Annotated in this window: 84 protein-coding genes; 34 read left to right on the forward strand and 50 right to left on the reverse strand. The window is 46.2% G+C overall.

The window, feature by feature from the left end:
- From JHD69_RS21435 to JHD69_RS02805, 3 genes are all read right to left on the reverse strand, one after another.
- Nucleotides 1-368, reverse strand: a 368-nt coding sequence (locus tag JHD69_RS21435; RefSeq protein ID WP_370583447.1) for an RHS repeat-associated core domain-containing protein, incomplete at its 3' end; no start/stop codon positions are given.
- Nucleotides 299-979 carry a hypothetical protein gene (locus JHD69_RS02800; protein WP_199137173.1) on the reverse strand — a complete coding sequence of 227 codons (681 nt, stop codon included), beginning with the start codon at nucleotides 977-979 and terminating at the stop codon, nucleotides 299-301. The genes JHD69_RS02800 and JHD69_RS21435, both read right to left, overlap by 70 nt.
- A gap of 267 nt (nucleotides 980-1,246) precedes the next feature.
- Nucleotides 1,247-2,083, reverse strand: a complete 837-nt coding sequence (locus JHD69_RS02805) for an N-acetylmuramoyl-L-alanine amidase (protein WP_199137175.1) — start codon at nucleotides 2,081-2,083, stop codon at nucleotides 1,247-1,249.
- A 131-nt stretch (nucleotides 2,084-2,214) separates the two neighbouring features.
- Between JHD69_RS02805 and JHD69_RS02810 the strand changes: the two genes are divergently transcribed.
- Complete coding sequence (locus JHD69_RS02810) at nucleotides 2,215-3,894, forward strand: dipeptidyl-peptidase 3 family protein (RefSeq protein WP_199137177.1); 1,680 nt, start codon at nucleotides 2,215-2,217, stop codon at nucleotides 3,892-3,894.
- Between the two features lie 255 nt (nucleotides 3,895-4,149).
- The gene (locus tag JHD69_RS02815; protein WP_199137179.1) at nucleotides 4,150-6,588 is read left to right on the forward strand and encodes an outer membrane beta-barrel family protein; all 2,439 of its coding nucleotides are present in this window, start codon (nucleotides 4,150-4,152) and stop codon (nucleotides 6,586-6,588) included.
- A gap of 173 nt (nucleotides 6,589-6,761) precedes the next feature.
- On the opposite strand, the gene JHD69_RS02820 is transcribed toward JHD69_RS02815, so the two are convergent.
- From JHD69_RS02820 to gltX, 9 genes are all read right to left on the reverse strand, one after another.
- Nucleotides 6,762-7,124: a response regulator gene (locus JHD69_RS02820; protein ID WP_199137181.1), complete on the reverse strand. Its 363-nt coding sequence runs from the start codon at nucleotides 7,122-7,124 to the stop codon at nucleotides 6,762-6,764.
- A 13-nt stretch (nucleotides 7,125-7,137) separates the two neighbouring features.
- Entirely contained in the window at nucleotides 7,138-7,701 is a 564-nt protein-coding gene (locus JHD69_RS02825; RefSeq protein ID WP_199137183.1) for a chemotaxis protein CheB, read from the reverse strand.
- Nucleotides 7,702-7,718: 17 nt separating this feature from the next.
- Complete coding sequence (locus tag JHD69_RS02830) at nucleotides 7,719-8,543, reverse strand: CheR family methyltransferase (RefSeq protein ID WP_199137185.1); 825 nt, start codon at nucleotides 8,541-8,543, stop codon at nucleotides 7,719-7,721.
- Nucleotides 8,543-8,917: a response regulator gene (locus tag JHD69_RS02835; RefSeq protein WP_199137187.1), complete on the reverse strand. Its 375-nt coding sequence runs from the start codon at nucleotides 8,915-8,917 to the stop codon at nucleotides 8,543-8,545. The genes JHD69_RS02830 and JHD69_RS02835 overlap by 1 nt, the downstream gene beginning before the upstream one ends.
- Nucleotides 8,918-8,936: 19 nt before the next feature.
- The gene (locus JHD69_RS02840) at nucleotides 8,937-12,530 is read right to left on the reverse strand and encodes a response regulator (protein WP_199137189.1); all 3,594 of its coding nucleotides are present in this window, start codon (nucleotides 12,528-12,530) and stop codon (nucleotides 8,937-8,939) included.
- An 18-nt stretch (nucleotides 12,531-12,548) separates the two neighbouring features.
- Nucleotides 12,549-13,670 carry an ATP-binding response regulator gene (locus JHD69_RS02845; RefSeq protein ID WP_199137191.1) on the reverse strand — a complete coding sequence of 374 codons (1,122 nt, stop codon included), beginning with the start codon at nucleotides 13,668-13,670 and terminating at the stop codon, nucleotides 12,549-12,551.
- Nucleotides 13,671-13,861: 191 nt separating this feature from the next.
- Entirely contained in the window at nucleotides 13,862-14,692 is an 831-nt protein-coding gene (gene ypfJ, locus JHD69_RS02850) for a KPN_02809 family neutral zinc metallopeptidase (protein ID WP_199137193.1), read from the reverse strand.
- 216 nt (nucleotides 14,693-14,908) lie between these two features.
- Nucleotides 14,909-15,103: a hypothetical protein gene (locus JHD69_RS02855; RefSeq protein ID WP_199137195.1), complete on the reverse strand. Its 195-nt coding sequence runs from the start codon at nucleotides 15,101-15,103 to the stop codon at nucleotides 14,909-14,911.
- A gap of 87 nt (nucleotides 15,104-15,190) precedes the next feature.
- Nucleotides 15,191-16,699 carry a glutamate--tRNA ligase gene (gene gltX, locus JHD69_RS02860; RefSeq protein ID WP_199137197.1) on the reverse strand — a complete coding sequence of 503 codons (1,509 nt, stop codon included), beginning with the start codon at nucleotides 16,697-16,699 and terminating at the stop codon, nucleotides 15,191-15,193.
- A gap of 87 nt (nucleotides 16,700-16,786) precedes the next feature.
- On the opposite strand from gltX, the gene JHD69_RS02865 reads away from it, so the two are divergent.
- Genes JHD69_RS02865 through JHD69_RS02875 form a run of 3 tightly spaced genes read left to right on the forward strand, consistent with a single transcriptional unit; the run spans nucleotide 16,787 to nucleotide 18,901 of the window.
- Complete coding sequence (locus JHD69_RS02865; protein WP_199137199.1) at nucleotides 16,787-18,016, forward strand: sensor histidine kinase; 1,230 nt, start codon at nucleotides 16,787-16,789, stop codon at nucleotides 18,014-18,016.
- The gene (locus tag JHD69_RS02870; RefSeq protein ID WP_199137201.1) at nucleotides 17,976-18,479 is read left to right on the forward strand and encodes a DinB family protein; all 504 of its coding nucleotides are present in this window, start codon (nucleotides 17,976-17,978) and stop codon (nucleotides 18,477-18,479) included. Before JHD69_RS02865 ends, JHD69_RS02870 begins: the two co-directional genes overlap by 41 nt.
- On the forward strand, nucleotides 18,476-18,901 hold the full coding sequence (locus JHD69_RS02875; RefSeq protein ID WP_199137204.1) for a hotdog fold thioesterase: 426 nt from the start codon (nucleotides 18,476-18,478) through the stop codon (nucleotides 18,899-18,901). Before JHD69_RS02870 ends, JHD69_RS02875 begins: the two co-directional genes overlap by 4 nt.
- A gap of 20 nt (nucleotides 18,902-18,921) precedes the next feature.
- Here the strand turns inward: JHD69_RS02875 and JHD69_RS02880 are convergent, their stop codons facing one another.
- Together JHD69_RS02880 and JHD69_RS02885 are read right to left on the reverse strand one after the other, a co-directional pair.
- A complete protein-coding gene (locus tag JHD69_RS02880) occupies nucleotides 18,922-19,995 on the reverse strand; it encodes a serine hydrolase domain-containing protein (RefSeq protein WP_199137205.1) in 1,074 nt (357 codons plus the stop codon).
- 72 nt (nucleotides 19,996-20,067) lie between these two features.
- Nucleotides 20,068-20,424 (reverse strand): DUF6249 domain-containing protein, encoded by a 357-nt coding sequence (locus JHD69_RS02885; protein WP_233165647.1) that lies wholly within the window; start codon nucleotides 20,422-20,424, stop codon nucleotides 20,068-20,070.
- 129 nt (nucleotides 20,425-20,553) lie between these two features.
- Between JHD69_RS02885 and JHD69_RS02890 the strand changes: the two genes are divergently transcribed.
- The 4 genes from JHD69_RS02890 to JHD69_RS02905 all read left to right on the forward strand — a co-directional run bounded on the left by JHD69_RS02890 (nucleotide 20,554) and on the right by JHD69_RS02905 (nucleotide 22,781).
- Entirely contained in the window at nucleotides 20,554-21,129 is a 576-nt protein-coding gene (locus JHD69_RS02890) for a Crp/Fnr family transcriptional regulator (protein ID WP_199137207.1), read from the forward strand.
- A gap of 198 nt (nucleotides 21,130-21,327) precedes the next feature.
- Entirely contained in the window at nucleotides 21,328-21,654 is a 327-nt protein-coding gene (locus JHD69_RS02895; RefSeq protein WP_199137209.1) for a DMT family transporter, read from the forward strand.
- Between the two features lie 57 nt (nucleotides 21,655-21,711).
- A complete protein-coding gene (locus JHD69_RS02900) occupies nucleotides 21,712-22,293 on the forward strand; it encodes an RNA polymerase sigma factor (protein ID WP_199137211.1) in 582 nt (193 codons plus the stop codon).
- Nucleotides 22,290-22,781, forward strand: a complete 492-nt coding sequence (locus JHD69_RS02905) for an anti-sigma factor family protein (RefSeq protein WP_199137213.1) — start codon at nucleotides 22,290-22,292, stop codon at nucleotides 22,779-22,781. The genes JHD69_RS02900 and JHD69_RS02905 overlap by 4 nt, the downstream gene beginning before the upstream one ends.
- Before the next feature lie 32 nt (nucleotides 22,782-22,813).
- On the opposite strand, the gene JHD69_RS02910 is transcribed toward JHD69_RS02905, so the two are convergent.
- Genes JHD69_RS02910 through JHD69_RS02920 form a run of 3 tightly spaced genes read right to left on the reverse strand, consistent with a single transcriptional unit; the run spans nucleotide 22,814 to nucleotide 26,198 of the window.
- On the reverse strand, nucleotides 22,814-23,377 hold the full coding sequence (locus JHD69_RS02910) for a DUF2911 domain-containing protein (RefSeq protein WP_199137215.1): 564 nt from the start codon (nucleotides 23,375-23,377) through the stop codon (nucleotides 22,814-22,816).
- A gap of 25 nt (nucleotides 23,378-23,402) precedes the next feature.
- A complete protein-coding gene (locus JHD69_RS02915) occupies nucleotides 23,403-23,585 on the reverse strand; it encodes a hypothetical protein (protein WP_199137217.1) in 183 nt (60 codons plus the stop codon).
- A 39-nt stretch (nucleotides 23,586-23,624) separates the two neighbouring features.
- Nucleotides 23,625-26,198, reverse strand: coding sequence for a glycoside hydrolase family 9 protein (locus JHD69_RS02920; RefSeq protein ID WP_199137219.1), 2,574 nt, complete (start codon nucleotides 26,196-26,198; stop codon nucleotides 23,625-23,627).
- Nucleotides 26,199-26,327: 129 nt separating this feature from the next.
- Between JHD69_RS02920 and JHD69_RS02925 the strand changes: the two genes are divergently transcribed.
- The 7 genes from JHD69_RS02925 (at nucleotide 26,328) to JHD69_RS02955 (ending at nucleotide 34,672) form a co-directional block, all read left to right on the forward strand.
- Nucleotides 26,328-26,960, forward strand: coding sequence for a TetR/AcrR family transcriptional regulator (locus JHD69_RS02925; RefSeq protein WP_199137221.1), 633 nt, complete (start codon nucleotides 26,328-26,330; stop codon nucleotides 26,958-26,960).
- Nucleotides 26,947-28,263, forward strand: coding sequence for a TolC family protein (locus JHD69_RS02930; protein ID WP_199137223.1), 1,317 nt, complete (start codon nucleotides 26,947-26,949; stop codon nucleotides 28,261-28,263). Before JHD69_RS02925 ends, JHD69_RS02930 begins: the two co-directional genes overlap by 14 nt.
- A 19-nt stretch (nucleotides 28,264-28,282) precedes the next feature.
- Nucleotides 28,283-29,320 carry an HlyD family secretion protein gene (locus tag JHD69_RS02935; RefSeq protein ID WP_199137225.1) on the forward strand — a complete coding sequence of 346 codons (1,038 nt, stop codon included), beginning with the start codon at nucleotides 28,283-28,285 and terminating at the stop codon, nucleotides 29,318-29,320.
- A gap of 11 nt (nucleotides 29,321-29,331) precedes the next feature.
- Complete coding sequence (locus JHD69_RS02940) at nucleotides 29,332-30,879, forward strand: DHA2 family efflux MFS transporter permease subunit (protein ID WP_199137227.1); 1,548 nt, start codon at nucleotides 29,332-29,334, stop codon at nucleotides 30,877-30,879.
- A gap of 228 nt (nucleotides 30,880-31,107) precedes the next feature.
- Complete coding sequence (locus tag JHD69_RS02945; RefSeq protein ID WP_199137229.1) at nucleotides 31,108-33,693, forward strand: phosphoenolpyruvate carboxylase; 2,586 nt, start codon at nucleotides 31,108-31,110, stop codon at nucleotides 33,691-33,693.
- A 184-nt stretch (nucleotides 33,694-33,877) separates the two neighbouring features.
- Nucleotides 33,878-34,183 carry a hypothetical protein gene (locus JHD69_RS02950; protein WP_199137231.1) on the forward strand — a complete coding sequence of 102 codons (306 nt, stop codon included), beginning with the start codon at nucleotides 33,878-33,880 and terminating at the stop codon, nucleotides 34,181-34,183.
- Nucleotides 34,184-34,219: 36 nt separating this feature from the next.
- Nucleotides 34,220-34,672 (forward strand): GNAT family N-acetyltransferase, encoded by a 453-nt coding sequence (locus tag JHD69_RS02955; RefSeq protein ID WP_199137233.1) that lies wholly within the window; start codon nucleotides 34,220-34,222, stop codon nucleotides 34,670-34,672.
- A gap of 192 nt (nucleotides 34,673-34,864) precedes the next feature.
- Here the strand turns inward: JHD69_RS02955 and JHD69_RS02960 are convergent, their stop codons facing one another.
- From JHD69_RS02960 to JHD69_RS02990, 7 genes are all read right to left on the reverse strand, one after another.
- Nucleotides 34,865-35,113, reverse strand: a complete 249-nt coding sequence (locus JHD69_RS02960) for a DUF6952 family protein (RefSeq protein WP_199137235.1) — start codon at nucleotides 35,111-35,113, stop codon at nucleotides 34,865-34,867.
- 6 nt (nucleotides 35,114-35,119) lie between these two features.
- Nucleotides 35,120-35,428: a thioredoxin family protein gene (locus JHD69_RS02965; protein WP_199137237.1), complete on the reverse strand. Its 309-nt coding sequence runs from the start codon at nucleotides 35,426-35,428 to the stop codon at nucleotides 35,120-35,122.
- Nucleotides 35,429-35,443: 15 nt separating this feature from the next.
- Complete coding sequence (locus JHD69_RS02970; RefSeq protein ID WP_199137240.1) at nucleotides 35,444-36,076, reverse strand: peroxiredoxin; 633 nt, start codon at nucleotides 36,074-36,076, stop codon at nucleotides 35,444-35,446.
- 233 nt (nucleotides 36,077-36,309) lie between these two features.
- A complete protein-coding gene (locus JHD69_RS02975) occupies nucleotides 36,310-38,706 on the reverse strand; it encodes a S9 family peptidase (protein WP_233165649.1) in 2,397 nt (798 codons plus the stop codon).
- 48 nt (nucleotides 38,707-38,754) lie between these two features.
- Nucleotides 38,755-40,491, reverse strand: a complete 1,737-nt coding sequence (locus tag JHD69_RS02980; RefSeq protein WP_199137242.1) for a M14 family metallopeptidase — start codon at nucleotides 40,489-40,491, stop codon at nucleotides 38,755-38,757.
- Nucleotides 40,492-40,501: 10 nt separating this feature from the next.
- The gene (locus JHD69_RS02985; RefSeq protein WP_199137244.1) at nucleotides 40,502-42,142 is read right to left on the reverse strand and encodes a M14 family metallopeptidase; all 1,641 of its coding nucleotides are present in this window, start codon (nucleotides 42,140-42,142) and stop codon (nucleotides 40,502-40,504) included.
- A gap of 93 nt (nucleotides 42,143-42,235) precedes the next feature.
- Nucleotides 42,236-43,435, reverse strand: coding sequence for a hypothetical protein (locus JHD69_RS02990; protein WP_199137246.1), 1,200 nt, complete (start codon nucleotides 43,433-43,435; stop codon nucleotides 42,236-42,238).
- 110 nt (nucleotides 43,436-43,545) lie between these two features.
- Here JHD69_RS02990 and JHD69_RS02995 point away from each other — a divergent pair, with 110 nt between their 5' ends.
- From JHD69_RS02995 to JHD69_RS03005, 3 genes are read left to right on the forward strand one after another with little or no spacing between them, the layout of a single operon-like run.
- Nucleotides 43,546-44,949, forward strand: coding sequence for an aldehyde dehydrogenase family protein (locus JHD69_RS02995; RefSeq protein ID WP_233165651.1), 1,404 nt, complete (start codon nucleotides 43,546-43,548; stop codon nucleotides 44,947-44,949).
- 9 nt (nucleotides 44,950-44,958) lie between these two features.
- On the forward strand, nucleotides 44,959-45,486 hold the full coding sequence (locus JHD69_RS03000; protein WP_199137248.1) for a YfiT family bacillithiol transferase: 528 nt from the start codon (nucleotides 44,959-44,961) through the stop codon (nucleotides 45,484-45,486).
- 21 nt (nucleotides 45,487-45,507) lie between these two features.
- Nucleotides 45,508-45,987: a DUF6265 family protein gene (locus JHD69_RS03005; protein WP_199137250.1), complete on the forward strand. Its 480-nt coding sequence runs from the start codon at nucleotides 45,508-45,510 to the stop codon at nucleotides 45,985-45,987.
- A 133-nt stretch (nucleotides 45,988-46,120) separates the two neighbouring features.
- Here JHD69_RS03005 and JHD69_RS03010 read toward each other — a convergent pair whose 3' ends face one another.
- From JHD69_RS03010 to JHD69_RS21620, 10 genes are all read right to left on the reverse strand, one after another.
- Nucleotides 46,121-48,445: a multicopper oxidase domain-containing protein gene (locus JHD69_RS03010; RefSeq protein ID WP_233165653.1), complete on the reverse strand. Its 2,325-nt coding sequence runs from the start codon at nucleotides 48,443-48,445 to the stop codon at nucleotides 46,121-46,123.
- Between the two features lie 73 nt (nucleotides 48,446-48,518).
- Nucleotides 48,519-49,007 (reverse strand): DUF3347 domain-containing protein, encoded by a 489-nt coding sequence (locus JHD69_RS03015; protein ID WP_199137252.1) that lies wholly within the window; start codon nucleotides 49,005-49,007, stop codon nucleotides 48,519-48,521.
- 40 nt (nucleotides 49,008-49,047) lie between these two features.
- Complete coding sequence (locus JHD69_RS03020) at nucleotides 49,048-49,278, reverse strand: heavy-metal-associated domain-containing protein (protein WP_199137254.1); 231 nt, start codon at nucleotides 49,276-49,278, stop codon at nucleotides 49,048-49,050.
- A gap of 86 nt (nucleotides 49,279-49,364) precedes the next feature.
- Nucleotides 49,365-50,192 (reverse strand): 4,5-DOPA dioxygenase extradiol, encoded by an 828-nt coding sequence (gene ygiD / locus JHD69_RS03025; RefSeq protein WP_199137256.1) that lies wholly within the window; start codon nucleotides 50,190-50,192, stop codon nucleotides 49,365-49,367.
- A 19-nt stretch (nucleotides 50,193-50,211) separates the two neighbouring features.
- Nucleotides 50,212-50,805 carry a YceI family protein gene (locus tag JHD69_RS03030; protein WP_199137258.1) on the reverse strand — a complete coding sequence of 198 codons (594 nt, stop codon included), beginning with the start codon at nucleotides 50,803-50,805 and terminating at the stop codon, nucleotides 50,212-50,214.
- Between the two features lie 87 nt (nucleotides 50,806-50,892).
- Entirely contained in the window at nucleotides 50,893-51,435 is a 543-nt protein-coding gene (locus tag JHD69_RS03035; RefSeq protein ID WP_233165655.1) for a helix-turn-helix domain-containing protein, read from the reverse strand.
- Between the two features lie 21 nt (nucleotides 51,436-51,456).
- The gene (locus JHD69_RS03040) at nucleotides 51,457-51,957 is read right to left on the reverse strand and encodes a DUF3347 domain-containing protein (protein ID WP_199137262.1); all 501 of its coding nucleotides are present in this window, start codon (nucleotides 51,955-51,957) and stop codon (nucleotides 51,457-51,459) included.
- 6 nt (nucleotides 51,958-51,963) lie between these two features.
- Entirely contained in the window at nucleotides 51,964-52,770 is an 807-nt protein-coding gene (locus JHD69_RS03045; RefSeq protein ID WP_199137264.1) for a hypothetical protein, read from the reverse strand.
- A 9-nt stretch (nucleotides 52,771-52,779) separates the two neighbouring features.
- Nucleotides 52,780-53,316, reverse strand: a complete 537-nt coding sequence (locus tag JHD69_RS03050; protein ID WP_199137266.1) for a heavy-metal-associated domain-containing protein — start codon at nucleotides 53,314-53,316, stop codon at nucleotides 52,780-52,782.
- Nucleotides 53,317-53,415: 99 nt separating this feature from the next.
- A complete protein-coding gene (locus tag JHD69_RS21620) occupies nucleotides 53,416-53,817 on the reverse strand; it encodes an HYC_CC_PP family protein (RefSeq protein ID WP_441339457.1) in 402 nt (133 codons plus the stop codon).
- A 245-nt stretch (nucleotides 53,818-54,062) separates the two neighbouring features.
- Here JHD69_RS21620 and JHD69_RS03060 point away from each other — a divergent pair, with 245 nt between their 5' ends.
- Genes JHD69_RS03060 through JHD69_RS03080 form a run of 5 tightly spaced genes read left to right on the forward strand, consistent with a single transcriptional unit; the run spans nucleotide 54,063 to nucleotide 59,373 of the window.
- Nucleotides 54,063-54,779 (forward strand): peptidylprolyl isomerase, encoded by a 717-nt coding sequence (locus JHD69_RS03060; protein WP_199137270.1) that lies wholly within the window; start codon nucleotides 54,063-54,065, stop codon nucleotides 54,777-54,779.
- A 3-nt stretch (nucleotides 54,780-54,782) separates the two neighbouring features.
- Complete coding sequence (locus JHD69_RS03065; RefSeq protein WP_199137272.1) at nucleotides 54,783-55,550, forward strand: exodeoxyribonuclease III; 768 nt, start codon at nucleotides 54,783-54,785, stop codon at nucleotides 55,548-55,550.
- A gap of 40 nt (nucleotides 55,551-55,590) precedes the next feature.
- Complete coding sequence (hutI, locus tag JHD69_RS03070) at nucleotides 55,591-56,832, forward strand: imidazolonepropionase (protein ID WP_199137274.1); 1,242 nt, start codon at nucleotides 55,591-55,593, stop codon at nucleotides 56,830-56,832.
- Nucleotides 56,825-57,835 carry a formimidoylglutamase gene (locus JHD69_RS03075; protein WP_199137276.1) on the forward strand — a complete coding sequence of 337 codons (1,011 nt, stop codon included), beginning with the start codon at nucleotides 56,825-56,827 and terminating at the stop codon, nucleotides 57,833-57,835. The genes hutI and JHD69_RS03075 overlap by 8 nt, the downstream gene beginning before the upstream one ends.
- A gap of 17 nt (nucleotides 57,836-57,852) precedes the next feature.
- On the forward strand, nucleotides 57,853-59,373 hold the full coding sequence (locus tag JHD69_RS03080) for a sulfatase family protein (protein ID WP_199137278.1): 1,521 nt from the start codon (nucleotides 57,853-57,855) through the stop codon (nucleotides 59,371-59,373).
- Between the two features lie 67 nt (nucleotides 59,374-59,440).
- On the opposite strand, the gene JHD69_RS03085 is transcribed toward JHD69_RS03080, so the two are convergent.
- The 8 genes from JHD69_RS03085 to JHD69_RS03120 form a co-directional block, all read right to left on the reverse strand.
- Complete coding sequence (locus JHD69_RS03085) at nucleotides 59,441-59,602, reverse strand: hypothetical protein (protein ID WP_199137280.1); 162 nt, start codon at nucleotides 59,600-59,602, stop codon at nucleotides 59,441-59,443.
- Nucleotides 59,586-60,173 carry a 5-formyltetrahydrofolate cyclo-ligase gene (locus JHD69_RS03090; RefSeq protein ID WP_199137283.1) on the reverse strand — a complete coding sequence of 196 codons (588 nt, stop codon included), beginning with the start codon at nucleotides 60,171-60,173 and terminating at the stop codon, nucleotides 59,586-59,588. Before JHD69_RS03090 ends, JHD69_RS03085 begins: the two co-directional genes overlap by 17 nt.
- 98 nt (nucleotides 60,174-60,271) lie before the next feature.
- Nucleotides 60,272-60,832 (reverse strand): elongation factor P, encoded by a 561-nt coding sequence (gene efp, locus JHD69_RS03095; protein ID WP_199137285.1) that lies wholly within the window; start codon nucleotides 60,830-60,832, stop codon nucleotides 60,272-60,274.
- Between the two features lie 211 nt (nucleotides 60,833-61,043).
- Nucleotides 61,044-61,655 carry an ABC transporter ATP-binding protein gene (locus JHD69_RS03100; protein WP_199137287.1) on the reverse strand — a complete coding sequence of 204 codons (612 nt, stop codon included), beginning with the start codon at nucleotides 61,653-61,655 and terminating at the stop codon, nucleotides 61,044-61,046.
- Nucleotides 61,656-61,693: 38 nt separating this feature from the next.
- A complete protein-coding gene (lpxA, locus tag JHD69_RS03105) occupies nucleotides 61,694-62,479 on the reverse strand; it encodes an acyl-ACP--UDP-N-acetylglucosamine O-acyltransferase (protein ID WP_199137289.1) in 786 nt (261 codons plus the stop codon).
- Nucleotides 62,479-63,888: a bifunctional UDP-3-O-[3-hydroxymyristoyl] N-acetylglucosamine deacetylase/3-hydroxyacyl-ACP dehydratase gene (locus JHD69_RS03110; protein WP_199137291.1), complete on the reverse strand. Its 1,410-nt coding sequence runs from the start codon at nucleotides 63,886-63,888 to the stop codon at nucleotides 62,479-62,481. The genes lpxA and JHD69_RS03110 overlap by 1 nt, the downstream gene beginning before the upstream one ends.
- On the reverse strand, nucleotides 63,888-64,961 hold the full coding sequence (gene lpxD / locus JHD69_RS03115) for a UDP-3-O-(3-hydroxymyristoyl)glucosamine N-acyltransferase (RefSeq protein WP_199137293.1): 1,074 nt from the start codon (nucleotides 64,959-64,961) through the stop codon (nucleotides 63,888-63,890). The genes JHD69_RS03110 and lpxD overlap by 1 nt, the downstream gene beginning before the upstream one ends.
- 109 nt (nucleotides 64,962-65,070) lie before the next feature.
- Nucleotides 65,071-66,294 carry an HD domain-containing protein gene (locus JHD69_RS03120; RefSeq protein ID WP_199137295.1) on the reverse strand — a complete coding sequence of 408 codons (1,224 nt, stop codon included), beginning with the start codon at nucleotides 66,292-66,294 and terminating at the stop codon, nucleotides 65,071-65,073.
- A 100-nt stretch (nucleotides 66,295-66,394) separates the two neighbouring features.
- Between JHD69_RS03120 and JHD69_RS03125 the strand changes: the two genes are divergently transcribed.
- The 5 genes from JHD69_RS03125 (at nucleotide 66,395) to JHD69_RS03145 (ending at nucleotide 71,714) form a co-directional block, all read left to right on the forward strand.
- Entirely contained in the window at nucleotides 66,395-67,948 is a 1,554-nt protein-coding gene (locus JHD69_RS03125; RefSeq protein WP_199137297.1) for a bifunctional response regulator/alkaline phosphatase family protein, read from the forward strand.
- Nucleotides 67,949-68,012: 64 nt separating this feature from the next.
- Complete coding sequence (tsaE, locus tag JHD69_RS03130) at nucleotides 68,013-68,441, forward strand: tRNA (adenosine(37)-N6)-threonylcarbamoyltransferase complex ATPase subunit type 1 TsaE (protein WP_199137306.1); 429 nt, start codon at nucleotides 68,013-68,015, stop codon at nucleotides 68,439-68,441.
- 110 nt (nucleotides 68,442-68,551) lie between these two features.
- Nucleotides 68,552-69,778, forward strand: a complete 1,227-nt coding sequence (locus tag JHD69_RS03135; RefSeq protein WP_199137308.1) for an alanine dehydrogenase — start codon at nucleotides 68,552-68,554, stop codon at nucleotides 69,776-69,778.
- Nucleotides 69,779-69,780: 2 nt separating this feature from the next.
- Entirely contained in the window at nucleotides 69,781-70,464 is a 684-nt protein-coding gene (locus tag JHD69_RS03140; protein ID WP_199137310.1) for a M15 family metallopeptidase, read from the forward strand.
- A 185-nt stretch (nucleotides 70,465-70,649) separates the two neighbouring features.
- A complete protein-coding gene (locus tag JHD69_RS03145; RefSeq protein WP_199137312.1) occupies nucleotides 70,650-71,714 on the forward strand; it encodes a hypothetical protein in 1,065 nt (354 codons plus the stop codon).
- A 215-nt stretch (nucleotides 71,715-71,929) separates the two neighbouring features.
- Here the strand turns inward: JHD69_RS03145 and JHD69_RS03150 are convergent, their stop codons facing one another.
- From JHD69_RS03150 to JHD69_RS03180, 7 genes are all read right to left on the reverse strand, one after another.
- Nucleotides 71,930-72,547: a hypothetical protein gene (locus tag JHD69_RS03150; RefSeq protein ID WP_199137314.1), complete on the reverse strand. Its 618-nt coding sequence runs from the start codon at nucleotides 72,545-72,547 to the stop codon at nucleotides 71,930-71,932.
- Nucleotides 72,528-72,722, reverse strand: a complete 195-nt coding sequence (locus JHD69_RS03155; protein WP_199137316.1) for a hypothetical protein — start codon at nucleotides 72,720-72,722, stop codon at nucleotides 72,528-72,530. The genes JHD69_RS03150 and JHD69_RS03155 overlap by 20 nt, the downstream gene beginning before the upstream one ends.
- Nucleotides 72,723-73,673: 951 nt before the next feature.
- Nucleotides 73,674-74,222 carry a SixA phosphatase family protein gene (locus tag JHD69_RS03160; RefSeq protein ID WP_199137318.1) on the reverse strand — a complete coding sequence of 183 codons (549 nt, stop codon included), beginning with the start codon at nucleotides 74,220-74,222 and terminating at the stop codon, nucleotides 73,674-73,676.
- A gap of 8 nt (nucleotides 74,223-74,230) precedes the next feature.
- Complete coding sequence (locus JHD69_RS03165; RefSeq protein ID WP_199137320.1) at nucleotides 74,231-75,283, reverse strand: aminotransferase class I/II-fold pyridoxal phosphate-dependent enzyme; 1,053 nt, start codon at nucleotides 75,281-75,283, stop codon at nucleotides 74,231-74,233.
- Nucleotides 75,283-76,332, reverse strand: coding sequence for a glycosyl hydrolase family 18 protein (locus tag JHD69_RS03170; RefSeq protein WP_199137322.1), 1,050 nt, complete (start codon nucleotides 76,330-76,332; stop codon nucleotides 75,283-75,285). The genes JHD69_RS03165 and JHD69_RS03170 overlap by 1 nt, the downstream gene beginning before the upstream one ends.
- Before the next feature lie 4 nt (nucleotides 76,333-76,336).
- Nucleotides 76,337-77,125, reverse strand: a complete 789-nt coding sequence (locus JHD69_RS03175; RefSeq protein ID WP_199137325.1) for an alpha/beta hydrolase — start codon at nucleotides 77,123-77,125, stop codon at nucleotides 76,337-76,339.
- A gap of 11 nt (nucleotides 77,126-77,136) precedes the next feature.
- Complete coding sequence (locus tag JHD69_RS03180; protein ID WP_199137327.1) at nucleotides 77,137-78,462, reverse strand: D-alanyl-D-alanine carboxypeptidase/D-alanyl-D-alanine-endopeptidase; 1,326 nt, start codon at nucleotides 78,460-78,462, stop codon at nucleotides 77,137-77,139.
- Between the two features lie 52 nt (nucleotides 78,463-78,514).
- Between JHD69_RS03180 and JHD69_RS03185 the strand changes: the two genes are divergently transcribed.
- The 5 genes from JHD69_RS03185 (at nucleotide 78,515) to JHD69_RS03205 (ending at nucleotide 84,605) form a co-directional block, all read left to right on the forward strand.
- The gene (locus JHD69_RS03185) at nucleotides 78,515-79,768 is read left to right on the forward strand and encodes an aspartyl protease family protein (protein ID WP_199137329.1); all 1,254 of its coding nucleotides are present in this window, start codon (nucleotides 78,515-78,517) and stop codon (nucleotides 79,766-79,768) included.
- Between the two features lie 98 nt (nucleotides 79,769-79,866).
- Nucleotides 79,867-82,365, forward strand: a complete 2,499-nt coding sequence (locus tag JHD69_RS03190) for a zinc-dependent metalloprotease (protein WP_199137331.1) — start codon at nucleotides 79,867-79,869, stop codon at nucleotides 82,363-82,365.
- Between the two features lie 46 nt (nucleotides 82,366-82,411).
- Nucleotides 82,412-83,281 (forward strand): phosphodiester glycosidase family protein, encoded by an 870-nt coding sequence (locus JHD69_RS03195; RefSeq protein ID WP_199137333.1) that lies wholly within the window; start codon nucleotides 82,412-82,414, stop codon nucleotides 83,279-83,281.
- A gap of 84 nt (nucleotides 83,282-83,365) precedes the next feature.
- Nucleotides 83,366-84,328, forward strand: coding sequence for a hypothetical protein (locus JHD69_RS03200; RefSeq protein ID WP_199137335.1), 963 nt, complete (start codon nucleotides 83,366-83,368; stop codon nucleotides 84,326-84,328).
- An 85-nt stretch (nucleotides 84,329-84,413) separates the two neighbouring features.
- Entirely contained in the window at nucleotides 84,414-84,605 is a 192-nt protein-coding gene (locus JHD69_RS03205) for a cold-shock protein (protein WP_199137337.1), read from the forward strand.
- Between the two features lie 66 nt (nucleotides 84,606-84,671).
- On the opposite strand, the gene JHD69_RS03210 is transcribed toward JHD69_RS03205, so the two are convergent.
- On the reverse strand, nucleotides 84,672-85,661 hold the full coding sequence (locus tag JHD69_RS03210; protein ID WP_233165657.1) for a family 16 glycosylhydrolase: 990 nt from the start codon (nucleotides 85,659-85,661) through the stop codon (nucleotides 84,672-84,674).
- Between the last annotated feature and the right edge of the window lie 133 nt (nucleotides 85,662-85,794).

Here is an 85,794-nt window from a genome sequence, read left to right on the forward strand (position 1 = left end):
CCCCCCCCCCCCCCCCCCCCCCCCCCCCCCCCCCCCCCCCCCCCCCCCCCCCCCTTTTCAAGCAGAAGACGGCATACGCGATCATGAGTACTGTCTCGTGGGCTCGGAGATGTGTATAAGAGACAGCTCCTATACCCCCCACTGAAATTAACAGCAGCAGGCATTTCCGCGCCTTCTTGTATGGCATTAACCAAATCGCCCATTGGATCATTAAAAGAAATGGGGTTATTAGCTGCATAATGATAAACACTTAATTCATCTGTACCTTCAGCCATTGGATCTACACCAACAAACCTGCCTAAAGCGGCATCATACATCCGATAGAAAGCCTGTTGCAAGTCGGTAAATCGGCAAATTCGTCCTGCCATTCGCTACCACCATTGTACAGCTGTTTGTTGGCTGCCGTTGGCAATACATTGCCTGGCATGCTCAAACCAAAAGGATAATAACTGTTCTCTTGTCTTACCAAGGCGGTACCGGCATTGTCTTCAAAACTTACCCTCGCATTGCCCTGTTGGTCTTTAATAATATATTCGTTTACCAAGGTCCCGCTGCTGTTTCTCACACGCCCTTCGGCCATGGCAAAATAAGCCAAAGTGCCATTTTCATAAATAAAACCACCGATATAGTCGGTTGTCTTGACCAGGCCTCCGTTGTCAAAGGCCTGCTTACGCAACAATGTACCGTCTGAAGCATAACTATAATCGATATACCTGTTAGTGGCCGTAGTAATGGTAATGCGTTCGGTACGATTGAGCATGTTATAGCTTAACACAAGCCCTTTTTTAGGATCTGTAGCCAAATTGCCGTTGGCATCGTAACTGTAAGCTGTGCTTGAACCCGTCAAGTTTTTGAAACCAAACAGACCGTAGCTTCCGCCTGAGCCATCGCTTACATTATCTAGCTTATTGCCATCGTAGCTGTAGTTCAGATCATCAATAGCGGTTGGTACGCCACTTAAAGCTACATTACGCTTCAAGGTCAAGATATTTCCGTTCTCATCATAGCTGATATTCTAGATAAGTTTTCAGATTAAAAAATTTTTGGCCCAATAGTCATTTTCGCAGGACGAACATATCAGATTTCAGGATGAACATGCGTTTTGGAAGGATATTACGAATCACAAAAAGAGACATAAAAGTCTCTTTTTGCCAAAGGGATTAAGGAAATTCTGCGCGAAACGACTCTATGCGGGCAATGGATACTTTCTATCATACAAAACTCTCGAGATGTATTGATAGGAGTACTACAAATACTTCTTATACACATTATACAAAATCAGCTTATCTGTATCGGTCAATGTTTGCGAGATATCGGTCTGCACAAAATGGATCTTAAATGCCTCGATGGCATAGTTGAGGTTCTTGACGTTATAGCCGATAATCCGCAAGGCATTGGTTGTATCAAAGTCGGCAGGTGGTAGCTGCAGCACATCATCGTACCAATAGCCGAATCCCTTTTTGGCCAGGGTTTTCCACGGGAAGTTTTTAGGGTCGTTTTTGCGCCCTGGGGCATAGTCGGCGTGACCGATAAAATTAGCCGTCGGGATGTTATATTTCTTTTTCAAGGTAGCCAGCAAAGCACACAAACTATTGATCTGCGCATCGGTAAATACATCGGTAGTACCGTTGTTGTCTAATTCAATGCCTATCGATGAAGAGTTCAGATCGGTATCATTGCCCCACTTGCCTGCTCCGGCATGTTGCGCGCGCAGGTAATCATTTACCATGTGCACCACCTTACCATCCCTGCCTACCACGTAATGCGCACTTACCTGGGTCCGGGCAATGGTAAAGGTTTTGAGCGTTTGCTCGGTAGAGTCTTGTGCGGTATGATGGATCACCACGAAATTGGGCTTACGCATCCCCATGTTTACGGTACCTACCCAATATTGCTGTTGGCTATTAAGCGAGTCTATCTGCTGGTTTACCGGTGGCGCCGCTTTAATGACTTTGGAAAAATCTTTGGCCATATTTTTATAAACCTTGTCCGTGGCGGCATATTTGCTGCTGCTGCAGTTGGTTAGCAAGAGTACACCGGCAACAAGGGCTGCTGCTTTAGCATGGGTTGGTCTGATCAACATCTTTTGTATTTTAAAGAGTAAGAATGAGTTAAGTGCCCGCCATTAAATCTAAATTACGCGGGCTTATATTTTTTGCTAATTTAGTAGATTGATATAAAACGACGAACATTTTTTACCAAACGATAAATCGTATGCGGATTAAACCTATACATCAAACCATGGGCCTATTGTTGGGCCTTTCTGTAGCTACTGGCCTTACTGCCTGCAACCAGACCGAAAAAGCTGGAACAGACCAAAGCGCCAACAAGGCCAAAGATACCCTGCAGGAATATGTAGACCAGCGATTAGCGGGTTATGAGCGGGTAAAATTAACCACTAACCTCAATCAGTTGAGCGCCAACGAACGCCAGGTATTGCCTTTGCTTATCCAAGCGGCAGAAATTATGGACGACCTGTACTGGAAACAAGCCTATCCGCAACGCGATAGCCTGCTCAATACCATCAAAGACCAAAAAACCAAGGATTTTGTATGGATCAACTACGGCCCTTGGGACAGACTGAACGGCGACAAGCCTTTTGTGGCTGGCGTGGGGCCGAAATCTGAAACGGGCACTTTCTATCCGGCAGGCATGACCAAAGAGCAGTTGGAAAAATCGGATGTGAAAGACAAGTTTGGACTTTACTCGGTCATCAGAAAAGAAAAAGGCAAACTGATTTCGGTTCCTTACCACGTTGTTTTTGCGGCTGAACTGCAAAAGGCAAGCGCCTTGCTGAAACAGGCTGCCCTGATCACCACAGATCCTGGCTTAAAAAAATACCTAAACCTACGCGCCGATGCTCTGGTAACCAACGATTATACGGCCAGCGACTATGCCTGGCTGGATATGAAAACCAATGGTCTCGACATCATCATCGGTCCGATAGAAAATTATGAAGACAAGCTGTTCAATGCCCGCGCCGCTTTCGAATCGTATGTATTGGTTAAAGACAAAGCCTGGAGCAAGCGCTTGGCCAAATATGTCAAAATGCTACCCGAGCTACAAAAGGGGCTTCCGGTGGCCGACAATTATAAAAAAGAGGTGCCAGGAACCGATTCGGAACTGAATGCCTATGACGTGGTTTACTACGCCGGCGACTGCAATGCGGGCTCTAAAACCATTGCGGTAAACCTGCCCAATGATGAAACGATCCAGCAAAAGAAAGGCACCCGCCGTTCGCAATTGAAAAATGCCATGCAGGCCAAATTCGATAAGATCCTGGTGCCGATAGCCAAAGAGCTGATTGACAAGGACCAACAGCAATACATTAAATTCGATGCCTTTTTTGCCAATGTGATGTTCCACGAAGTGGCGCACGGGTTAGGCATTAAAAACACCGTTAACGGCAAAGGCACGGTACGCTCGGCCTTGAAAGAGCAATATTCGTGGCTTGAAGAAGGCAAAGCCGACATTTTAGGCCTTTACATGGTTACCGGCCTGTTAAAAAAAGGCGAACTTACCGGCGATATCAAGGATTATTACACCACTTTTATGGCTGGCATCCTGCGCTCGGTACGCTTTGGCGCTTCGGAGGCCCACGGAAAAGCCAACATGCAATGCTTCAATTTCTTTAAGGAAAAGGGAGCCTTTGAAAGATCGGCCAATGGTACCTACCGTGTAAATTTCGACCAATTTGCCAAAGCCATGAACGAGCTGAGCGCTTTCATCATCAAGCTGCAGGGCGATGGCGATAAGAGCGCCGTAGAAAAAGCCCAAAAAGAAAAAGGCATCATCCAGCCCGAACTACAGGCCGACTTGGATCGCCTGAGCAAAAAAGGCATTCCGGTCGACTTGGTTTTTGACCAGGGCGCCGATGTTTTAGGCATGAAATAGCCAAAAAATATTTCTTCAATAAAGGCCTGTGTAGTTGAACTATACGGGCCTTTTTCGTTTAAAGAAATTTCTAAATCTAAAAAAAAGCCGATTTTCTTGTAACCTTTTAAACTTTGGGCTCGTCTATAAGACAACAAACTATAAAAAGAGCCTCCGGCTTTTTAAACTAAATTAAAATTTATGGCAGGAGAAAAAATTGCGCGAGAGCGCAACAGGATTTTTTTGCCCTATTTTTTGAACCTTAAACAACACAAAATGAAAACTATTTACTCTCTATTCCTTGTTTTACTAAGCTTTTGCTTGGGTAATACCCTGCTGGCGCAGGAAAAGCCTGCCCAAGGCACCATTAACGGAACCATCCTCGACGACCAGAACAAACCGGTTGATTATGCCACGATTGGTCTTTTTAAAACTGCCGATTCGTCGCTGGTTAAAACAGCATTGACCACGCCCGATGGCAAATTCCAATTCGCTAATATCAAACCAGGCAGCTATTACATCAAAACCAATATGATGGGGTTCGAAATTTACAAGGGAAAGCCTTTTAATGCTCCGGAGAGCGTGCTTAACCTCGAAAACATCCACCTCAAGTCGAACAGCAAAACGCTCAATGCCGTAAGCATTACTACCACCAAGCCCTTAATTGAAAGAAAGGCAGATAAATTGGTGATGAATGTAGAAAATAGCACGGTAGCCGTGGGCTCAAATGCTTTGGAAGTATTGCAAAAAGCTCCTGGCGTAAGCGTTGACCAAAACGACAACATTTCGATGCAGGGCAAACAGGGCGTATTGATTATGCTCGACGGCAAACAAACCTACATGAGCAATGCCGATGTAGCCAACCTGCTCAGAAATATGCAAAGCTCTGAACTGGAAACCATCGAGCTGATTACCAACCCATCGTCAAAATATGATGCTTCTGGCAATTCTGGCATCATCAACATCAAAACCAAGAAAAGCAAAAACGGCGGCACCAACGGCAACCTGAACTTAACAGCTGGCTACGGCAAAAACCTGAGAGGCAATGCGGGCATCAGCCTTAACCACAGAACCAAAAACGTAAACGTATTCGGCAACTACAACTATGGCCAGCAGGGCAGAGACAACCTCATTACCATCGACCGTATTTCTAACGGAACGCCCGACACCTATTTTATGCAGGTTGGCGAAATGTACCGTAAAAACCACAACAACAACTTTAAAGCTGGCGTAGATTTCTTCTTAGACAAAAAGAACACCTTGGGCGTACTGGTTAACGGATATTTTAACAATGGAAGGGAATTTGACAGCAACAATACCATTATAGGCCCTTCTTTTAATCAAATAGATTCGACCTTGGTTGCCAAAAGCCTTCAGACCAACAAATACAACAACGTTTCTTATAACCTGAACTATAAATCTATTTTAGATACCGCCGGCCAAGAGCTTTCGGCAGATTTAGATTATTCGAGATACAACGGCAACGAAGGTTCTATGTACGATAACACCTATCGATTTGCCAATGGCAACCTGATCAGACCTACCGAATACACCCGCAACGGAACCCCGTCCAACATCCAAATCAAGGCCTTTAAATTGGATTATACTTTGCCCATCAATAAAACCATGAGACTAGAGGCTGGTGCCAAAAGCAGCTGGGTTAAAACCGACAACAACCTGATTGCCGAGGCTTACCTGAGCAACGCCTGGACAAACGACGTGCGCCGCAGCAACCGCTTTATTTACGACGAGAACGTCAATGCTGTTTATACCAACTTTAACAAACAGTTTAAAAACACGACAGTACAAGTAGGTTTAAGAATGGAACAAACCAATTCTAAAGGTAACCTGATCACCACCAACAATGTTGTAGAACGCAGCTATTGGGATTTCTTTCCAACCTTTTTCCTGCAGCAAAACCTGTCTGAAAACAACCAGGTTGGCTTCTCTTATAGCCGCAGGATAGATAGGCCAAGCTACGATGCCCTTAACCCTTTTGTTTACTATCTTGACCAGTATACCTACAACAAGGGTAACCCGTTCTTGAACCCGCAATACACGCACAGCTTTGAATTATCGTACACCTTTATGCAAAAATACCTGCTCAGCTTGAGCTATAGCCGTGTAAACGATGTAATTACCGAAGTGCTTTTGCCAGATGCCAGTCAAAAAGCATTGTACCAAACCAATGCCAACCTGGCCAAAAACATTACCTATGCCGCGAACCTGAACGTACCGGTTAAAGTGGCTAAATGGTGGAGTATGAATAACAACCTAAATGTATTTTACCTCAGCTTTAAATCGCCCGACCTTGCCGGACAAGCTTTGAGCACAGGCAAAACCTCGTTCCAATTCAAATCGCAGCAAAGTTTTATCATCATGGATGGCTTGACCGCCGAACTATTCGGCAGCTACGAATCGCCGTTGGATTATGGTACGTTGAGCCTCGGCTCGCGCTATTCGGTTGATGCCGGCATCAGCAAATCGTTGCTGAAGAAAAAAGCCACTTTGAAATTGGCCATGAGCGATGTATTCAACACTTACGAAACCAACCTGAAAAGTGCCTATCCTGGCTTAAAATACAGCGTTTACCAGAAAAATGAAACGCAGATTGGCAAGATCAGCTTTACTTACCGTTTTGGCAAGAATGAAATCAAACCCGCACGCCGTCGTTCTACCGGTACAGAAGACGAGCAAGGCAGGATGAAGAACTAAGATTTGAGCTAATCTCACTTCGAACAGGGCAATCTACCTAACGGTAGGTTGCTTTGTTGTTTAGTGCTGGGCGGCAAGTATTAAGCGTGCGGCGAATAGCGTAAGGATTGATCATAGTGGCAAGACCGAAGCCACTTCATTCGGGACAGCTTGCCCGCGTTCGGCAGGTTGCTCTATTTGCCGATATAGTTGCCTACTATTTCTTCGAGCGCCTCGATATCAAAAGGTTTGGGCAGGTAGGTATCGGCACCGGCTTGTTGCGCCAGGGCCTTTACATCGTTGTTGGCCGAGAAATAAATCACGGGAATATGCTTGAGGTCGGGATGGTTTTTCAGTGCCTGCGTAGCTTCTATACCGCCTATATCGGGTAGCCAGTTGTCCATAAAAATCAAATCGGGCATGAAGGCCCTAACCTGATCTACAATATGGTTCGAACTGGCCGAAGTCTTGATTTCGTAGCCTGCATCTTCCAGAATCAGGGTACAAAGTTCCAGAATATCTGTGTTATCGTCAAAAATAAAAACCTTTTTATTCATCGTTTCGAACGTTTTAAGCCAGCGAATTAATGTAAGCGGCCATTTCCTCTATTTTTAGTATTCGGTTTACCTCGGCCCTTGCAATAGCCTGTGCAGGCATGTAATCTACCTGTGCGCTTTCCGGGTCTTGCACCGCTGTTTGTCCGCCATAACTGTTTACGGTAATCAATCCGTTTACCCCATCGGCATTAGAGCCTGACAGCAACAAGCATACCAAACCTTCTTCGTACACTTCGGCAGCCGACTGAAAAGTAACATCAATAGAAGGCCGTGAATAGTTTATTTTTTCTGAATAGTCTAAAGAAAAAGACCCATCCCTTTCAATCAGCAAATGATAGTCTGAGGGAGCCAAATAAACCGTTCCGACCATTATTTTTTCCTTTTCTTCGGCTTCTTTAACCTCAAGCTTTGTTTTTTTGGAGATCAGGTCGGCCAGCAGAAAATCTGTTCCCTGTTTGCGGTGCACCACAATTATGATGGAAAAAGGCAGGTCTTCCCTAAGGTCGGGGAAAACCCGGAGCAACACTTCAAGGCTGCCTGCCGAACCTCCAATAACCAATGCCCTACAATTCTTCATCAACGTATAATTTGTTTTTAGCTGGTTTTCCTCCATATTTTTTCGGTGCCCAGTCTTTTGTAGTGTTTGCTGATGGGCGAAAAATCTACCGTTTCTTTGGTGCCCAAGGCCAAATAGCCTAAATTATCCAAACTGCTATCGAACAGCTGCAGCACCTTATACTGCAGTTCTCGGTCGAAATAGATGAGCACGTTACGGCACAATATAAGCTGAAATTCGTTAAATGAGTGATCAGAAACCAAATTATGGGTAGAAAAAATCATTTTTTCCTTCAAATCGCTATCAAACTTGGCTAGCGAATAATTGGCACTGTAATAGGACGAAAAATCCTGTGGCCCGCCAGAGGCAATATAATTTTCGGAATACTGTTTCATCTGGCTTAGCGGAAAAAGGCCTTGCGCCGCCTTTTCGAGCACCGTGGGGTTGATATCTGTAGCGTAAATCAGCGATTTTTGCAAGAGGCTCAGCTCTTTGAGCAGAATGGCAATCGAATAGGCCTCTTCGCCGGTTGAACAACCCGCCAGCCAAATGCGGATAAAGGGATACGTGCCCAAATTAGGCAACACTTCGGTACGCAAGGTGCGGTAAAACCCAGGATCCCTGAACATTTCGGTTACGTTTACGGTAATCTGCTCTACAAAACGTTTAAAATAGCCGTTATCGCTGATTATCCTATACCTGAATTCGGCAAAGCTCACCTGCTTGTCTAACCCATACAGACGCAATACCCTTCTTTTAAGCGATGCCCTCGAATAGCCGGTAAAATCATAGCCGTACTGTTCCAAAACATCACCAATCAGGATTTCTACCTGTTCGTCGGATATGGCAGTTAACTGAGCCACTAGATGTATTTTTTTAATAGCATAATCAATTCGTCTACATTTACGGGCTTTGAAATATAGCCGGTTGCACCGGCATTGAGGCAGCGCTCCCTATCGCCCAGCATGGCCTGCGCGGTAACCGCAATAACGGGGATGTTTTTTAAGGTTTCGTCTGCCTTCATTTTGGCCATGGCCTGATAGCCATCCATATCGGGCATCATCATATCCATCAGCACCACGGCAATGTCGCCGTCGTTGGCCATCATATCAAAACCTTGCTGGGCACTGCTGGCCGCCACACAATGATATTTTTTTGCTTTTAGAACAGCCGTTAATGCAAATATGTTTCTGCTATCGTCGTCAACGATGAGTATTTTTTTTGTCCTTGTATCCATAAAATCCTAGAACACTATTTTATGCTTTATCATATAACCAAACCCTTAACAAAGAAATCAACTGATCAACATCAACGGGCTTCGAGATGTAATCGGAGGCTCCGGCAGCGATGCATTTTTCACGATCGCCCATCATCGCCTTGGCGGTAACCGCCAAAATCGGCAGCTGTTTGTAGCCGGCCATGGCCCTAATGGCCCTGGTAGTTTCATAGCCGTCCAGTTCAGGCATCATCATATCCATCAGCACTACATCTACCTTGGGGTTTTCGTCCAGCACCTTCAGGGCTTCCTTGCCATCAATTGCCGGCAATACTTTCATCTGGTGTTGTTCCAAGGCTTTGGTTAGCGAGAAGATATTACGCACGTCATCGTCGGCAATGAGCACGGTCTTGCCTTTAAGCACATCGTTTAAGCCACCCAGGTTATCTTTGAGCAAGGGTTTTTGTTGTTTTTCTTTTTGTTCTACCAGGTGCAGAAACAACCCGGCTTCGTCTAAAATCCGCTGGTAAGAATGGGCGGTTTTAACCACGATGGAATCCGCATATTGCTTGATGCGACTTTCTTCGCCTTTGGAGAGGTTCTTACCGGTAAAGATAATGATCGGCAGGTTTTCCAGTCCGTCGTTCTTTTTAATGGTTTCGAGGGTTTCATAGGCATTTTTATCAGGAATACCCATATCGAGGATAACGCAGTCTACTTCTTTTTTTTGCAGCGCCTCGATGCTTTCGCTCACATTCCGGGCAACCATGGTTTGGATGTTAGAGTTGCTCAGGAAGTAACTCAGCGCCTTGGCATGCTGTTCGTTTTCTTCAACTATAAGCACTTTTTTGGGATAACGGCTCAGCGCATCTTCCAGTTTTTCAAAAATCTGTTTCATGTGCTCGAGCGCCACGGGCTTGTTAATGAAATCGACAGCGCCTTTTAGCAGGCTTTCTTTTTTAACCGAAAGCGACGACATGATGTGCACCGGGATAGGCCTTGTTACAGGGTTCGATTTCAGCTCTTCCATCACCTGCCAACCGTCTTTGATCGGCAATTGGATATCGAGCAAAATAGCCAGCGGGTTATACTGGTTGGCCATTTCTATGCCTACATCGCCCCTAACGGCCACAATGCCTTTGTAGTTGCGTTTACGGGTAAAATTGAGCAGGGTTTTGGCAAAGGCGGTATCATCTTCAATGATCAGGATGACCTTGTCTTTTTCGCCAATGCTGTTGCGGTCGTCGGCTACTTCGCCTGGTATCAAATCAACGGTATAGTTTGGCAAAGGGGCCACCACAGGCTCCACATACCTAATCTTATCCTGGCTTTCGCGGTTGGCCAATTGCTCTTCCAGATAGGCCTCCTTATCTACGTAGTTGAACGGGATGGTCAGGGTAAATTCACTGCCCACGTTTTCTTCGCTTTCCAAGTAGATATCGCCACCCAGCAATTTAGCCAGCTCGCGACTGATGGAAAGCCCCAGGCCGGTACCGCCAAATTTGCGGCGGGTAGAGCCATCGGCCTGCTGAAAGGCTTCGAATACCATGCCCAACTTGTCTTTGGCAATGCCAATTCCGGTGTCTTTTACCTTAAAAACAAGGGTTTTATAGTTGAGGTTTGCCGATACGGCCAGGCTTACCTTCCCTTCGTTCGTAAACTTTAGCGCATTGGAGAGCAGGTTTTTCAAAATCTGCTCCAAGCGCATTTTATCGGTTTCGATAATGGCGGGCACCTCTTTTTCAACCTGTATTTCGAGGGCCAGTTTCCTGTCTTTGGCAATAGGCATAAACAAGGCGCGCATATCGGTAATTACTTCTTCTGTTTGCACTTCGGCAATATCGAGGTCCATTTTACCGGCTTCGATTTTAGAAAGATCCAGGATTTCGTCGATGAGGCTTAAAAGCCCTTGTCCCGAGCTTTGGATAACCGAGGCATATTCGGTGTATTCTTTGTCGAGCTCCTCGTTGTCGGCCATGAGCTTAGAAAGGAGCAGGATAGAATTTAAAGGCGTACGCAGTTCGTGGCTCATGTTGGCCAAAAATTCTGATTTATAACGGGTGCTTTGCTCCAGTTCTGCTGCCTTTTGCTGGATGTCGAGGTTGCGTTCCTGAATCAGCTGGTTCTTTTCTTCGAGCAGGCTGGTACGCTCTTCCAATTCCTGGTTGCTTTGCAGCAGTTCTTCCTGCTGTACGCGCAGCTCTTCTTCCGAGGCTTGTATTTTCTGTGTTTGTGCTTCCAATTCGGCATTTAAGCCTTCGAGCTCCGAATGCTGGGCCTGTAGTTCTTCGGCTTGAGCCTGGGTTTCTTCTAAAAACTCCTGCAACTTTTTGCGGTTCTGCGCTACATGAATGGCCGTACCGATGTTGCCCGAAATGCTGTTTAAAAACTCCAGTTTACGGGGCGTATAGGTATTTAAGGAAGCCAATTCGATTACACCGATGAGTAAGCCATCGCGCTGCAGCGGAAAGGCCACTACGTTTTTGGGCTTGGTTTGGCCCGTAGCGTAGCTAATGGTAATCTCGCCTTCCGGAATTTCGTCGAGCAAAATGAGCTTGCCCATTTCCATGCACTGGCCAATCAATCCCTCGCCCATGGCAAACTGCTCTTTCATTTCGTTGCCCATTAAGGCGTAGCCTCCGGTGAGGTATAGTTTTTTATCGTCTTCTACAAGGTAAAGGGCCGCTACATGGCTTTTGGTATGTTCTACAATATTGATGAGCATATCGTTTGCCAAGGTTCTGATGTCTTTTTCGCCTACCATTTGATCGTTCAGCTTGGCAATACCCGACTGCAGCCATTCTTTGTCTTCTAAAAGCCCAAACGAATACTGCAGCGCTTCGGCCATATTGTTGAGCGAGCCGGCCAAACTGCCGAGACCATCCTTAGTAGCATCGTCCATCCTGATTTTATAGTCGCCTTTAGAAATTTGTTGGGCTATGCCCTGAATTACGTTGATCCTTTCGGCGGTTTCGTAATTGATGGTCTGCAGTTCCTGTTGCAATAACTGGCGCTCGTCGAAATCCGAAGCTACCTTTCTGTAAAAGAAAATGGTAATGAGCAGCGAAAGAACGGCGGCCAGAATAATGAGCAGCGGCGTATACCCCGCCAAGGTATTCATATCGGCGGTACGCGTGTTCAAGAGACGTCTTTCTTCGGCCTGCATATCTTTAATGATTTGCCTAACACTGTCCATGTACGATTTGCCGTCGAGCAGGTTTTTTTCGGTAACCGTACCCCCATTCATTTTTTGGTCGACGGTTTTTTCGAGAATGGTCAGCCGAGTATCCAGTATCTGTTTCAGTTCGCTTAATTTGCGTTGCTGGTAACTATTGTCTTTTGTGGTTTCTTCCAGTTGCTTAAACAGGGCGTTTACCTTTTCTTTGGCACCCATATAAGGTTGCAGGAAAACCTGGTTATTGGTTAGCAAAAAGCCTCGTTGGCCCGTTTCGGCATCTTTAAGGGTAGAGATGATGTTGTCGAGGTTGTTCATGACCTCGTTGCTATGAGACACTAAATCCGATGACTTGATGAGATTCCTGATGCTCACGTACGAAGCCAAAGAGCTCAGGATGAGAATAAGCAGCGACAGGCCCAGACCTAATCGGAGGTTACTTTTAAGAGATAATTTCATTAAATAGTAATTTTAGCATTAAACTTCGGTTGTTGAATCGACAGGTATGATAAAGTAAAACTCTGATCCCGCTCCATAGGTGCTGTTCACGCCCACTTTTCCGCCATGGCGCCTGATAATTTCGGCCGAAATGTAAAGGCCAATGCCCAAGCCTTGAAAGCGCTGCGAGGTTTCTTCTACCCGGTAAAACTTATCGAAAACGTGGGGCAGCTGCTCGGGCGAAATGCCAATGCCCGAGTCTTTGACGGCTACATAAAGCGATCCTTCGTTTACATTTACCGTTAAATGGATCTCGCTGGTTCCGGGCGAATATTTGATGGCGTTGGTAAGAAAATTGACCAGCACCTGCTCAATACGCATCTCGTCGCCATAGATTTCGCAACTTGCACTTCCCTTTTTGTGCACCTTAAACTCTGGGTTCGATTGGTGCATGACTTCAATCACGTTGTCGATGAGGCAATCGATGGCAAAATGCTGCTTATTGAACTTGAGCTTGCCACTTTCGATCTTAGAAATATCCAAAAGGTCGGCAATAAGGCCATTGAGCTTTTCGAGCTGTACCTGAGCCTTGCCCAAATGCTTTTTAACGGTTTCGATATCGCCTTTGTTTACGCTGCGCTCTAAAAGCTGTACATAGCCTTTTACGCTGGTAAGGGGCGTTTTGAGTTCGTGACTGGCAATGCTGATGAATTCGTCTTTTTTGCGTTCGGCCTCTTTCCTGAACTCGATTTCTTCGAGCAGCGATTCCTGCATTTCGTTCAGCTTCCTGCTCTGCTCGTAAATACGGTAAAAGGTTTTTACCTTGAGCAGCAACAGGTTCATATCAACCGGTTTGGTAATGTAATCGAGCCCTCCAGAAGAGTAGCCTTTGGCAATAAATTTGAACTCGGTATTCACGGCCGACAAGAAAATAATGGCAGTTTCTTTGGCCTTGCTGTAGCCCGATATAGCCTCCGCCACTTCGAAACCATCCATACCTGGCATCTGCACGTCTAAAATAATGAGCACATAAGAGTTTTTGAGGACTTTTTTAAGTGCTTCTTCGCCAGATGAAGCGGTATCGATTTCAAAATGGTGTTTTTCCAGAACCTTTTTTAAAGAAATCAGGTTCTCTGGCGTATCGTCGACAATAAGGATCATTCCCAAAAATAGTTAAAGCTTGGCAACATTTGTTATGGTATGGTATTGATTTTTTAAGAAGACCAATACGAATAAAAGAGAACAAAAAACAAATGAGATTTGTTTGGATGGATTTGTAAAATATTTTATCGGCCATCCTTTAACCTATGCGAATTGTTTTTTAGCCTTAACAGATGCCCCGTTTGCAGGTTTTACAGGTTGGGCGAATTAAAGGTATCGCCCTGTTTCATATCGCCGGTATCAAAGCCTTTTTTAAACCAGTACATCCTTTGTGCCGATGTACCATGGGTAAAAGCATCGGGCACCACTTCGCCCTGGGCCTGTTTTTGGAGCTTGTCGTCGCCAATGGCGTTGGCCGCGGTCAAGGCTTCTTCCAAATCGCCGGGATCTAAGCGAAAATCTTTCAGGTTTTGGGCGTGATGTGCCCAAAGGCCGGCGTAAAAATCGGCTTGCAGCTCTAGCTTAACTGAGAGTTTGTTGTATTCTACTTCGCTCAGTCTTCTTCTGGCCTGCTCCATTTGAGCCGACACGCCCAATAAGTTCTGAACGTGATGGCCAACTTCGTGCGCAATGACATAAGCCTGGGCAAAATCGCCAGCTGCACCGAAACGGTTTTTCAGTTCGTCGTAAAAAGAAAGATCGATGTATACTTTATGATCGCCTGGGCAATAAAACGGGCCCACAGCTGCCGTGGCTCCGCCACAAGCAGATTGCACGGCTCCATCAAACAGCTTGAGCTTCGGATATTCGTATTGCAAACCCATGGCAGCAAATTCCTGATCCCAAACCTGCTCGGTCGATTCCAAAACGCCTTTCACGAATTTCTTCTGCGGGTCGTCAGCCTTTCCTGTTTGTTCTGTAGGTGTTGTTGCGGGCATCTGGCTTACCAGCCCCGTTAAATCCTTACCAAATAGCAAACCCAGGATTACAATAACAATCCCCACGCCGCCACCCAAGGCTACACGGCCGCCACCGCCTCTACCATCTTCAACATTATCGCTTCCTTTACCGAACCACTGCATAATTTCTGTTTTACGTTAAAAAAATAATGAAACAATTTTGATACCAATTTACTGATTATATCTATATCTCAAATACAGTTGGCCTCAGCGATGCAGATTTTAAAAGACCGCCTTTCCAACGGCCTATTTAAAGTTCAGTTTTTGTAGCTGTGGCTAAAATATATAACAAAAACGGCCCCAACCTCAGTTAGCGCCGTTCCGTTCATTTTTAGCGGTTTAATCGACCAGTTTGATTCCAAATCGGCCACCCCAAGGATCACCAATGGTCATTGCGGTCCACCTGTCCATTTCCATGTTTTTTGATCCTTGCCCAGTCCATTTCATGCCGCCCATAATTTTGCGCTGCTCTTCTTTAGTCAAAGCGGTTAGGTTGCTGGCCAGCTTTTCGAATTTATCGTCTTTGCTTTTCATCGTTTTAGGGTTTAAGTGGTTAAACATATACCCTTACCTAACAATCGATCGGCATTTTAAGTTTTAGGCGAAAGTATTCTACACAGTTTAACTAAATGCTTCCACGCCTAGCGCTATTCTTTTTTGTGTTTCGACTTTGCCCAATACGTTGGCGATATCAAATACACCCGGACCAAACTTACCTCCTACCAGCATGATGCGCAAAGGCAGCATCAGTTCGCCGGGTTTAAATCCTTTACTTTCGGCCAGGGCCTTAAATTGGGCCTCCCAATCCGTAGCTGTGGCCCCGTCTTGTAGCCCTGCAGCAAACTCTTGGAAAAATTCGCCTTTTGCTGCCGACCATTTGGGCTTTACCGATGCCACATCATACGCAGTTGGAATTGCAAAAAAGTATGCGGCCTGCGAAGCAAAATCGCCCAAAAGCGTACAACGGTCTTTCACCATATCGATCACTTTAAGCAGATAAGCATTGTCAGCCACCTCAATGCCCAAGCTTTGCAAGTCGGTTTTAACGCTTGGCGCCAAAACTTCGGCACTGGCGGTTTTGATCCACTCGTGGTTATACCATTTGGCTTTCTCGAAATCGAATTTGGCCCCGGCTTTGCTGATCCTGTCTATCGAAAACGAAGCAATCAGTTCGCCGAGCGTAAAAATTTCCTTGTCGGTGCCATCATTCCAGCCCAACATCGCCAAGAGGTTGACGAAGGCTTCGGGCATGAAACCCATTTCCTTAAATCCCTTGGTTACATCGCCGGTTTTTGGATCGGTCCAGTTCATGGCATATACCGGAAAGCCGAGGCGGTCGCCATCGCGCTTGCTCAGTTTGCCATTGCCATCGGGTTTTAAAATCAATGGCAGGTGCGCCCACTGTGGCATACTGTCTTTCCAGCCCAGGTATTCCCACAGTAGAATATGGATCGGCGCCGAAGGCAGCCATTCTTCGCCCCTAAAAGCGTGGCTTATTTCCATGGCCTTGTCGTCAACAACTACAGCCAAATGATAGGTAGGCATGCCGTCGGCCTTCAATAGTACCTTATCGTCGACCAAATTGGTATCAAAACTCACTACGCCACGAATCATGTCGTTAAAAGACACCTGTTCGTTGGCCGGCATTTTAATGCGGATGGTATGTGGCGTGCCACTGGCCAGCAACTCGCTGGTTTCGGTTTGCGAAAGCGTTAGCGAATTGCGCATTTGCATACGGGTTTGCTGACCATACAAAAAGTTAGGTTGCGCACTGCGCTTTTCGTTAAGTTCTTCGGGTGTATCGAAAGCATAATAGGCATAGCCGCTGGCCACCAATTGCTCGGCATACTGCCTGTAGCTGGGCTTGCGCTCGCTTTGGCGGTAAGGTCCAAAAGCGCCGGGGTTCTGCGGACTTTCATCGGGCGTTAGGCCACACCAGTTGAGGCAGTTGACGATGTATTCTTCGGCGCCCTCTACAAAACGGGTCTGATCGGTATCTTCAACGCGCAGGATGAAGCTGCCATTGTGCTTTTTAGCAAACAAATAATTAAATAAAGCTGTGCGTACGCCACCCAAGTGCAAGCCACCTGTTGGGCTTGGTGCAAATCTTACTCTAACTTTCTTTTCCATTACAGCGCAAAGATATATTTTTTAGTCCGTTTACGTTTCTGTAGGTATATTTTTGATTGCTATTTTGTAATTTGCCTCCACTCCCATATGAACCCGTATCAAAAAAAGCGCCGCTGGAAATTGTTTCTCCTTATTTTTGCCATTGTAATTGGCGGAGCCTCTGTGGTTTATTCGAATTTTTTCGTGAAGAAAATGGAGCGCGAAGAAGCGGCACAGTTCCAGTTACGGCTCAAGGTACTCGAACAGCAGATGCGGGTATACGAAAACGAGCGGCTGACCGGCATTTTTGAAACCATCAAGAAAAACAATACCATGGACATCATCATTACCAAAACCGATGGTTCCATTTACCTTTGGTATGGCCTTGATACCACCAAAACCCTCTATCCGGATATCAAAACCAAGGAATACGATTCGCTTTACTTTGCCAAGCAGTTGGCTAAAATGAAGCGGCAGCACAAGCCTGCCATGATGAAAGACCCCGACGATACGCCCCTGATTGCATATTACAAGGACTCCTTTATATTAACCCAGCTCAGGTATTTCCCTTATATCCAGCTAGGCGTAATCTTTCTCTTTCTATTAACAGCCTACGTGGCTTTTAGCTCGGCCCGCCGAGCCGAACAAGACCAGGTTTGGGTAGGTTTGGCCAAAGAAACCGCCCACCAACTGGGCACGCCCATTTCTTCGCTCATGGCCTGGGTTGAGCTCATCAAATCGAAATTTGACGCCGAAGATGATGCCCTGATTGCCGAAATGGAAAACGACATCCACCGGCTGGAAATTGTGACCGACCGTTTCTCTAAAATTGGCTCGAAACCCATCCTCGAAGACCATATCGTGTATATCGTTATTCAGAATTTTGTGGATTATTTCAAGATCCGCACTTCCGATAAGATCAACTTTGCGGTTATCGGCGATAAACAGGTAAGGGCCATGCTCAGCATCCCCTTGTTTGACTGGGTGATTGAAAACCTGCTCAAAAATGCAGCTAACGCCATCGAAAACGAAGGCAACATTACCATTAACATTATCGAAAACCTGGCTAAGGAGGAAGTGTTTATCGATGTAACCGATACCGGTCGGGGCATTCAGCGCTCGAGGTTCGACACCGTTTTCCAGCCGGGCTATACCACCCGCAAAAGGGGCTGGGGCTTGGGCCTTTCGCTAACCAAGAGGATCATCGAAAACTACCACCGCGGACAGATTTTTGTAAAGGAATCGGAACTGGGCAAGGGCACCACATTCAGGATTGTATTAAAAAGCAGCATAACTTATGAACCGACCACAAACACAGGAATACCCCGAGTGGTATGACAAATACATCAGCCTGGTAGCGGGAGATGTAATCGAGATTTTGGAAAAACAAGTAACCGAATTTTCAGACTTCATCAACAGTTTGGTGGGCAAAGGCGATTATGCTTATGCGCCAGGCAAATGGACCATCAAAGAGCTGATTGGCCACATTATCGATACCGAACGCATCATGGTGTTTAGGCTGTTGTGCTTTGCCAGAAGCGAAAAAGCGAGCATTCCCGGTTTTGACGAAGACGAGTACGTAGCCGCCGCACATTTTAACGACCGCAGCTTGCTGAGCCTTTCGGAAGAGTTTTTGCTCTTGCGAAAATCAAACCTCTACCTCATTAAATCCCTCAACGACGAAGAACTGGCCAAATCGGGCACTTCTAATGGCAACAGCATGACGGTAAAGGCTTTTGTTTATGTTTTGGCTGGCCATATCATGCACCACGTTAACGTCATCAAAGAACGCTACCTATGATCTGGTTTAAGGAATTTACGCCAGCCTTGCTCAACGATAGGCCCAAAAACCATATCGGGGCCTTGTTGGGCATCGAGTTTACGGCAGTTGGCGATGATTACATTGAAGCAACCATGCCTGTTGACGAGCGCACGCATCAGCCCGCAGGCATTTTGCACGGAGGCGCATCGGTAGTACTGGCCGAGACCTTGGGCAGCATTGCTTCGTACATGTGCATTGACCCACAGCAACAGATTGCCGTTGGTTTAGAGGTCAATGCCAATCACCTGCGTCCGGTAAGTTCGGGACTCGTCAAAGGCATTTGCAAGCCCCTGCATATCGGTGGCAAGACCCACATTTGGGAAATCAAGATGTACAACGACAAAGGAAAAATGAATTGTGTGAGCCGCTTAACGGTAGCCATTTTGCCAAAGCCGTTGTAGTAAAATTATTTAGGCCCAAACTACAGGCCATTGGCCAAAACCAATGCCGCAATATCCCTGGTTACCTGTGTTGGCGAGTTGCATTCGCAATTGCTTAAGCCGATGACATAGATATCTTTGCTTGGCACATAAACGCCCATGGTTTTGAAACCGAAAACGCTGCCTCCATGCTCTCTGGTAGGCGTTCCATTTATAGCTTTCAAATGCCAGCCATAGCCATAGGCAAATTCTTCGCCATTGTTCAGTTTGTATTTGGAAAAAGCCAGATTAGCGGTACTGGCATTGAGCAACAGGTTTTGGCGCAGCGCATTTTGCCACAGCAACATATCGTCTACGGTAGACATCAGGGCACCCGACGAGAAAGGGATGCTGAAGCTGATCGTTGGTTTATTGAGGTACGTTGCCCCTTTTTTGCGATAGCCATAAGCTCTTTTGTTAATTACGGCAACATCGCTCGCGTAGCGCGAATGGCTCATGCCTGCCTTGTCGAAAATATGCTTTTGGATATAATTTTCGTAGGTTTCGCCCGAAACCAATTCGATGATATAGCCCAAAACCACATAGCCCGAGTTGTTGTAGTCGAATTGCGCGCCGGGTACGAAATCAACGGGTTCGTTTTTAAAGAAATCGACCATTTCCTTGGGCGACAAGTCTTTTTGCGCAATGCTATTTAGCGATTTCATTTTGGTAAAATCCTTAATCCCAGACGTATGCGTCAGCAATTGGTGGATGGTTATTTTATCGCCATCAGGATAATCGGGAATATATGCCGAAATAGGTACGTTGAGCTTCAACTTTCCCTGTTCGGCCAGCTGCAGGATGGCTACTGCAGTAAATTGCTTGGTCATTGAGCCCAGCTGAAACACATTATCGGGCGTTAAATCAACTCCCAGTTCTACATTGGCCTTGCCAAATGCCTTCCGGTAAATAGGCTTTCCGTTTTTAGCCACCAGCAAAGCAACCCCTGGACCGTTTTTATCTTGGAAAACGCTGGCCAGCAGGCTGTCTATTTGTGTTTCTAGCTTTTGCGCCGGCGCCAGCAGCGGGATGAATGCCATCAACAGCAACACCCAGATTAGTTTAAAATATCTCATGTTTGGGATAGTGGTTTACAAAAAAGTCCGATAATTGTTTTGATTATCGGACTCTCCATTTTAAGTTTTCGGTTATTTCTGCTCGTCGAGCCATTTCTTTTCAATGGCATAGGAAACAATCAGGCCCAAGCCGCCAAAGATGCCAAGACAGCCAAAATAAATGGCTACGGCCTGTCCTTCTTCGTTGTGGTTCATATTGCCGCTAAACATGCCTCTCGACAAGAACAAGGCAACAATCAGCCCAATGCCTAAGCCCACCAGCAACAACCCGAATTTTAAGCTCAAAAAGGGCTTTGGTGTAGCTTTGTGAATGCCTGGATCGATGCCACGCTCAATCATGGCCATTTTTTCCTTGTTAGAAAAATACCTGATGCCGAATACCATTGCAAAGGCACCTAAAAAAAGTGATATTGGGATTAACTCTTCCATAATTTTATTTCTTTATTCGATTTATAATCTTTTAATTCTTGAACCGTGTTCTGCATACTATGACAACATCCTTTTTTTTTAGGTTACACCCTTAGCGAAAAAATTTTCATCATTTGTTATCTTTAGCCAATGCAAGCCGAATTAGCGCCAATTACAGCCAAGATAAACAGCATCTATCCTTTGCCCCAGGCAGAGCTGCAGCTACTTGTCGATTCGCTAGAGCGTGTAACCTATCCTAAAAACCAGCTGATTATTTGCACCACCAAAGTAGAAAACCACCTCTATTTTATTGCCAAAGGCATCGCGCGCGCCTATTGCCATGCCGAAAATCAACAAGTTACCTTTTGGTTTGGCCAAGAAACAGACCTGATTCTTTCATACCATAGTTACATTAACCAGCAGCCGGGCTACGAAAACATAGAGCTGCTCGAAAATGGCATATTGTACCGCATTTCAGACCAGGCTTTGCAATCGCTTTACCAAAACCATATCAATTTGGCCAATTGGGGCCGCAAGTTTGTAGAGCTGGAACTGATCAAGACCGAAGAAAGGCTCATCAACCGCCAATTCAAGTCGGCTGCCGAAAGATACCAGGAGCTGCTGGCGCAAAGCCCAAGCCTGCTTAAGCGTGTTTCGCTTAAGCACATTGCTTCCTACTTGGGTGTTACGCAGGTTACCCTAAGCCGGATCAGGGCCGAGCGGTGAGTGATGGTTGCGGGACTCGAGTTATGGGTTATGGGTTATGGGTCATGGGTCATGGGTCATGGGTTACGGGTTATGGGTTATGGGTTACAAGCCAAGTTAACTGAAAACGGCTAACCGAAACCTGTCAATTGAATTATTTAACATTTGTTAAAGGATGCCCGTTTGGAGATGCCGACCTTTGTCAAAAAAAAATACACAATGAGTTGGTTCTATTTAATTATTGCTGGCCTGTTAGAGATCGGCTTTACGACCTGTTTAAAATTATCAGACAATTTTACTAACCTGAAATGGGGCGCAGGCTTTTTGGTTTGCGCAGTAATGAGCTTTGTTTTTTTGAACAAGGCAACCGTAACCCTGCCTATGGGTACGGCCTATGCGGTATGGACGGGCATTGGCGCCATCGGTACCGTATTGGTGGGCATTATCTTTTTTAAGGAATCTTATAGCTTCTGGCGCATCTTCTTTTTAACTACCCTCATCATTTCTATTTTGGGCCTTAAGTTTTTTGCTGAAGCCAAAGCCTAATATTTTTGTAAATTGCTGTAACCTGTCGGCAAAACATCGCGTCATAGCCGATAACGTATGCAGCAAAAGGAAACAGATTTAGCTTTAATCAATGCCGTTCTGGCGGGTAACACCTCGGTTTATGCCGATTTGGTGAAACGCCATCAGCGCTTTGTGTTTACCTTGGCGCTGCGTTTTGCCAAGAACAGGGAAGATGCCGAAGAAATTGCGCAAGACTGTTTTGTAAAAGCCTATAAGGCACTGGGTACGTTTAAGCAAGATTCGAAGTTTACGACTTGGCTTTATACCATTACCTACACTACCGCCATGACCTTTTTGCGCAAGAAAAGATTGGCAACCAGTTCGATCAACGACGAAGAACAAGCATTTCAGGTGGCCAATAGCGATGCCAGTTTCGATGCCAATCTGGTTGAAAAGAAGTCGAGCTATGTGTACCTGAACCAGGCCATCGACTTGTTGCTGCCCGACGATGCCGCCATTATTACCTTGTTTTATAAAAGCGAGCAGAGCTTGGAAGAAATTGGCCAGACCCTGCACATGGAAGCCAACACCATTAAGGTTAAGCTGCACCGCGCCAGACAAAGGCTAAAGGAAAAATTACAATATTTGTTAAAAGACGAAGTTAAGGAGCTGATATGAATACAATAGAAGAACAACTTTGGAACTACATCGACAACAACTGCACGAGCGAAGAACGCGCAACTGTTGAAGCCAGGCTGGCCTTGGACAAAACCTACCAGCAAGTTTATCAGGAATTGTTGGCTGTACACCACGAATTGAGCATGTTGGAATTAGACGAGCCCTCAATGTCTTTTACGCGCAACGTGATGGAACAGGTAAAACTTGAGCCTAGGCCCATCGCCTTAAAAACTAAGGTAGACCAGCGTATCATCGGCTTTATCGGGGCATTTTTTGTGCTCTCTATTTTAGCCGTATTTATACTGGCCATTGCCAACAGCAAAACAAGCTTTGATTTCAGCATACCCAAGTTCAACTGGGATCTCGGTGCCGGCAAACTGGCCAACCCCACCGTCTTAAACGTATTCCTTTTGGTTGATCTGGTGCTGGCTTTGATTTATATCGACAGCATGCTCAGGAAAAAAAGGGCACAAAAAAAGGGAGTTTAAGCTCCCTTTTTTTATCGATTCCTATTTAGAAATTATTTTTTGAATAAGATAGGCAAGCTTACCTGCGTAGTGTCCCAAGCCATAATCAGGTTGGCACCGTCGGTACGATCGGTAAATGTCATCGAAAAAACCTCTAAAGGCTTCTCTAGTTTGGCTATCGGTACCTCTACCCTTACCACGTCTTTGCCTTGGTCGTAGGTAAAAGCACCCCACCTATCCGTTTGTTTGTTTACAATAATGGTCCATTTGTCTTTGCTCGGAATAGCGAACAGGCTATAACGGCCTTTTTTTACCTTCTTGGTGCCAATGGTTACGTTCTTATCGAAATAGATTTCGGTGTTTTCATTGGCTCCCAAGCGCCAAACCTTGTCAAACTGCTCTAAGATGCCGAAAATCTCTCTTCCCTTTTTTTGCGGGCGAGAATAAAGTACCTTGATCACAGGCATCGAATCATCTTTAACCTTGGTGGCATTTAACGGATAGTAGAGCGCATCCATCGGACTATCGTCTGGTTTCGGAAACTTAATCGCTGCTTCCTGCGCATTTGCTGCAAAACCGAACAATGCCAGGCATAGGCATAAACTCCATTTTTTCATACTCATTGGTTTTTTTTGCGGAAGACTAGTATTCGCGTCCTTTTACAATTTTATTCAGGAATAAACCTGCGAAAATCAGGCCTAAGATGCCACCTAAAAGGATCCAGCCCAAGCTAGTGGTTACGGCAATTACAGCCAACATACCGGTTAATAAACCTAAAACGTAGTAAACCCACTCAAAACTGTTTTTATTTTCTTCTGTGCTCATTTTGCTATTATGATTTGCGCCAAAGGTAAATATTTTATTTTAAAATTTTTGCGCTGTTTGTGGCTCCGTTCTTAATAAATCGTTGACCCTGACCATTTCATAACCTTGTTTTTTGAGGTATTTAATCAAGTTGGGCAACTGGTTATAGAATTTGTCCTTTCTTCTCGGATCAGTTCCGATATGCAACAATAGCATAAAGCCGTTCAATCCGTTGGCCTGTTTTTGGTCGTAATCTACAATAGATTGGTAAATTTCCTCGCTGCTCCGGTAGGATTTGCCCATTTCGGGATAGGTATAATCAGCATTAGAACGGGTTCCGGGCGTAAAGTTGACTAATTGCAGGCCCATTTCGCTGGTCCAGTTGGCAATGGTTTCATTGTACCACTCGTAGGGAGGCAAAAAGAAAAGCGCTTCTTTCTTTGCGATCCCGAATTTCGCCATGGCGCTGTAATTGGCCATCAAATCAGCTTTAAACTGGGGTTTACCAACTAATAGGCTATCTCTTTTGTTCCAGTCGTTGTACAGCAAGTGTTCGTTAGAATGAGCACCCAAGTAATGTCCACCTGCTTTGAGTTTCGTAATAAGTGGCGCAAAAGCCGGGTTGCGGTAAAACCTGCCCGTTAGAAAGAAGGAACCCTTAATGTTGTTTTGCGCCAGCGTTTGGGCAATGCTTTGGCCTCCGTCGGCAAATTCATCGCCGGTAAAAACCAATGCCAATTTCTTTTGGGCGCTGTTGCCTCGAATAATAGCCCCATAAGATTTGGTCACCTTCGGCTTTGTCGCTTCGGCCTTCGAATCGAAAGCGGCCAGCAGGTAAACCAAGGACGCCGTGCCATCCATGGTAGGTTCGTTGGTACTGTAGTCGCCATAATCGTCGTGGTAGACGGCCAAATCACTCTGAAACTCGGCATATTCGTCAGGCTCACCCAGTTGTATGCCAATCAGGCTTTTATAGATATTCGTGTAAACCGGGCCGTCTACCAGGCCGCCATCAATCGGATATTGTTTAAGGTGGGTAAAGGCCGAATGCGGATCAACGGGCGTATCGCCCCAGCTGGGCAAGCCATATACCATGCTTGTTCCCCAGGGATTGCAGCCCAACAGCCAATCGAAATTGGCCTGTTCCAATGCCGAAAAGCTCGAATCGCCACTCAATTCCCTATACCAAAAACACTGCATGGCAAAAGCCACGGTCAGGTTGTTGCTGCACCAGATAAAAGGCACGCCCCGGTAAAAGGCGTTTTGCCTGGCCCTGTTCCATACCTGCTCAATGCCTTGTTTGTAATAACCGATAAGCTGCTGTTTGTTTGTGCCTCCACTTTGCTTGGCTAATTCATAATGTCCAATGTTTACAAAAGGATACCACTGGTAGTGCTTGGCGGTATCGGCTTTGAGCCAAGGCGTAACGGGTTCTTGTTTGGCATAAAAAAAGGCCGAATCTAGCGTACCCTTGCCCTGCTTGGGCCTGTATAAATCGGCAACTTCAGGTTGGGGTTTCAACATGGCCAAGGCCAATTCCATATCGTCAACCCAATTGTCTTCGGCGTAAATGTAGGGCGATTTTACAGAAACCGTTTGGGTTACGCCCTTTTTGCGCAAGGCAAACTGGTAAGCGCTGTTCGATTTGGCGTGAAGCAGCTCTGAAAAACCGATGTTTAACGGATAAAAAATCTGGCTGCCCAGCGCAAAGGCACTGGCAAATTTGGCTGCCGTAGAACTGGTACCGGTAGTATTATTCATGAACTTGCCCCTTTGTTGAGGTTCGCCGTCAATAAAATACAATGGGCGTTCAAATCCTTTCCCATATTGGCTGTCTTCTTTGGGGATGCGCATGGTGAGGTGGTCGCGGTCGTCGGCCAGCTGGTTAAACATCACCCGGGCCGAAGGGTGCATTTTCAATAGCCAGTCGAGTCCCCATTTCGCTTCATCGAGCACATCGGGCAAGCCGTTTTTGCCATCCAAACCATTGGCCTGTTTCTCATCGCCAAAAGCCTGCGGAAAATCGCGATAAGCCATCAGCAGATGGTAGGTGGCATTAGCCGAAGTAGTCGAATACTGCAGGTAATCGCTGGCATCGTGCCAACCGCCCGAAGCATCAACATGCGTACTGTCTTTGATTCCGGCCTTGGCGCCGTAAAGCGCAAAGCCATCGTGTGTGTGGCAACTGTCTCTTAAAAAAGGATTGAAACCGCTTCGTTGCTGGCGCAGGTAGCGCAGGACGAAATCGGCCGTGTGCCGATACACCTCGTTATTGATGATTACCGTAGGCGAAACGATCGTTCCTACCCTGATCAAATAGCGCCCCGGCGTTTTAAAATCCGAAAAATCAAGCCGTGCTGTACTGGCAAATGGGCCATAGGCGCCAAATTTGGCAATTTTGGCAGATGAAAAAACCACTTGGCCACTCCGCTCGTCAAGCAATTCGAAACCATTAGGCGGCAACTGTTCCTTGCTGGCCCAAACAGCTACTTTGACTGCATTGGGCAAATAGCCCAGCAAATTGATGCGCACCCAGGTCTTGGGGTCGTCTTTTGCTGCTTTTTTACCGCTAAACGAAAGCAGCAACAAGCCAACCGTCGTTAAAAAGAACAATAGGATAATTTTTTTTCTCATCGCAAAACCCTGTTTTATGCATGGGCAGGGCATTAAAGGTAATGAATTATCATCCATTTGTAAAACAGGAGCAAGTAGATTTGGAAATTAATCAATCGATTGATTAGTTTTGCTGCGTCAAAACAAGAAATGGAAAAAACAGATAAAAGAACTGATATCCTGAGGGCAGCCGAAAAGCTATTTGCCGAGTTTGGCTACGAGGGGACTTCCACCCGTCAGATCTCGAAGGAATCGGGCGCCAACATGGCGATGATCAATTACTATTTTGGTAGTAAGGAGGGGGTTTTCTTGGAAATTATGGAAGATCGGATTTCTGGTTTCAAATCGCAGCTCAATTTGATTGCCGAAGAGCAGATACCAGCCAAGGAAAAACTGCTGAAAGTGGTAGAACAATACACCCACCGTATTTTTTCTAATGTGTGCTTTCATAAAATGATGCACAGAGAACTGTCGCTCACGCAACGCCCCGAAATGTTTACGCAGATCAAGGAGGCGATGGCACAAAACCTGAACGTGATCGAATCCATCATCAGCAGCGGCATCAAAGAAGGCCATTTTAGACCGGTAGACGTGCGCATGAGCATTGTCAGCATCATGGGCACCATCAGCATGGCGGCTACCTCACCCAACAAGGTAAATCCGGATATAGATTTCGACATCAAAAACGACGAACAAAGAGCCCAACTTGAAAAGAGATTGGTAAACCATTTAAAAGATCTCATCATTACCCATTTAACAATCCCAAAAAATGATAAACAATAAATTCAAAATCCTGATTGCGACGTTACTGCTACCCGCGGCTTTACAGGCGCAATCGCTCAGAAAGCTCAGTTTGCAGGAGGCTATCGATCTAGGCGTAGCCAATAGCAAAAACCTGAAGCTGGCGCAAAACAAAATAGACGAATCCGTGGCTAAACTGGCGGTCATTAAAGACAATTCGCTGCCTACGGCTACGGCCAGCTTTTTGTATAACCACGCCGAAATCCCGACCAATACCCTCAGCATTGGGGGTGGCAATCCTATCCATTTGCCTAACCGGGCCGATGCCTTTGTAGGTACCGCAGCCGTACAAGAATTGGTTTATGGCGGTGGCAAGTACAAATTGGCGCAAGAATCGACCAAGCTTTTAACCGAGGTGGCCAAATTGGATGCCGATAAAAGCAAGGAAGAAATCAGCTACGCGGTGATCAACACCTATTTTTCGCTATACAAGGTGATGCAGAGCAAAAAAGTAGTGGCCCAAAACCTAGAAGCCATTGCAAGTCAGCTGAAACAGGCCCAACGCTTTTTTGAGCAGGGCATTGTAACCAAAAACGATGTGTTGAGGTTCCAGTTGCAACAAGCCAACGTCTCTTTAACCGATATGGAAATTGAGAACAACCGCAAAATCATCAACTACAACCTCGATATTCTGCTAGGCTTACCCGAAGATACCGAGATTGCCTTGGGCGAAACCGAACTGCCTTTGCAAAACGTAGAACCTTTGTCAAGCTACATCAGCTTGGCCATGGCCAACCGCCAGGAACTGCAGCAACTAGACCTGCAAAACAAAGTAGCTGGCGTGAATATCAAATCGATCAAAGCCAATACATTGCCAACCGTTGGCGTAGGTGCCAATCTGTATTACATTAACCCGAGCGGCAAATTTATTCCGCCAGCAGAGCAGTATATCATGCCGGTTACCGTTGGCGCTACCATTTCGTGGAATGTAGCTTCGTTGTGGACCAACAAGAACAAAATATCGGAGGCCAAAATCCAGCAACAGGAAATCGGCATACAGAAAGATATTTTCAGCGATAACGTGAAAACAGAGTTGAACAAAAACTACCAGAACTATAAACTGGCCGTTCAGAGGATCGGCGTGTTGGAAACTTCTATTGCCCAAGCTACCGAAAACGACAGGTTACTGGAATCGAAGTACAAAAACAACATTGCTTCGGCTACCGACAGGATCGATGCCGAAACCTTGCTTTACCAAGCCAAAATCAACCTCGAATTGGCCAAGGCCGATGCCCGTTTGGCTTATTATACCTTATTAAAATCAACAGGAAAAATTTCTCAATAAAATCTTAACCCAACAAATAATGACAACACCGAAAAAAAAGAAAAACAAAGTTATTCCCATTATACTTGGCGTACTGATCTTGATTGGTGCCATATTCGGAATTAACGAATACCTGTATTTCAGCAAACACGTGGATACAGACGACGCCCAAATTGATGGCGATATCAGTCCGGTGGTAGCCCGCGTTGGCGGCTATGTAAAGGACATCAACTTTGAAGAAAACACAAAAGTTAGCCAAGATCAGGTTTTGGTTACCTTAGACGATCGCGATTACAAAATCAAGGTAGAGCAAGCCGAAGCTGGCCAGGTTGGTGCCCATGCAGGTGTTGGCGTATCGCAGGCGCAAATTGTAGCCACCCAAGCCAATACCAGTACGGCCAAGGCCAATATAGAAGCCGCCAGGGTAAAACTGGCACTAGCCCAAAAAGACTACGACCGTTATGCCAATCTGATTAAAGATGGCTCGATTACGCAACAGGCTTTTGACCAGGCTAAAGCATCGAAAGAAACCGCACAAGCGGCCTATACCGCTGCCGTAGACCAGTACAACGCCGCCGTTAAGCAAGTGGGAACTACCCAATCGCAATTGAGCGTAAGCAGCTCGGGTGTTACCCAACGCCAATCTGATGTAGATTTTGCCAAACTGCAATTGTCGTACACCCAAATCAAAGCGCCAGCTACGGGTATCGTTTCTAAAAAGAATGTGCAAAAAGGCCAGTTGGTACAAGCCGGACAGTCGCTGTTTGCCATCGTTAACGAAAACAGCCTTTACGTAACCGCCAACTTTAAAGAAACCCAGCTAGAAAAGCTGCACTCGGGCCTAAAAGTTAAAATCGTTGTGGATGCTTATCCGAAAGACGAGATTGAAGGCGAAGTATACAATTTTGCCCCAATTACAGGCGCAAAGGGATCGCTTTTGCCTCCAGATAATGCGACCGGCAACTTCGTAAAAGTGGTACAAAGGGTACCTGTAAAAATCAAAATCCAAACCAAAGACAAAGCAATTTTAGAAAAACTGCGCCCAGGCATGAGCGTTAAAGTTTCTGTGTCTATTTAAAAAATCATCAGATGCCTGAAGTAGGTTTAAAAAAATGGGTAATTACATTTACCGTGATCACGGCTTCCTTGCTGGAGCTGATTGATACCACGATTGTAAACGTAGCCATACCCCAAATACAGGGTAACCTGGGCGCTACGCTTGAAGATGTGGCCTGGTTATCTACAGGATACGCTGTTGCGAACGTTATCGTACTGCCCATGTCGGGTTGGCTGGGTAGCCGCTTTGGCCGAAAAAATTATTTCCTCACCTCGATTATTGTTTTTACCATTGCTTCTTTCCTCTGCGGCAACGCAACCTCGTTAGAAGAACTGGTGCTTTTCCGTATCCTGCAGGGCTTGGCCGGCGGGGGTTTGATTTCTACCGCACAGGCTATTCTTTTAGAAACCTGGCCTAGAGAAGACGTGGGTATTGCCACGGCCTTGTTTGGCTTGGGCGCCGTTGTGGGTCCAACCGTAGGTCCAACCATTGGGGGCTATATTTTAGAGGTAAGCGACTGGCCTTGGATCTTTTACGTAAACATTCCCGTCGGCATACTGGCCGCCTATTGTACGTACACCTTTGTCAAGGCTACGCCTAAAGACGGCAAGGGCCTTCCGGTCGACTGGTGGGGCATTGCCTTGCTGGCTATTGCGGTAGGCAGTTTGCAAACCGTACTGGAAAAAGGCGAGAGCGAAGATTGGTTTGCCACCCCTTATATCATCGTATTAAGCGTTACTTCCGTACTGGGGCTGCTCTTGTTCATTTGGCGCGAACTGAGTACGAGCCATCCGATCGTGAACTTTAAGATTATGCGGCACCGAAGCTTTTCTATCGGCATGTTCACGTCCTTTATTTTGGGCTTTGGTCTGTACGGTTCGGTATTCGTGTTTCCGGTGTTCTGCCAAAACTTGTTGGGCTTCTCGCCACTCCAAACCGGCGAGCTTTTGTTTCCGGGTGGTTTGTGTACCATTGCCATGATGCCTTTTATCGGTATGTTCCTCAAAAAGGGGATTCCGGCACAGTTCATGGCTACCATCGGCATGTTCCTGTTCTTTGTGTTCTGCGATATGTTGAGCAAATCGACCTTGTCATCGGGAACCGGACAATTCTTCCTGCCCTTGGTGATCAGGGGTATCGGCATGGCCTTGTTGTTTGTGCCTTTAACCACTTTGGCCATCCAGGATTTGAAAGGTCCTGAAATTGGACAAGGTTCTGGTTTGAACAACATGATGCGTCAATTGGGTGGTTCGTTCGGTATTGCCGCGCTAACCACTTTGATCCATACCCGTCAAGGTTTCCACCGAAATAATCTTTTAACCAACGTCAACGAATACAATCCTGCCTTTACCGATCGCCTTAATGGCTTGATCCATACCTTTATGGCGAAAGGCGCGAGCTTTTTAGATGCCAAATTAATGGCCATGAAAGCCATCGAAGGTGCCGTTGTTAAACAAACGTTGCTGTTAACCTACAGCGATGCCTATTGGGTAGCTGGCATGATCCTTTTATGTTCAATTCCTTTACTGTACCTGCAGAAGTTCAAAAAGAACGTAGAAGTGCCTACAGATGCCCATTAATAAACAAAGCCGGTCGATTGACCGGCTTTGTTTTTCCCAAAAAATTAACAATTAATTACAAAATTTTTCTTGCGAGAAATCTTGCTGATACTTTTAAAAGATTTGATTAACCTTTAATAAGATACAAGGTACGGATTTTTTACATAAGTCCAAAATTTATCCTGGTCATCTTTTTCTGATTTCCGATTTTTTTTTGTTCATAAGGTCTAATATGCGTACCTTTTCAGCATGCAAGCACTTCAACCTACCAGTCAGCGCGAAACAATTTTTAACAACGAAGTTATTTCCCGCTTCGAATTATACAATAGTTTATTCCTTACCCTTCCTTTTTATAAAGTAAAAGATACGGGCACCTTATTGCCTTTGTTTATCAAAAGTTGCGAAGATGGCGTAAAAAACCACGAAACGCCGCACAAGCTTATCGAAGAGTTCTTTGCCAAGTATACGCCCAACACCAATCCTCAGGATATCATCGACCTGCTGTTCAGGTTTATCCAGTACATAGAGCGTCAGGTTGTGCTTTTTGATGCTGTGGAAGACGCTTCTTTCAACAAGCTCAACGTAGCCGACGAGCAGACTTCCTTAAGGGCGCTGTTCCTCAAAGCCAACGACGATAAAAAACTGCACCGCAAGGTTGACCACCTGATTGAAGAATTTTCGCTGCGCCTGGTGCTTACCGCCCACCCTACCCAGTTCTATCCGGGCAGTGTGCTGGCCATTATCAACGACCTGACTACCGCCATCAGAAGCAACGATATCAGCACCATTAACCAGTTGTTGCAGCAGTTGGGCAAAACGCCGTTTTTTAACAAGAAATCGCCAACCCCTGTTGATGAGGCCCTGAGCCTCGCCTGGTATCTCGAGAACGTGTTTTACTTTGCCGCCGCCAATATCCAGGCTGGATTGAACCAGCTGCTGAGCGAATACCATATCGATCCCAAAAAAGTAATCGAACTGGGCTTTTGGCCAGGTGGCGACAGAGACGGCAACCCTAACGTGCACCCCGAAACTACTTTGCAGGTTTCGCGTATGCTGCGCCAAATCCTGTTCCGTTGCTATTACCGCGATTTCAGAAACCTGAAACGCCGCATCACTTTTAGGGGCGTTGAAGACCATATTGCCACCCTGCACGATGTGCTGTACAAAAACGCTTTCGACAGCAATATTGAGCTGAAAGATATTTCGCCATTCATAATCGAAAACCTCAACAAGATTAAACAAACCCTGGTTAGTGACCACGGTGGCTTGTTTAGCGATTTGGTTGACGATTTGTTGCGCAAGGTAGAACTGTACCGAAGCCATTTTGCCTCGCTCGACATCAGGCAAGACAGTCGCATCCTGCGCAAGGTACACGCCTATTGCCGCGAGCAAAAGCCCATTAATTCTTTGTTCAGCAAAGATTACGATCAATTGCCCGAAGCTGAAAAACTAAAGGCACTTACTTTTAAAAATGCCAAGATCATTTACAGCGGCCAGCAAGACAACCTGATTGAAGATACCCTGCAAACCATTGCCCAGCTGCAACAGATGCAGGCCGAGAACGGCGAAGAGGCCTGCCATCGTTTCATTATCAGCAATTGCCAACAGGCCAGCGATATTTTGCAGCTGATGGAGCTGTTTTTATGGAACGGCTGGGAAGCCGAAACGTTGACTATTGATTTTGTGCCTTTGTTCGAAACCGTAAACGATTTGGCAGGTGCCGGCGAGATTATGGAAGCGCTTTATACACACCCTTTTTACCTACAGCACCTAAAACGCCGCGGAGGCAAGCAAGATATCATGCTAGGTTTCTCTGATAGTACCAAAGATGGCGGTTATTTAATGGCCAATTGGTCTATTTTTAAGGCCAAAGTGGCCTTAACCAAGGTATCAGAAGAACATAACATTAAATTGGCTTTTTTCGATGGCCGTGGAGGTCCGCCTGCACGTGGCGGAGGCAAAACCCATCGCTTTTATGCTTCGATGGGCAAGGAAATTGCCAACAAGAACATCCAACTGACCATACAGGGCCAAACCATCAGTTCGCAATACGGTTCGGTAGATAGTGCGGCATTTAATATCGAGCAATTAATCAATGCGGGTATCTCTTCAGGCGTAAAAGAAAAACACAATGTATTGCTAGATAAAGCCAACTACACCATTTTAGACAGCATGGCCAAAGACAGCTACGATGCCTTTTTGGCTTTGCGTCAGCATCCTTTGTTTTTGCCTTATCTCGAAACCCTCTCGCCGTTGAGCCTCTTGTCTAAAATCACCATCAGCAGCAGGCCTGTCAAAAGAAATGGCGGCGAAGCCCTCAAACTCGACGATTTAAGGGCCATCAGCTTCGTAACTTCCTGGAGCCAGCTGAAACAGAACATCCCGGGATTTTATGGCGTGGGAACGGCTTTGAAAAACCAGGAAGATGCCGGAAACTGGGAACAGGTCAAAAACACTTATCAGGAATCGGGCTATTTCAAAACAATTGTCGACAACTGTATGATGTCTATGAGCAAATCTGATTTTGCCATTACCGCCTATTTGGCCAAAGACAAAAAATTCGGCGAATTTTGGAAAGTGCTGCACAACGAATTCGAATTGAGCAAGAAAATGCTCATCAAACTTTCGGGCCACCATGCCTTGATGGAGAATTATCCCGTTGAGAAGCGTTCTATCGCCATTAGAGAGAAGATTATACTGCCATTGGTGCTGATCCAGCATTTTGCCCTAGAGAAGCTCCAGCACGACCTAAACGACGAAAAAAGGCAAGCCTACGAAAAGCTGGCCATCCGTACGGTTTATGGTATTGTAAACGCAGGACGGAATTTGGCCTAATTTGAGGTGGATGTAGGGAAGGCCGAGGGCGGGAAGGTCTATAAAGAAAGACACCAACAATTAAAGCCAACATGGCGAAGCCTTCAAGACTTCTTAAACGCCCTAGTGCAAGTTTCAACAACAAAGCAAACCGTAACAATAAGTTAGTAAATTTATCTTATAGTTAACCTAAAACTATAAACTGATGAAACCCTACAAATTTTTGATCGCCGTTGTGCTATTGCTTTTATGCCTAACCGATATTGCCTGGTGGTTTACGATTACCGATCGCGAGATAAGCTATGAAGCGATGCAGGCCTCTTATCTTTCTATTTTTCCGCCATTTTTACAAAGCCTCTCCTTACTTACCTGGCTCATGATAGCCTTCCTGGTTATCGCAGCTGTGTTTTTTATGCAGTCGAGAAAAGAGAAAGGCCTAAAACTCGTAGCCAATGGCGGTATGATCTTGAGCTTTATCCTGGCCTTTTGGCAATTGTTTTCGCTCATGTAGCTTTAAGCCCGTATCTTTATGGGACAAGCCTAAATCATGGAACTGAACTGGACCTATAAAAATTTTGACGACTTAAGCACCGCCGAACTATATGCCATTTTACAACTGCGAAGTGAAGTTTTTGTGGTTGAACAAAATTGCGTTTACCTCGACCTTGACAACAAGGATAAAAAATCAATCCATTTAATGGCTTGGCAGGACGATGATTTGGTGGCTTACACGCGTTTGGTGCCTCCCGGTGTTTCTTTTGCCGAAGCCAGCATTGGCCGGGTAGTTACTTCGCCACGCCATAGGGGCACGGGCGTTGGCATCAAGCTGATGCAAAAAAGCATTGCGCATTGCCTAGCCACTTACCAAACCCAAAGCATCAAAATCGGCGCACAGCTTTATCTTCAAAAATTCTACACTAACCTGGGCTTTGTGCAAAGCAGCGAGCCATACGATGAAGATGGCATTCCACATATTGAAATGATCCTTTCAATGGCTTAACCCTTTCGATCAGCGTTTTTAAACGATGTAACCTCCCTCACCGTTAAAATCCCTGGCCTTTTGTTGGTATTTTTCGCCAACGGTTTAAATAGCCCTCTGCCGCTTGTTGGTGATGAACACCAATCTGTACGGCGCGCATAAAAAAGGTCCAATCCTTGCGGATCGGACCTTTACGGGACAATACAAAAATCTTTATTTGTCTATAGATCCCATTACACGTTGTGCAAAGGCATTTAGGGCATCTTTTTCGGCCATGCCTCCTTTTACCTGTGCATGTACTTCGAGTGCGCCACAAATATTGGTGATCAGTTCGCCCGCCACATCAATCTCTGCTTCGTGTACGCCCCTAAACTCGCAGAAAGCTTCTAGTACTTCTAGGGTAGCCTCCAACTGTTCAGGGCTGCTGCTTTGAAACAGCTGTCTTATCACTGGAACTTTCATCTCTCCTTATTTTATCTTGTCGAACAACTCGGTTAAAACTTCCGCTTTATTGGTTTGTACCTGCCCTACCAAAGCTCCGCCATCAAAGGCTGCGAAAGTTGGCAAGTTATCTACATTGGCCAATTTGCGCGAGTCTGGTAGTTTTTCAGCATCAACAATCAAAAAAGCAACGTCTTCGTTTTCGGCCGCCAATTTTTTAAACTTAGGTTTCATGATCCTGCAGTTGCCGCACCAAGATGCCGCATACTGAACCATCACCTTTTTGTTGTCGGCTACGTATTGCTGCAAATTATCTTCTGTTAATTCTAAAAACATGTGATCTGATTTAAATTAGTTAGCGCTTAAGTACTCGGCTACGCCAGTTCTGTTGGCGTTCATGGCTTGCTTGCCTTCTTCCCAGTTTGCCGGACAAACCTCGCCGTGTTTTTGTACGTGGCTATAAGCATCAATCAAACGCAGATACTCTCTAACGTTTCTGCCCAATGGCATATCGTTTACGCTTTCGTGGAATACTTTACCAGTTTCGTCGATCAGGTAAGTAGCTCTATAAGTTACGTTCGAGCCTGAATAGGTTTCGTTGCCTTCTTCATCGAACTCTACCTCTTGATCTAAAATACCCAAGATGTTGGCCAAATGCCTGTGGGTATCGGCCAAAAGCGGATAGGTTACGCCTTCGATACCGCCATTGTCTTTTGCGGTATTTAACCAGGCAAAGTGCACTTCGTTGGTGTCGCATGAAGCGCCAACTACCATGGTGTTTCTGCTTTCGAACTCAGGCAAAGCCGCTTGGAAAGCATGTAGTTCTGTAGGGCAAACAAAAGTAAAATCTTTAGGATACCAGAATAATAAAATCTTGGTTTGTTTATTTACCGCTTCTTCAAATAAGTTGATCTTTAAATCGTCTCCCATTTCTGAGATTGCATCGATACTAACGCTCGGGAATTTTTTACCTACTATTGCCATAATTTTTGGTTTTTTCTAAAATTTGATGGCGCAAAGGTACGGCTATTCGGCTTCAAAAACAACCAAGTTCGGCTTATTGTACATCTATAATATTGATGGCCATATAGAGAGAAACTATATGGCCATCATAACAAATTAGAGCCTATCTATTTTTTCAAAATGCCATTTGAAGTACAAACAATCTATCGGCATTTTCTTCCCCTGCCTATTCCAAAAGAGACAGAAGGTGAGGATTATTTCTTCAACGTGCTTTCAAACAGCTTGAAAATACGTTTGTATTCGTCGGTCCAGCTGCTCGGCTCAACAAAGCCATGATCTTCTACCGGATAAACCGCCAGCTCCCAATTGTCTTTACCCAACTCGATCAGGCGTTGGCTCAGGCGAACAATATCCTGAAAATGTACGTTTACGTCAACCATGCCATGCAACATTACCAAATCGCCTTTCAATTTGTCGGCGTAGTAAATCGGCGAGCTGCGCTTGTAGGCCTTTGGATCGTTGAAAGGTTCGTTCAGGATGTTTGCGGTATAACCATGATTGTAATGCGCCCAGTCTGTAACCGAACGCAAGGCCGCCCCTGCCGAGAAAACCTCCGGCTCCTTAAACATGCCCATTAAGGTGATGAAACCTCCATACGAGCCTCCGTACAGGCCTACATGCTTAGGATTGACGCCATACTTTTCTACCAGCATCTTCACGCCGTCTACCTGGTCGGTTAAATCCTTGCCGCCCATGTTGCGGTAAATACCCGTGCGGTGATCACGGCCATAGCCCGAACTTGCGGTATAATCGATATCAATTACCGTATAGCCATTATCGGCCAACAGGTTATTGAACATGTATTCGCGGAAATATTGGCTCCACCAGTAATGCACGTTCTGTAAATAACCTGCGCCATGCACAAATACCACTGCTGGCTTGTTAGGATGCGGATTGGTGGCTGGATACACCCTGGCATACACGTCGGCACCATAACGGTTCTTAAACGAAACCAGATCTGGCTGGCGCCATTTGTAGCTGTCGAATTCGGCACTTGTTGATTTGGTGATCTGTACCGCCTTGGCGCCTGGTTTGTTTGGCTGGATGTACAGTTCCCAAGGCTTGTCCATGTAAGAATAGTTGATGGCAATCCATTTTTCATCAGGCGACATGGTAATCTCGTTGCCACCTTTCATCGAGGTAAGCTGCACCAAATCGCCACCATTTACGCTCAGCTTATAGAAATGGGTAATGCCCGGGTGTTCTTTGTTGGCTGTGATGTAAAAAGTGGTTTTATCTTTCGAAAGGTCAACGCGCTGCACTTCCCACTTGCCAGAAGTGAGCTGCTTTTTCTCGCCCGTGGCCACGTTGAATGTATACAGGTGCGAATAGCCCGTCGCTTCGCTTTGGAAATAGAAGCGGTTGTTGTCTATCCATTGGATGCCGCGGCCTATGCCTGGCCCGCCGATCCAGGCTTCGTCGCGCTGACGATCAATGATGCTCACGCTACCGGTGGCGGCATCGAGTTTCAAAATCCAAAGGTCTTTGTTGTCTTGCGCATCGGCCACAATAACTGCGGTAGAACCTGTTTCGTTCCAGATTGGCGCGCTCAAACTCACTTTACGGTCTTCATTCTTTTTGGTGCGCTCCTCCAGTTCTTTAGGATAATCCTTTACATAATCAGGTAAATCTTTAATGCCTGGTATTTGAGCGGTTTTTATCGTATAAACACTGTCTTTATCGGTGTTGTAGATAAAAGTTTCCGATACATTAAGATTTTCGCCCACCTTGGTGCGCCCCGGAATATCTTCGGTATAGCCTGAAGCAGTAACATAGTTGGGCACAATGGTGTTGTGGTTGGTGGTTGGCGTAGTTAGGCGATAACTTACGTATTTGCCATCGGGACTTACCACAATGGCCGAAAGGAATTTATCGTCTAAGTAAACTGGTTTCATAACGCGCTGGCTGGCATCGGCACCACCAAAAGCACGACGTGGCCCGCCTCCGTTAAACCCTCCCCTTGGGCCTTGCTTGTTTCTTTTTTTGATGATGTCGAACAAGTCAGTCTGCTCGTTTCTGAGCCAGGTATCCTGAACGCTTGGTGCCGTACTGCCTGGTGTGCTACCCGGTGCACCAGGCCCTGGCCTTTTGCCTTTCACAAAATTGGTAAGCTGCTTCAGTTCGTTCGTTGCCATGTTGAGCTGGAACATATTGTCGCCACGCTGAAACACCACATCGTTGTTGTACAGAAAACGGGCGCCATTTTCACGCTCTACCGTGTTGGTCAGCCTCGATTCCTTTTTGGTTTTGAAGTTATAGAAATAGATGTCGCCACCCTTTTCAGACAAGCCCAGCGACTTGTCTTTGTTGTAGGCATAATTGGTCTCGGCCGCTTTTTCGGCCGCGTTGTCTTCGGTAGGCTCTGGCTTGTTGGTTAATACGCTGACCTTATAAGGCTGGTCTTTTTCCTTGTTTTCGGGATTCCAGCTAAAGAAAACGGTTTTGCTATCGGCCGACCAGCGGTAATTGCTGGGCGAAGTGCCCATCCATTTAGGATCGCGCATGATTTTTTGCACGGTTAACGGCGCCAATTGCTGTGCCTGCGCGATGGCCGCGCCCGATAGTAAAAAGAATACGAAGTACTTTTTCATTTTTATTTTTTTGTGCCCCAAGCCGAACTTAACCTGGGGCGTTGATGCTTAATTTGACTTGCTGGCTACACCGCCTTTTTTGCTGCTTACGTTTACGGTAAATTTGCTGCCACCTTTGACCAGCCAGCGCACGGTTACATAAGAATTGCCCGCAATGTTGCCTACCTTGATGTTGGCCGGATCCAGTTTTTGTTCGGTGGTTATTCCCAAATCGCGGTTGTTGACCACCATGCCCGCTACTACGGTTCCGCCGGTTAGCGAAATGATGTCAGGGGTTTCGATGTTGTTTTTCACATCTTGACTCGAGTGGGTAGGAATCATCCTTTCGTTGCTTACAACAGCCGTTACTTGTGTTAATCCGCCACCAATTTCTTTCACCTCAATTTCGCCGACACTTAGCTTAGGCGTATTGTAGGCATGAAAAATACTGAAGGCCATGTTGCGGTGCGCATCGCTTTCGAGCAGGAAGCCCGGATGCAAACGGGTATAGGTTTTCTTGAACCCACCGATTTCGATATCTCCATATTGCGGATGTTTAAACGGATGCCAATCTACGAAGGCATCTTTCATCAGCAGGTCTTTATCGAAGCTGTATAGCTGCGCCTGACTGTCTTCGCCATCGGTTTTGTTGTACATCGAATAGCCTGTCCACAACTCGTTAGAGAAAGTGTAGATGCCCCGGCCACCGTAAAACCAATCGAGTTCGCCTCCGAAAACCGAATACAGGTCTTTGTAAACCACCAAATACTTGTAGCCGGGCAACATTTCTTCGCCTTTTTTGCCCAAGGCATCGTACACGCGAACATCTAAGGCATTGTAGGTGTCTAAATCTTCCAATGCGCCTGGCCCTCTCAAAATCATACCGCCATTGTTGTGGTATGACTGTGCGGCGGCGATGTTCGGATGTTTCATCACAAAATCAACAATAGCCCTGTTTTCAGGTAAAGAGAAAGGATATTTGTAGGCTCCGCTTTGGATGTAATTAGGTTGCCAGTTCCAGCCCCAATCGCGGTTCGGATCGTAGGCCCCTTCGCCGTCTTCGTTTACGAAACCATCGCCATCGTTGTCAATTCCTTCCGAACCCAGAAGTTCATAAAAATCGCCTTTTTCGTCGTTGCCTACCATAATCATGCGGCGCGGATCGCTTGGATCTACCTTGAAACGTCCGGTTGGACTTTTGCGGCGCATCATGACAATGTGGCCATCGCCATCCAAATCGTCGAAACCGTCTTCATTGGTAGCCCCATCACGGTCGTTATCGATTGGAATCATGCCCGAGCGTGGCGAGTGCGCCGTATTAGCCTGGTGAATGAAGTTATCCCTTGCATCAGGATTGATGGTTGGCGCAATATAAAATGTTTTATCAGCCAGCAGCGATTGAATGGTTTTATTGCCGGCATTGAACATCTCGGCCAGGTACCAAGCGGTGTACAAGGCAAATTCGCTGCCCTGTATTTCGTTAGAGTGGATGTTGCCATCGATGTACATGGCCGGTTTTTTATCGGCGTTGCCTACTTTGGTATCGGTGATGGTCATTACCCAAAGGTCTTTGCCCTGAAACGATTTGCCCATCGATTCGAGCTTAACCAGGTTAGGGTGCGCCGCGACTAGTTTTTTGCAGATATCGGTAATGGCCGCATAGTCGTTATAGCGGTTCCAGCTTACCATTACTTTGGGATTGGGTGGCGTACCTACCGCAGCCAATATATTTTCGGGTTTTTGAGCCCTCGAAACTCCGGCGCACAAAATCATTGCAGCCAGAAGAATAGTTTGTTTAATTCTCATTGTGTTTTGATTATAGTGCTACCTCAATTGATTTGCTGCCTGTGGTTGGACTGCCGGCATCGATGGTTACCTTGCCTGTACCCTTAATTAGCCAGGTCAATTCCTTAAAATCTTTACCGGCTATGCTTTCCAGCGTTTGCGACTTACGGCCGCTTACCACGGTTTGGTTGGCATTGGTATTTACTTTTACGGCAATTTTTTTGAGAAAGTAACTGCGATCGCCCACTTTGGTATAGGTTGGCAAATCGCCATTGTTCATCACCTTTAGGGTTACGCGGGTTAAGCCATCGGCTAATTTTTCGGTTTTAAGGCCAATCAGTTCAAGCTGTGGCGCCATGGCGGCCAAGCCAATCAGGAAATCGGTGTGCTTGCCCACAATGCCATCCACCATTTTGTAGGGCGGATTGTTGAGCACAAACGGATCCAGGCCGCCTACTTCAACGGTCTGTCCCGGAAAATCAGGATGTTGAACCGCTTTCCAAGGCGTAAAGGTATCGGTAATGCCTTGGCTGGCTGCCCAACGCAGGTAGGAAGCTACGGCATCGTCGTTGGTTAGTTTCTTTTCTTTTTTAGCCGAATCGGGGGCTACTTTCGGCACCCACCACCCCGGTGTGCTGAGGCTCAATCTGCCATAATGGAAATAGGCCCATTGCGAAAAGTCGCCGCTTTCGGCCTGTGTTTTCGGGGCGTCTTTGGTTTTGGTGATTTTATTGTAACGCTCAGAAACCAGCGCGTTGCTTTTCACATCGGCATCGAACCAGCTGGTAATTACGCGTTTGGCTACTCCGGCAGGGTTAAAAGTTACCGGAGCCGAAAGGTTGTTTACCGGACCGAAGGTAACTACAGCGTATACATTAAAAGCGTCGAACAGGAAATCGAACAATGCCCTATTTTCTTTTTCTGAAACGGCATATTCGCCGGCGCCCGGAATAAAGTTTTTGTAGTTGTAGCTTGAGTTTTTGTTGAAATGTACTCCTCCCTCGCCATCTTCGTTAAAATCGCCGTCTTTATCATTATCGATACCTTCTGGCAACAGGATGTACTTGCCGTTTTCGCCTTTGTTGGGGTCGGCCATGATCAGCGAGCGCTGATCGTCTGGATTAAGTTTGTACTTGCCGGTTGGGTCTAGCACGCGCATCCAGGTAATTTTGCCGTTGCCATCCAGATCGTCAACATCGTCTTCGTTCAGTTTGCCATCGCGGTCATCGTCGGTTTTGGTGGCATTGCCACTGCGCTCTGATCTGACCTTGGCAAAATACTGCTCGGTTGCATCGGGGCTCATGTTTGGAAAAACATAGAAGGTCTGTTTGTTCAGCAGGTTTTTGATGCTATCTGTTTGGGCCGCTGCCATTAGTTTTTCGGCAAAGCCAATAGCCATTTCAACACCCAAGAGGTGCTTGCCTTCTACGCCGCCAACTACGGCAATAGCAGGTTTCTGATCAGCCTTTGCGCCACCAATGGTGAGCATCCAGATGTCTTTGCCACCTGCGGTTTGGGTTAGCGATTTCGATTTAACCCATTGCGGGTATTTTTCGGCCAAGGCTTTAACCCTTTGGGCTAAACGGGCGCTGTTGCTGTAATCTTGTTGCTGTGCGAGGACAGGGCACAGCAAAGCCAGAAAAAACAGTTGAAAAAGGTAAAGTTTCTTCATATTTGTTTGAGGTTATGCGTGCAATTTATAGAAAAAAGCATTGACCTAACCTAAAGTACGGCAAGATTTTACAAATGTTACAGTGTGGCTTTTCTAGCGCACCACTTTGCCTTTGGGATCTACGTTTACATTAAATGGAGGCATGTAATCCTGTAGCAAAACTGCAAGCTCACGCCGACTGATCTGCCTGGCCGGATCGAGCTTGGTTGCGAATTTATAAGTGGCATTCCATTTTTTTTCTAATTCTTTTTTGGTGGTTTCTGGCGATTTATTGCCCACGTAGCAAATCATTTCGATGGCGCCGCCGATGGTTAGCTGGCTGTTCTTGTAATCGTCGAACCAGATTTGAGCCTTGTAATAGAAATCCTTGATCGGCTGCTTCACTTCTTCGGTACCAACCAAGTTATCAGGCAAAAACTTGGCGCCCGTGCTTCCAATCCCGGCTTTGATTACGCCAGTGAGGCCTACCATCTGGATGGCTTTCCAATTCGGATCATCATTTTTGATGTCTTCGAAGGGCATCAGGTTTAATTTGTAGCCGATGAGTTCGCCTTGAATCTTTTTTAAATCGGAAAGCGAGGTTTTGGTTTTGAAAAACGCCGCATAGGCTGCGGTTGCACCACCGGCCTGTCCGAGCAGCATACTTTGCTCATCCTTCATCCAAATCAGGTTTTCTTGTTGCGGAATCAGCAGCTGATAGAGCGAAAAAATATGAGCCGTATTATCGCCAAGGCTTTTGCCAGCGGCTATATTTGTTCGGTAAATGGTGTTCGAATAGTCGAGTTTTTCCCAATATTGGGCCGGAGCCCTAATTTTAAGTGCATCATTAAGTTTTGCATCGCCTGGATTGATGAGTACTTGTGGTTTTAGCGTGCGTCCATCGCTGAGCTTAAAGTACCAGTTATTGCCAGAACGTTCGGCTTTGATCCACATCACGTTTTTGATTACCGTTAAATTCTTGATGCTATCTGTCCATTTAATCAGCACCTCGTTGGCGGTTTGCTTATCAAAAGCAACAGACTGGGTGCTGTCTGTTATTTGTTTGGCTATACGCAGTTTTTTAAGGAAAGTGGCTTGAATGCCCGAGCTGAGGTCTGCTCCGATTGGCAAAATATCAAAACCTCCGGCCTGTAATAAAATGGTGGTTTTTACGCCCGAATTGGCCGATTGTATGGCTGCGGCTACTGCAGCATTTCCATTGCCAACTACCAATACACCTGGCTTTAGCGTCTGTGCTTTTACGGTAGTGGTGGTGATCAGCAGGCCAAAGGCAAAAAATAAAAGTTTCTTCATGCTCAAAAGGGAGTGTATTATTTATGCAATATGCTGTAATAAGATGTATTTTTCATGAATTTACTGATCGTTTAACTATATTTAACAATGTCAACCCCTAGCTGTAAGGTATGATGCACCAAAAAATCGATTTTGTTTTTGAAGCACAACAAGTGTACAAATATACGCTTAGAAAGCAAAATGCGGCCTCGCGAATGGCCAAACTTAAACTGCTGAAAGAAGCCATCGCAAGGCATGAAGACGAAATTAACCTGGCCCTGCACAAAGACCTCAGAAAAAGCCAGTTCGAAACCGCAGTTACCGAGCTCCTTTTCGTTTATGGCGAGCTCGATTTTGCCATTAAAAACCTTCGCGATTGGATGCGCCCCAAACGGGCAGGCAAAACCCTGAGCAATCCTTTTTCAAAAAACAGGATTTATTACGAACCCAAAGGCGTTTGCCTGATTATGGCGCCATGGAACTATCCTTTTCAATTGACCATGAGCCCACTCATTTCGGCCATTGCCGCCGGTAACTGCGTGATGCTGAAGCCCTCCGAAATCAGTCAGGCAACCAGCGCCGTTGTGGGCAAGATCATCGCCAGTGTTTTTGAAGAGCAGGAGGTAGCTTGCTTTGAGGGCAATGCCGATTTGGCTACGGCGCTGCTCAAACTCCCTTTCGATCATATTTTTTTTACCGGGAGCACGGCCATCGGCAAAATCGTGATGGAAGCCGCCGCCAAAAACCTGTGTTCGGTTACGCTAGAACTGGGGGGCAAATCGCCTACGCTTATTGACCATGAGGTTGACCTGCCAAAAGCCGTAGAGAAGATTGCCTGGGGCAAACTGATCAACAGTGGCCAAACCTGCATTGCACCCGATTACGTTTTTGTTCCCCAAGAACGGGTTGACGAATTTATTGGCCTGTACAAAAGCGCCGCCGAAAAGCTGTTTTTCAAAAGTCAGGCGCAAATTGAGCCCCGGGCTTATGCCAAGATCATTAGCCCCAAACACTTTAGTCGTTTAAAGCACCTGGTTGACGAAGCCGTTGAAAAAGGAGCAAGAATTAATTGGGGAGGTACTTTCGACGAAAAAAGTCAAACCATTTATCCCGTGCTGCTCAGCCAGATACCAGCCAACGCACAAGTAATGGAAGAAGAAATTTTTGGCCCGGTCCTTCCTATCATCGCTTACCAGGATATTGACGAGGCTATGGCGCAGCTTAACGCAAAAAGCAAGCCTTTGGCCCTCTACATTTTCAGCAAAAACGCTAAAAACATTCAAAAAATCATTAAAAACACCAGTTCGGGTGGGGTTTGCGTAAACGATGTGCTGGTTCATATTGCCAATCCCAAACTGCCTTTTGGCGGGGTAAACAGCAGCGGCATAGGCAGCAGCCATGGTGTTTTCGGATTCAGGAATTTTTCGCACGAAAGGGCTGTAGTTTTTCAGTCGAAGCTCAATTTTAACCGTATGGTTTATCCGCCCTACCAAGGGAAGGAATGGCTGCTTAAACTCTTACGGAAAATTATGTAATTTGGCTTTATGCAAGATTTGGAGCTCCTCAGGTATCCCATTGGAAAATATCTGCCACCAACCACAATAAACATTGGACATATTCAGTTATGGATAGAAGATTTGATCGAATTGCCACAATTGATTGCACAAGCCACCATTCATTTAAGCGAAGAAGAGCTCGAAACCCCTTATCGCCCTGACGGCTGGACGGTTAGACAGGTGGTGCATCATTTGGCCGATAGCCATATCAATGCCTATACGAGGGTAAGGCTTACGCTAACCGAAGATGATCCAACCATCAGGCCTTATTTTGAAGAGCGTTGGGCCGAACTGCCAGATGCCAAAAATGGCGATATCCAGCTGTCTATTGCTCTTTTAACGGCCATCCATCAAAGATGGGTTGCGCTTTTAAAAACCTTGCTTCCTGAAGATTTCGAGCGGCGCTATTTCCACCCCGAATCCAAGCAACAGCATACATTAGGCTACCTGATAGGCAATTACGCCTGGCATGGCAAACACCATTTGGGCCACATTGAAGCGGCCTTAAAAAATTAACCATCAACAAAATATAAACCGATGAAAAAAAGTTTTTCTCTTGCCCTTATCGCATTAGGGCTTTGCATTGGCCAGCTTGCCGCTGCGCAAACACCTGCGCTAAAGCAGTTTAATTTTATGCTGGGCTATTGGCAAACCAAAACACCTAAAGGCAAAATAACCGAAAACTGGCAAACAACGCCCGAAGGCCTGACTGGCAAAAGCTACCGCCACGACCTTAAAGGCGACAGCACGATGATGGAAAGCGTGGAGCTTAAAAAAGCTGGAAACGATATTGTTTTTGTCGTTACCGGAATGGAGAAAGACAACGAAGGAACCACCAGCTTTAAATTGGTTTCGAGCGCCAAGAACCGCTTTGTTTTCGAAAACAAGGCCCATGATTTTCCGCAGCGCATTGTGTACGAAAACCAGGGAAAAGATAAGCTCCTGGCCTGGATTGAAGGCAGCGTAAGCGGCAAGCTGATCAAGTCTGAATTTAACTACAAAAGGAAGAAATATTAACGATAAGACTCTTTCATGGTCTGTGGCTCACAGACCATTTACATTATTTATTCCAATCTATCACCACCTCTTGTGCTTCGCATGAGGTGTAGAGGCAAAATGCCTAATCGGCAACCGACATCACAAATCTTCCTTAGTAGCTCAACGCCAATCCGGCTCCAAAACCCATATCGCTGTCGTAGTGTGCACCCACAGCGATATTCTTAGTGGCAATAAAACGTAGGCCGCCCATGTACTCTTTATCGGTGTTGATCATAAAGCTTGCCCTCAAGCGTTTAGAAACCGGAATATCTTCGCGCATCAGCTGCAAACGTACATTGCCATCGTGGTACACTTCGGCCCTGGCCTGCAACAGCATCGGCAAGGTATATTGAACCCCGAGGCTCACTACCGCCCTGTTGTCTTTGGTGTTTTTTTGGCCAAAAATATTTTTTTCCTGTTCATTTTCTCCCATGCGTCGGTAGCGCCAATCGAAGCCAACAAAGGGCATCAGCCATTGCATGCGGTCAAGATAGCGGCCAATGTGGGTTTCGGTTTCGAAGCCGTGCATTTTGTTATAGCCCAAGCGCCATTCGGTACTGATGTTCCAACGGGTATTGGCCAACATGGCCATACCATCGTTGCCGTTGCTGGCAAAATCGTTTTCGGCCATGAAATGGAACATCCGGTCGTCGGCAAAAAGCTTGCGCTGCGCCAATTTGGGGTTTGGTATTTCCGGATTAGGTGGCGAGTTTTCGTAGCTAAAAACCCGTCCCATGCCACTCATCATGTGGTACAAAATATGGCAGTGGAAAAACCAGTCGCCACTTTCTGAAGCCGCAAATTCGATGGTATCTCTTTCCATCGGCATAATATCGAGCACGTTTTTCAACGGTGCATATTCGCCTTGCTTGTTCAATATCCTGAAATCGTGGCCATGCAAGTGCATCGGATGCCGCATCATGCTGTTGTTGTAGAGCACAATACGCACGTTTTCTCCTTTTTTAATCAAGATCCTGTCTGCTTCGGAAACCGTTTTATTATCCATGGTCCACACATACCTGTTCATGTTGCCAGTGAGCTCGAATTTGAGCTCTTTGGTAGGCCCTTTGGGCAAGGTAGTTTTAACCGGCGACCGCAGCATTTCGTAATTGAGCGTAACGATGTTCGAGTTGCTCATGGGCATATCCATGCCTTCCATATCGTGTCCGGCCATGGGTTCGTCCATTTCGGGGTACATTACGGTATTCATGTCCATGATTTGATTCTGCATTTTCATGCCTTTCATCTCGATCATGTTGCCGTTCATGTCCATCATGTCGTTCATCATTTTCATCCCTTCAAAATACTTGAGTTTAGGCATTTTTTGGGCGCTTATTTTTTCGCCCTGCCCTAGCCAAAGCGAAGCCGATTTGGTGCGGTCTTCGGGGGTAACCAAAAACTCGTAGCTTTTATTTTCGGGAATGGTCACCACCACATCATACGTTTCTGATACGGCAATGATCAAGCGGTCTACCTCAACCGGTACCACGTCGTTGCCATCGCTGGCCACTACGGTTATTTTACCACCGGCATAACTGAGCCAGAAATAGGACGATGCGCCGGCATTGGCAATGCGCAGCCGCACCTGATCTCCAGCCTTAAAGTTTTGGGCATTAAACTGTGGCTGCCCATTGATCAGGAAGCGATCGTAGTAAACATCGCTTACGTCCATGGCGTTCATGCGTTTCCACTCGTTGGTCACCTTCGTACCAAAATGACCTTCTCTGATGGCTTCGGCATAGCTTTGGGTGGTTCTTTTTTTAATGGCAAACCAGTCTGTGGCATTATGCAAGCCACGGTCTATCTGCTCGGGCTTCCTATCGGCCCATTCGCTGAGCACTATCGGGAGGGTCGGAATATCGGGTTCTTCGCGCTTGTTCAAAATCATGGCGCCATACATGCCTATCTGTTCCTGCAATTCGGTGTGGCTGTGGTACCAATGCGTGCCGCTTTGAATGATCGGGAACCTGTATACATAAGTGCTATGAGGCTTAATGGGCATTTGCGTTAAGTTGGGCACGCCATCGTAGCGATTGGGCAAAAACAAGCCATGCCAATGCAGCGACGTTTCCTCGTCGAGGTTGTTGTGCACATAGATTTCGGCAGTATCGCCTTCGGTAAAGGTTAAGGTAGGCATCGGGATGCTTCCGTTTACGGCAATGGCGCGCTTAGGCTTGCCGGTAAAATTAACGATGGTATCGGCCACATACAGATCATAACGAACAGTTCGTGGCTTATTGGTGCTTTTAGCCGTTTTAAAGGTCAGCGGTGCTGAGACCATGGCCTTTTTTTCCGTCTTTTTTTCGCGCACCAGCTTCATGCCACACTTAGGGCATTTGCCCGGTTTTTCTTCCCTAATTTCGGGATGCATAGGGCAGGTATAAATTGCTTTTTCTTGTGCAAAGGCTTGTTTGACCATCGCAAAAATGCTGATCATACAGATTAAGCTTAAAAAAACGAGCTTTTTCATAGGCAATTGAACGCGCAAGATCGACCTGCCGCTAGGGTTGTTAGTTAATGGTATCGGTTACTTTGCCACAGGTAAGCATGCTTTTCCCATAATATGGATTTTTGATGGCTTGTTCGCTGCTTAGCCAGTACATTTTTTTCATGGGGCAATATTCTTGGTAAATGGGCTGGGCCGACAATTTGATAGCCTTGGCCAAAGCATACAGGTTAGCAGAAAAAGTAGCGAAATGATCCCGCTGATGGACAATGTCCTTGCTTTCTGAAATATGTTCGGCATCAAAAGCCAATTTTTCTTTCAGTTCTAGCAATGTTTTTCGCTTAGGCTCGGCCAGGCTTTTACCATCGATGGTCTTAATCGTAGTCAAAAATTCGGTTGCTTTGGCTCCGGCCTCGGTGGCATTACCGTTTACCAGGGCATCTTTAACGCCATAGTAGCTGGCTAGCAATTGGGCGGATTCGTTTTTAACCTGTGCAAAAGCACTAATCAAGGCCACGCCTATTAATGCCAAGGTTAATGTTAGTTTTTTCATGATTTTATGTTTTGGGTTATGAATTTGACTAAATCCGAGCCTAAATTGGCTTGCTAGGAGCAATAGCAGAAACTTGGTATTTGGAACTGGCACCACCAAGAGCTTCCTGCAGGACGTCAAGACCAATAGGCCTATCCATGGTTATGGTAGCCGTGTTGTCGGTTTTAGAAACTTCTACTTCGGTAATTTCGGGCAACAAAAGCAGGTTGCTTTTTACTTTATTTTCGCAATGCGAACAGGTCATGCCTGTTACTTGATAGGTCTGTGTCATTCTTTATTTTTGATAGACAAAATTACCTACAAGCCAAGCCTTTGCTGTTATATCCTGACCAAAAAGATTTATATAATTACAGGTGTTTAAGCGCCAATTTTTACCGAAGTCATGGTTAGTGAACCCCCTACGGCCTTGTCGTTGAACAGGCTTGCTTCTTCGTTTGCCTGTTGCAGGCCCAAAGCATACATCAAAGGCAGGTAGTGCTCGGGGGTTGGGATGGCCAATAAGGCCGCGCTGCCCATTTGTTGGTAGTTGATGAGCGGCTTATGGTCTCTGTTCAGGATCAGCGATTTGAATTTTTCGTCCATTTCCAAAGCCCAATCATAGCCACCGCCATTGATCATTTCCCAACTCATCATCCTCAAGTTGTGCACCATGTTGCCGCTACCCAAAATCAACACCCCTTTACGTCTCAGCGCAGCTAATTCTTGGGCTAATTCATAATGGTAGCGGGCATCTTTGGTATAATCGATGCTGAGCTGGAGTACTGGAATATTGGCTTCGGGATACATGTTTTTGACCACCGACCAAGCACCGTGGTCCAGGCCCCAATCGTGGTCGAGGATTACCGAGGCTCCCTTGATCAATTCGGCGGTTTCCTGCGCCAATTGCGGATTGCCGGGAGCCGGATATTGCACATCGAACAAAGCCTGCGGAAAGCCCCCAAAATCGTGGATGGTTGGTGGAAAATCCATCGCAGTAATCCTCGTGCCACGGGTAAACCAATGCGCCGAAACCACCAATACAGCCTGTGGCACGGGGATATTTTTTGCTATTTCGGCCCATTTGGCACTAAACTCATTTACTTCTATCCCGTTCATGGGCGAGCCATGCCCCATAAAAAGTACGGGCATCAGTTCGGTTGAGCTTAATCCGGAAGTGAAGTTTTTAAATTGGTTTAATGTGTTCATGGACTTAAAAATTTAGGGCTTATTTTGCCTGTACAAATTCGAGGTTCAACGTAATCTTTACGTCTTTGGCCACGCCAGCACCTGTTGGATCGTATTTAATGTTATAGTCCAAGCGGTTGATGGTGGTTGTGGCCTGAAAACCTAGCTTAGTGTTTCCTTGCTGGTCTTTAGCAGTGCCGCCATAATTCACCCGAAAATCTACGTCTTTGGTCACATCCCTAATGGTCAGCTTGCCCTTCAGTACATAGTTGCCGGTTGTTTGTTTCGATGATTTTGTGGACACTTTTTTAAACGAAGTACTCTCAAAAGTCATTTTCGGGAATTTCTCGGCATTGAAGAAATCGTCGGTTTTCAAGTGGTTGTCGCGCATCTCTACGCTGGTGCTGATGCTGGCCACATCAACTGTAAAGTTGATCTTGGCATCACTAAAATCGGCTTTGCTGGCCGTAAAAGAACCGTCGAATTTTTTAAACGAACCTTCTACAAAAGAAATGCCCATGTGTTTAACGTCGAAGCCTACAAAAGAGTGCATCGGATCTACCGTGTATTTGGTTTGGGCAAAAACAGCCATGCTGATGCTGCTCGCCACTAGAAACAGGAATAACTTTTTCATTGTATTTGAGTTTATGTTTTGAGTAATAAACAAAAGTACAACCTGTTCTGTTCGTTGTGGTTGACCTATGGTAAGAAAACAAAAACCCTAGATTTCGTCTAGGGTTCTGCGCGATGCCTGTTGAGACTGCTTATAAGCCGATGGCGTTTGCCCGCTTATTTTCTTAAACTGGGCCGACAAATGCGCTACGCTGCTGTAATTGAGCAAGTAGGCCATTTCGCTTAACGAGCTTTCGCCATAGGTAAGCAGCTCTTTTACTTTCTCTATCTTTTGCTGGATTACATATTTTTCGATGGTATTGTGCTCCGTTTCAGAAAACACCGCGCTTAGCGTGCCGTATTCTATGCCCAGCTTTTGGCTCAGGTAATCTGAAAAGTTAACTTTTAAAGGTTCGGTAGCATAATGCACCTGCTCAATAATTGCCGTTTTGGCCTGCTCTACCAATTGTTTCTTTTTATCGGCCAGCAGCTCAAAGCCAAATTTGGCCAATGCCTCGGCAATCGTGTTTGTTTGTGCCTGCGTCAAGCTTTCCTGCGAGAGCTCTACTTCGCCCAAATTAACGGCAACAGGGTTAAAGCCCAGCTGTTCGAGCTCGGCCTTAACCACCATTTTGCACCGAGTGCACACCATATTTTTGACATACAGTACCATCTATTTTTTGGCAATAGTTTCGGTTACTTCGCCGCAATCGTACATTTTGCTGCCGTAAAACGGATTTTGCACCGCTTCTACTTCGTTTAGCCAACTTCTTTTTACCATCGGACAGTATTGTACATAAACCTCATTGCTATTTAAATTTACGGCTTTTACCAGTTTAATCATGGCCGAAGAAACATTTTCGAAGCTTTTTCTTTGAGCTTTCAGGTCTTTTTCGGCGACCATCGGAGCCGCATATTTCTTCAGTTCGTCGCTCTGTTTTTTCCACTCGGCCTGTTGTGCATCAGGCAACGTTTTTACCGGAAAAGCGGCCAAGTTGGCCAACAGGCTTTTGGCGCCCACGCCAGCTTTGGCTACATTATCGGTAGCCAAGGCATTTTTGGCCTCGAAATAAGCCTGCAGGGTTTTGCCAAAGGCCGTTTGGGTTGCGGTTTGTGCCTGTGCGGCGAAGATTGTTACGCTGCATACAGCGATCATTAAAAATACTCTTTTCATTGTTGTTTATTTTAAGACGTTAAAAAAATTAAATTCTACCCTGGCCATATACATGTTTTTAAGGTACCTGTTGTCGAGGTTACCGGCAGCCTGAAAGCGGTAACCCAGGTCGATACGCGTTTGGCTGTTGAGGATGAGCTGTACCGCCGGGGCCAAATCTACATAAGAATGGCCGTTGGCCGGATTGGTTTTGCCCAAAACTTCCAGGTACAGGTTAAAGTTGGGCTGCTTATAGTTCTTGTACACCACAGGCAGCAACAAATAGCCCGACGAAAGGCTGTAGTTGAGCATCTGATCGGGTGCGGGCATGCCTGCCACCTGCTTGCTGGGCCTATCAAAAGCCTGGCTATAGCCCAAGGTGGCCGAAAGGGCCAATTTATGCAACAGTTGGGTAAAAATCAGGCCGCCTTGCCAGCCGCTGTTATCGCCTTCTAAGTTGATATCTTCGGTAAATGTTGGCCTTTTGCTTGTGCTGATTCTGCCATAAGCGGCCGCGCGGAAATGGCTGTGGGCATCGTCGAGCGACAAGAACCTGTACTTGGCGTAAAAACTGCCTCCTTCTAAACGGTAATTGCCGTCCATATCAGACAGAAAGCCTTGGGCATGGAACATCAGGTTCTTGTTGAAACCCAACATTACCTCGCCTATGGTACGGCTTCTGAAATCGGGACTGAACATACCCTCGTTGGTTAGCCTTACGCCGATAGACTTGGCGGGCATATTGCTGGCCGGTTCAGTATAAACATATAACTCTTGCGCAAACAGGCCCTGTGCACTGCATAGGCAAAGCACAGCAAAGATGATTTTCTTCATCATGCCCAATTAAATGCTAAGGTGGTAAATCCTGGTTTTTTTGCCGTTAACCACCCCCATGCCACTGGCATAAGAATCGAACTTAACCGTACTGGCTTTTTGTTTGAACGCGCTGTTCGAGATAAAGTTTTTGTCGATTATGCTAACCTTAACCGGCCCATTAAGCACCTTGCTTTTGGCATTGGCAAAACGATAAACATTATTGCCCACAATGGCTTGTCCGTTATCGTCTATCTGCGCCTGGTTAAAATTGATGGTGGCTTCTAATTTTCCAACCGAAAAGCCTGCATCCTGAACCTTTTTGTTCAATTGGTCAAAGCTTACAGCCTCGCCTTTTTTAAAGGTCAATACAAAAAGGTTTCTGTTTAAGTCGGGCGTTACCTCGCTGATGTATGGCAGGGTACGCAATGATTTTTCGGTAGCCTGAGAGCACATAGAGCAGGTTAATCCGGTTACCTGCATCTCTACGTTGGTAATTTGTTGGGCCGATGCTTTGTTTATCGCCAAAAGCATCAAAAAAGCGATCGTGATTTTAATCGTTTTCATGTCTGAATTTTTATAAATGAACGGTAATACATCATCTCCCCATGGGGAAATTAATAAACCTACCACGGCCATGCCGTTGCAGGTCGGGGTTCATTTAGGCTAATTTCTGAAAACGCAGTTGAGCAAATGCAGAGAAATCCGCGTGGATTTGGGTGGCGCCTTGTTTTCTACCTTATTGAAGAAATTGGGAAAGTACGGCCTGAAAAAATCGGCCAGTCGTTGGCCAAGAATGGTTTCTAAGCTAAAAAGCTTAGGCCATTTAAACGAGCTTTCGGCTTTGTGGTTGTCTTTTACCTTAACTTCTACCTTGGTATTTTTGCAGCAGCCGTCGTCTTTTTGGGTTACCGGTTCGGCTTTGCAGTATTGGCAGGCCACCTCGTTGGTAAACATCGAAACCGATGCCAGTTTGCCCCCGCAAAAGTGCATGCTCAAAGCCACGCCAATTACGCTGCATACGTAAAAGACGGAAAGACCAAGGGCAAGTTTTTGCTTCAGCTTCATGGCAGCAAAGCTATAGATAAATTTTTGAAACCAATGGGGAATAATTGTTAAAAAATGGTAAATATGGTTTGGTGCACTTATTTCGATTATTTTTAAACAACAGATTAACAGCTATTTAATTTACACCTTGACGCTTTAAGCAATGCATCCATCTTTCCAACATTTCAACCTTTCAACATTAACAATAAGCCGAACTAGCGAACCAATTATTTAATTTTATAACTTAGCGCCAACCAAGTCCAAACATGAAAAAGCTTTTTACCTTTTTGCTTTGCCTCTGCTTTGCGCAGGCTTTTGCCGCCAAGCCCAAAAACCAATATATTAGGATAACCACCGCTAAAGGCGAGTGCATCATCAAATTGTACAATGAAACGCCTTTGCACCGCGATAATTTTATCAAACTGGCCAAAGAGGGCTATTACAATGGCACCTTGTTTCACCGGATTATCAAAGCCTTTATGATCCAAGGTGGCGACCCCGATTCGAAAAATGCCAAGCCTGATTCGCTTTTGGGCAACGGCGGTCCGAAATATACCATACCCGCCGAATTCCGCGACAGCCTTTTCCACAAAAAAGGCGTTTTGGCAGCCGCCAGGGAAGGCGACAATACCAATCCGGAAAAAGCATCCAGTGGCAGCCAGTTCTACATTGTACAAGGCAAGGTTTTTACCGACTCGATGCTCAACGTACTCGAAGAAAAACGACTGAAATTCAAAATCCCAACCTGGCAACGCGAAGTATACAAAACCATTGGCGGCGTACCGCACCTGGACCGTAACTATACCGTTTATGGCGAAGTGGTTAAAGGCCTGGAAATGGTCGACCAAATTGCCGAGGCTGTTACCGACAAGAACAATCGCCCAAAGGAAGATATCAAAATGACCGTTTCGGTACTTACCAATCGCGAAGCCAGAAAGCTTGAAAGAAAGCTGGCCAAAAAGGCCCGCCAAAAGAATACATAATACATGAAAATCATTTCCTATAACGTTAACGGCATCAGAGCCGCTGCCACCAAAGGTCTTTTCAACTGGCTACAGGCCACCGATGCCGATATGGTTTGCCTGCAGGAAGTAAAGGCCCTTCAAGAGCAGATTCCGGATATTTTAGCGCTCATTGAGCAGCTGGGTTATCATCATTACTGGTTTCCGGCCGAGAAAAAAGGCTATAGTGGTGTTGCCATCCTCACCAAAATTAAGCCCAACCACATCGCCTATGGCTGTGGCGAAGCCTGGATTGATGCCGAAGGCCGAATTTTAAGAGCCGATTTTGATGATTTTTCGCTGATGAGCCTCTACATGCCCTCGGGTTCGAGCGGCGATGAAAGGCAATTGAAAAAATACGAATTCATGCGCTTTTTCGATGTGTACATCGACGAGTTGCGCAAGCTCCATCCCAATTTGATCATTTCGGGAGATTACAACATCTGCCACAAACCTATTGATATCCATAACCCTAAGTCAAATGCCAACTCGTCGGGATTTTTGCCCGAAGAACGCGAGTGGATGGAACTGTTTATGAACAATGGTTTTATCGATTCGTTCAGGCACTTTAACAAAGACCCGCACCACTACACCTGGTGGAGCTACCGTGCCGGTGCACGTGGCAAGAACCTGGGCTGGCGCATCGACTACCATTTGGCTTCGTTGCCGATGGAGCATCGTTTAAAAAATGTAAGGATTTTGCCCGATGCCCTGCATTCAGACCATTGTCCGGTTTTATTAGAAATTGATTGATAAACAGGCGGGCTTACTGCCGGCTACTTGATCCTACGTTATGCTGATTACAAACATTAAAGGCCTGGTTGGCGTTCATCCCAAAGAAAAGCTGTCGCTCCGCGGACAAGAGCTGGCCGATTTGCCCGTTTTGGAAGATGCATGGATCCTGTTAGAAGACGGCTTAATCAAAGATTTTGGCACGATGGATTCGATTCCGGCCCAAATCTCAACCCTCCCTTCTCAAATCTCGGCAAAAGGCCGTTACGTTTTCCCTTCCTGGTGCGATAGCCACACGCATATTGTTTTTGCCGCTCCACGCGAAGAGGAATTTGCCCTCAAAATTGCCGGAAAAAGCTATGAGGAAATTGCCGCTGCTGGCGGAGGCATCCTCAACTCTGCCCGCAAGCTACAGGATGCCAGCGAAGACGATCTTTTTGAAAGTGCCAGTGCCCGGTTGCGCGACATGATCAAAAAAGGCACGGGTGCCGTAGAAATCAAGAGCGGCTATGGTTTGAGCGTGGCCAGCGAACTGAAAATGTTGCGGGTCATTCAGCGTTTAAAGCAAACTTTCCCTATTCCGATCAAAGCCACTTTATTGGCGGCGCATGCCTATCCGCAAGCCTATAAAAATGATCATACCGGCTATATCAGGCTCATTACCGAAGAATTGTTGCCTGCCGTAGCCAAAGAAAACCTGGCCAACTACATGGATGTCTTTTGCGAGCAGGGTTTCTTTTCCATCAGCGAAACCGACGAATTGCTCAGCGCAGGTGCCCAGTATGGCCTCAAACCCAAAATACACGCCAACCAGCTTTCGGTTTCGGGCGGGGTACAAATCGGTGTACAGCACCATGCCGTATCGGTCGACCATTTGGAAGAAACCGATGGTTCGGTACTGGCTTGTTTATCGAGCAGCGACACCATCGCTACCCTTTTGCCTTCGTGTTCTTTTTACTTGGGCATTCCGTTTGCCAACGCCCGTGGCTTGGTCAATGCCAATGCCATTGTGGCTTTAGCAAGCGATTATAATCCAGGTTCTACTCCATCGGGCAATATGAATTTTGTGGTTTCGTTAGGGTGTATCAAGCTAAAACTACAGCCACAAGAAGCCATTAATGCCTGTACCTTGAATGGCGCAGCAGCCATGGAAATGAGCCACGAACTGGGCAGTATCGCCATTGGCAAAAGGGCCAATTTATTCATCACCAGGCCCATGCCTTCCTTAGCATTTTTGCCTTACAGCTTTGGTCAATCACAAGTAGAAACGGTTATTTTAAACGGAGAGGTTTACCATGGATAGGCTCCGGATCTATACGCAGGGCGATATTCTGGAACTGGTAAATACCCGTCACGGCGAAACCAAATTGGGCGAAAAAGTGCAGGTCTATCATCGCGAACCTGCCCCGGAAGATGGCATCACCTTAGCAAACCTCAAAAATTCTCCGGCCAAATTTGTGTTGCTGGGCATCCCCGAAGACATTGGCGTAAGGGCAAATCATGGAACCGGTGGCACGGCCAGCGCCTGGCCAGCAGCCTTGAAAACCCTGCTTAATATCCAAAGCAATCCGTTTTTAAGTGGCGAAGAAATTTTGGTGCTTGGCCATTTCGATATAGCCGAGCCCTTGGATCAATCGGTAACGGCATTAAGAGGCAAAACCGCAGCGATAGACCTTTTGGTTTACCCTGTAATTCAGTTGATTGTGGCGGCCGGTAAAATTCCGATTGTGATTGGTGGCGGTCACAACAATGCTTTTCCTATCATCTGGGGCGCTTTTTTAGCGCAACAACAAGCACTTAACGTGGTTAATATCGATGCCCATGCCGACTTGCGAAACACCGAAGAAGGCCGCCACAGCGGCAACGGCTTTAGCCATGCCCTAGCCAATGGCTATTTAAACCAATACCGCATTTTTGGCCTGCACCAAAACTACGTAAACAAAGCACTGCCAAGCCATATAGCAAACAGTAGCAACCTAAAAGCACGTTATTTTGAAGATCTGTTGCAAAGCCAGTCGATCTGCCATGAATGGCAATCGTTTATCGAAGACCTCGATTCGCCCTTGGGGTTAGAAATCGATCTCGACAGCATCGAAAACGTATTGTCGAGCGCCAGCAGTCCATCTGGGTTTGCCCTCAACGATATTCGCCGCATGCTATTGCACAATCGCAAAAAATGGAGCTATTTGCATATTTGCGAAGGAGCCACTAAATTGGCCAACGGCCGCGAGGATTTAGGCACCGGCAAAACCATAGCCTATTTGGTGACCGATTTTATTAAAAACTACCTGAACAGTAACGTTTAACCTGATATACATCACCTATGAAAAAAATCACCCTGGCCTTTGCTTTTGCAACGGCCTTAGTTGGGCATGCCTTAGCCCAGCAAAAAACCATGCACACCAAGCCCAACGTCATTTACATTTACGCTGATGATTTGGGCTACGGCGACCTGAGCTGCTACGGCGCCACCAAGCTCCATACGCCTAACCTTGACAAGCTGGCCAAGCAGGGGCTGCGTTTTACCAATGGCAATGCCACTTCTTCAACCTGTACGCCTTCTCGCTATGCCTTAATGACGGGCCAATATCCGTGGCGCAAACAGGGAACAGGCGTATTGCCCGGCGATGCGGCCCTGATTATTCCGACAGACAAAATGACCCTGCCCAAAGTATTCAAACAAGCAGGATATGCCACCGGCATTGTAGGCAAATGGCACTTGGGATTAGGAACGCAAGTGGCCAAAGACTGGAACGGCGAGATCAAGCCAGGTCCAAACGAGGTGGGTTTCGATTATTCCTTTATTTTTCCGGCAACGGCCGATCGCGTACCTACCGTATTTTTAGAGAACCAAAAGGTATTGGCGCTCGACTTGAAAGATCCAATTGAGGTGAACTATAAAACCAAGGTGGGCAATGACCCAACGGGTAAAGAGCACCCTGAGCTGCTTAAAATGAAGTCGTCGCCAGGCCAGGGCCACGATGCCACCATAGTAAACGGCATCGGCCGCATTGGTTTCATGAGCGGTGGCCAAAGGGCGCGTTGGGTTGACGAAGAGGTATCGACCACCTTTTTATCCAAAGCCAAAAATTTCATTGCCACACATACGGCTAAGCCGTATTTCCTTTATTTCTGCTTAACCGAGCCTCATGTGCCACGCATGCCTGCCACCATGTTCAAAGGCAAGAGCGGCTTGGGCTACCGTGGCGATGCCATTCTGCAGCTCGACTGGACCGTAGGCGAAATCATGAAGCAAGTGGAAGCAAGCGGACAAAGCAAAAACACGTTGATTATTTTCAGTAGCGATAACGGCCCCGTATTAGACGACGGCTATCAAGACGAGGCTGTAACCCAACTTAACGGACATACGCCAACAGGGCCTTTAAGAGGGGGCAAATACAGCTCGCTGGAAGCCGGAACACGGGTGCCTTTTGTGGTAAGCTGGCCAGGCACGGTTAAGCCCGGCGTTTCTGCGGCCATGGTTTGCCAAATGGACCTGATCGCCTCTTTTGCCAGTCTGCTTCATGTGAAAATACCTGTCGGCGAGGCCACAGATAGCGAAAACACACTAAACGCCCTTCTGGGCAAGAGCGACAAAGGGCGAACCACTTTGGTTAAGCATTCCCGTTCACTATCATTGGTAAAAGATGGCTGGAAATACATTTCGCCAAATAATGGGCCCGCTATGGATAAGCTGGTCGATATCGAAACAGGCAACTACCCTACGCCACAACTTTACCATTTAACAGAAGATATAGCCGAAAAAAGCAACCTGGCTGAAAAGTATCCTGAAAAAGTAAAGGAATTGGCCGATTTGCTCGAAGCGATTAAAAAGAAGCCCTAGGCTTGCCACACTTGCGGAGTTTTAGGGATTTCGCAAGTGTACGCTATTGCCCAATAATTACAACAATTTAAAGCTCTTCTTCCTCGTAACGCTCGGCGGCCTTCATCATGATTTCCATGTCGGCCTTTTGCTGGGCGTTAAGCGGCTCTTCCTGCTCCTGCATTTCGAAAATGGTAATCATGGTTTCTTCGTACTGCTTGGCAGAGGTAATTCTAAAGTCCTTTTCCATGGTTGTTAAGCGTAAAGTCGATAATTCGGTCGGGGGTAATGCATTTATCCAAGCGGATATCATTCAAATGTACATCATTAATTTGTGCTGCCGCATCAAAAAAAGATAATCCTATTTTTTGGGTATCTAAATTTTCCAAAAAGCGGTCGTAAAAGCCCTTGCCATAGCCCACGCGGTAGCCTCGCTCGTCAAAAGCCAGCAAAGGCACCAGCACCATATCGGGCGTTCCTTCAAAAGTATCGGCATTTTGAGGCTCGGGAATGCCAAACCGGTTAAGGGCTAAATCAGACTGGCCCTGGTAATGGAAATGGCTCATCAGGTTCGATTCGAAATCGGCCTTGGGCACAATTATTTTTATCTCCGGGTGTTGGCGCCGCAACCAATCGATCAGCGGCCAAGTATTGGGTTCTTTATGCCTGAGGATGGGCAAAAAGATATGAAGACTTTTTACGTTGGAAAAATCGAGTGTTTTAAAGCGCTCCAACAGCTTTTTGTTCAATTCGGCGAGCTCTTGTTCGCCTAGCGAATTTCGTTGCCGTAAGGCTTGTTTGCGGAGGTCGGCTTTGCGCATGGCGATGGATGTTTGGGCCAATATAAAAAAAATATGGCTTCGGGAACCACTCCGAAGCCACAATCAACCTAAACCTAAAACTAAACTATGAAAATTTATTATTTTACTCTTTCAATATAGTCTCCTGTGCGTGTATCAACCTTAACTTTGTCGCCTTGGTTAATAAACATTGGGACTTTAATTTCTACCCCTGTTTCTACAGTTGCATATTTCATCGCGTTGGTAGAAGTATTGCCTTTTACTGCAGGCTCAGAATAGGTAATTTCCAACTCCACGTTCGAAGGCAATTGCGCCATGATTGGCTCGTCGCTTTCAAAGGCTACGATTACGTTCAAGCCTTCTTTCAAGAACTTTACCCCTTCGCCAAATAAGAACTTAGGCACGGTGTATTGTTCGTAACTGGTGTTGTCCATTACCACCAACGAATCGCCATCTTCGTAAAGATATTGGTAGTCGTTGGTTTCCACACGGCAAATCTCCACCTCTTCGTCAACACGGAAACGGTACTCTACCGATTTTCCTGTTTTAACATTGCGCATTTTAGCTTGATAAAAAGCTCTTAAATTGCCCGGCGTACGATGAATAAATTCTTCTACTTGTACCAAATCTCCGTTGAAGCGAAGAATGTTGCCGTTTTTAATGTCTGATGCTTTTGCCATTTGGTTTGAAATTGCGCCTATTCCTATGTCGCTTTTTCGTGGCGCAAAGGTATAGACTATTTTTTAATTATACAATAGTAATTTTAAAATATTTTTTAATGTTGCTTTTAAACAGAAATAGGCCGTTTTTTGACCGAAATTTCTAAGGTAAAAGTATTTATTTATCGGTAATTATAGAACATATTTTGTCATCTTCTTCATCCTGTCCCGCTTACTTATAATCTGTAATGTTTAGCCGATGCTCGCAAAAATCGTATTCGTGAGCCTGGTTGGAACCGATAACCGTAATCCTGTTGCCGGCAAAACGGCCCATCAGCTCATGATACCAGGCCACCCCCTGCTCGTCGAGATTGGAGGTAGGCTCATCTAAAATCAAGATCGGCGTATCGGCGCAACAGGCCAAAGCCAGCTTGGTGCGTTGCTTCATGCCCGACGAAAAATGCTTCAGCGCCTTGTCCTTGGCTTTTTCGAGCCCCAAAATGTCAATCAGCGCCCTGGCATCGAGGCCTTGGGCGTAGTTTTTAAACTGGAAATGAAAGTTGATGGTTTCGGTTAGGCTAAACTCCTCTACCAAGTCGAGGTAAGGTCCGGCAAAGCTCAGATGCTGGTACACTTTCTCTACCGGCGTATCGGGGTTGCTGTATTTCAATTCGCCTTCCGATGGCGTAAGATTGCCCAGCAAAATACTCAATAAGGTCGACTTTCCGGAGCCATTAGGCCCCAAAACCGCGTATTTTTGACCCAAAACAAAGCGATAATCTACATTTCTGAAGATCCATTCCTTGTTAAAGCGCCTGCCAATATGATCGAGCTTGATTTCCATTAATGATTTACGCCGGGATTGGCAAAGCTTTGAGCAATTTAACCGCTGGTTCCGAAGCCTCTCATTACGCCGCGGTTCGAGTTGCGGATAAAATCAACGATTTCATCGCGGATTTCGGTTGGCTGAAACTCGGCTTCAATAATGTCTAATGCCTTGGTTACGTTGTTGTTCTTTACAAAAAGTACGCGATAAATTTCTTGTATCTCGTTTATTTTTTCTGGCGAGAAACCTCTGCGGCGCAAGCCTACCGAGTTGATACCCACGTAAGATAGCGGCTCCCGTGCGGCCTTTACATAAGGGGGAACATCTTTACGCACCAACGAACCACCGGTTACAAAGGCGTGCGAACCCACTTTTACAAACTGGTGGATGGCCACCAAGCCTGCCAGCACCACATAATCGCCAATGGTAATGTGTCCGGCCAAGGTAGTACTGTTAGAAAAGATACAGTTGTTGCCCACTTCGCAATCGTGTGCAATGTGCGAATAAGCCTGAATCAGACAGTTGCTGCCAATTACCGTTTTCCATTTGTCTTTGGTGCCGCGGTTAATGGTTACGCATTCGCGAATGGTGGTATTGTCGCCGATTTCTGCAGTGGTTACTTCGCCGGCAAATTTCAAATCCTGCGGAATGCCCGAAATAACCGAGCCCGGGAAAATACGGCAGTTTTTACCGATGCGCGCACCGTCCATAATGACTACGTTAGACCCAATCCAAGTTCCTTCGCCAATTTCTACGTCTTTATGAATAACCGCAAAGGGCTCAACAACTACATTGTCCGCAATTTTTGCTTGGGGGTGTATATAAGCTAGAGGTTGTATCATTATGCTGTTTCGCTGTCTTTAACTTTTACTATTTGGGCCATCATTTCGGCCTCTACTACTACTTTATCGCCAACCATGCCTACGCCCTTCATTTGGGCAATGCCCCTGCGCATGGGCTCCATCAGGTCGCACCTGAATATTAGGGTATCTCCAGGCAATACTTGTGCCCTAAAACGCACATTGTCTATTTTAAGGAAATAGGTTAGGTAGTTTCTTGGGTCGGGCACGGTGCTGAGCACCAAAATGCCACCCACTTGAGCCATCGATTCGATTTGTATTACCCCTGGCATTACCGGTGCACCCGGAAAATGCCCTTTAAAGAACTCTTCGTTCATGGTTACGTTCTTTACGCCAACCACGTGGGTTTTCGAAAGCTCTATAACTTTATCCACAAACAAGAACGGCTGCCTGTGCGGCAGGATATCCATTACCTGTACCACATCAAAAATAGGCTTGGTGTTGGGATCGTATACTTTTTGTATTTTTTTGCCTTTTTCCTTTTTAATGGCAGCCTTAATCCTTTTGGCAAAGGCAACGTTAGCGGCATGACCTGGCCTGGCCGCCATGATGTGGCCTTTCAGGTGAACGCCTACCAAAGCCAGATCGCCAATCATGTCTAACAGTTTATGACGGGCAGGCTCGTTTTGGTAACGGAGCTCCATGTTATTTAAAATACCTTGTGGCGCAACCTCGATGGCTTTTCTTTTAAAGATGGTGGCCAAATGGTCGAGCTCCTCACGGGTTACCTCCTTGTCAACAATAACGATGGCATTGTTCAGGTCGCCTCCTTTAATCAGGTTATTTTTAAGCTGGTACTCCAGTTCGTGCAGAAAGCAGAAGGTACGGCACGAGGCGATTTCCTTCTTAAACTCTGCAATGCTCGAGATCCCGGCGTGCTGGCTGCCCAAAACCGGCGAATTGTAGTCGATCATGCAGGTAAAACGATAATCGTCAAGCGGCATGGCCACAATTTCTACCTTTCTGTCGGCCTCGGTATAGGTAATGTTATGTGGAATGGTAAAATATTCTCTGTCGGCACTTTGCGAAACTACGCCCACCTCTTCCAAAGCCTCGATAAACTGAATGGCGCTGCCATCCATAATCGGGGTTTCGGGACCGTCGAGCTTCAGCAACACGTTGTCTAGGTCCATGCCCACCAACGACGCCATAACGTGTTCTACGGTACTTACGCTTGCTCCGTTTTGGCTAATGGTAGTGCCACGGGCCGTATCGGTTACATTGTCGCAGTCGGCTTCAACAATCGGCTGACCTGGAAGGTCGATCCGCTGAAATTTAAACCCGTGGTTTTCTGGAGCGGGACAAAATGTTAACGTCACATTTGCACCAGTATGCAAGCCTACGCCTTTAACTGATATTTCGCCCTTTATCGTCTTTTGCTTAACGTTCATTATCTATTCTGTGTTGTCGTAATCTGTTCGATGAGCGCATTAAGTTCAGCAATTTTGGCCTCTAATTCGCGTACCCGTTTTTCTACCTCGGGCAGCTTCTTAAATATAACGGTAGAACGCATCCATTCTTTTAACGGCTGCGCCGGACTTCCGTGCCATTGTTTATTGTCTTCTGTATTGAAATTGATCCCGGCTTGTGCACCCACTTGTGTGCCTTTGCCCAAATTCAAGTGGCCCGCAATGCCTACCTGGCCTCCGATTACCGAATTATCGCCAAGTTTGGTGCTGCCCGAAATGCCGCTCTGTGCCGCCACCACCGAGTGTGCGCCCACATCAACATTGTGCGCAATTTGGATCAGGTTGTCGAGCTTGGCGCCTTTACGGATAAAGGTAGAGCCCATAGTGGCCCTATCTATGGTGGTATTGGCCCCAATTTCTACGTCATCTTCAACCACTACATTGCCAATCTGGGCAATTTTATTGTAGGTACCATCGGGCTGGGGCGCAAAGCCAAAGCCATCGCTGCCAATTACCGCATTGGCATGAATGGTTATGCGATTGCCCAAAATGGTACGGTTGTATATTTTAACGCCGGGATAAAGCATTACATCATTGCCAATCTGGGTGTCGGCACCGATATAAGCCTGGGTATAGATTTTGCAGTTATCGCCAATCACCACGTTTTCTTCGATGGTACAAAAGGCCCCGATATAAACGTTCTTGCCAATTTTTGCCGAAGGATGTATAAAACAAGGCTGATCGATGCCTGGTGTGGTGCGGTCTTGGTTAACTACTTCGTTGTATTTTTCTAAAAGGATAGAAAAAGAGCTGTAAGGATCCTTTACCTTGATCAGCGTACAATTTACGGGCTGCGCGGGCACAAAATCCCTCGATACGATCACTACAGAAGCCTGTGTAGTGTACAAGTAGCTTTCGTACTTGGGGTTGGATAAAAAGCATAGCGAACCAGCACCTCCACTTTCTATTTTGGAGAGCTCTTTGACCGTAGCGGTCTCATCTCCTTCAATAGTTCCATCTAAAAATTCGCTTATCTGCTTGGCAGTAAATTGCATCTTACAAAGTTAAATGTTAAATTGATATGAACAAATAAACAACGGCTGTTAATTGTTACAAGGATAAGACAAAAACGGCTTTTGCGCCCTTTAATTTTGTTAAAAAATGCTAAATGCCTCTCACGTAACAAAGAATATGTTTTTTTACCGTCTTATCCAAAGATTCTAAGTTAGATAAATCCGAGGCTTTTGCAATATCAACCAGCTCATTATTCTTCATCAAGATGTTAATATTGCTATTGCCTGCGTTGTAAGCTCTGTTTCTGATGGTATCGGTAAATACAAAATAGGCTACGTCGTCTTCGTCTACATGCAGGGCCAGCATGGTTTTATCGGCCAGCGCGGCTATCCTTTCTGGAGCAGGCTCGGCATTGCTGATCTCTACCTTATACAGCTTGCGGGCATTGAGCATTTGACACAAACGCGACAAAATCGGGTCGTCGTGGTCGGCCCAAACCTTTACCGAGGCGTAGATATCCTGGTCGTCGAGCTTGGCAAACTGCTGCAGATGGATTTCGTCGTCAAAGAAGTTGAGTTCGGTAATATCGTTCTGCAGAAAATGCTGCAGCGCCGGCGTGGCAAAAAGCTCGACCCCGCCAGAAGCCAGCTCTTTGGCCCTTTCCAAGATCTTTACCAACAGCTGTTCGCCGGCAATGACGGTTTTGTGCAGGTAAACCTGCCAATACATCAGCCTGCGGGCAATCAGGAATTTTTCGATCGAATAAATGCCCTTCTCCTCAATCACCAGCTGATCGTCAACCACGTTGAACATTTTAATGATGCGGTCGAAACTGATCACCCCTTCGCTTACCCCGGTAAAAAAGCTGTCGCGGTTCAGGTAATCCATGCGGTCGAGGTCTAACTGGCCAGAAATCAGCTGGCAAAAGAAGCGGCGGTGGTATTTGCCCCTGAAAATATGGATGGCGGTAGTGAGCTGCCCGTCAAACTCCTCGTTCAGCTGGTCCATCATCAGCATCGAAATATCTTCGTGCATCACGCCGGTAATGAGCGTATGCTCCAGTGCATGCGAAAAAGGACCGTGTCCTATATCGTGTAGCAAAATGGCGATGGTGGCGGCCTCTTCCTCTTCAAAACTGATGTGATGGCCCTTGCTGCGCAGCACTTCTATGGCCAGGCCCATCAGGTGCATGGCGCCCAACGCGTGGTGAAAACGGGTATGCAAAGCGCCGGGATATACCAAGTGGGTCATTCCCAATTGCTTGATGTACCTGAGCCGCTGAAAATACGGATGGGAAATGAGGTCATAAATCAACGCCGATGGGATGCTGATGAAGCCGTACACCGGGTCGTTTATTATTTTCTTTTTATTCAATTCTCAAAATTAAATTATACGGTACAAAAATTGCTATTTTTATCGATAGTAAAAAGCCTAGCGCTTTGAATGGAATTAATTTACATAAAAAACAGATATAATGCAGGAAACCAAAATTCTATGGGCCGACGACGAAATCAACTTGCTGAAGCCACACATTCTGCTGCTGAACGAAAAAGGCTATCAGGTAACTACGTTTACCAATGGCAACGATGCGCTGGAGGCCTTTGGAAAGGAACATTTCGACCTTGTGTTTTTAGACGAGAACATGCCTGGAATGAGCGGATTGGAAACGCTTTCTGCCATCAAAAACATCCGGTCTGATGTGCCTGTGGTACTGATTACCAAAAGCGAAGAAGAAAACCTGATGGAAGACGCCATCGGTTCGAAAATAGACGACTACCTGATCAAGCCGGTTAATCCGAAGCAGGTTTTGCTCACCATCAAGAAAATTATCGACAACAAACGCCTGGTGAGCGAGCGTACCTCATCGGCCTACCAGCAGGATTTTAGGCGTTTGGGCATGACCTTAAACGACAAGCTGAGCTATGAAGAATGGGTAGAGGTTTATAAAAAATTGGTTTTTTGGGAACTGGAACTCGAAAAGCTCGACGATCCGCAAATGCATGAGATTTTGACCATGCAAAAATCGGAGGCCAACATGCAGTTCTCTAAATTTATTGAAAACCATTATTTGGATTGGGTAAACGGCAAGGGAAACCCGCCATTGTTATCCAACGAGCTACTGAAAAAGAAGGTTTTTCCGTTAATCAACAGCACGACCCCCGTGTTCTTTATTTTGATAGACAACCTGAGGTACGACCAATGGAAAATCATCAATCCGCTGATTACCGAATATTTCCGCCTCGAAGAAGAAGATACCTATTCGAGTATTTTGCCTACGGCTACCCAATATGCCCGTAATGCCATTTTTTCGGGCCTGATGCCTTTAGAAATGGAGAAGCGTTTTCCGGCGCTGTGGCAAAACGACGACGACGAAGGGGGCAAAAACCTGCACGAAGAAACGTTTTTGGGCGAGCAGATCAAGCGCATCCTGCGCAAGGACTGCAAATTCAGCTACCATAAGATCTTGACTTTCGACCAGGGGAAAGAGCTTACCGAACAGGTAAACAACCTGATGCAAAACGAGTTTAATGCCCTGGTTTACAACTTTGTGGATATGCTTTCGCATGCCCGTACCGATATGCAGATGATCCGCGAGCTGGCCAACGACGATGCCGCCTACCGTTCTTTGACCTTGTCGTGGTTCGAGCACTCGCCTTTGCTAGACCTGCTTAAAAAAATCGCTCAAAAACGGGTAAAACTGATCATTACAACAGATCATGGTACCATTAGGGTAAAGCATCCGAGCAAGGTAATCGGCGATAGGAATACCAATACCAACCTGCGCTACAAACAGGGGCGCAACCTTAATTTTAATCCGAAAGAGGTGTTCCTGATCAAAAATCCGCACGAGGCGCAATTGCCGAAGATCAACATCAGCTCCAACTATATTTTTGCCAAGGAAGACCAGTATTTCGTTTACCAGAACAACTACAACCAGTTTGTGAACTATTACAACGAAACCTTCCAGCACGGGGGCATTTCGCTGGAGGAGATGATCATTCCGGTTGTCACGTATAGTTCGAGGTAGTCCTATCTTATTCTACCACCTCAGACATCTTAGATTTCTGAGGCGGTAATATTATCTTTGCTGCATGAACACTTCCATTACCATCGATAGCATTAACGAATTGGGCATCGTAGCCGAGCAATTGCTCGGTTTTGCCAATGGCGAGCGTTTTTTTGTTTTTGAAGGCGATATGGCCGCGGGCAAAACCACTTTCATCAAATCGCTTTGCCAGGCCCTGGGCATAACCGATGTGGTGAGCAGCCCTACATTTTCTATCGTTAACGAATACGAAAGCCCTGCCGGGCCGGTTTACCATTTCGATTTTTACCGCCTAAAAAACCTGCAAGAGGCTTTTGACATCGGCTACGAAGAGTATTTTTACAGCGGCAACTATTGCTTGGTAGAGTGGCCACAAAAAGTAGCCGAGCTTTTGCCCGATCGTTACATCAAGGTAGCCATCTCCATTACGGGCAACGAGCAGCGCCACTTCGATTTGGAGCGCATAGGCGCCTAAAACCATTGCCGGTTTTGTCAGGGGTAACTCTTTTCTATGTATTTCATTGTGAGCTATTCGCAGATTTTGCGTAACTTCAAGCACCTAAATAAAAAACTACCCAACTTATCATGGCTACAGGATTACGTGAAGGCATGGCTGCCATAGCCCAAAGAGGCTTGATGCAGCCCCAGGAGTCAATGTTAGAAACCAACAAGAAGAGCAACAGTTTATACATCGGTATCCCCAAAGAAATTTCCTTTCAAGAGTGCAGGATAGCGCTTACGCCCTTATCGGTAGCCCTTTTGGTAAACAATGGACACCGGGTGGTTATCGAATCGGGAGCCGGCAACGGCGCCAACTTTACCGACAAGGATTACAGTGAGCAGGGCGCACAGATTTCGTTCAGCAAGAAAGACGTGTACGCCGCCGACATCATCGTTAAAATAGCCCCGCCTACTTTAGAAGAAATCGGTTTGATGCACAAAGGCCAGACCTTGATTTCGGCCCTGCAGATCGGCACCTTAAAAGAGGCCAATCTCAAGGCCATCCTCCATAAAAAAATCAATGCGCTTTGCTTCGAAAACCTGCGCGACGAAGGCAATGTGCTGAGCGTGGTGCGCGCCATGGGCGAAATTGTAGGGTCGGCTTCTATTTTCATCGCCGCAGAGTACCTGAGTTCGGCCTTTGGCGGCAAGGGCCTGATGCTGGGCGGCTTTACGGGTGTACCACCTACCGAGATCGTGATTTTGGGTGCCGGAACTGTTGGCGAATATGCCGCGCGCACGGCGCTTTCGCTGGGTGCAGAGGTGAAGGTTTTTGACAGTTCGATATTTAAGCTCCGCCGTTTGCAGAACAACTTGGGCAGCCGCGTTTTTACCTCGGTTATGCAACCCATTGTGCTGGCCAAGGCCATTACTACCTGCGATGTGGTAATTGGCGCCATCCGTTCGCAGCACGGCCGCAGCCCCTGCTTGGTGATGGAAGAAACCGTTAGCCGCATGAAACCCCATTCGGTAGTGGTTGATGTAAGCATTGACCAGGGTGGCTGTTTTGAAACTTCGGAAGTAACCAACCACAAAGACCCGGTTTTTATCAAACACGACGTGATCCATTACTGCGTGCCCAATATTGCCTCGAGGGTGCCCCGCACGGCATCTTATGCCCTAACCAACATCTTTGCCCCTATTTTGATTGACATTGGCGAAATGGGTGGCCTGATGAACATGGCATGGAACAGGCCCGGCATCCGCGAAGCGCTGTACTGCTACCAGGGCCATTTAACCAATAAAGACCTGGCCAATATGTATAATTTGCCGTTCAAAGATCTGGAACTGCTCGTGGTGGCCAATCAATAATTATGAAACGACTTTTATCGCTGGCCCTGATGGCCGCCTGCTTAAGCTCCTGCGCCCAAAAGAATGCGCAAAACCCCTACGGCCTGGCCATTGTAAGCAATTACAAAACCTACAAGGCCGATTTAAAGGCCCACCCCAACAACGAGCTGGTCGAAATCAAGAAAGCCATCCCATCGGTGGTGCTCGATATCAGGTATGCTACCCGCAACAACTTTATGCAACAGGCAATGTACAAGCAGGCGCGGGCCTTTGCACGCAAGCCCGTGGTTGAGCAGCTGAAAAAGATACAGACCATCCTCAACAAAAAAGGCTATGGCTTAAAGATTTTTGACGGCTACAGGCCCTACGCCATTACCATGGCCTTTTACCAGAAGGCCAGCGACAAGAACTTTGTGGCCAACCCCAACAAAGGCTCTAAGCATAACCGCGGCTGCGCGGTAGACCTGACCATCATAGACCTGAAAACTGGCAAAGACGTACCCATGCCAACCCCTTACGACAGCTTTGCGCCCGAAGCCGCGCCACGCTACCAAAAGCTGCCTGCCAACGTAATTAAAAACCGCGATTTTTTGATTGCCATCATGCAGGCCAACGGTTTTAAGGTTATTTACAACGAATGGTGGCATTTCGATTTTAACGGCTGGCAGGAATACGATTTGATGGATATTCCGTTTGAGCAGCTTTAAGCCGCGTGCACAACCGGCCACAACCATGTTGCCGTCTGTTTGGTTTCGCCAAACCCAATCTGCTTACCCTTAATAACCTGGGCATTACCCGAAATTATTTGTTCATAATCTTTGCTTTTTTGGATTCTTTTTAAGTTTTATATAGCTTGGAATTTAAGTAAAACAAACGCTCAACTATAAAGCTCTTGATTAGATTCATAACAATAAACGAACTTAAAGAACTTCTTGATGAATTTCTAAACCGCTGGCCAATCGATAAATTAGAAGCTCTAACTCTGCAAGAGTATGTAGGCGTTAATAACAAGGACACCTTTTGCCAATGGGTTGAAACTAGAACAAGGATGTTGGGAAGCATAAAGGGTCTAACATCAATTAAGTTTGGGATTTACGAAAGGACAAATTCTGCTAAAACCCCAAAAAATTATAAAAACGATGAAAAATACTCTTGGTTAAAAGCTTATGGTAACGACAGAAAAACTGCTTTTGACAACGTAAAAAGAGACATCATTAAAGTCATAAAGCTCTCTGAAATTGGCGGTTTTGACCAGATCGATCATATACGTCTACCTGACCTATTTAAATGGAAAGTAGCTTTTTTATATTCTAATGAAAGACTCATCCCGATTTATAAACGCGATGTTTTATTTAAGATCGCAGATTATTTTGGTTTGCAGGTAGGCAAGAGCACTACTATCTCGGAAATACAGACATTAATGATGATGAATAAGCCCGCGCACTTGGATGTGTATGCTTTTATGCGAAAGCTTTATGACCAGTTTGGGGACAGGAAGGAAAGAAAAGAAATTATCGCGAACACAAGCACGCGAATACCAAGAACAAAAAGACGAGCAACAGGAACAAAAGACATAGCTCCACAGGTGAGAACCGTAACCCGTTCTTACATCGCAGAACAACGACATAATAAAATTCAGGAAGCACTTAAAGCTCAATTAATAGAGCAATTTGGAGAGGAAAATGTCCTGTTGGAAGAAAATCATGTCGATGTAAAGCTAATCCAACCGGATTTTATTTCGTTTTACGAAGTTAAATCCTCTCCTTACGCATCACAATGTATAAAGGAAGCACTAGGACAAGTCCTATTATATTCGTCCAATGATGAAGACAAGAGGAAAAAAAACCATATTGTTGTAGGTCAGTATCCTGCTACAGCCAATGATGAAAAATATATTAACTTTCTAAAAGAAAACCTAAAGATTGATTTTGAATATCTAAACGTGGAAATCATATAATAGATATATTCCGGGGTTTTTACTTAGATCAACTGAGCATTAAATAATTATCTTATTAACCACTACTTTTGTCCAAACTTTCTCGTTATTTGATATAGGCAACCGCCTATTCATTAACCATGTAGAGCCTAGCATCCTTAAAGCCAAAAACATAAAAGCCTCATGCAATGCAAAAACAAGCTTTTTAGACTTAAATAATGAGATCCCTAATATCCTCATAGTTTGTTTGCTATGGCTTTTCCTTCCTCACAATTCTTCAACCGGCTAGATAAGCTATTGTAATACGAAGGACAATCTATACCTGCGCCCATACTGGTTTTACTAATGTTGATTAAAACCTTGAGGTATAGCAGCGAAACAGGCGAATCGGGGTATTTTAAAAAGAATTCGGCATAGTTTCTTTTGTTGCTGGTAAGGTACATGTCGTTAAGGGCCTTGTTTAACGGGCCTCCTGTTACCAGGGCTTCTTTCATGTTTTCGGTAGGTACATAAACATTAACCGAATCCTCTATGGCTAAAATCTTTTCGTCAAATATTCTTTCGGCTTTTTTTTCGAGCAGGGTGTTATAAGTCATTAAAGAATCCATGCCAAAAAACAGGCTGGATAAGGTCAGCTCCTCGTATCTTACGGCGTTAAACCTGAAATGGCTAAGCACTACAGGCGCTTTTAGCATGATGTTTTTTTTTGAATTGTACAGGTAGGCGTATTTGTACGGCAGGCTCTTGTGTACCGTTCCGGCAATCGTACAGCCCGTAGCCTGACCATACAGGCTACGGGCCGTAGCAAACACCATCAATATGGCTAAACCAATATTAAGCAGGGTTTTCGTCATAATACTTTATGCACAAATCATAGTATACGTCCATTTGGATTACGTCGGCATTGGCATCGCCGGTAGGTTCAAGGCTTGCCGCTTCCTGTAGGCATTTGGCCTGTGCCCAGGCAGGGCATCCACCGCCCGTTACTTTTTTAAGCTCGGCTTTGCTGAGCAATGTTAGGTTTTTCATTTGATTGATTTATGGGTCTGGCTGTTTTTTTACCACGTAAAAACATAAAACGGCAAGTTTTTACAACGCCTTGCGTCGGTTGTTTAGGGATGACGCTTTTTATCCATTAAAACATATCGTTTTTAAAACAGCTAAAAAAGGCGGGTCAGCAACCCTAGGGACACAAGGTAAAGCCCAGCCATAGATCTTGAATAAAATCAAAAGGGATAATTGAAAATACAAATAATACTTTGTACCCGTTTAGCCAAGCCTAAAATGTAAAAAGATAGAGCATTTTAAATGCACGCCCAGCCCCTTTTAAGGCACCGGCACACAAAATTCACTATTAAAATCATGAAAAAGGCCTTTTTTGACCTGAAAACGCGATTTTAAGTCCAAACTAAGCAGCTCCGAGTACCGACAAAGCTCCATTGCGATGCCTCAAAGAAACGCTGCGGGTACGCCGCGTGTTGTTGCGTACCCGCAAAGACGTTTTGTCAACCCGCAGCGTGCCATTGCGTACAAACAATGCCATGCAGAGAGTACTCGATGACGTATCGAGTGTTCGCAGTGTGATTTTGAAGGTACGCTGCACCACATCGAGGATACGCGATGAAGCGCTTAAGCCCCTAAACACCCAAAGTTTTGACCGCCTTAGACACCTAAGAACAGCTAAGACTTGAGCAATAGAAGGCTTCACTAAGGTGTCTTAGGTAATGAAACCAGGGCGCTGGATCTAATCCGACCAGATTTACAACGAGGTGAAGTAACGGTTTTGACCGCCTCAGGCACCTAAGAACAGCTAAGTATTGAACAATATGTTTAGCTTGAACCAACGCAAAAAAACAACACCAGCTCAAACAATGGCTAAGGCGTCTTAGGTGGTAAAAATTAAACCCGCACTACTATAGTTCAACAATGCGAAAAACCAACCCTTAACTTTTATCAATAGCTGAATTGCCTAGCAACGAACTAAGATTTTGGCTTAGCCACAGGCTCCTGTTGGGTATGATGCGCGGCTCCGTAATGATCTACGCTCACATCGGCCTTATCGCCTTTAACCGTCAGCGAAAAGATATAGTCATAATCGTCGTCGGTAAGTTCTTTGATCGGCCGGGTGCCTCCAAAGGCCTCGATCAGCTCTAGCACGGTGTTAGAATGGCCCACAATCAGTATTTTTTTGCCCTTGGCATTGGCCATCAGCTGCTTGGCCAGTTCTTTCTGGTAGTTTGGGCTATAGGTTTTAAGCGAAATGCCCTGCCTATCGGCCAACTGAAAAGCGGTTAGTTTGCTTCTTTTGTAGCCTGTTGTAAAAATCGAATCGAGTTTCTGGCCCTTTAGGTACTTGAAAAGGTCGTCTGCACGCACCTTGCCTTCGGGCGACAAATCCGGATCATTGTCTTTCGGGTTGTCGGTCAGTTTTTCGGCATGCCTAACAATCCATACTTTCACTGTTTTTTGCGCGCTCAGGTTCTGTTGTCCCAACAAAAGCGCCAGAAATGCCAATACAAGGGTTCTCATCTTCAAAATTATAATGCGGTTATCAATTCTTTTAGGTCTGTTTCGCTGTGCCAGCTGCTCAGCACGATCCTGTTGATGATTTCGCCGTCCTTATCGGGATAGGGAAACGAAGAGATCAGGATGTTCTTGGCCAGCAACCGTTGGCTAAGGTCTGCATTTTTGCAGAAAAAAACAGGAAAATCGGGTATAAAATGCCAGCCTTTTTTACCGGCCAGCGCCGTGGCCATGCGTTTAGCAAGCACTTGGAGCTTGTCGAGTTCCGCTGCATAAAGCGCGTCGGCCTGCATCAGGGCAAAAAGCCCGGCGGCGGCAGGCGGCGAAGCCCCCAGAAATTCGTTACTCTGCTTCAGCCTGGCTATCACCTTTTCAGACCCCAAAACCAATCCCGCATCTACGCCCAATGCCTTGGCCATAGAAGCCACTACAACCGTTTCTACATGGTTGGCCACGGGCAGGGCCGAAAATGCGCCCAGGCCTTTGTTATTGAGCCCCAGGCCATGCGAATCGTCAACAATGAGCAGCACTTGCTTTTGTGGGTCAATCTGCGCCACGAACGAAAAATCGTAAATCTCCGGAAAGAGATTGTTCATCGAGTTGCTGATGAGCACCCAGCGCTCCTGTTCGCTCCGGTTAATGGTCTCGACTAGCGTTTGGGCCCAAGCGCCAAACGAGGTTTCGGCCGTTTGGGGTTCTTCAGCCAGCCACAAAGCCGGATGGCAGGCCGGTGCATAGCAAACCCTGCCCCAGCTGCTCAGGTTCTTTACCGTCAGCTGCGCGGCCAGGTAGCCGCTCGAGCTCACCAAGGCCGCTTCGGCGCCGAATTTTTTAGCCAGGTGTTTTTCGGCTTCATAGTAAATGCCCAACTGGATGTTGTTGTTTCGGCTGGTACCGTTGTTCAGGCCATAGTTTTCCAACCCTTTGATGTAGTGATGCAAAAAGGCTTCGTTTTTCGGGATGCCCAAATAGGCCGTGCCCCCAAAATAGAGATAGCTTTTTCCGGCAACCGCTATCCTGGGCGCCAATGAGCCCTGTAACTGGTTAAACGTTGGTTGGTTCGACATTAATAGCTTCTTCCCAATTGGTCGTTGGCCGCTTTGATCAGAGAGTTGGCATTGTTTGTATCGAACGAAAACTCCCAGAACATGATGCCGTTGGCGCGGTCTTTGGCCAGCTGCGCTTTCTGTTTTACCAAATTGATGCCGTTAAAATAGTAATCAACACCAGCTACAGTGCCCACATTGCCGTTTACATCGGCCCCCGCCGCCTCGATATCGCGGTAGCCCTTGGCCGCGTTTTGCACGTTTTTGCCATAAGTTGGAATGCCTACAACGGCTTTCAGCCTGTCTAGGCCTTTTACGTTCAGGTATTGGTCTAAACTGGCCACGCTCATTTTGTACGAGGCATGCTGGTAAGGATCTGAAGTATCATAACCGATTCCGTCGTACTGCATGATGTTGAAGAAGTCTACATATTGGAATACCTCTGGCTTGATGCCTTCTCTAATTCCTCCGGAATATACTGCCGGGGTAACCGCAGCACTTAAAAACTTGTTGATTTTGTGCAGCTCGGCAGAAAGCTCCTTCATGAGCAATACAAAATTATCTGCCGATGGCGCAGTACCGGAGGTGCTCGGGTATTCCCAATCGATATCGACCCCGTTAAGGCTGTTGTTTTTGGCAAAATTAACCACGTTGGTTACAAACTTGGTCCTTGCCGTGGCCGTACTGGCCATGGTGGCAAAGCTGGCGCTGCTGCCCGAAACCGAGATGCCCACTTTTACGTTGTTGGCCCTGGCGCGCTGCATTACTGTTTCGAAGCGTGTGGGCTGCGAAAGCGGCTTTAACGTACCATCGGCAATGGCATCGATTTCTAAAAAGGCGTAGAACAGATGGGTAATCATCTTGTACTTGCTCATGTCTACCGTTTCTGGGTCTTTATAGCTCGGCATATAGGCCACGATCTTGAAGCTGTTGTCGGGCACATAGGGCGTTGGGGTTACCGGCGTCGTGTTGTTGTCGGGGTTTGAAGGCGTGCTATCATCGCTTTTCTTACAGGCGCCGAACGCCAAAAGGCCCAGGGAACAAATGAGGAGTAGATTTTTTAATTTCATGCGGTTACTTCAATTGGTTCTTAAAAAACTCAAACTGCTGGCGGATAGATTTTGCCCAGTAGGCCTTGTTATGCGCCCCTGGCTGAGAAATGTAGGTGGCGTTTAACTTCAGGCTGTCGCACTTCTGCTTCAGCTCATTGTTAGAGGCATAGAAAAAATCGTTGGCGCCGCAATCGAAAATAATGGGCTTGGCATTGCCTTTTAGTTGCCCGATATTGTCGATAACGGAATATTTTTTCCAAGCTTCGTCTGTTGCCGGCGGGTTTCCCAGTAAATCTCCCAAGCCAAACTTACCAAATCCATCTGATAATTTAATGCCCCCACTGGTACTGCCTGCTCCTGCAAACAATTCGGGCCGCCGTATAAACAGGTGCAGGGCTCCATGCCCGCCCATGCTCAGGCCAGTTATGAAGACGTTTTGTGTATCTGTTTTATACTTTTTTTGAATGTCGGGATACAATTCGTCGAAGAAGAAACTTTCAAACTGCCAGTCTTTTTTTACCGGACTGTTGAGGTACCAGCTGCTGAACAGGCCATCGGGACAAATTAGGATAAAACCGTATTGGTCGGCATATTTTTGGGCATCCATAATGTTGTTCCACTGCTTGTAATTGCCCGAGTAGCCGTGCAGCAGGAAAATAACCGGGAATTTGTCTTGCTGCGCATAATTTTTAGGTTTAAAAACCCAGGTTGTATCAGCCTTGGGCAGGTTCTTGCTCTGGTAAATAAGCTGGTCTTGTGCCGAAGCACCAAGCCCCAGCAGCAGCAATAGGCCCAGTAAATGGTTTTTCATCATTTCAGTTCTTAAAAATTATCATGGATATAGGTCATCAGCCGTACCATTTCGTTCCTCACCTCTGACGTTGGCTGTACAAAATTATTGTTCATGAAAGAAAAAATAAGTACCCTGCCCTTTTGGGTTACCACATAGCCGCTTTGGTTGTGGTTGTTTGAGAGACTACCGGTTTTGCCAAACACAAAGGGCTTGTCGGTTTTGGGGTAGGCATTTTTCAGGGTTCCCGTTTTGCCCCCTGCGGGCAACAGGCCAAAGAGCCTTTCCTTGTTGTTTACTTCGGTATAAATAAGTTCCAATAGCTTCACCATGTCTCTGGGCGTAAACAAATTGCCTCTCGATAGGCCCGAACCATCTACCCATTTCGGTTTATCTGGCAGGCTGGTTAAATAGTGCTGTTCGATGTAGGCAATGATTTTGGCCGTATTCAGTTCTTCGCCAACCTGATTGGCATAGGTAAGCAGCAACTGTTCGGCAATAAAGTTATCGCTGGGCTGCAGCATTTGCTTAAACACCGAATCGCTTTTTACGTTGTAGATGGTTTGGGCATTGGCCGGCATCTTGAAGTTGATGATGCCTACATACTTGTGCAACGTATCGGCCAAAAGATTTATCGTAGTGGCGGTGCTCACCTTAAAGGGCACCTGCTGGGCCGTTTTGGTGGTTATGGGTACTTTAGGATAGGTGAAATGGTTGCTGTTAAAATCGCGGGTTACCTTAAAAGCCTTGGCTTGGGCTGTGCTATCTACAGCAAAGCAGCTGGCAAAGATTTGGGGCGTGATGTTAATCTGGCCATTGGCTGTTGTGCTAACCAGCACCATGTTATCCATCAGAGGCAATTCGTTAATTTCGGCCTGGTAATATTCATTGTAATCGTCCCATTGCCAGCCGTTGCCGTAAAAATTGCCGGTATACCTGCCCGGGGCGAAGAACAGTTTTTTGCTGCTGTTTTTTAAAAAATTGTAGGCCTTGGTGCCCTTCAGTTGCGAGTGCAGGAAAGAAGGGTCGCCGGTTCCCCAAAAAATAAGCGAATCTCCCCTTTCTACATAACGTAGCGAGGGAATGGAATCGGGAGCCATTTTCAGGCCCGCATAAAAAGTAAAGAGTTTGGTATTGGAGGCTGGCGTAAAATACTTATCGGCATCTTGCTGAAAAAGCAGCTCTTTTTGATCCATATCGTACAAAGCAAAGCCCACCTGGTATTTTTTGATCAATTGGGAATGCTGGAATTCTTTTTTTACTTTCCTTGAAATCATCCGGTTTGGCGTGCAGGCCAATTGGCAGGCAACAAAAAAGAACAAGAGGCAGGTAAGCAGCTTTAAACTGGTTTTTTCCATTAAGTATTGGGCTATAGCAAAAATGTGCGTCCTAATTTATTAATTTAGTTTTATGAAATATTGGCATCGGGCAATAAAAATATACCTACTATTTGCTTTTTTTGGCTCAATTGTACTGCAAACCTTGTTGGCAGATGCCTGTTATGCCCAAAATTTTGTTTTTGAAGGGAAGCGCAAAAAAGACGCCTTAACCTTTGAGCAAATCAAGAACCTGATTGTAGTGCCGCTCTACCTCAACGGCAAAGGCCCTTACAATTTTATCCTCGACACGGGCGTAGGTTCGCTGATCATAACGGATCCTGGGTTATTGGATACTTTACGGATCAAAAACCCCAGAACCATTAAAGTGTATGGCTTTGGCCAGGGCGAAGAAATAGATGCTTTTTTAACCAACGACGTCGGCGTAAAGATTTCGGAGGCCAGCGCCGCACATGTGCCAACCGCCATTTTAAAGAAGGATATTTTTGACCTTTCGAGTTATTTGGGGCAAAAGATCTACGGTTTGATCGGCTATCCGTTTTTCAACAGCTTTGTGGTCAAGATAAACTACAGCACCAGCAGGCTTAGCTTTTCGCTACCCAGCGCAAAAGTGAAGAAAAGAGGGCATCAAGTTCCGATATTCATCGAGAACAACCGGCCTTATCTTTTTGCCGATCTGGAAGATGCGCACAAACGGCCATTTAGGGTAAAACTTATTATTGACTGTGGCGCCAGCCATCCCTTATCGATGTATGCCTTGGCGGGCAAACCCTTTCCGATACCCAAAGACACCATTTCGGCCAATTTGGGCGTGGGCTTAAGCGGGGTGATCAATGGCAGCATGGGGCGGCTCTCCTCGCTAACCCTAGGCAAATATTCCTTTAAAAACATCCTTTCGGGCTTTCCGGCCTACGAAGCCTTGGCCAAACAGGTGGGCTACGACAAAAACGACGGCAATTTGGGGGCCGAAGTGCTCAAACGCTTCACCGTGATTTTCGATTATCCCAACCTTTCGATGTACCTCAAACCCAACTCCAACTACAGCACTCCTTTCGAACACGACATGTCGGGCATTGAGGTATACATGGACCCCAACAACAAAAAGCATGTTTTTATAGGCCGCATCGAACCCGGATCGCCTGCAGAAAAGGCCGGGTTTTTAGAGCAGGACGAAATTGTTTCGCTGAATATGCGCTTTATCCAGGAGTATTCGCTGGAAGATATTTCGAAGCTCTTCAAGTCTGACGACGGCCGTACCATTTTGGTAGAGATTGTGCGCAACAACCGAAACCTCATCAAATTGCTCCGACTGAAACGAAGGATTTAGTTTTGTCATCGTAGTGTAACATTCGCCTTTCACGATTTCCTTTGCAAGGACACAATTCTATTTTAGCCTTTTATCACCAAACTAACTTTTTATAAAACATGATCAAAAACCAAAACTTATTAGCGGCAGCTAGTTTGTTTTTTTTATGCGCATTGGGCAGCACCGCCAGCTTTGCACAGCAAAAGAAAACCACTACACCTCCATCTACCGCAGCACCGGCCGCAACAACACCTGCGGCTGCCCCTAAAAAAGAGGGTATCAAGCCTTTTGCCGAGGTTATTACGGCTAAGGCCAAAACCAAAAGCGGCTTATTTAAAACGCACCGTTTAGACGATAAATGGTATTTTGAAATCCCTGATTCGATTTTAAACCGCGAAATGCTCGTGGTAACCCGCTTGGCCAAAGTACCTGCAGGCGTTAAAGTTGGCAACCAGCAATATGGCGGCGAACAACTGAACGAACAAGTTTGGCAATGGGAACGTCGCGGCAAGCAGATTTTTATCCGCGTACCGAGTTATGCCATCAGGGCCGAAGAAAATACCGACATGTACCAGTCTGTTAAAAATTCGAATCTTTCTACCATCCTGGCTTCTTTCGATATCAAAGCCTATAACAAAGACACTACAGGCGTGGTTATTGACGTAACCGATTTCTACAATGGTGATATTTTGGCCATCGGCGCCAGCGATGCCCTGAGAAAAGCCTACAAAACCACGGTTTACGACAATACCCGTTCTTATATCGACACCATCAAAACCTATCCGTTGAACATTGAAGTGGGAACGGCCAAAACCTACCGTTCGGCCGAATCGCCAATCGACAACAGCATTGGTGCCGTTACCTTCGAGTTCAATACCTCGATGTTATTGTTGCCAAAAACACCGGTTAAGCCTCGCTTTATGGATGCCCGCGTAGGGTTCTTTGGCCAGTCGCAGATTGATTTCGGTACCGACGCCCAAAAGTCAGAACGTACCGCTTATATCCACCGCTGGAATTTGGTGCCTAAAGATACCGTTGCCTACAAACGTGGCGAACTGGTTGAACCAGTTAAGCCGATTGTGATCTACATCGATCCGGCTACGCCTAAAAAATGGGTGCCATACCTGATTGCGGGTATTAACGATTGGCAAAAAGCTTTTGAGTCCGCGGGCTTTAAAAATGCCATTGTTGGCAAGGAAGCGCCAACGCCTCAGCAAGATCCTGAATTTAGCGTAGACGATTCGCGTTACTCGGTAGTGCGTTATTTCGCTTCTGATATTCAGAATGCCTACGGTCCGCATGTTGCAGACCCACGCACCGGACAGATTTTAGAGACACACATCGGCTGGTACCACAACGTCATGAGCTTGTTGAGAAACTGGTTCTTCGTACAAACCGCAGCCATCAATCCAGAAGCCCGCAAAGCCAAATTCAGCGATGCGCAAATGGGCGAATTGATCCGCTTCGTATCTTCGCACGAAATTGGCCACACTTTGGGCTTGCCGCACAACTTTGGTTCGAGCTACGCTTATCCGGTTGATTCGCTGCGCTCAAAAGCCTTTACCGATAAATATGCCACTGCACCTTCTATCATGGACTATGCCCGTTTCAACTACGTGGCCCAACCTGGCGATGGCGTGGTAAGAATGTACCCAGGCATTGGCGAATACGATAAATGGGCTGTTAAATGGGGCTACACTTGGTTTCCTGGCAACTTGACCGCTCAACAGGAAAAAGACAAGTTAGATATATGGACCAAAGAAAAAGCAGGCAATCCGATGTATTTCTATGGCCGCCAAGGGAATGCCTACGATCCGCGCGACCAAAGCGAAGACTTGGGCGACAACGCCATGAAAGCCAGTGGCTATGGTATTGCCAACCTGAAACGCATTTTGCCTAACGCAGAAAAATGGACTTTCGAAAAAGGCAAAGACTTTAGCAACCTGAGCGAAATTTATGGCGAAATTGTAGGCCAATATAACCGTTACATGGGCCATGTTACCTACAATGTGGGTGGCTTGTACGAAAACTTCAAAACCTACGACCAAGCTGGTGCCGTTTACAAATACCTAGACAAAGCCAAGCAAAAAGAAGCCATTGCTTTCTTGAACCAACAATTGTTCACTACGCCGTTATGGCTCATCAACAGCGAGCAATTGAACAAATTCGATAATGGTGCTATGCTAACCCGCATCAAAGGCGTACAAACCGGTACCATCAACAATATCTTCACTTCGTCGAGGTTGTTGCGCATGTTGGATAACGAAGCCAAAAACGGAGCTACTGCTTATACCATTCCTGAGTTGTTTACCGATTTGCGTGGCACTATTTTCGCCGCTGGCAGACCAGATGCCTTTAAACGCAACTTGCAAAGAGGCTATATCGATCGTTTGGGAAGCTTAATGGTTGATGCCCCTGCACCGCAAGGCCTGCCTCCAGGCTTTACCTTTACCCCGGTAAACATTTCGGTAACCGATATCAGACCTTTGGTTAGAGCCGAGCTTAAAACCTTATTGGCTACCGCAAAAGCCCGCGGCGTTGCCGGCGATGCCAACACCAAGGCACACTACGAAGATCTGGCCGTTAGAATTAACGACATTTTGGATCCGAAAAAATAATACCAGCAAAGCCCCGAAAGTTTCGGGGCTTTTTTATTTTAGTACCATGCTTAAATCCTTCCTATTTTCCCTGGCCTTTGTTGTCTTCGGCCACGTTGCCTTGGCCCAAAATGCCGATTCGCTGACCCTGGTTAAAGCCAAGTGGCAAAAAAAGCGCATTGCGCCCAAAACCAGGCTCTTTACCTTCCATTTTACGCAAAACAGTCTTTTTCAGGCTAACGAGCAACTTTCTTTTGTCGAGGTAAAAAACAGCAAAAGAGCCCCGCTTTTTGCCTTTGGTAGCGAGCCCAAAGAGCTTAAAACCACATCCACGTTTGGAAAAGCCAATCAAGCCATTGCCGCTATTAACGGTACTTTTTTCGACGTAAAAAATGGTGGGTCTGTAGATTTCATCAAGGTTAACGGGCAAGTGATTAGCCCAAACCGCTTGGAAAAGGGCAATAAAAGAGCCCGTCACCAGCAAGCCGCCGTGGTGATAGCAAACGGCAGGCTCAGCTTAAAAAAATGGGATGGAACAGCCAACTGGGAAGAGGCGCTAAGCGAAAACGACGTGATGCTCAGCGGCCCGCTGCTGCGGCTTAACCAAATTAACGAAAGTTTAGATACCGCGGCGTTTAACCGCTTGCGCCATCCCAGAAGCGCCATTGGCCTTAAACCCGACGGCACCGTGCTGCTCCTGACCGTAGATGGCCGCCACGAAAATTCGGCCGGCATGAGCCTGTTCGAGCTGACCAAGGTCATGAAATGGCTGGGTTGTACCAGCGCCATCAACCTCGACGGTGGCGGTTCCACTACCTTGTGGTTGGCCGATGCGCCCGGAAACGGCATTGTAAACTTCCCTTCCGACAATAAAAAGTGGGACCACGAGGGCGAAAGAAAAGTAGCCAATGTGATTATGCTTAAACCTAAAAAATAAGTTATTAGGTGTATTTTACGTTAGTTGGGAAAGGCTTTCCCAAAACTATGATATATTTGCCTCCACAATCTGGTGCCCTTTAAAATGAAGTCGAAATACCTTTTAGTTCCCGCTTTTGTTTGTTCCCTGTTTTTCCTGGCCTGCAATTCTGATTCGAAAAAGCAAGCTACAGACGGTTCGAAGTCCGGACAGCAAACCGAAGAGCTCGGCTTTAGCGACGTAAACGGCATCCGGTTCTACGAGGTAAAACGACGCTTTAAAAACGGCCTTTCCTTTAACAAAATCGGCTTTCAGCAGGAGCCCACCTGGATTATCCAGTTTAAGGCGCCCGATACCATGCTAGCCTACAGTCCCGAAAAAAAAGGAATGGAAGCTTTTTACCTGCAATTTGACCATGGCAAGGTATACAACTTTGCCCGCGAATTTTTCAGGGCCATTACCATTACCAAAGACAGCCTGGTTTTACAGCGACTGCAGGTTGACGGCCGCGTAATTGCCGGCGACGACGATGAGCGCTCCGACGTTTTCTGCACCTATTATACCCGCGATTATATCGAAAACAAACTACATACAACAGTTGGCGAACTGCAGCGCCCTACCAGGGCCGATACGCTCTTTATCAAATCACTGGCCGAAAAGGCCGCTAAAGATCCCGCCAATCCAGAAACCGCATTCGCCGCCCGGCAACCGGTGGACTTTAAGCCTAAAGGGCCTTATGTTACAGTAGAAAAAATAAGCAATGTAGACCCGCTCAATAACAGAACGCTCTCTTACGATTACCTTTACCCAGAATACCGTTTGGTTATCGAGAAATCGTATAAAGCCTTTGCCTACCGTTTCTCGGTAGTGGTCGATACCAAGGGCAAATTAACGGTTAACCGCGTAGAAGGCGTGATGAAAGAAGACCTCGAGCCAAGAAAGCGCCTGATCCAAGGCATTTTAGATGTTTATGTGCGCAATCTTTACCAGATAAGCCCTGGAACCACGCTGGGCATACCCCATTCTAGCGAAATTACCCTTAACCTGGTGGGCAAACTGGCGAAATAATCTGTTCTATTTTTTGACCATATTGCTCAAACATTTGTTTTGTTGATTTTTAACTGTACCTTGCAGCTCATTTAATTACAATACAATGCAAGAAGGAACAGTAAAATTTTTCAATGTAACTAAAGGTTTCGGCTTTATTATCCCTGCAAACGGCGATAGCGAAATCTTTGTACATTCAACAGGCCTTATCGACGAAATTCGTGAAAACGACAAAGTTCAATACGACGTTGAAAACGGTAGAAAAGGCTTAAACGCCGTTAATGTGAAAGTAATCTAATTATTATCATATTTTACCAAAAAAGCCCCGGCAAATGCCGGGGCTTTTTTATTGCTGCGTTATTTTCTACCGCTGGTAAACCCTCACGTAATCTATCTTCATGCTGGCCGGAAAAATAGATTCGTCTATTCCCTTGGCGCCACCCCAGTTGCCACCCACCGCTACGTTGAGCAACACATGGAACTGCTGGTCAAAAGGCCAATCGGCCATGCCCTTGCCACTGTTTTTAAAGGTCAGGTATTTCTGATCGTCGATAAAGAAATCGATACGGTCGGCAAACCACTCGATGGCATAAACATGGTACTGCGTATAAATATCGTTTACTTTTAGCGCTTTGCCTACCTGGGTACCTTTAACATGGTTAAACGCTTCGGTATGTACGGTTCCGTGCACGGTATCAGGCGCGTAGCCTACGTGCTCCATGATGTCAATTTCGCCACTTTTTGGCCAGTTTCCGTATTTCCAATCCGTAGGCAACATCCAAATGGCCGGCCAAATGCCCCTGCCTTTTGGCAAGATGGCGCGAACTTCTACGCGACCGTATTTCACGTCGAATTTGTTTTTGCTCACCAACCTGGCCGAAGTAAACTTCATTTGCTCCTGGTCGGCTTTGCGCGCAGTAATATTCAACGCCCCTTTTTCTACATTGGCGTTCAGGGTATCAGCCTTGGTATAAAATTGCTTTTCGTTGTTACCCCAACCGGTACCTCCTACATCATAGCCCCAATTATGCGAATCGGGCAGGCCTTTTCCGTTAAACTCGTCGGCCCACTTTAACTTCCAGCCCTTAGCTACTGGTGTTTTTTTAATGGTTTCGAACAATAATTCTGGCTCGTTGGTGGTAATGTAATCCACTTCATTGGCCAATAGCCATTCCATTTCAGGAACCGTATTTACCGTCCAGGCGTTAATGGTCAATCCGAGTTTTTTGGAAGGCTCGAACCAGTTGTTTTTCTGAAAAACCGAATAGTGATAATCAGAACCAGCAAAGCCATCGGCTTTTAGCTTTTCAGGCGCTACTTCGCCAGCCAAATAGGCAACTTTGGCGTTTGGCATGTGTTGGATAATGTAGGTGCAGATGTCGTAACCAAAGCTGATGTACTCTACCCAGGCTCTGTCTCTTATACACATCTAAAAAGGGGGGGGGGGGGGGGGGGGGGGGGGGGGGGGGGGGGGGGGGGGGGGGGGG

Origin of the sequence: Pedobacter sp. ASV12 (assembly GCF_016429155.1) — a bacterium.
GTDB lineage: Bacteria > Bacteroidota > Bacteroidia > Sphingobacteriales > Sphingobacteriaceae > Pedobacter.

What these genes read in the sequence shown, in the direction of transcription:
- JHD69_RS02805 (WP_199137175.1), bottom strand. Translation starts at nt 2,083, where the DNA reads ATGTTGATCAGACCAACCCATGCTAAAGCAGCAGCCCTTGTTGCCGGT.
- JHD69_RS02810 (WP_199137177.1), top strand. Translation starts at nt 2,215, where the DNA reads ATGCGGATTAAACCTATACATCAAACCATGGGCCTATTGTTGGGCCTT.
- JHD69_RS02815 (WP_199137179.1), top strand. Translation starts at nt 4,150, where the DNA reads ATGAAAACTATTTACTCTCTATTCCTTGTTTTACTAAGCTTTTGCTTG.
- JHD69_RS02820 (WP_199137181.1), bottom strand. Translation starts at nt 7,124, where the DNA reads ATGAATAAAAAGGTTTTTATTTTTGACGATAACACAGATATTCTGGAA.
- JHD69_RS02825 (WP_199137183.1), bottom strand. Translation starts at nt 7,701, where the DNA reads ATGAAGAATTGTAGGGCATTGGTTATTGGAGGTTCGGCAGGCAGCCTT.
- JHD69_RS02835 (WP_199137187.1), bottom strand. Translation starts at nt 8,917, where the DNA reads ATGGATACAAGGACAAAAAAAATACTCATCGTTGACGACGATAGCAGA.
- JHD69_RS02840 (WP_199137189.1), bottom strand. Translation starts at nt 12,530, where the DNA reads ATGAAATTATCTCTTAAAAGTAACCTCCGATTAGGTCTGGGCCTGTCG.
- JHD69_RS02845 (WP_199137191.1), bottom strand. Translation starts at nt 13,670, where the DNA reads ATGATCCTTATTGTCGACGATACGCCAGAGAACCTGATTTCTTTAAAA.
- ypfJ (WP_199137193.1), bottom strand. Translation starts at nt 14,692, where the DNA reads ATGCAGTGGTTCGGTAAAGGAAGCGATAATGTTGAAGATGGTAGAGGC.
- JHD69_RS02855 (WP_199137195.1), bottom strand. Translation starts at nt 15,103, where the DNA reads ATGAAAAGCAAAGACGATAAATTCGAAAAGCTGGCCAGCAACCTAACC.
- gltX (WP_199137197.1), bottom strand. Translation starts at nt 16,699, where the DNA reads ATGGAAAAGAAAGTTAGAGTAAGATTTGCACCAAGCCCAACAGGTGGC.
- JHD69_RS02865 (WP_199137199.1), top strand. Translation starts at nt 16,787, where the DNA reads ATGAACCCGTATCAAAAAAAGCGCCGCTGGAAATTGTTTCTCCTTATT.
- JHD69_RS02870 (WP_199137201.1), top strand. Translation starts at nt 17,976, where the DNA reads ATGAACCGACCACAAACACAGGAATACCCCGAGTGGTATGACAAATAC.
- JHD69_RS02875 (WP_199137204.1), top strand. Translation starts at nt 18,476, where the DNA reads ATGATCTGGTTTAAGGAATTTACGCCAGCCTTGCTCAACGATAGGCCC.
- JHD69_RS02880 (WP_199137205.1), bottom strand. Translation starts at nt 19,995, where the DNA reads ATGAGATATTTTAAACTAATCTGGGTGTTGCTGTTGATGGCATTCATC.
- JHD69_RS02885 (WP_233165647.1), bottom strand. Translation starts at nt 20,424, where the DNA reads ATGGAAGAGTTAATCCCAATATCACTTTTTTTAGGTGCCTTTGCAATG.
- JHD69_RS02890 (WP_199137207.1), top strand. Translation starts at nt 20,554, where the DNA reads ATGCAAGCCGAATTAGCGCCAATTACAGCCAAGATAAACAGCATCTAT.
- JHD69_RS02895 (WP_199137209.1), top strand. Translation starts at nt 21,328, where the DNA reads ATGAGTTGGTTCTATTTAATTATTGCTGGCCTGTTAGAGATCGGCTTT.
- JHD69_RS02900 (WP_199137211.1), top strand. Translation starts at nt 21,712, where the DNA reads ATGCAGCAAAAGGAAACAGATTTAGCTTTAATCAATGCCGTTCTGGCG.
- JHD69_RS02905 (WP_199137213.1), top strand. Translation starts at nt 22,290, where the DNA reads ATGAATACAATAGAAGAACAACTTTGGAACTACATCGACAACAACTGC.
- JHD69_RS02910 (WP_199137215.1), bottom strand. Translation starts at nt 23,377, where the DNA reads ATGAAAAAATGGAGTTTATGCCTATGCCTGGCATTGTTCGGTTTTGCA.
- JHD69_RS02915 (WP_199137217.1), bottom strand. Translation starts at nt 23,585, where the DNA reads ATGAGCACAGAAGAAAATAAAAACAGTTTTGAGTGGGTTTACTACGTT.
- JHD69_RS02920 (WP_199137219.1), bottom strand. Translation starts at nt 26,198, where the DNA reads ATGAGAAAAAAAATTATCCTATTGTTCTTTTTAACGACGGTTGGCTTG.
- JHD69_RS02925 (WP_199137221.1), top strand. Translation starts at nt 26,328, where the DNA reads ATGGAAAAAACAGATAAAAGAACTGATATCCTGAGGGCAGCCGAAAAG.
- JHD69_RS02930 (WP_199137223.1), top strand. Translation starts at nt 26,947, where the DNA reads ATGATAAACAATAAATTCAAAATCCTGATTGCGACGTTACTGCTACCC.
- JHD69_RS02935 (WP_199137225.1), top strand. Translation starts at nt 28,283, where the DNA reads ATGACAACACCGAAAAAAAAGAAAAACAAAGTTATTCCCATTATACTT.
- JHD69_RS02940 (WP_199137227.1), top strand. Translation starts at nt 29,332, where the DNA reads ATGCCTGAAGTAGGTTTAAAAAAATGGGTAATTACATTTACCGTGATC.
- JHD69_RS02945 (WP_199137229.1), top strand. Translation starts at nt 31,108, where the DNA reads ATGCAAGCACTTCAACCTACCAGTCAGCGCGAAACAATTTTTAACAAC.
- JHD69_RS02950 (WP_199137231.1), top strand. Translation starts at nt 33,878, where the DNA reads ATGAAACCCTACAAATTTTTGATCGCCGTTGTGCTATTGCTTTTATGC.
- JHD69_RS02955 (WP_199137233.1), top strand. Translation starts at nt 34,220, where the DNA reads ATGGAACTGAACTGGACCTATAAAAATTTTGACGACTTAAGCACCGCC.
- JHD69_RS02960 (WP_199137235.1), bottom strand. Translation starts at nt 35,113, where the DNA reads ATGAAAGTTCCAGTGATAAGACAGCTGTTTCAAAGCAGCAGCCCTGAA.
- JHD69_RS02965 (WP_199137237.1), bottom strand. Translation starts at nt 35,428, where the DNA reads ATGTTTTTAGAATTAACAGAAGATAATTTGCAGCAATACGTAGCCGAC.
- JHD69_RS02970 (WP_199137240.1), bottom strand. Translation starts at nt 36,076, where the DNA reads ATGGCAATAGTAGGTAAAAAATTCCCGAGCGTTAGTATCGATGCAATC.
- JHD69_RS02975 (WP_233165649.1), bottom strand. Translation starts at nt 38,706, where the DNA reads ATGAAAAAGTACTTCGTATTCTTTTTACTATCGGGCGCGGCCATCGCG.
- JHD69_RS02980 (WP_199137242.1), bottom strand. Translation starts at nt 40,491, where the DNA reads ATGAGAATTAAACAAACTATTCTTCTGGCTGCAATGATTTTGTGCGCC.
- JHD69_RS02985 (WP_199137244.1), bottom strand. Translation starts at nt 42,142, where the DNA reads ATGAAGAAACTTTACCTTTTTCAACTGTTTTTTCTGGCTTTGCTGTGC.
- JHD69_RS02990 (WP_199137246.1), bottom strand. Translation starts at nt 43,435, where the DNA reads ATGAAGAAACTTTTATTTTTTGCCTTTGGCCTGCTGATCACCACCACT.
- JHD69_RS02995 (WP_233165651.1), top strand. Translation starts at nt 43,546, where the DNA reads ATGATGCACCAAAAAATCGATTTTGTTTTTGAAGCACAACAAGTGTAC.
- JHD69_RS03000 (WP_199137248.1), top strand. Translation starts at nt 44,959, where the DNA reads ATGCAAGATTTGGAGCTCCTCAGGTATCCCATTGGAAAATATCTGCCA.
- JHD69_RS03005 (WP_199137250.1), top strand. Translation starts at nt 45,508, where the DNA reads ATGAAAAAAAGTTTTTCTCTTGCCCTTATCGCATTAGGGCTTTGCATT.
- JHD69_RS03010 (WP_233165653.1), bottom strand. Translation starts at nt 48,445, where the DNA reads ATGATCAGCATTTTTGCGATGGTCAAACAAGCCTTTGCACAAGAAAAA.
- JHD69_RS03015 (WP_199137252.1), bottom strand. Translation starts at nt 49,007, where the DNA reads ATGAAAAAACTAACATTAACCTTGGCATTAATAGGCGTGGCCTTGATT.
- JHD69_RS03020 (WP_199137254.1), bottom strand. Translation starts at nt 49,278, where the DNA reads ATGACACAGACCTATCAAGTAACAGGCATGACCTGTTCGCATTGCGAA.
- ygiD (WP_199137256.1), bottom strand. Translation starts at nt 50,192, where the DNA reads ATGAACACATTAAACCAATTTAAAAACTTCACTTCCGGATTAAGCTCA.
- JHD69_RS03030 (WP_199137258.1), bottom strand. Translation starts at nt 50,805, where the DNA reads ATGAAAAAGTTATTCCTGTTTCTAGTGGCGAGCAGCATCAGCATGGCT.
- JHD69_RS03035 (WP_233165655.1), bottom strand. Translation starts at nt 51,435, where the DNA reads ATGGTGTGCACTCGGTGCAAAATGGTGGTTAAGGCCGAGCTCGAACAG.
- JHD69_RS03040 (WP_199137262.1), bottom strand. Translation starts at nt 51,957, where the DNA reads ATGAAAAGAGTATTTTTAATGATCGCTGTATGCAGCGTAACAATCTTC.
- JHD69_RS03045 (WP_199137264.1), bottom strand. Translation starts at nt 52,770, where the DNA reads ATGAAGAAAATCATCTTTGCTGTGCTTTGCCTATGCAGTGCACAGGGC.
- JHD69_RS03050 (WP_199137266.1), bottom strand. Translation starts at nt 53,316, where the DNA reads ATGAAAACGATTAAAATCACGATCGCTTTTTTGATGCTTTTGGCGATA.
- JHD69_RS21620 (WP_441339457.1), bottom strand. Translation starts at nt 53,817, where the DNA reads ATGAAGCTGAAGCAAAAACTTGCCCTTGGTCTTTCCGTCTTTTACGTA.
- JHD69_RS03060 (WP_199137270.1), top strand. Translation starts at nt 54,063, where the DNA reads ATGAAAAAGCTTTTTACCTTTTTGCTTTGCCTCTGCTTTGCGCAGGCT.
- JHD69_RS03065 (WP_199137272.1), top strand. Translation starts at nt 54,783, where the DNA reads ATGAAAATCATTTCCTATAACGTTAACGGCATCAGAGCCGCTGCCACC.
- hutI (WP_199137274.1), top strand. Translation starts at nt 55,591, where the DNA reads ATGCTGATTACAAACATTAAAGGCCTGGTTGGCGTTCATCCCAAAGAA.
- JHD69_RS03075 (WP_199137276.1), top strand. Translation starts at nt 56,825, where the DNA reads ATGGATAGGCTCCGGATCTATACGCAGGGCGATATTCTGGAACTGGTA.
- JHD69_RS03080 (WP_199137278.1), top strand. Translation starts at nt 57,853, where the DNA reads ATGAAAAAAATCACCCTGGCCTTTGCTTTTGCAACGGCCTTAGTTGGG.
- JHD69_RS03085 (WP_199137280.1), bottom strand. Translation starts at nt 59,602, where the DNA reads ATGGAAAAGGACTTTAGAATTACCTCTGCCAAGCAGTACGAAGAAACC.
- JHD69_RS03090 (WP_199137283.1), bottom strand. Translation starts at nt 60,173, where the DNA reads ATGCGCAAAGCCGACCTCCGCAAACAAGCCTTACGGCAACGAAATTCG.
- efp (WP_199137285.1), bottom strand. Translation starts at nt 60,832, where the DNA reads ATGGCAAAAGCATCAGACATTAAAAACGGCAACATTCTTCGCTTCAAC.
- JHD69_RS03100 (WP_199137287.1), bottom strand. Translation starts at nt 61,655, where the DNA reads ATGGAAATCAAGCTCGATCATATTGGCAGGCGCTTTAACAAGGAATGG.
- lpxA (WP_199137289.1), bottom strand. Translation starts at nt 62,479, where the DNA reads ATGATACAACCTCTAGCTTATATACACCCCCAAGCAAAAATTGCGGAC.
- JHD69_RS03110 (WP_199137291.1), bottom strand. Translation starts at nt 63,888, where the DNA reads ATGAACGTTAAGCAAAAGACGATAAAGGGCGAAATATCAGTTAAAGGC.
- lpxD (WP_199137293.1), bottom strand. Translation starts at nt 64,961, where the DNA reads ATGCAATTTACTGCCAAGCAGATAAGCGAATTTTTAGATGGAACTATT.
- JHD69_RS03125 (WP_199137297.1), top strand. Translation starts at nt 66,395, where the DNA reads ATGCAGGAAACCAAAATTCTATGGGCCGACGACGAAATCAACTTGCTG.
- tsaE (WP_199137306.1), top strand. Translation starts at nt 68,013, where the DNA reads ATGAACACTTCCATTACCATCGATAGCATTAACGAATTGGGCATCGTA.
- JHD69_RS03135 (WP_199137308.1), top strand. Translation starts at nt 68,552, where the DNA reads ATGGCTACAGGATTACGTGAAGGCATGGCTGCCATAGCCCAAAGAGGC.
- JHD69_RS03140 (WP_199137310.1), top strand. Translation starts at nt 69,781, where the DNA reads ATGAAACGACTTTTATCGCTGGCCCTGATGGCCGCCTGCTTAAGCTCC.
- JHD69_RS03150 (WP_199137314.1), bottom strand. Translation starts at nt 72,547, where the DNA reads ATGACGAAAACCCTGCTTAATATTGGTTTAGCCATATTGATGGTGTTT.
- JHD69_RS03155 (WP_199137316.1), bottom strand. Translation starts at nt 72,722, where the DNA reads ATGAAAAACCTAACATTGCTCAGCAAAGCCGAGCTTAAAAAAGTAACG.
- JHD69_RS03160 (WP_199137318.1), bottom strand. Translation starts at nt 74,222, where the DNA reads ATGAGAACCCTTGTATTGGCATTTCTGGCGCTTTTGTTGGGACAACAG.
- JHD69_RS03165 (WP_199137320.1), bottom strand. Translation starts at nt 75,283, where the DNA reads ATGTCGAACCAACCAACGTTTAACCAGTTACAGGGCTCATTGGCGCCC.
- JHD69_RS03170 (WP_199137322.1), bottom strand. Translation starts at nt 76,332, where the DNA reads ATGAAATTAAAAAATCTACTCCTCATTTGTTCCCTGGGCCTTTTGGCG.
- JHD69_RS03175 (WP_199137325.1), bottom strand. Translation starts at nt 77,125, where the DNA reads ATGAAAAACCATTTACTGGGCCTATTGCTGCTGCTGGGGCTTGGTGCT.
- JHD69_RS03180 (WP_199137327.1), bottom strand. Translation starts at nt 78,462, where the DNA reads ATGGAAAAAACCAGTTTAAAGCTGCTTACCTGCCTCTTGTTCTTTTTT.
- JHD69_RS03185 (WP_199137329.1), top strand. Translation starts at nt 78,515, where the DNA reads ATGAAATATTGGCATCGGGCAATAAAAATATACCTACTATTTGCTTTT.
- JHD69_RS03190 (WP_199137331.1), top strand. Translation starts at nt 79,867, where the DNA reads ATGATCAAAAACCAAAACTTATTAGCGGCAGCTAGTTTGTTTTTTTTA.
- JHD69_RS03195 (WP_199137333.1), top strand. Translation starts at nt 82,412, where the DNA reads ATGCTTAAATCCTTCCTATTTTCCCTGGCCTTTGTTGTCTTCGGCCAC.
- JHD69_RS03200 (WP_199137335.1), top strand. Translation starts at nt 83,366, where the DNA reads ATGAAGTCGAAATACCTTTTAGTTCCCGCTTTTGTTTGTTCCCTGTTT.
- JHD69_RS03205 (WP_199137337.1), top strand. Translation starts at nt 84,414, where the DNA reads ATGCAAGAAGGAACAGTAAAATTTTTCAATGTAACTAAAGGTTTCGGC.
- JHD69_RS03210 (WP_233165657.1), bottom strand. Translation starts at nt 85,661, where the DNA reads ATGCCAAACGCCAAAGTTGCCTATTTGGCTGGCGAAGTAGCGCCTGAA.